Origin of the sequence: Aeromonas sp. s4, assembly GCF_040907855.1 — a bacterium.
In the GTDB taxonomy this organism is placed as follows: Bacteria; Pseudomonadota; Gammaproteobacteria; order Enterobacterales; family Aeromonadaceae; genus Aeromonas; species Aeromonas caviae.
In genome coordinates this window covers 57,672-156,554 of record NZ_JBFOCP010000036.1, presented here as the reverse complement: position 1 = coordinate 156,554, position 98,883 = coordinate 57,672, and the positions used below count along the sequence as shown (strand labels likewise).

The 98,883-nt window shown below is 62.1% G+C and carries 85 protein-coding genes, 1 tRNA gene and 2 other RNA genes (1 of these 88 cut by a window edge); 33 read left to right on the top strand and 55 right to left on the bottom strand.

The window, feature by feature from the left end; genetic code table 11:
- The first annotated feature begins 2 nt into the window (after window positions 1-2).
- The 17 genes from AB5Y89_RS12205 to nuoN all read left to right on the top strand — a co-directional run bounded on the left by AB5Y89_RS12205 (window position 3) and on the right by nuoN (window position 17,981).
- Window positions 3-90 (top strand) — tRNA-Ser (locus AB5Y89_RS12205).
- Window positions 91-145: 55 nt separating this feature from the next.
- Window positions 146-274: non-coding RNA, RtT sRNA (locus AB5Y89_RS12200), on the top strand.
- A gap of 671 nt (window positions 275-945) precedes the next feature.
- Window positions 946-1,704, top strand: coding sequence for a flagellar motor protein (locus tag AB5Y89_RS12195; RefSeq protein ID WP_052816159.1), 759 nt, complete (start codon window positions 946-948; stop codon window positions 1,702-1,704).
- Complete coding sequence (locus tag AB5Y89_RS12190) at window positions 1,682-2,557, top strand: flagellar motor protein MotB (RefSeq protein ID WP_010675026.1); 876 nt, start codon at window positions 1,682-1,684, stop codon at window positions 2,555-2,557. The genes AB5Y89_RS12195 and AB5Y89_RS12190 overlap by 23 nt, the downstream gene beginning before the upstream one ends.
- Window positions 2,558-2,813: 256 nt before the next feature.
- Window positions 2,814-3,218, top strand: a complete 405-nt coding sequence (locus AB5Y89_RS12185; RefSeq protein ID WP_039038710.1) for an NADH-quinone oxidoreductase subunit A — start codon at window positions 2,814-2,816, stop codon at window positions 3,216-3,218.
- Between the two features lie 29 nt (window positions 3,219-3,247).
- On the top strand, window positions 3,248-3,922 hold the full coding sequence (locus tag AB5Y89_RS12180) for an NADH-quinone oxidoreductase subunit B family protein (RefSeq protein ID WP_010675028.1): 675 nt from the start codon (window positions 3,248-3,250) through the stop codon (window positions 3,920-3,922).
- A 38-nt stretch (window positions 3,923-3,960) separates the two neighbouring features.
- A complete protein-coding gene (gene nuoC / locus AB5Y89_RS12175) occupies window positions 3,961-5,730 on the top strand; it encodes an NADH-quinone oxidoreductase subunit C/D (RefSeq protein ID WP_197713285.1) in 1,770 nt (589 codons plus the stop codon).
- 72 nt (window positions 5,731-5,802) lie between these two features.
- On the top strand, window positions 5,803-6,342 hold the full coding sequence (gene nuoE, locus AB5Y89_RS12170) for an NADH-quinone oxidoreductase subunit NuoE (protein ID WP_010675030.1): 540 nt from the start codon (window positions 5,803-5,805) through the stop codon (window positions 6,340-6,342).
- Entirely contained in the window at window positions 6,339-7,724 is a 1,386-nt protein-coding gene (gene nuoF, locus AB5Y89_RS12165) for an NADH-quinone oxidoreductase subunit NuoF (protein ID WP_042016644.1), read from the top strand. Before nuoE ends, nuoF begins: the two co-directional genes overlap by 4 nt.
- Window positions 7,725-7,781: 57 nt before the next feature.
- Window positions 7,782-10,511 carry an NADH-quinone oxidoreductase subunit NuoG gene (nuoG, locus tag AB5Y89_RS12160; protein WP_368223861.1) on the top strand — a complete coding sequence of 910 codons (2,730 nt, stop codon included), beginning with the start codon at window positions 7,782-7,784 and terminating at the stop codon, window positions 10,509-10,511.
- On the top strand, window positions 10,508-11,473 hold the full coding sequence (gene nuoH, locus AB5Y89_RS12155; protein ID WP_010675033.1) for an NADH-quinone oxidoreductase subunit NuoH: 966 nt from the start codon (window positions 10,508-10,510) through the stop codon (window positions 11,471-11,473). Before nuoG ends, nuoH begins: the two co-directional genes overlap by 4 nt.
- A 90-nt stretch (window positions 11,474-11,563) precedes the next feature.
- Window positions 11,564-12,106, top strand: coding sequence for an NADH-quinone oxidoreductase subunit NuoI (nuoI, locus tag AB5Y89_RS12150; protein ID WP_010675034.1), 543 nt, complete (start codon window positions 11,564-11,566; stop codon window positions 12,104-12,106).
- Window positions 12,107-12,115: 9 nt separating this feature from the next.
- The gene (nuoJ, locus tag AB5Y89_RS12145; protein ID WP_069651388.1) at window positions 12,116-12,655 is read left to right on the top strand and encodes an NADH-quinone oxidoreductase subunit J; all 540 of its coding nucleotides are present in this window, start codon (window positions 12,116-12,118) and stop codon (window positions 12,653-12,655) included.
- Between the two features lie 79 nt (window positions 12,656-12,734).
- Window positions 12,735-13,043 (top strand): NADH-quinone oxidoreductase subunit NuoK, encoded by a 309-nt coding sequence (gene nuoK, locus AB5Y89_RS12140; RefSeq protein ID WP_010675036.1) that lies wholly within the window; start codon window positions 12,735-12,737, stop codon window positions 13,041-13,043.
- The gene (nuoL, locus tag AB5Y89_RS12135; protein ID WP_319872656.1) at window positions 13,040-14,887 is read left to right on the top strand and encodes an NADH-quinone oxidoreductase subunit L; all 1,848 of its coding nucleotides are present in this window, start codon (window positions 13,040-13,042) and stop codon (window positions 14,885-14,887) included. The genes nuoK and nuoL overlap by 4 nt, the downstream gene beginning before the upstream one ends.
- A 69-nt stretch (window positions 14,888-14,956) precedes the next feature.
- The gene (gene nuoM, locus AB5Y89_RS12130) at window positions 14,957-16,474 is read left to right on the top strand and encodes an NADH-quinone oxidoreductase subunit M (protein ID WP_010675038.1); all 1,518 of its coding nucleotides are present in this window, start codon (window positions 14,957-14,959) and stop codon (window positions 16,472-16,474) included.
- A 43-nt stretch (window positions 16,475-16,517) separates the two neighbouring features.
- Window positions 16,518-17,981, top strand: coding sequence for an NADH-quinone oxidoreductase subunit NuoN (nuoN, locus tag AB5Y89_RS12125; protein ID WP_160838647.1), 1,464 nt, complete (start codon window positions 16,518-16,520; stop codon window positions 17,979-17,981).
- 269 nt (window positions 17,982-18,250) lie between these two features.
- Here the strand turns inward: nuoN and purL are convergent, their stop codons facing one another.
- Window positions 18,251-22,144 (bottom strand): phosphoribosylformylglycinamidine synthase, encoded by a 3,894-nt coding sequence (gene purL, locus AB5Y89_RS12120; protein WP_336582935.1) that lies wholly within the window; start codon window positions 22,142-22,144, stop codon window positions 18,251-18,253.
- A 149-nt stretch (window positions 22,145-22,293) separates the two neighbouring features.
- On the opposite strand from purL, the gene mltF reads away from it, so the two are divergent.
- Entirely contained in the window at window positions 22,294-23,787 is a 1,494-nt protein-coding gene (gene mltF, locus AB5Y89_RS12115) for a membrane-bound lytic murein transglycosylase MltF (RefSeq protein ID WP_042880710.1), read from the top strand.
- Window positions 23,788-24,109: 322 nt separating this feature from the next.
- Here the strand turns inward: mltF and AB5Y89_RS12110 are convergent, their stop codons facing one another.
- The 21 genes from AB5Y89_RS12110 to AB5Y89_RS12010 form a co-directional block, all read right to left on the bottom strand.
- Complete coding sequence (locus AB5Y89_RS12110; protein ID WP_039038718.1) at window positions 24,110-24,340, bottom strand: zinc ribbon domain-containing protein; 231 nt, start codon at window positions 24,338-24,340, stop codon at window positions 24,110-24,112.
- Window positions 24,341-24,463: 123 nt separating this feature from the next.
- Entirely contained in the window at window positions 24,464-25,960 is a 1,497-nt protein-coding gene (gene der, locus AB5Y89_RS12105) for a ribosome biogenesis GTPase Der (RefSeq protein WP_103242995.1), read from the bottom strand.
- A 74-nt stretch (window positions 25,961-26,034) separates the two neighbouring features.
- Window positions 26,035-27,219, bottom strand: a complete 1,185-nt coding sequence (gene bamB / locus AB5Y89_RS12100) for an outer membrane protein assembly factor BamB (protein WP_029314685.1) — start codon at window positions 27,217-27,219, stop codon at window positions 26,035-26,037.
- Window positions 27,212-27,862, bottom strand: a complete 651-nt coding sequence (locus AB5Y89_RS12095) for a tetratricopeptide repeat protein (protein WP_010675047.1) — start codon at window positions 27,860-27,862, stop codon at window positions 27,212-27,214. The genes bamB and AB5Y89_RS12095 overlap by 8 nt, the downstream gene beginning before the upstream one ends.
- Window positions 27,863-27,865: 3 nt before the next feature.
- On the bottom strand, window positions 27,866-29,143 hold the full coding sequence (hisS, locus tag AB5Y89_RS12090; RefSeq protein ID WP_010675048.1) for a histidine--tRNA ligase: 1,278 nt from the start codon (window positions 29,141-29,143) through the stop codon (window positions 27,866-27,868).
- 138 nt (window positions 29,144-29,281) lie between these two features.
- Window positions 29,282-30,412 (bottom strand): flavodoxin-dependent (E)-4-hydroxy-3-methylbut-2-enyl-diphosphate synthase, encoded by a 1,131-nt coding sequence (gene ispG, locus AB5Y89_RS12085; RefSeq protein WP_010675049.1) that lies wholly within the window; start codon window positions 30,410-30,412, stop codon window positions 29,282-29,284.
- A gap of 10 nt (window positions 30,413-30,422) precedes the next feature.
- Window positions 30,423-31,343 carry a RodZ domain-containing protein gene (locus AB5Y89_RS12080; RefSeq protein WP_368223859.1) on the bottom strand — a complete coding sequence of 307 codons (921 nt, stop codon included), beginning with the start codon at window positions 31,341-31,343 and terminating at the stop codon, window positions 30,423-30,425.
- On the bottom strand, window positions 31,333-32,124 hold the full coding sequence (tapF, locus tag AB5Y89_RS12075; RefSeq protein ID WP_080768047.1) for a PilW family type IVa pilus biogenesis/stability lipoprotein TapF: 792 nt from the start codon (window positions 32,122-32,124) through the stop codon (window positions 31,333-31,335). Before tapF ends, AB5Y89_RS12080 begins: the two co-directional genes overlap by 11 nt.
- 11 nt (window positions 32,125-32,135) lie before the next feature.
- A complete protein-coding gene (locus AB5Y89_RS12070; RefSeq protein WP_010675052.1) occupies window positions 32,136-33,239 on the bottom strand; it encodes a bifunctional tRNA (adenosine(37)-C2)-methyltransferase TrmG/ribosomal RNA large subunit methyltransferase RlmN in 1,104 nt (367 codons plus the stop codon).
- A gap of 167 nt (window positions 33,240-33,406) precedes the next feature.
- Complete coding sequence (ndk, locus tag AB5Y89_RS12065) at window positions 33,407-33,835, bottom strand: nucleoside-diphosphate kinase (RefSeq protein ID WP_045524435.1); 429 nt, start codon at window positions 33,833-33,835, stop codon at window positions 33,407-33,409.
- A gap of 277 nt (window positions 33,836-34,112) precedes the next feature.
- Complete coding sequence (gene pepB / locus AB5Y89_RS12060; RefSeq protein WP_368223857.1) at window positions 34,113-35,396, bottom strand: aminopeptidase PepB; 1,284 nt, start codon at window positions 35,394-35,396, stop codon at window positions 34,113-34,115.
- Window positions 35,393-36,694 (bottom strand): aminopeptidase PepB, encoded by a 1,302-nt coding sequence (pepB, locus tag AB5Y89_RS12055; RefSeq protein WP_368223856.1) that lies wholly within the window; start codon window positions 36,692-36,694, stop codon window positions 35,393-35,395. Before pepB (AB5Y89_RS12055) ends, pepB (AB5Y89_RS12060) begins: the two co-directional genes overlap by 4 nt.
- Window positions 36,695-36,851: 157 nt before the next feature.
- Window positions 36,852-37,190 carry an ISC system 2Fe-2S type ferredoxin gene (gene fdx / locus AB5Y89_RS12050; protein WP_005299781.1) on the bottom strand — a complete coding sequence of 113 codons (339 nt, stop codon included), beginning with the start codon at window positions 37,188-37,190 and terminating at the stop codon, window positions 36,852-36,854.
- 1 nt (window position 37,191) lies between these two features.
- Window positions 37,192-39,039, bottom strand: a complete 1,848-nt coding sequence (gene hscA, locus AB5Y89_RS12045; protein WP_368223854.1) for a Fe-S protein assembly chaperone HscA — start codon at window positions 39,037-39,039, stop codon at window positions 37,192-37,194.
- Window positions 39,040-39,067: 28 nt separating this feature from the next.
- Complete coding sequence (hscB, locus tag AB5Y89_RS12040) at window positions 39,068-39,586, bottom strand: co-chaperone HscB (RefSeq protein ID WP_368223852.1); 519 nt, start codon at window positions 39,584-39,586, stop codon at window positions 39,068-39,070.
- Between the two features lie 190 nt (window positions 39,587-39,776).
- On the bottom strand, window positions 39,777-40,100 hold the full coding sequence (gene iscA / locus AB5Y89_RS12035; protein ID WP_010675058.1) for an iron-sulfur cluster assembly protein IscA: 324 nt from the start codon (window positions 40,098-40,100) through the stop codon (window positions 39,777-39,779).
- 15 nt (window positions 40,101-40,115) lie between these two features.
- On the bottom strand, window positions 40,116-40,499 hold the full coding sequence (iscU, locus tag AB5Y89_RS12030) for a Fe-S cluster assembly scaffold IscU (protein WP_010675059.1): 384 nt from the start codon (window positions 40,497-40,499) through the stop codon (window positions 40,116-40,118).
- Window positions 40,500-40,553: 54 nt separating this feature from the next.
- A complete protein-coding gene (locus tag AB5Y89_RS12025; RefSeq protein ID WP_010675060.1) occupies window positions 40,554-41,768 on the bottom strand; it encodes an IscS subfamily cysteine desulfurase in 1,215 nt (404 codons plus the stop codon).
- A gap of 52 nt (window positions 41,769-41,820) precedes the next feature.
- Window positions 41,821-42,324 carry a Fe-S cluster assembly transcriptional regulator IscR gene (gene iscR / locus AB5Y89_RS12020; RefSeq protein ID WP_025327241.1) on the bottom strand — a complete coding sequence of 168 codons (504 nt, stop codon included), beginning with the start codon at window positions 42,322-42,324 and terminating at the stop codon, window positions 41,821-41,823.
- Between the two features lie 94 nt (window positions 42,325-42,418).
- On the bottom strand, window positions 42,419-43,153 hold the full coding sequence (gene trmJ, locus AB5Y89_RS12015) for a tRNA (cytosine(32)/uridine(32)-2'-O)-methyltransferase TrmJ (RefSeq protein WP_124243925.1): 735 nt from the start codon (window positions 43,151-43,153) through the stop codon (window positions 42,419-42,421).
- Between the two features lie 190 nt (window positions 43,154-43,343).
- Window positions 43,344-43,883: an SCP2 domain-containing protein gene (locus AB5Y89_RS12010; protein ID WP_368223851.1), complete on the bottom strand. Its 540-nt coding sequence runs from the start codon at window positions 43,881-43,883 to the stop codon at window positions 43,344-43,346.
- Window positions 43,884-44,072: 189 nt separating this feature from the next.
- On the opposite strand from AB5Y89_RS12010, the gene AB5Y89_RS12005 reads away from it, so the two are divergent.
- Together AB5Y89_RS12005 and AB5Y89_RS12000 are read left to right on the top strand one after the other, a co-directional pair.
- Window positions 44,073-45,068 (top strand): U32 family peptidase, encoded by a 996-nt coding sequence (locus AB5Y89_RS12005; RefSeq protein ID WP_279989196.1) that lies wholly within the window; start codon window positions 44,073-44,075, stop codon window positions 45,066-45,068.
- A gap of 12 nt (window positions 45,069-45,080) precedes the next feature.
- Complete coding sequence (locus AB5Y89_RS12000) at window positions 45,081-45,953, top strand: U32 family peptidase (protein ID WP_368223849.1); 873 nt, start codon at window positions 45,081-45,083, stop codon at window positions 45,951-45,953.
- 75 nt (window positions 45,954-46,028) lie between these two features.
- Here AB5Y89_RS12000 and nlpI read toward each other — a convergent pair whose 3' ends face one another.
- From nlpI to queA, 7 genes are all read right to left on the bottom strand, one after another.
- Window positions 46,029-46,961: a lipoprotein NlpI gene (gene nlpI / locus AB5Y89_RS11995; protein ID WP_280520777.1), complete on the bottom strand. Its 933-nt coding sequence runs from the start codon at window positions 46,959-46,961 to the stop codon at window positions 46,029-46,031.
- Between the two features lie 90 nt (window positions 46,962-47,051).
- Window positions 47,052-47,420 (bottom strand): rhodanese-like domain-containing protein, encoded by a 369-nt coding sequence (locus AB5Y89_RS11990; RefSeq protein ID WP_368223847.1) that lies wholly within the window; start codon window positions 47,418-47,420, stop codon window positions 47,052-47,054.
- 100 nt (window positions 47,421-47,520) lie between these two features.
- Window positions 47,521-48,468, bottom strand: a complete 948-nt coding sequence (gene secF / locus AB5Y89_RS11985) for a protein translocase subunit SecF (protein ID WP_010675068.1) — start codon at window positions 48,466-48,468, stop codon at window positions 47,521-47,523.
- A 9-nt stretch (window positions 48,469-48,477) separates the two neighbouring features.
- Window positions 48,478-50,331 carry a protein translocase subunit SecD gene (gene secD, locus AB5Y89_RS11980; protein ID WP_039038737.1) on the bottom strand — a complete coding sequence of 618 codons (1,854 nt, stop codon included), beginning with the start codon at window positions 50,329-50,331 and terminating at the stop codon, window positions 48,478-48,480.
- An 18-nt stretch (window positions 50,332-50,349) separates the two neighbouring features.
- The gene (gene yajC / locus AB5Y89_RS11975; RefSeq protein WP_010675070.1) at window positions 50,350-50,685 is read right to left on the bottom strand and encodes a preprotein translocase subunit YajC; all 336 of its coding nucleotides are present in this window, start codon (window positions 50,683-50,685) and stop codon (window positions 50,350-50,352) included.
- 50 nt (window positions 50,686-50,735) lie between these two features.
- A complete protein-coding gene (tgt, locus tag AB5Y89_RS11970; protein WP_010675071.1) occupies window positions 50,736-51,872 on the bottom strand; it encodes a tRNA guanosine(34) transglycosylase Tgt in 1,137 nt (378 codons plus the stop codon).
- 118 nt (window positions 51,873-51,990) lie between these two features.
- On the bottom strand, window positions 51,991-53,058 hold the full coding sequence (gene queA / locus AB5Y89_RS11965) for a tRNA preQ1(34) S-adenosylmethionine ribosyltransferase-isomerase QueA (protein WP_010675072.1): 1,068 nt from the start codon (window positions 53,056-53,058) through the stop codon (window positions 51,991-51,993).
- Between the two features lie 211 nt (window positions 53,059-53,269).
- Between queA and AB5Y89_RS11960 the strand changes: the two genes are divergently transcribed.
- The 3 genes from AB5Y89_RS11960 to ahpF all read left to right on the top strand — a co-directional run bounded on the left by AB5Y89_RS11960 (window position 53,270) and on the right by ahpF (window position 56,641).
- Entirely contained in the window at window positions 53,270-53,716 is a 447-nt protein-coding gene (locus AB5Y89_RS11960; protein ID WP_010675073.1) for a CBS domain-containing protein, read from the top strand.
- A 629-nt stretch (window positions 53,717-54,345) separates the two neighbouring features.
- Window positions 54,346-54,912: an alkyl hydroperoxide reductase subunit C gene (gene ahpC, locus AB5Y89_RS11955; RefSeq protein ID WP_010675074.1), complete on the top strand. Its 567-nt coding sequence runs from the start codon at window positions 54,346-54,348 to the stop codon at window positions 54,910-54,912.
- A gap of 142 nt (window positions 54,913-55,054) precedes the next feature.
- Complete coding sequence (ahpF, locus tag AB5Y89_RS11950; RefSeq protein ID WP_010675075.1) at window positions 55,055-56,641, top strand: alkyl hydroperoxide reductase subunit F; 1,587 nt, start codon at window positions 55,055-55,057, stop codon at window positions 56,639-56,641.
- A gap of 68 nt (window positions 56,642-56,709) precedes the next feature.
- On the opposite strand, the gene AB5Y89_RS11945 is transcribed toward ahpF, so the two are convergent.
- Window positions 56,710-58,029, bottom strand: a complete 1,320-nt coding sequence (locus tag AB5Y89_RS11945) for an MFS transporter (RefSeq protein ID WP_029314700.1) — start codon at window positions 58,027-58,029, stop codon at window positions 56,710-56,712.
- 116 nt (window positions 58,030-58,145) lie between these two features.
- On the opposite strand from AB5Y89_RS11945, the gene AB5Y89_RS11940 reads away from it, so the two are divergent.
- The gene (locus AB5Y89_RS11940) at window positions 58,146-58,391 is read left to right on the top strand and encodes a hypothetical protein (RefSeq protein WP_041201636.1); all 246 of its coding nucleotides are present in this window, start codon (window positions 58,146-58,148) and stop codon (window positions 58,389-58,391) included.
- Window positions 58,392-58,515: 124 nt separating this feature from the next.
- Here AB5Y89_RS11940 and AB5Y89_RS11935 read toward each other — a convergent pair whose 3' ends face one another.
- The gene (locus AB5Y89_RS11935; RefSeq protein WP_010675078.1) at window positions 58,516-59,265 is read right to left on the bottom strand and encodes a class I SAM-dependent methyltransferase; all 750 of its coding nucleotides are present in this window, start codon (window positions 59,263-59,265) and stop codon (window positions 58,516-58,518) included.
- A 228-nt stretch (window positions 59,266-59,493) separates the two neighbouring features.
- On the opposite strand from AB5Y89_RS11935, the gene AB5Y89_RS11930 reads away from it, so the two are divergent.
- Entirely contained in the window at window positions 59,494-59,979 is a 486-nt protein-coding gene (locus tag AB5Y89_RS11930; RefSeq protein WP_010675079.1) for a VOC family protein, read from the top strand.
- 87 nt (window positions 59,980-60,066) lie between these two features.
- Here the strand turns inward: AB5Y89_RS11930 and gcvP are convergent, their stop codons facing one another.
- The 6 genes from gcvP to AB5Y89_RS11900 all read right to left on the bottom strand — a co-directional run bounded on the left by gcvP (window position 60,067) and on the right by AB5Y89_RS11900 (window position 68,422).
- Window positions 60,067-62,943: an aminomethyl-transferring glycine dehydrogenase gene (gene gcvP, locus AB5Y89_RS11925; protein WP_010675080.1), complete on the bottom strand. Its 2,877-nt coding sequence runs from the start codon at window positions 62,941-62,943 to the stop codon at window positions 60,067-60,069.
- Window positions 62,944-63,175: 232 nt separating this feature from the next.
- Window positions 63,176-63,565, bottom strand: a complete 390-nt coding sequence (gene gcvH / locus AB5Y89_RS11920; RefSeq protein WP_010675081.1) for a glycine cleavage system protein GcvH — start codon at window positions 63,563-63,565, stop codon at window positions 63,176-63,178.
- A 76-nt stretch (window positions 63,566-63,641) separates the two neighbouring features.
- Window positions 63,642-64,739 carry a glycine cleavage system aminomethyltransferase GcvT gene (gene gcvT, locus AB5Y89_RS11915; protein WP_368223845.1) on the bottom strand — a complete coding sequence of 366 codons (1,098 nt, stop codon included), beginning with the start codon at window positions 64,737-64,739 and terminating at the stop codon, window positions 63,642-63,644.
- 381 nt (window positions 64,740-65,120) lie between these two features.
- On the bottom strand, window positions 65,121-66,341 hold the full coding sequence (locus AB5Y89_RS11910) for an FAD-dependent 2-octaprenylphenol hydroxylase (protein ID WP_368223843.1): 1,221 nt from the start codon (window positions 66,339-66,341) through the stop codon (window positions 65,121-65,123).
- A 100-nt stretch (window positions 66,342-66,441) separates the two neighbouring features.
- Window positions 66,442-67,665 (bottom strand): 2-octaprenyl-6-methoxyphenyl hydroxylase, encoded by a 1,224-nt coding sequence (ubiH, locus tag AB5Y89_RS11905; RefSeq protein ID WP_368223842.1) that lies wholly within the window; start codon window positions 67,663-67,665, stop codon window positions 66,442-66,444.
- A 187-nt stretch (window positions 67,666-67,852) separates the two neighbouring features.
- The gene (locus tag AB5Y89_RS11900; protein ID WP_042864005.1) at window positions 67,853-68,422 is read right to left on the bottom strand and encodes a UPF0149 family protein; all 570 of its coding nucleotides are present in this window, start codon (window positions 68,420-68,422) and stop codon (window positions 67,853-67,855) included.
- A 173-nt stretch (window positions 68,423-68,595) separates the two neighbouring features.
- Here AB5Y89_RS11900 and zapA point away from each other — a divergent pair, with 173 nt between their 5' ends.
- Window positions 68,596-68,928, top strand: coding sequence for a cell division protein ZapA (gene zapA / locus AB5Y89_RS11895; protein ID WP_010675086.1), 333 nt, complete (start codon window positions 68,596-68,598; stop codon window positions 68,926-68,928).
- A gap of 16 nt (window positions 68,929-68,944) precedes the next feature.
- A non-coding RNA gene (gene ssrS, locus AB5Y89_RS11890) (6S RNA) lies at window positions 68,945-69,127 on the top strand.
- Window positions 69,128-69,260: 133 nt separating this feature from the next.
- On the opposite strand, the gene emrD is transcribed toward ssrS, so the two are convergent.
- The 8 genes from emrD to AB5Y89_RS11850 all read right to left on the bottom strand — a co-directional run bounded on the left by emrD (window position 69,261) and on the right by AB5Y89_RS11850 (window position 77,526).
- Window positions 69,261-70,460: a multidrug efflux MFS transporter EmrD gene (gene emrD, locus AB5Y89_RS11885; RefSeq protein WP_039038746.1), complete on the bottom strand. Its 1,200-nt coding sequence runs from the start codon at window positions 70,458-70,460 to the stop codon at window positions 69,261-69,263.
- Window positions 70,461-70,730: 270 nt separating this feature from the next.
- Window positions 70,731-72,161: an ABC transporter ATP-binding protein gene (locus tag AB5Y89_RS11880; RefSeq protein ID WP_368223840.1), complete on the bottom strand. Its 1,431-nt coding sequence runs from the start codon at window positions 72,159-72,161 to the stop codon at window positions 70,731-70,733.
- Window positions 72,158-72,964 (bottom strand): ABC transporter permease, encoded by an 807-nt coding sequence (locus AB5Y89_RS11875; protein WP_368223838.1) that lies wholly within the window; start codon window positions 72,962-72,964, stop codon window positions 72,158-72,160. The genes AB5Y89_RS11880 and AB5Y89_RS11875 overlap by 4 nt, the downstream gene beginning before the upstream one ends.
- A gap of 2 nt (window positions 72,965-72,966) precedes the next feature.
- On the bottom strand, window positions 72,967-73,929 hold the full coding sequence (locus AB5Y89_RS11870) for an ABC transporter permease (protein ID WP_029314710.1): 963 nt from the start codon (window positions 73,927-73,929) through the stop codon (window positions 72,967-72,969).
- Window positions 73,926-75,452, bottom strand: a complete 1,527-nt coding sequence (locus AB5Y89_RS11865) for an ABC transporter substrate-binding protein (protein ID WP_368223837.1) — start codon at window positions 75,450-75,452, stop codon at window positions 73,926-73,928. Before AB5Y89_RS11865 ends, AB5Y89_RS11870 begins: the two co-directional genes overlap by 4 nt.
- A 195-nt stretch (window positions 75,453-75,647) precedes the next feature.
- Window positions 75,648-76,310, bottom strand: a complete 663-nt coding sequence (locus tag AB5Y89_RS11860; RefSeq protein ID WP_113977567.1) for a glutathione S-transferase family protein — start codon at window positions 76,308-76,310, stop codon at window positions 75,648-75,650.
- Between the two features lie 31 nt (window positions 76,311-76,341).
- Window positions 76,342-76,950 (bottom strand): glutathione S-transferase family protein, encoded by a 609-nt coding sequence (locus AB5Y89_RS11855; protein ID WP_316287030.1) that lies wholly within the window; start codon window positions 76,948-76,950, stop codon window positions 76,342-76,344.
- A gap of 120 nt (window positions 76,951-77,070) precedes the next feature.
- Window positions 77,071-77,526 carry a hypothetical protein gene (locus AB5Y89_RS11850; RefSeq protein ID WP_045524385.1) on the bottom strand — a complete coding sequence of 152 codons (456 nt, stop codon included), beginning with the start codon at window positions 77,524-77,526 and terminating at the stop codon, window positions 77,071-77,073.
- A 200-nt stretch (window positions 77,527-77,726) separates the two neighbouring features.
- Between AB5Y89_RS11850 and suhB the strand changes: the two genes are divergently transcribed.
- Window positions 77,727-78,530 (top strand): inositol-1-monophosphatase, encoded by an 804-nt coding sequence (suhB, locus tag AB5Y89_RS11845; protein ID WP_039038754.1) that lies wholly within the window; start codon window positions 77,727-77,729, stop codon window positions 78,528-78,530.
- 100 nt (window positions 78,531-78,630) lie between these two features.
- On the opposite strand, the gene AB5Y89_RS11840 is transcribed toward suhB, so the two are convergent.
- Window positions 78,631-79,506, bottom strand: a complete 876-nt coding sequence (locus AB5Y89_RS11840; protein ID WP_039038755.1) for an OmpA family protein — start codon at window positions 79,504-79,506, stop codon at window positions 78,631-78,633.
- A gap of 68 nt (window positions 79,507-79,574) precedes the next feature.
- Window positions 79,575-81,548: a methyl-accepting chemotaxis protein gene (locus tag AB5Y89_RS11835; protein WP_368223835.1), complete on the bottom strand. Its 1,974-nt coding sequence runs from the start codon at window positions 81,546-81,548 to the stop codon at window positions 79,575-79,577.
- 145 nt (window positions 81,549-81,693) lie between these two features.
- Between AB5Y89_RS11835 and rnt the strand changes: the two genes are divergently transcribed.
- Both rnt and AB5Y89_RS11825 read left to right on the top strand, forming a co-directional pair.
- A complete protein-coding gene (gene rnt, locus AB5Y89_RS11830; RefSeq protein WP_010675098.1) occupies window positions 81,694-82,356 on the top strand; it encodes a ribonuclease T in 663 nt (220 codons plus the stop codon).
- Window positions 82,357-82,582: 226 nt separating this feature from the next.
- On the top strand, window positions 82,583-83,905 hold the full coding sequence (locus tag AB5Y89_RS11825) for a Na+/H+ antiporter family protein (protein ID WP_128296481.1): 1,323 nt from the start codon (window positions 82,583-82,585) through the stop codon (window positions 83,903-83,905).
- 63 nt (window positions 83,906-83,968) lie between these two features.
- Here AB5Y89_RS11825 and AB5Y89_RS11820 read toward each other — a convergent pair whose 3' ends face one another.
- The 8 genes from AB5Y89_RS11820 to AB5Y89_RS11785 form a co-directional block, all read right to left on the bottom strand.
- Window positions 83,969-85,162 (bottom strand): MFS transporter, encoded by a 1,194-nt coding sequence (locus tag AB5Y89_RS11820; RefSeq protein WP_045524612.1) that lies wholly within the window; start codon window positions 85,160-85,162, stop codon window positions 83,969-83,971.
- Window positions 85,163-85,266: 104 nt separating this feature from the next.
- Window positions 85,267-86,172: a LysR family transcriptional regulator gene (locus tag AB5Y89_RS11815; protein WP_042882841.1), complete on the bottom strand. Its 906-nt coding sequence runs from the start codon at window positions 86,170-86,172 to the stop codon at window positions 85,267-85,269.
- Between the two features lie 208 nt (window positions 86,173-86,380).
- Window positions 86,381-88,297 carry a putative bifunctional diguanylate cyclase/phosphodiesterase gene (locus AB5Y89_RS11810; protein ID WP_368223832.1) on the bottom strand — a complete coding sequence of 639 codons (1,917 nt, stop codon included), beginning with the start codon at window positions 88,295-88,297 and terminating at the stop codon, window positions 86,381-86,383.
- 1 nt (window position 88,298) lies between these two features.
- Window positions 88,299-88,781 (bottom strand): molybdopterin-binding oxidoreductase, encoded by a 483-nt coding sequence (locus AB5Y89_RS11805; protein WP_039038761.1) that lies wholly within the window; start codon window positions 88,779-88,781, stop codon window positions 88,299-88,301.
- A 329-nt stretch (window positions 88,782-89,110) separates the two neighbouring features.
- A complete protein-coding gene (locus AB5Y89_RS11800; protein WP_286701150.1) occupies window positions 89,111-91,009 on the bottom strand; it encodes a DEAD/DEAH box helicase in 1,899 nt (632 codons plus the stop codon).
- A 180-nt stretch (window positions 91,010-91,189) separates the two neighbouring features.
- On the bottom strand, window positions 91,190-91,651 hold the full coding sequence (locus AB5Y89_RS11795; RefSeq protein ID WP_213319196.1) for a hotdog fold thioesterase: 462 nt from the start codon (window positions 91,649-91,651) through the stop codon (window positions 91,190-91,192).
- A 126-nt stretch (window positions 91,652-91,777) separates the two neighbouring features.
- A complete protein-coding gene (locus AB5Y89_RS11790) occupies window positions 91,778-92,266 on the bottom strand; it encodes a hypothetical protein (protein ID WP_069651416.1) in 489 nt (162 codons plus the stop codon).
- Window positions 92,266-95,322, bottom strand: a complete 3,057-nt coding sequence (locus AB5Y89_RS11785; RefSeq protein ID WP_213319195.1) for an FAD-binding and (Fe-S)-binding domain-containing protein — start codon at window positions 95,320-95,322, stop codon at window positions 92,266-92,268. The genes AB5Y89_RS11790 and AB5Y89_RS11785 overlap by 1 nt, the downstream gene beginning before the upstream one ends.
- 169 nt (window positions 95,323-95,491) lie before the next feature.
- Here AB5Y89_RS11785 and AB5Y89_RS11780 point away from each other — a divergent pair, with 169 nt between their 5' ends.
- The 3 genes from AB5Y89_RS11780 to AB5Y89_RS11770 all read left to right on the top strand — a co-directional run.
- Window positions 95,492-96,418 carry a cation diffusion facilitator family transporter gene (locus AB5Y89_RS11780; RefSeq protein WP_010675108.1) on the top strand — a complete coding sequence of 309 codons (927 nt, stop codon included), beginning with the start codon at window positions 95,492-95,494 and terminating at the stop codon, window positions 96,416-96,418.
- Between the two features lie 406 nt (window positions 96,419-96,824).
- Entirely contained in the window at window positions 96,825-97,340 is a 516-nt protein-coding gene (locus AB5Y89_RS11775; protein WP_233462885.1) for a hypothetical protein, read from the top strand.
- Between the two features lie 638 nt (window positions 97,341-97,978).
- Window positions 97,979-98,883, top strand: partial view of a TerC family protein gene (locus tag AB5Y89_RS11770; protein WP_045524375.1) — the 5' portion only. Its footprint extends 637 nt past the window's final position; the window shows 905 of its 1,542 coding nt (coding positions 1-905); it begins with the start codon at window positions 97,979-97,981; its stop codon lies off the right edge, out of view.

Below are 98,883 nucleotides of genomic sequence, written 5' to 3'. Positions count from 1 at the left end.
TTGGTGAGGTGTCCGAGTGGCTGAAGGAGCACGCCTGGAAAGTGTGTATACGGCAACGTATCGAGGGTTCGAATCCCTCCCTCACCGCCAAATTGTAAAAACCGACCTCAGGGTCGGTTTTTTGCATCTGGTGACATGGCAACATCCGATGCCGATGGAGAGAAGGTGAGAAGCCTCGTCGGGTTCGAGCAGAGCAGCTTGCTGCGATGAACGACCGCAGGCCGCCCCGAAGGGGTGAGCCATGCAGTGGTGAATCATCCCTCCCTCACCGCCAAATAAAGTAAAAGGCCCCGTCGCAAGACGGGGCCTTTTACTTCATCCGATGATGGGCGGCTCGGTTCAAACCCTGTCGACAGGCGGGCAGGATAGCCCGACTGGACGGCCAGAGGCCGCCCGCAGGGCGAGCGCCAGGGATGGTGCGAGTCAATCCCGATCCAGCGTACAGCTTGAAGAACCGACCTTAAGGTCGGTTTTTTGCTTCAAGGCGTCTGCCAACCCCCTGGCAGGAGAAACCCGTCATCGGCGGGGGCCAGAAAAAACGGTTTGCCGCGATACCTGGCCGAGTGCCGCCCAGCCAATCCTATCCCTTCCGCCTCTCTGCTCTCTGCTCTCTGCTCTCTGTCGACAGGGTATATGTCCCGAGGGCAGCCAGCCCTTTCTCGTTGACAGCTTATCACGCCAAGCAAAGAGAAAATGACGATATAAATAACCAACATACTCTCACGGATAGCACAGTATATTGTGATATCACCTGGATAACTGCCTCGTCCTGCCATACCAGCGCCGTCAACCTGCTCTGCTGACCAGGCGGCACAGGCCGATGCCACCGGACACTACCGGGTCTGCGCAACCTCTCGGATATTGCTCACCGATTGGATATCGTTTTGAAAAACTGATAGTTAAATGGCTACACTAGCCTCACACATCGCATAGGGATATGGACAAATGAGTCTTATTGGCTTGCTGCTGGCCCTGGCAGCCATTCTGGGTGGCAACATGATAGAAGGGGGGCACCCCAGCGCCCTGCTCGATCTTCCCGCCTTTCTCATCGTGATCGGCGGTACCGTCGGTGCCGCACTGACCCAGTTTCCCTTCTCCGTGGTTGGTAAAACCCTCAAGCGCTTCAAGTGGCTCATCACTCCCCTGCGCCTCGACATGCTGGAGCAGGCCCAACTGCTTGAAACCCTGGCGGGCAATGCACGGCGCAGTGGCATGCTGGCACTGGAGGGCATGATCGACGACATCAAGGATCCCTTCCTGCAAAAAGGGGTACAGATGATGGTCGATGGCTACGAGAAGACCAAGATCCACGAGGTACTGGAAAACGAGATCGAGTTCGAGCAGGAAGATATCGAACAGACCGTCAAATTCTACGAGGCCATGGGGGGCTACTGCCCGACCATGGGGATCGTCGGGGCCGTATTTGGCCTCATTCACGCCATGGGCCTGCTGGATGCCCCCGACAAGCTGGGGGGCGCCATCGCGGTGGCATTTATCGCCACCATCTACGGGGTGTCGGCCGCCAACCTCATCTTCCTGCCCTTCGGCAACCGCTACAAGGCGTTTGCCCACCAGATCCGCCACTACAAGGAGATGACCCTCACCGGCATCCTCTGCATCGTGGACGGCGAGTCACAGCAACGGCTGCAAGTGACCCTTGAGCCTTACCTCGGAGGCCACGGTGGCGAAAAAGAAAAAGGCTGAGGCACCGGAGAACCACGAACGCTGGCTGGTCTCCTACGCCGACTTCATGACACTGCTGTTCGCCCTGTTCGTGGTGCTCTACTCCTTCGCCATGGCCAAGCAGTCGGAGACTCGCGTGCTCATTCAGGGCTTTATCGAATCTCTTGGCAAGATAGGGCTGGTCTCCCTTCCCGCCGGCTCCCCCGTGATGCAGGGGGGCACAGGCATACTGGAACCCGAGTCCAAGACCACCCCCAATACCTCCCAGAAAGAGCAGGTGCTGGATACCCAGACGCCCGCAGCGGCGGCCGACCCTTTCAACGAGACCATCGGCTCCTCGGAGAAACCTACGGCCACGGAGTCCTGGCCCCACAAGACCAAGGAGCAGGATTGGGTCACAGTCACCAAGCAGAAGCTGGATCAGCAGCTCAAGAGCCAAATCGAGTCCAAAGAGATCGAGGTGGAGCAGCTTGGCAGCCAACTGGTCATCCGCATCGGCGAAAAGACCTTGTTCCCGGCCGACTCCGCCTTCTTGCAGCCCCAGTTCATTCCGCTGGTCAACAAGGTCTCGGACGTGCTGGCGGACATCCCCGGCATGGTGGTGGTCACCGGTCACACCGACAACTCCCAGGCGCCGGTGGAGCTCTATCGCAACAACTGGGAGCTGTCGGTGCTGCGGGCGGCCACCATCACCCACACCCTGCTGACCAACCCCAAGCTGGATTCACGACGGCTGATCGCCCAGGGGGTGGCTGATACCCAACCCCGTTATCCAAACGATACCCCGGCTCACCGCCAGGCCAACCGCCGGGTGGAGATCGTGCTCTCCCAGGGCAAGGCGGCAGAGCAGAGCCTCCCCGTTCTCCAACCCTGAAACAGACCCCGCCATGCGGGGTCTTTTGTTTCCTGCCATCCCCCGGATTTTCAAACTATCCGGTTTTTTTCTGCTACATAAAAACGATTGAAAACAATTCTCAAACGAGAAAGTTGACCCCGCTAGCAAAACACAATTTTCATCCCGTTGATTAATAATTAATCCTTTGAAATGACATGTAAATCAGTACGAAAGTGGCATACTACGTAACATCATTGTTAAGTCACATGATTAATTTGGTTAGGGAAAAACCTATATGTTTGCTGATATTGCCGTCCAGCACTGGGCTTTTGCTGTCTATGTCATTGGCGCCATCTGTATCTGCTTGACCATGATAGGCCTGGCGGCCTTGCTGGGGGGACGCGCCTATGGCCGTGCCAAGAACAAACCCTTCGAATCCGGGGTGGATTCCGTCGGCAACGCCCGCCTGCGCTTCTCCGCCAAGTTCTACCTGGTCGCCATGTTCTTCGTCATCTTCGATGTCGAAGCCCTCTATCTCTTTGCCTGGTCCGTCTCCGTTCGCGAGAGCGGCTGGGTCGGCTTCATCGAAGCCACCATCTTCATCACCCTGCTGCTGGTAGGCCTCCTCTACCTGTGGCGCATTGGTGCCCTCGACTGGGCCCCGAAAAAGCGTGTCCTGACTGACAAGAAACCAGACTGAACTACCGATTATCTCTTTGAGGTTGCACCATGAAGTACACCCTGACCCGGATTGACCCGGATGCGCCCGTTGAGCGCTACCCCCAGGAACAGCGCCAGACCGTCGATGATCCACTGGCGCAGCAAGCGACCCGCGGCATCATGATCGGGCGCCTCGAAGAGGTGCTGCAAGACACCGTCAACTGGGGCCGCAAGAACTCCCTCTGGCCCTACAACTTCGGCATCTCCTGCTGCTACGTGGAGATGTGTACCGCCTTCACTTCTCCCCACGACGTGGCTCGCTTCGGCGCTGAGGTCATACGAGCCTCCCCCCGTCAGGCCGACTTCATGGTGATTGCCGGCACCCCCTTCATCAAGATGGCCCCTGTCATCCAGCGGCTCTATGAGCAGTTGCTCGAGCCCAAGTGGGTCATCTCCATGGGGGCCTGCGCCAACTCCGGCGGCATGTATGACATCTACTCCGTGGTACAGGGGGTGGACAAGTTCCTGCCGGTCGATGTCTACATTCCGGGCTGCCCGCCCCGCCCCGAGGCCTTCCTGCAAGCCCTGATGCTGCTGCAGGAGTCCATCGGCAAGGAACGCCGTCCCCTCTCCTGGGTGGTGGGGGATCAGGGGATCTACCGTCCCCAGATGCAATCCGAGAAGGAACGCAAGCGCGGCGAGCGGATCAACGTGACCAACCTGCGCACGCCGGATGAGATCTGATCATGAAACTGACTCGAGAATTCCCAAGCAATTACACCATGGCCCAGTGGCAAACCGCCGATCACGCCGATGCCCAGGTGGTCGGCGAGCTGTTCGCCCACTTCGGTGCCGAGCGCTTCACCGTGCAGAGCACCCGTACCGGCGTGCCGGTCATCTGGCTCTCCCGGGATCTGCTGCTGGACGTGATGGGCTTCTTGCAAAAGCTGCCCTCCCCCTTCGTGATGCTGTTCGATCTCAGTGCCACCGACGAACGGATGCGCAGCCATCGCCACGGCCTGCCGGAGAGCGACTTTACCGTCTTCTATCACCTCATCTCCATCGACCGTAACGCCGACGTGATGCTGAAGGTGGCGCTCAAGGAGAGCGATCTCCATCTGCCCACCGTCAGCCGCCACTTCCCCAACGCCAACTGGTACGAGCGGGAAGTGTGGGATCTGATGGGGATCACCTTCGATGGCCACCCCCATCTGACCCGCATCATGATGCCCAAGAGCTGGCAAGGGCACCCCCTGCGCAAGGACTACCCGGCGCGCGCCACCGAGTTTGATCCCTTCATGCTCGATGCGGTCAAGCAGGATCAGGAGCAGGACAACCTGCTGTTCAAGCCGGAAGAGTGGGGCATGGCCCGCGGCAACGAGAACGAGGACTACATGTTCCTGAACCTCGGGCCGAACCACCCCTCCGCCCACGGCGCCTTCCGCCTGGTGCTGCAACTCGACGGGGAAGAGATCCGCGACTGCGTGCCCGACATCGGCTATCACCACCGCGGCGCCGAGAAGATGGGCGAGCGCCAGTCCTGGCACAGCTACATCCCCTACACCGACCGGGTCGAATACCTGGGCGGCGTGATGAACAACCTGCCCTATGTGCTGGCGGTCGAGAAGCTGGCCGGCATCAAGGTGCCGGCGCGGGTCGACATGATCCGGGTGATGATGGCGGAGCTGTTCCGCATCCAGAGCCATCTGCTGTTCCTTGGCACCTACATTCAGGACGTGGGGGCCATGACCCCGGTCTTCTTCACCTTCACGGACCGCCAGAAGATCTACACCATCATCGAGGCCATCACCGGAGCCCGCATGCACCCGGCCTGGTTCCGCATCGGCGGCGTGGCCCACGATCTGCCTGCCGGCTGGACCCGCCTCATCCAGGACAACCTGTTGAGCTGGCTGCCCAAGCGGTTGATGGAGTATGAAAAGGCGGCCATGCGCAACAGCATACTGCGGGGCCGCACCATCGGCGTCGCCGCCTACAACACGGCCCAGGCCCTGGCCTGGGGCACCACGGGGGGCGGTCTGCGGGCCACGGGGCTCAACTTTGACGTGCGCAAATGGCGCCCCTATTCCGGTTACGATCAGTTCGAGTTCGAGGTGCCGGTGGGCAGCAACGGGGACGCCTACGACCGCGCCACCGTGCGCATCGAGGAGATCCGCCAGAGCCTGTCCATTATCGAGCAGTGCATGAAAAACATGCCTGAGGGCCCCTTCAAGGCGGATCACCCGCTCACCACGCCACCGCCCAAAGAGCGCACCCTGCAGGACATCGAAACCCTGATCACCCACTTCCTGCAAGTCTCCTGGGGGCCTGTCATGCCGGCCGCCGAGTCCTTCCAGATGATAGAGGCGACCAAGGGGGTCAACAGCTATTACCTGACCAGCGACGGCTCCACCATGAGCTACCGGACCCGGATCCGCACCCCGAGCTTTGCTCACCTGCAGCAGATCCCCTCGGTGATCCGCGGCCAGATGGTGTCGGATCTTATCGTCTACCTGGGCAGTATCGATTTCGTTATGTCAGATGTGGATCGTTGAGTCCTCTCGCCCCGGCAGCCGGGGCGAAGGGCAAGACGCGCAGTAAAGGGACAAGCCACAAAAGGTCAAGTCATGAGCCAATGTCAGTGTCACAATAACCAGACCCCACAAGGGCAAGGGGCATGCAGCAGCCAGCAGGGAGATTTCGTCCTGAGCCAGGCTGAGCGCGATGCCATCGAACACGAGAAACACCACTACGAAGATCCCCGTGCAGCCAGCATCGAAGCGCTCAAGATAGTGCAACAGGCCCGTGGCTGGGTGCCTGACGGCGCCATTCACGCCATCGGCGCCGAGCTCGGCATCCCCGCCAGCGACGTGGAAGGGGTCGCCACCTTCTACAGCCAGATCTTCCGCCAGCCGGTGGGTCGTCACATCATCCGCGTCTGCGACAGCATGGTCTGCTACATCAACGGCCACGAGCAGTTGCTTGCCGGTCTGAAAGAGGTCGTCAATCTGGCCCCCGGTCAGACCTCCCCGGATGGCCGCTTCACCCTGTTGCCCGTCTGCTGCCTCGGCAACTGCGACAAGGGGCCGGCCATCATGATCGATGACGATACCTATGGCGGACTCGATGCCGTCAGCCTGCTGAAAACCCTGGAGGCTTACCCATGAGCATTCAGCCAGGCAAGACGCTTGCCTCCCTCGGCACCGCCAACCGCATCCCCCGCACCGCCGAGACCCACCCTCTCACCTGGCGCCTGCGGGACGACGGCCAGCCGGTCTGGCTCGAGGAGTATCAGGCAAAACAGGGCTATGAGGCCGCCCGCAAGGCGCTGGGCCAGATGAGCCCAGATGACATCGTCAGCACCGTCAAAGATGCCGGCCTCAAGGGACGCGGCGGCGCCGGTTTCTCCACCGGCGTGAAGTGGGGCCTGATGCCCAAAGACGAGAGCATGAACATCCGTTACCTGCTCTGCAACGCCGACGAGATGGAACCCAATACCTACAAAGACCGCATGCTGATGGAGCAGCTGCCCCACCTGCTGATCGAGGGGATGATCATCAGTGCCCGGGCTCTCAAAGCCTATCGCGGCTACATCTTCCTGCGCGGCGAGTACGTGGATGCCGCCATCCACCTGCGCCGCGCCGTGGAAGAGGCCAAGGCCGCGGGGCTCCTTGGCAAGAACATCCTGGGCTCGGGCTTTGACTTCGAGCTGTTCGTCCACACCGGCGCAGGTCGCTACATCTGCGGCGAAGAGACGGCCCTCATCAACTCCCTGGAAGGACGGCGCGCCAACCCGCGGGCCAAACCCCCCTTCCCCGCCGTCTCCGGCGTCTGGGGCAAGCCGACCTGCGTCAACAACGTCGAAACCCTGTGCAACGTGCCCGCCATCATTGGCAACGGTGTGGCCTGGTATCAGGGGCTGGCACTGCCGGGTTCGGAAGATCACGGCACCAAGCTGATGGGCTTTTCCGGCAAGGTCAACAATCCCGGCCTGTGGGAGCTGCCCTTTGGCATCACCGCCCGCGAGCTGTTCGAAAACTACGCCGGCGGCATGAAGCCCGGCTATCGCCTGAAAACCTGGCAACCGGGCGGCGCCGGCACCGGCTTCCTGCTGCCCGAGCACCTGGATGCCCAGATGTACGCTGGCGGCATCGGCAAGGTGGGCACCCGCATGGGTACGGGCCTTGCCATGGCGGTGGATGACAGCATCAACATGGTCTCCCTGCTGCGCAACATGGAGGAGTTCTTTGCCCGCGAATCCTGCGGCTGGTGCACCCCCTGCCGCGACGGCCTGCCCTGGAGCGTCAAGATCCTGCGGGCGCTGGAGCGGGGCGAGGGCCAACCCGAGGATCTCGCGACCCTGGAACAGCTCGTCAGTTTCCTGGGCCCGGGCAAGACCTTCTGTGCCCATGCCCCCGGCGCCGTCGAGCCCCTTGGCAGTGCGATGAAGTATTTCCGGTCCGAATTCGAGGCCGGGGTCAAGGCCCCCCATGACAATCACAAGCTGTTCAAGGGTATCCAGCCCAACCTGCTGGGCGAGCGCTGGTAAGCGCCAGGACGCATCGGGCAATAGCCGATTTCATAAAACAGGTTTCAGGGAAGTTGTATGGCAACCATTCATGTAGACGGTAAAGAGTACGAGGTAGACGGGGCAGACAACCTGCTGCAAGCCTGTCTGTCGCTGGGTCTGGACGTCCCCTATTTTTGCTGGCACCCGGCGCTCGGTAGCGTCGGTGCCTGCCGCCAGTGCGCGGTCAAACAGTATCAGAATGCCGACGACAAGCGCGGCCGCCTGGTCATGTCCTGCATGACCCCTTCCACCGATGGCACCTATATCTCCATCGAGGATGAAGAGGCGAAGGAGTTTCGCAAGACGGTGGTGGAATGGCAGATGACCAACCATCCCCACGACTGCCCGGTGTGTGAAGAGGGTGGCGCCTGCCACCTGCAGGACATGACGGTGATGACGGGCCACAACAGCCGCCGCTACCGTTTCACCAAGCGCACCCACCAGAATCAGGATCTGGGCCCCTTCATCAACCACGAGATGAACCGCTGCATCGCCTGCTACCGCTGCGTGCGCTATTACAAGGATTACGCAGGTGGCGAGGATCTCGGGGTCTATGGCGCCCATGACAACGTCTACTTCGGTCGGGTCGAGGATGGCACTCTGGAGAGCGAATTCTCCGGCAACCTGGTGGAGGTCTGTCCCACCGGCGTCTTCACCGACAAGACCCACTCCGAGCGTTACAACCGCAAGTGGGACATGCAGTTCGCCCCCAGCATCTGCCAGGGGTGCTCGGTCGGCTGCAACATCAGCCCGGGTGAGCGCTACGGCGAACTGCGCCGCATCGAGAACCGTTTCCACGGCGCCCTGAACCACTATTTCCTCTGCGATCGCGGCCGCTTCGGCTACGGTCACGTCAATCTGACCGACCGCCCGCGCCAGCCCCTGCTGCAGGATGGCAGTGACAAGCTGGCCATCACGGTGGATGGTGCCCTGAACCGGGCGGCGGATGCGCTGCGCACCGCCAGCGGCATCATCGGCATCGGCTCACCCCGCGCCTCCTTGGAGAGCAACTTCGCCCTGCGCGAACTGGTGGGGGCCGCCAACTTCTACTCCGGGGTCGAGCAGAGCGAATGGGAATGCCTGCAGAAGATGCTGGACATTCTGGAGCACGGCGGCGTGCGTACTCCCAGCCTGCGCGACATGGAAGAAGCCGACGCCGTGCTGGTGCTCGGGGAAGATGTCACCCAAACCGCCGCCCGCATCGCCCTGGCCCTGCGCCAGGCGGTGAAAGGTAAGGGGCGCGAAATTGCCCGCAAGCTGAAGGTGGATCTCTGGCAGGTCGCAGCCGTGCAGACCCTGGCCCAGAACCAGCGCTACCCCTTGCTCATCACCAGTCTGGATGCCACCCGCCTGGATGACGTGGCGAGCAGCACCCTGCACGCCCCCCACGCGGATCAGGCGCGCCTCGGGTTTGCCATCGCCCACCTGCTGGACGCCAGTGCACCGGCGCCAACGGATCTCTCCCCCGAACAGCAGGCCCTCGCCGCCCAATGGGCCGACCTGCTTGGCAACGCCAAAAAGCCCCTCATCATCGCAGGCAATGGAGCCCGCAACGAGGCGCTGATCGAAGCGGCCAGCAACATCGCCCGCGCCCTCAAGGGCCGTGGCCAGGCCGCGGAGCTTGCCCTCGTGGCTCAGGAAGCCAACAGCCTGGGGCTGGCCATGCTGGCCCGGCATGCCGCCCCGCTGGAGGCAGCCCTCGAGCGCATGGAAGGGGAAGAGAGACTTGCCCTGGTCGTTCTTGAGAACGACCTCTACCGCCGAGCCCCCCGCAGCCGGGTGGACACCGCCCTGGATCGCCTGCAACACCTGCTGGTCATCGACCATCAGGAGACGGCCACCGCGAAGAAGGCGGGTCTGGTGCTGCCTGCCGCCAGTTTTGCCGAAGGCGATGGCACCCTGGTCAACATGGAAGGCCGCGCCCAGCGCTTCTTCCAGGTCTATGCTCCCGCCTTCTACAACGCCGATATCCAGGTGCGCGAGAGCTGGCGCTGGCTGGATGCCCTGCAAGGGAGCCAGCAACCGCGTTCGGTTCGCTGGAACACCTTCGACGATGTGAGTCGCGATTGCGCCGCCAGCGCCCCGCTGCTCACCACCATGGGTGAAGCTGCACCCAACGCCGGCCTGCGCATTCGCGGCATGAAGCTCGCCCGGGAGCCGCACCGCTACAGTGGTCGAACCTCCATGCTGGCAAACCAGAACGTGAGCGAGCCCAGAGTCGCCCAGGATCCCGATTCGCCGTTCGCCTTCTCCATGGAAGGCTACGCTGGTTCCCGCCAGCCCCTCTCCCAGGTACCGTTTGCCTGGGCGCCGGGCTGGAACTCCCCCTCCGCCTGGAACAAGTTCCAGGACGAGGTGGGCGGCAACCTGCGTGCCGGGGATCCCGGTCGCCGCCTGCTGGAGCCGGGCGAAGGCAACCTGGGCTGGTTTGGCACCATCCCGGCCCCCTTCCAGCCCGCCGCATCCCTGCAGGTGGTGAGCTATGACCAGCTGTTCGGTGGCGAGGAGCTCTCCGCCAGAAGCCCGGTCATCCAGGCTCGCATGGGGGAACCCACCCTGGTACTGAACCCGGCGGATGCCGCGCGCCTGGCACTGTCCCCTGACGCACTGGTGGCCTTCTCCTGGGGTGGCAACCACTGGCGCCTGCGTCTGCGCCTGAGCGATGCGCTGGCTCCGGGCCTGGCAGGGTTGCCACTCGGGGTGAACGGCCTGCCGACCGCCCTGCACCACGCCCTGATCGATAACCTGCAGGAGGTCATCGCATGAGCGACTCTCTGATGGATCTGCTGATCGAGGTCGGCAAGGCCTTGGTCGTGCTCGTGGGGATCGTGGGGGCCGGCGCCTTCATGAGCTTCATCGAGCGCCGCCTGCTAGCACTGTGGCAGGACCGTTACGGCCCCAACCGGGTTGGCCCCTTCGGTCTGCTGCAACTGGCCGCCGACATGGTCAAGATGTTCTTCAAGGAGGACTGGATCCCGCCCTTTGCGGATCGCCGGATCTTCGTGCTGGCCCCCATCATCGCCTTCACCGCCTTCATCCTGGCGTTTGCGGTGGTGCCCATCACCCCCACCTGGGGCGTGGCGGATCTCAACGTGGGGCTGCTCTATATCCTGGCGATCGCCGGGCTGGCGGTCTATGCCGTGCTGTTCGCCGGCTGGTCGAGCAACAACAAGTACTCCCTGCTCGGCAGCCTGCGCGCCTCGGCCCAGACCCTCTCCTACGAGGTGTTCCTTGGCCTCTCGCTCATGGGCATCGTCATCCAGACCGGCAGCTTCAACCTGCGTGACATCGTCGAGGCCCAGGCCGGCATGTGGAACGTGATCCCCCAGATCCTGGGCTTCGTCACCTTCCTGTTTGCCGGGGTCGCCGTCACCCACCGCCACCCGTTTGACCAGCCGGAGGCCGAGCAGGAGCTCGCCGACGGCTATCACATCGAGTACGCGGGCATGAAGTGGGGTCTCTTCTTCGTGGGGGAGTACATCGGCATCGTGCTGATCTCTTCACTCATCGTGACCCTCTTCTTCGGTGGCTGGCACGGCCCCTGGCTGCCGCCCTTCATCTGGTTCGCCCTGAAGACAGCCTGTTTCATGGTGTTCTTCATCCTGCTGCGGGCCTCCCTGCCCCGCCCGCGCTTCGACCAGGTGATGTCCTTTGGCTGGAAAGTGTGCCTGCCCCTGACCCTGCTCAACATGCTGGTCACCGCTGCCGTGGTGCTGATGAATGCGTGAGCAAAACGAGATGGACATGACGATGATTCGGCCGTCTGCGGCAAGGAAACGCCCAGGCGCCAGTGCTGATAAATGTGCAGTGAGGCACCTATGAAAATTACGAGCATTATCAAGGGTGTTGGCACCCAGTTGCGCAGTCTTGGGATGGTCTTCTCCCATGCCTGGCGCCCCCGTGAAACCCTGAGCTACCCGGAGCAGCCGGTCTACGCCGCCCCCCGCTTTCGCGGTCGCATCGTACTGACCCGGGATCCTGACGGCGACGAACGCTGCGTGGCGTGCAACCTGTGTGCTGTTGCCTGCCCGGTCGGTTGCATCTCCTTGCAGAAGTCGGAGCGGGAAGATGGCCGCTGGTACCCGGAGTTCTTTCGCATCAACTTCTCCCGTTGCATCTTCTGCGGCCTGTGCGAGGAGGCCTGCCCCACCACCGCCATCCAGCTGACGCCGGATTTCGAGATGGGGGAGTATCGTCGCCAGGATCTGGTGTACGAGAAGGAAGATCTGCTGATAAGCGGCCCCGGCAAATACCCGGACTACAACTTCTACCGCATGAGCGGGATGGCCATCGACGGCAAACCCAAAGGGGATGCCGAGAACGAAGCCAAGCCCATCGATGTCAAGAGCCTGCTGCCCTAGGAGTCAATCATGGAACTGGCATTCTATGTCGCGGCCCTGGTCGCCGTTTACAGCACGCTGCGGGTGATCAGCACCAGCAACCCCATGCATGCGCTGCTCAATCTCATCATCTCCCTCATCGCCGTGGCCATGATCTTCTTCTGCCTGGGCGCCGCCTTTGCGGGGGCCCTGCAGGTGATCGTCTACGCCGGCGCCATCATGGTGCTGTTCGTGTTCGTGGTGATGATGCTGAACCTGGGGAGCGCCCAGGATCAGGAGAAGAAGTGGCTCACCCCCATGACCTGGGGTGGCCCGGCCCTGCTCTCCCTCATTTTGCTGGGCTTTCTGGCCCACGGCATTCTCGGCGTGACCGGCGGTGAACTGGGTCTGACCGAGGTCAGCGCCAAGGAAGTCGGTATCGCCCTGTTCGGCCCCTATGTGCTGGCGGTGGAGCTCGCCTCCATCTTGCTGCTGGCAGGTCTGGTCACCGCCTATCACCTGGGCCGCGAGGACAAGAGCGGGGAAGTGCTCTCCGTACCTCGCACCACACAGGAAGGAGGTCAGCAATGAGCGACATCCCCGTGGTGATGCATGGCTCGCTGCCGGCAGCCCGCCCCCTTTCCATCCAGCAAGCACAAGGAGCATGGCGATGAGTGGAATTCCCATGGAGCACGGCCTCCTGCTGGCGGCCATTTTGTTTGCCATCGGCCTGTGCGGCCTGCTGATACGCCGCAACCTGTTGTTTATCCTCATGAGTATCGAAATCATGATGAACGCGTCCGCCCTGGCATTCGTGGTGGCGGGTAGCCGCTGGGCCCAGGCCGACGGCCAGATCATGTACATACTGGTGATTTCTCTGGCGGCAGCGGAGGCCAGTATCGGCCTCGCCCTGTTACTGCTGCTCTATCGTCGTTACCACACCCTGAACGTGGACACTGTGAGCGAGATGCGCGGATGAGCCTCCTATATCTGACTTTCCTGTTCCCGCTGCTGGGATGGCTGCTGCTGGCCTTCTCCCTCGGCCGCCTCGGCGAGCGCACCTCGGCGCTCATCGGTGTCGGCAGCATCGGTCTCTCGGCCCTCACTACCCTGTGGGTCGGCATCGATTTTCTCAATACCATGCCGGAAGGCGGCGTCTATACCCAGACCCTGTGGCAGTGGATGACGGTGGGCGAGTTCCAGCCCGCCTTCCGTCTCTCCCTGGACGGGCTGTCGCTGACCATGCTGGGGGTCGTGACCGGGGTGGGCTTCTTCATCCACCTGTTCGCCTCCTGGTACATGCGCGGGGAAGAGGGGTATTCGCGCTTCTTCACCTACACCAACCTCTTCATCGCCAGCATGCTGTTCCTGGTGCTGGCCGATGACCTGCTGTTCGTCTACCTGGGCTGGGAAGGGGTGGGGCTGTGCAGCTACCTGCTGATCGGCTTCTACTACAAGGATCGCAACAACGGCGCCGCCGCCCTCAAGGCGTTCGTGGTGACCCGGGTCGGCGACGTCTTCCTCGCCATCGGGCTCTTCGTGCTCTACCGCGAGCTCGGCACCCTCAACATTCACGAGCTGCTGGTGCGAGCCCCTGCGATGTTTGCCGACGGCTCCCCTGCCCTGTCGTTCGCCTGCCTCATGCTGCTCGGCGGCGCGGTCGGCAAATCCGCCCAGCTGCCCCTGCAGACCTGGCTGGCGGACGCCATGGCGGGCCCGACCCCGGTCTCGGCACTGATCCACGCCGCCACCATGGTGACCGCCGGTGTCTACCTCATCGCCCGCACCCACGGCCTCTTCCTGCTGGCCCCGGAGATCCTCCATCTGGTGGCGCTGGTCGGTGCCATCACGCTAGTGCTGGCCGGTTTTGCCGCCCTGGTGCAGACCGACATCAAGCGGATCCTGGCCTACTCCACCATGAGCCAGATTGGCTACATGTTCCTGGCCCTCGGCGTTGGTGCCTGGGAAGGGGCCATCTTCCACCTGATGACCCACGCCTTCTTCAAGGCGCTGCTGTTCCTCTCCGCCGGGGCCGTCATAATCGCGACCCACCACGAGCAGAACATCTTCAAGATGGGGGGCCTGCGCAAATCGCTGCCGCTGGTCTACGCCTGCTTCCTGGTGGGGGGCTCGGCGCTCGCCGCGCTGCCACTGGTGACCGCCGGTTTCTACAGTAAGGACGCCATCCTCTGGCAGGTGCAGGCCAGTGGCCAGAGCGCCCTGCTGTGGGCCGGTCTGGGGGGGGCTTTCCTCACCTCCCTCTACACCTTCCGCCTCATCTTCATCGCCTTCCACGGCAAGGCGCAGACCGAGGCGCACAAAGGTCACGGTCTGGCCCACCATCTGCCACTGCTGGTGCTGCTGGTGCTCTCCACCGGAGTCGGCGCCCTCATCGTGCCTCCGCTGGCAGGAGTGCTGCCGGCCGGCCCCGGGGATCACATCGAAGAGGGACGCCACAGCCTCGAGATCCTCTCCGGCGTCATCGCCGTGGCAGGCATTGCGCTGGCCGCCTTCCTCTTCCTCGGCGAACGTCGCCTGGCGAAAGGGATCGCCGAAAGTGCCGCCGGCCGCGCGCTCAGCACCCTCTGGTTCAATGCCTGGGGCTTTGACTGGCTTTATGACCTGATTTGGGTCAAGCCCTACCTGCTGGCGACTCGCCTGCTCGGCAAGGATCCGCTGGACAGGATGATGAACCTGCCCGCCGTGCTGGCCCAAGGGGGGCATCAGCTGCTGGCCTGGACCGTCTCCGGCAAATTGCGCTGGTACGCAGCCTCCATGGGGATGGGCGCCGCCCTGATCCTGGCCCTGCTGCTGCTCGGCTGATCCATGAGCCCAATATTGTGTGGCAGGCTCAGCGCCTGCCCGACTAGAACCTAGATGAGAGCTGATATCGTGACCTTACTCTGGATCTTGCTAATTCCCTTCATCGGCGGCTTGCTCTGCTGGCAGATGGAGCGGCTCGGCGGACAGTTTGTCCGCTGGGTGGCCCTCGCCTCCATGAGCGCCTGTCTGGTGCTCTCCAGCGCCATCTGGCTCGGTGGTGACTTCACCCTCGCCAACCCCGGCCTCCCCGTCTGGGCAGCCGAGTGGCAACAACCCTGGATCCCCCGCTTCGGCATCTCCCTGCACCTCGCCGTGGACGGGCTGTCGCTCCTGATGGTGATCCTCACCAGCTTCATCGGCGTGCTGGCCATCCTCTGTTCCTGGAAGGAGATCGTCCAGCGCATCGGCTTCTTCCACCTCAACCTGCTGTGGATCCTGGGGGGCGTGCTCGGCGTCTTCATGGCGGTGGATCTGTTCCTCTTCTTCTTCTTCTGGGAGATGATGCTGGTGCCGATGTACTTCCTGATCGCGCTCTGGGGCCACTCGGTCACCGATGGCAAGTCGCGCATCAACGCCGCCACCAAGTTCTTCATCTACACCCAGGCGAGCGGCCTCATCATGCTGGTGGCCATCCTGGGCCTGGTACTGACCCACCACGCCGCCACCGGTGTCTTCACCTTCAACTATCAGGAACTGCTCAACACCCCCATGAGCAGCACGGTACAGTGGCTGCTGATGCTGGGCTTCTTCATCGCCTTCGCGGTCAAGATGCCCCTGGTGCCGCTCCATGGCTGGCTCCCTGATGCCCACAGCCAGGCGCCCACCGCAGGCTCCGTGGACTTGGCGGGCATCTTGCTGAAAACCGCGGCCTACGGCCTGCTGCGCTTCACTCTGCCGCTTTTCCCCGAGGCGTCCGCCGAGTTTGCCCCCTACGCCATGGTGCTCGGCCTCATCGGCATCGTCTACGGCGCCCTGCTGGCCTTTGCCCAGACCGATATCAAGCGGCTGGTTGCCTACACCAGCATCTCCCACATGGGCTTCGTGATGATCGCCATTTACTCCGGCAGCGAGCTCGCCCTGCAAGGGGCAGTGGTACAGATGATTGCCCACGGGCTCTCGGCCGCCGGCCTCTTCATCCTGTGCGGCCAGCTCTACGAGCGCCTGCACACCCGGGATCTGCGCCAGATGGGCGGTCTCTGGGGACGGCTGCGCTACCTGCCCGGCGTGATGCTGTTCTTCTCCGTTGCATCCCTCGGGATGCCGGGGACCGGCAACTTCGTCGGCGAGTTCCTGATCCTCATCGGCAGCTTCCAGGTGGCCCCCGTCATCACCGTCATCGCCACCTTCGGGCTGGTGCTGGCCTCGGTCTACTCCCTCATCATGCTGCAGCGGGCCTGCTTCGGGACGCCCCGGGAGGAGAGCATGCTAAAGGGGCTGGATACCCGGGAACTGACCATGATGCTGACCATCGCCGGCCTCTTGGTGCTGCTCGGTCTTTATCCCCAGCCGGTGCTCGACACCGCCAGCAGCAGCCTCCTGAGCGTGCTGCACTGGTACGCGCTGCCGGGCACGGGGGCGCTGCAATGATGCTTTCTCTTTCGCCTTCCTTGTCCATGTCGGGAGCACTGTCATGACGTTTACTGTTTCTCAACTGCTGGCCCTGCTGCCCCTGTTGCTGACCACGGGGGCCATGGTGGCCCTGATGCTGGCCATCGCCTGGAAGCGCTGTGACGACACCGCCTTCGTGGTCACCATCATCGGCCTCAACCTCGCGCTCTTCTCCCTGCCCATCGTGATGGCCCAGGGGGATCAAGGGGTCACTCCCCTGCTGCAAGTAGACGCTTACGCGGTCTTCTACATGGGGCTGGTGCTCATCGGGGCCCTGGCCACCTGCACCTTCGGTCGCACCTGGCTCAAGGGCTATCCGGACAACCGGGAAGAGTTCTACCTGCTGCTGCTCATCGCCACCGCAGGTGGTCTGGTGCTGGCGGCCTCCCGTCACCTCGCCTCGCTCTTCATCGGGATCGAGATGCTGACCCTGCCCATGTTCGGTCTGGTGGGGTATGCCTATCGCGAGCGGCACTCGCTGGAAGCCAGCATCAAGTACATGGTGCTCTCCGCCAGTGCCACCGCCTTCCTGCTGTTCGGCATGGCGCTGCTCTACGCCCAGGCCGGGAGCCTGAGCTTCAACGATCTCGGTGTGACCCTGGCCCAGAGCCCGGCTCACCATCCGCTGCTGATGGGGGGCTTTGGCCTGATGCTGGTCGGCTTTGCGTTCAAGCTGTCCCTCGCCCCCTTCCACCTCTGGACCCCGGACGTCTATGAAGGGGCGCCGGCACCGGTGGCCACCTTCCTCGCCACCGTGAGCAAGATAGCGGTGTTCTGCGTGCTGCTGCGCTTCTACCTGGCAGTACCCGCCACCTCGGATCCCATGATCCACTGGCTGCTGGCGGCCATGGCAGTCATCTCCATCGTGGTCGGCAACCTCCTGGCGCTGATCCAGACCAACATCAAGCGGATGATGGGTTACTCCTCCATCTCCCACTTCGGCTATCTGCTGGCGGTGGTGGTGGCAAGCCGCCTCGGCGAGATGCCGGTGGAAGCGGCGGGTGTCTACCTGCTGATGTACCTGTTCACCAGCCTGGGGGCCTTCGGCGTCATCAGCATGATGTCCAGCCCCTATCGCGGCAAGGATGCGGACTCCCTGCACAGCTATCGCGGTCTGTTCTGGAAGCGCCCCTATCTGACGGCGGTGATGACGGTGATGATGCTCTCCCTCGCGGGTATCCCCATGACGCTGGGCTTCATCGGCAAGTTCTACCTCATCGGCGTCACCGTCGATGCCAAGCTGTGGTGGCTCAGTGGCGCCATCGTGCTCGGCAGTGCCCTGGGGCTCTACTACTACCTGCGGGTCATGGTCACCCTCTACCTGCGTGAACCCGGCATGCAACTGCGCGATGCCAGGGCCGACTGGGCCTTCTCCTCCGGGGGCCTGGTGGTGCTGCTCTCCGCCATTCTGGTGGTATTGCTCGGCATCTACCCCCAGCCCGTCATCAGTCTGGTACAGGGCTTCCAGCACGTGGTGCTGCGCTAGCCTCAGGTTCACAGTTCACACAGCGAAACCGGCCTCCGTGGCCGGTTTTTTATGTCCGCCAAGGCCCGGTCCGGCTTGCCCGTCTGGCAGGCGATACCAGATCGGTCCTCTCAATCCATGCCATATCCTCCAGCAAGCAGCTGGCGGAGCAGCGAGCTGAAGATGGCCTTGCCCCCATCGTGCTCGCCTCCTCCTGCCCTCCCCATTCTCAGACACATGCCCATAAAAAAACCGGCCACTGGGGCCGGTTTTTGGTTTCTTGCTGGCGCTTAACCCAGGCGAACCCGAGCATTGCGGAACATGCGCATCCAGGCGCCATCCTCTCCCCAGTTGTCCGGGTGCCAGGAGTTGGCCACGGTGCGGAACACCCGCTCCGGGTGCGGCATCATGATGGTGGCGCGGCCGTCCGCACTGGTCACCGCGGTGATACCGTCAGGGGAGCCGTTGGGGTTGGCCGGGTATTGCACGGTGACGTTGCCGCGGTTGTCCACGAAACGCAGCCCCACCAGACCGCTCTGTTGCAGCGCAGCCAGGTGAGCGGCATCGCGCACTTCCACGCGCCCTTCCCCGTGGGAGACGGCAATCGGCATCACGGAGCCCGCCATCCCGGCGAAGAAGGCGGACGGGGAGTCCTGCACTTCCACCAGGCTGAAGCGCGCCTCGAAGCGCTCGGAGCGGTTGCGCACGAAGCGCGGCCAGAGATCCGCCCCCGGGATGAGGTCGCGCAGGTTGGACATCATCTGGCAACCGTTGCACACCCCCAGGGAGAGGGTATCGCCGCGCTCGAAGAAGCGCTGGAACTGCTCACGGGCGTTGTCGTTGAACAGGATGGACTTGGCCCAGCCTTCGCCCGCCCCCAGCACGTCGCCGTAGGAGAAGCCGCCACAGGCCACCAGGGTCTGGAACTCCTCAAGCTTGATGCGCCCCTCGAGGATGTCGCTCATGTGCACGTCGACAGCGGTGAAGCCGGCGCGGTCAAAGGCGGCCGCCATCTCCACGTGGGAGTTGACCCCCTGCTCGCGCAGCACCGCCAGACGGGGAGAAACCCCGCGAGCGATATAGGGCGCGGCCACGTCGTCGGACGGGTTGTAGGTGAGCCTGGCCTGCAGACCCGGATCGGTGGCGTCCTGGCGGGCGGCATGCTCCTGATCGGCGCATTCCGGGTTGTCGCGCAGGCGCTGCATCTGCCAGCTGGTCTCGCCCCAGATGGTGCGAAGGGCGGTGCGGCTGGCGCGATACACTTCGCTGCCGGCACGCTGGAACAGAATGAGGTCGTCTTCGCGCACCGTGCCCAGCACATGGGAGCAAGCTGCCAGACCGTGACCGGCCAGCAGGGTCAGCACCGCTTCCTTGTCTTCGCGACGAACCTGGATGACGGCACCCAGCTCCTCGTTGAACAGGGCCGGCAGCAGGTCGCCACCCACGCGATCGAGCTGGATGTCGAGGCCGCAGTGACCGGCAAACGCCATCTCGGTCAGGGTGACGAAGAGGCCGCCGTCGGAGCGGTCGTGGTAGGCAATCAGCTTGCGATCCGCCACCAGCGCCTGGATGGCGTTGAAGAAGCCCTTGAGCTGAACCGGGTTGTCCAGATCCGGGGCGCTTTGCCCAAGCTGGCGATAGACCTGGGCCAGGGCCGAGGCGCCGAGGCGCTGCTTGCCGTTGCCAAGGTCGATGAGGATAAGGTCGGTCTCACCGAGATCGGTGCGCAGTTGCGGGGTCACGGTATTGCGCACGTCCTCGACCCGGGCAAAGGCGGAGATGAGCAGGGAGAGCGGCGAGGTGACGCTGCGCTCTTCCCCGTCCTGCTGCCAGCGGGTCTTCATGGACATGGAGTCCTTGCCCACCGGGATGGTGATGCCAAGGGCCGGGCAGAGCTCCTCGCCCACCGCCTTCACCGCCTCGTAGAGGCCCGCATCTTCCCCCGGATGGCCAGCTGCGGACATCCAGTTGGCGGAGAGCTTGACCCGCTTGAGGGAGCCGATATTGGCCGGAGCCAGGTTGGTCAGGGCCTCGGCCACCGCCATGCGAGCGGAGGCGGCATGAGAGAGCAGCGCCACCGGGGTGCGCTCGCCCATGGACATGGCTTCACCGTGGTAGCTATCGTAGGTCGCGGCGGTGACGGCGCAGTCAGCCACCGGGATCTGCCAGGGGCCGACCATCTGGTCGCGGTTGACGAGGCCCGTTACGGTGCGATCGCCGATGGTGATGAGGAAGGACTTCTCCGCCACGGTCGGCAAGCGCAGCACGCGCTCGGCGGCGTCGCTGAGGGTGATGCCGTCCAGTTGCAGCGCCTTGCCCTGGGCGGCCAGGCTCTGCACGTCGCGGTGCATCTTGGGCGCCTTGCCAAGCAGCACGTCCAGCGGCAGATCGATGGGCTGGTTGTCAAAGTGATCATCAGAGAGAGTGAGATGCTTCTCTTCGGTGGCGGTGCCGATGACGGCATAGGGGGCGCGTTCGCGCTCGCACAGGGCCTTGAACAGAGGCAGCTTGTCCTGGGCCACGGCCAGCACATAACGCTCCTGGGATTCGTTGCACCAGACTTCCAGCGGGCTCATGCCCGGCTCGTCGTTCGGAATGGCACGCAAGTCGAAGCGACCACCGCGCTCCCCGTCGCTCACCAGCTCCGGCATGGCGTTGGAGAGACCACCGGCGCCCACGTCGTGGATGAAGACAATCGGGTTGTCGTCCCCCAGTTGCCAGCAGCGGTCGATCACTTCCTGGCAGCGACGCTCCATCTCGGGGTTGTCACGCTGCACGGAGGCGAAGTCGAGATCTTCGGCAGACTGGCCGGACGCCATGGAGGAGGCTGCGCCGCCACCCAGGCCGATGTTCATGGCCGGACCACCCAGCACGATGAGGGCCGCCCCCACCGGGATCTCCCCTTTCTGGACGTGCTCGCTGCGGATGTTGCCGATGCCACCCGCCAGCATGATGGGCTTGTGGTAGCCGCGCACCTCGACGCCGTTGTGGCTCGGCACCTGCTCTTCGAAGGTACGGAAGTAACCCAGGATGGCTGGGCGACCGAATTCGTTGTTGAAGGCGGCGCCACCAAGGGGCCCTTCCTGCATGATGTCAAAGGCGCTGACGATGCGGCTCGGCTTGCCGAAGTCCTGCTCCCAGGGCTGCTCGAAACCGGGGATGCGCAGGTTGGAGACGGAGAAGCCCACCAGGCCCGCCTTGGGTTTGGCGCCACGGCCTGTCGCACCCTCGTCGCGGATTTCGCCGCCGGAGCCGGTGGCGGCACCCGGGAAGGGAGAGATGGCGGTCGGGTGGTTGTGGGTCTCCACCTTCATCAGGATGTCGACGCGCTCCTGGTGATACTGGTACTCACCGTTGGCGGGGCTCGGGAAGAAGCGGCCACCCTGGCTGCCTTCCATCACCGCGGCGTTGTCTTTGTAGGCAGACAGGACATGATCCGGCGTCTGCTCGAAGGTGTTCTTGATCATCTTGAACAGCGACTTGGGCTGCTGTTCGCCATCGATGGTCCAGTCGGCGTTGAAGATCTTGTGGCGGCAATGCTCGGAGTTCGCCTGGGCAAACATGTAGAGCTCGATGTCGTTGGGATTGCGACCCAGCCGGGTGAAGTTGGTCACCAGGTAATCTATTTCGTCATCTGCCAGGGCCAGACCCAGGGTCACGTTGGCCTCTTCCAGGGCGGCGCGACCACCACCCAGCACATCTACCTGGGTAAAGGGGCGCGGCTCGTGGTGAGCAAACAGGGCGGCAGCCTCGTTCATCTCGGCAAAGACCACTTCCATCATGCGATCGTGCAGCAGGGCCGCGATCTCGCTACGCTGGGCCACGCTCAGCTCACCCTTGGCCTGCACGTAATAGGCAATGCCGCGCTCCAGCCGCTTGACCTGTTTCAGGCCGCAGTTGTGGGCGATGTCGGTTGCTTTGGAAGACCAGGGGGAAATAGTGCCGGGGCGGGGGGTAACGAGGAACAGCTGACCGCTGGGGGTGTGTTCCGGGATGGTCGGGCCGTAGCGCAGAAGCTGGCCCAAGGTCGCTCGCTCGGGGGGCGACAGCGGGCTCGTCAGCTCGGCAAAATGCACGTATTCCGCATAGACGCTTGCTATCTCTACTCCTCTCTGTGCGCAGCTCTGCAGCAGCTTGTGGACACGAAACTCAGACAGTGCTGGGGCACCACGCAAGATTTCCATATACCTTTCTCACCAAGTTTTAGAGTGTGGGGGGATTTGAGACGCGCGTATTATAGGGATCAGGCCCATCCTGAACAAACGTTTTTCTCATCTCGCGCGGTGTGACTCCCTTCATACTCTCTGGTATAAAGGTGCCTCTTTTTTGACAAATGCCGTTTTTTTCAACAAGGGTACTCACCTACTTGCGCTGCATTTTTCGACTGTTCATCGGGATGATGTTGACGCTGGCCCTGGCCGGTTGCGACTTCTACCACCCCTCCAGCCAACTGGAGCAGATCCGCCAGCGAGGCGAGATCCGGGTTGGCACCCTCTATGGCCCCACTTCCTATTACCAGCGTGACGACACCGCACTGGGGTTCGACTACGAGCTGGCGCAGCTTTACGCCGACTGGCTGGGGGTCAAGCTGACCATAGTACCGGCCTACAGCACCGCCGAGCTGGTCGAGCAACTGCAAAAGGGCAAGCTGGATCTCGCCGCCGCCGCCATCGTCGTGACCCCGGAGCGGCGCAAGCTGTTCCGCTTCGGTCCTGGCTTCTACCAGGTCTCCCCCAAGCTGGTCTATCGCAACGGCTCCCCCAGGCCCAAGAACCTCGGTGACATCAAGGGCAGCATAGTGGTGCCGGCGGGCTCCACCGGCGAGGACCTGATGAAGGAGCTGGCCAAGCAGTACCCCAACCTGAAGTGGAGCACCAATCGGGATGCGGACGTGGAGGAGCTGCTCAAGCAGGTGGCCGACGGCAAGGTGGACTACACCGTGGTGCAGGACACCATACTGGCCCGTACCCAGCGCTACTACCCCGAACTCACCGAAGGCTTGACCCTCGCCAGCAAGCAGACCGTGGCCTGGGCCATGACCAAGCTGCCCGACGACAGCCTCTACGCCAGCATCATCGACTTCTTCGGTCAGCGCTTCATGGATGGCGCCATCGCCAAGCTCGACGAGAAGTACTTCGGCCACGTGCAGAACTTCGACTTCGTCGACACCCGTACCTTCCTGCAACGGGCCAAGAGCCTGCTGCCCAAGTACCAGGCGCTGTTCCAGACCCACGCCAAGGATATCGACTGGCGGCTGCTGGCCGCCATCAGCTATCAGGAATCCCACTGGGATCCCCAGGCACGTTCCTACACCGGGGTGCGCGGCATGATGATGCTCACCGGTCCGACCGCCAAGGCGATGGGGGTAAACGATCGCACCCACCCGGAAGAGAGCATCAAGGGGGGCGCCCGCTACCTGCAGGAGATGATGGCGAAGGTGCCCGACTCGGTCCCGGCGGACGAGAAAGTGTGGTTTGCCCTCACCGCCTACAACATCGGCTACGGCCACATGATGGATGCCCGCCGCCTGACCAAAGAGCTGGGCAAGAACCCGGACGCCTGGAGCGACGTGAAAGAGGTGCTGCCCCTATTGCAGCAGTCACGCTGGCATCGCAAGGTACGCTATGGCTATGCCCGTGGCGGCGAGGCGCGCAACTATGTCAACAACGTGCGCCAGTACTACCAGAGCCTGCTCTGGCTCGACAACGAACAGCAGAAGGCCCATCGTCGCGAAGAGCTGGACGAGGACGACAGCAGCGAGCCGGACGTGCCGGCGCAGCGTCCGGCCATCATCGCCGAAGTGGTCAAACAGATCATCACCCCCTAGCCTCGCCGGGGGTGTGTTTTCCTGCCCTGTTCTCTGTTACCATCCTTGGGTATACGAGGGGCGCTGGAGCGAACTTATTGCAATGTATTCATTGCGTTGCAGTTCCTGCCAAGGGCCCTTTCGGCCCCACGCAAGACCAGGGAGGAGAACAGGATGCGAGCACGCAGAAGAGCCATGTTGGCCCGAAAAACCAAATGTGCCTGGAGCCCGAGACGCAAGCTCAAGCTGGCCGACATGAAACGCAAGATCTGGCACAGAAACCGCTCCTTCACGCTGCTGATAGCGGAGCACACAGTATAAACCCGGCATCAGCCGGGTTTTTTTATGCCTTGTCAGGCTGCGCTTCAAACAGAACGGTGCGCTTGGAGACCAGGGTGTTGCAGTGGTTGCAAAAATAATCCACCGCGCCGCAAGCCCGAAGCCGCTCCAGCTCCTGCCCGCAGGCAGGACACAGGGCCCGGATGCGATAACGGGCCTGACACTGGCCACACGTCGTCTCGCGGCTGCGGCTGTCCAGTTCGCCCTGACAGGCAGGGCAGGTCAGCGTGTTCATTCTCTTCTCGACTCCTCTTTACGTCACTGTGCACCGGCGTCACTCGCAGCCCCTCCCCCGGTTTGTCTGCCCTGAGGAGGGCCATCAAGAAAAACGGCTGCCGGTAAGGGCAGCCGCAGGGCTTTATTTCTTCGCTTTGGCCTTGAGCAGGCGCTTGCGCTGGCGTTCCTGGCTCAGGGTCAGGGTGTTCTTCTTGCCCTCGAACGGGTTGACCGACTCCTGGAACTCCACCCGGATCGGCGTCCCCATGATTTTCAACGACTTGCGGAAGTAGTTGATGAGGTAGCGCTTGTAGGAGTCCGGCAGGTCGTTCAGCTGGTTGCCGTGGATCACGATGCGCGGCGGGTTGTAGCCACCAGCGTGGGCATACTTCAGCTTGACCCGGCGACCATTCACCATGGGCGGCTGGTGATCTTCCTGGGCCATCTGCATGATGCGGGTCAGCATGGCGGTGCTGGTGCGGCGGGTCGCGGACTCGTAAGCCTCGTTGATGGATTCGAACAGGTGACCGACGCCGCTGCCGTGCAGGGCGGAGATGAAGTGCACCCGGGCGAAGTCGATGAAACCCAGACGTCTGTCCAGCTCGTTCTTGACGTCCTCTTTCACCTTCTGATCCAGGCCGTCCCACTTGTTGACCACCAGTACCACGGAGCGGCCGCTGTTGAGCACGAAGCCGAGGATGCTCAAGTCCTGATCCGTGATGGTCTCCCGGGCGTCAATGACCAGCAGGCAGACGTTGGCATCTTCAATCGCCTTGAGCGTCTTGATGACGGAGAACTTCTCCACCGTCTCGTGCACCTTGCCACGGCGACGCACGCCGGCGGTGTCGATGACCACGTATTTCTGATCGTCGCGCTCCATGGGGATGTAGACGGAGTCGCGGGTGGTACCCGGCATGTCGTAGACGATGACCCGATCTTCACCCAGCATGCGGTTGGTCAGGGTGGATTTGCCGACGTTGGGACGACCGACGATGGCGAACTTGATGGGCAGGTCGGCGAACGGCGTCTCCTTGGTGTCTTCCCGGGTGTCGAGCTCACCGGCAGCCACCATGCGCAGCAGGGCCTCTTCGTCGAACTCCTCCAGCTCCTCTTCCTCTTGTGCCTGGGTGGCAGAGCCGACCAGAGTCTCGAGGTGAGGGGCCAGGGCCAGCTCCAGCAGGCTCAGTACGCCACGGCCGTGGGCGGCCGCCATCTGGTAGACCTCGCCCAGGGCCAGACCGTAGAACTCGGACACCGCGGAGTCACCGTCGATGCCGTCGGTCTTGTTGGCCACCAGAAACACCTTCTTGTGGGTCTTGCGCAGGTGCTCGGCGATGGCCTGATCCGCCGCGGTGAGACCGGCACGGGCATCCACCATGAAGAGCACCACATCGGCCTCTTCGATGGCCAGCAGGGACTGCTCGGCCATCTTCAGCTCGATCCCCTCCTCGGTGCCATCGATACCGCCGGTATCGACCACGATAAATTCCAGCTCGCCCAGCTTCGCCTGGCCATATTTGCGGTCCCGGGTCAGGCCGGGGAAGTCGGCAACCAGGGCATCCCGGGTACGGGTCAGGCGGTTAAACAGGGTGGATTTCCCCACGTTGGGGCGGCCCACCAGGGCAACTACAGGAGTCATAAAAGCCTCATTCTCAAGACGACAAAGGCTCCGGGTCCGAAGACCAGGAGCCGGATATTCACATTATCGGACGATCAAGGACGCTTGAGGGCGTACAACTTGCCGTCACGGCTCTGCACATACAGGGTGTCACCCTCCACCAGCGGAGCGGCATAGAGACCACTGCTGTCGAGCTGCTGCATGGCCTTGATGGTCCCGTCGGTACGGTCCAGCCAATACAGGTAACCTTCCACATCGCCGACCACCACATAGTCACCCAGGATGACGGGGGCGGTCACGGTGCGGTTTTCCAGCTGGGTGTTGGACCACAGCTCGAGACCGTTGCGACGATCGACCGCAAACAGATGGCTGCGGCTGTCGGTCAGCACGATGGCATTGCCGGTCACCGCCATGTCGCGATAACCGGAATACTTGCGCTTCCACACTTCGTCGCCGCTCATCAGCTTGCGCGCCATCAACTGGCCGTTGTAGGCGATGGCGTAGAGCTCATCACCGGCAATCAGCGGGCTGGCATCGACGTCCACCATCCGATCCAGTTCGGTGGCGCCGCGCGGGTCGGCCACCTTGGATTGACGCACCGGCTGGCCGTTGCTCAGCAGGGCGATGCCCACCTTGCCATCGGCGCGGCCATAGATGACGGCACCGTTGGTGATGATGGGGGCGCCGGCACTGCGCAGGGTCAGGGGCGGCTGCTCTTCGGACAGGGTCCACTGCAGCTTGCCCTCGTCGGTATCGAGCGCCACCAGACGACCGGAGGTGGTCAGCACCACCACGCGGCCATCCTCGACGGCGGGGCTCGCCACCACTTCCCCAGGTACCGTGGTCTGCCACAGCACTTCGCCGTTGGCCTCGTTCAGGGCGTAGACCACCCCGTTTTCGGACCCGAGGAACAGCTTGCCGTAGCGAGAGACCAGACCACCGGAGAGACGGGCACTGCGCTTGTCGGCGTTGATGGGCAGATCTGCCAGATCCACGCTCCACAGCTCCTTGCCGCTCTCGCGCTCGAAGGCGGTCACATCGCCATCGCGGGCCGCTGCATAGATGCGGTCCTCTTCCACCACCGGCTTGAGCTGGGAGTAGAAGTCGCCGATGCCATCCCCGACCGAGGAGGACCATGCGGTATCGGCAGTGAACGCGGACTCAACCTTGGGCAGGGGTGCCATGGGGTTGAGATCTTCTTCCGAACTGAACAGGGAGCAGCCCTGCAAGGCGAAGGAGACAGCCACCCCCAGCGCCATTCGCTTGTACAGATTACGCATCCGGAGCCTCGCCCGCAGTGACGGCTGGCAGCGCCAGATCATCCATCTTCAGCTTGAGTTCGGCGCTGCTCTGCAGGCCGCCGGCATCCGCCGCCGCCTGATAGGCATCGCGCGCTTCTTCGGCCTTGCCCTGCTTTTGCAGGATGTCGCCGCGCACTTCCGCCACCTGGGCCTTGAAGGCGTCGTTGTTGATCTTGCCAAGCTGGGCCAGGGCCTCGTCAGCCTTGCCCTGATCGCTCAGGACCCTTGCCAGACGCAGGGCGGCGATGGGCTTGATGCTGTCATCGCCACTGGCGGCCACCTGGGTCAGCTGCTCGGCAGCCAGATCCAGCTTGCCCGCCTTGACGGCGGCCGCGGCCAGTTGCAGGGCGGCCAGCTCGGCATAGGCGTCACCCTTGTGGGCGGTAATGAAGCTCTTTGCCTGCTCCAGGGCGGCGTCATCCCCCTTGGCGAGCTGGGCGGTCATCTCGTTGTAAGCCTGGGAGGCGGCTTCCTGGTTGTTCTGCTGCATCTCGTTGTAGTAGCGCCAGCCAAAGAGGCCGACCAGACCGATCACGGTCCCGGCGATCACCGAGGTGCCGTTCTCTTTCCACCAGTTCTTGATGACCTCAACCTGTTGTTCTTCAGTGGTATACACTTCCACAGCTTACTCTCCTTTCGCTGCCAGCAGGGCGATGGCGGCATCGACCGAGACGGTCTGTTGCTCGGCCTGGCCACGCAGATATTTAATGGTGATCTCCCCGCTTTGCACCTCGGTCTCCCCAAGGATCAGGGCAATGGCCGCGCCGCTCTTGTCGGCACGCTTGAGTTGTTTCTTGAAGTTGCCGCCGCCGCAGTGGCTCATGAGGCGCAAGTCCGGCAGGGCATCGCGCAGGCGCTCTGCCAGGGCGAAGCCAGCCTGCTCGGTCCCCTCACCCACCATGCAGAGATAGACATCCACCGCCGGGCGGATGTCAGCATTGAGTTCGAGGGTTTCAAGCATCAGCACCAGACGCTCCATGCCCATGGCAAAGCCCACTGCCGGGGTCGGCTGGCCACCGAGCTGCTCCACCAGGCCGTCGTAGCGACCACCGGCACAGACGGTGCCCTGGGCCCCCAGGCTGTTGGTCACCCACTCGAACACGGTCAGGTTGTAGTAGTCGAGGCCGCGCACCAGACGCTCGTTCACCTCGAACTGGATGCCGGCCGCCGTGAGCAGGCGCTTGAGCCCTTCGAAGTGAGCCAGGCTCTCTTCGCCAAGGTGATCGAACAGACGGGGGGCACCCGCCAGGATGGCCTGCACTTTCTCGTCCTTGGAGTCGAGCACCCGCAAAGGGTTGCTGTACATGCGGCGCTGGCTCTCTTCGTCCAGCTCGCTCTTGTACTGTTCCAGATAGGCGACCAGGGCATCGCGATAGGCGGCACGTTCGTTGCTCTGGCCGAGGGTGTTGAGCTGCAGGGTCACGTGATCGCTGATGCCGAACAGGCGCCACAGGCGGTGGGTCAGCATGATGAGCTCGGCATCGATGTCCGGCCCGTTGATGCCGAACAGCTCGACCCCGAACTGATGGAACTGGCGATAGCGACCTTTCTGGGGACGCTCGTGGCGGAACATGGGGCCCATGTACCACATCCGGCGTTCCTGGTTGTAAAGCAGACCGTGCTCGATGCCGGCACGGACGCAACTGGCGGTCCCTTCCGGACGCAGGCTCAGGCTGTCGCCGTTGCGGTCTTCAAAGGTGTACATCTCTTTTTCGACCACGTCGGTCACTTCACCGATGGCACGCTTGAACAGATGGGTCTGCTCGACGATGGGCATGCGCACTTCGCTGTAGCCATAGCTGGCCACGACCTGGCGCAGGATCTGTTCTACTTTCTGCCATACCGGGCTCTGCTCCGGCAGGCAATCATTCATACCGCGAATAGCTTGGATCTGTTTTGCCACGTTGATACTCGAGAAAAAGAGGTAAAATTTGGCCGCATTATAGGGATTTTCGACCCCGAGGTAAAATCGGGTGCCCGGATGCGGGATGTAAAATCAACAACCTAAAGCCGGGGCCACCCCAGGTGGCCCCGTCATCGTTCAACCTTTGTCCACCTGGATCTGGTTGGCCGGATCCAGCATGGCGGCCCTGGCACGGATGCGACGCTCCAGAGTCGGGATCAAATCCTTGTTGTCGAGTCGGTCGACCCGCTGGCCCCCCTCGTAGAAGGCACTCTTGTTGGCGGCGCCCGCAAGGCCGAGATCGGAGACCAGCGCCTCCCCCGGACCGTTCACCACACAGCCGATGATGGAGACATCCATCGGGGTGATGATGTCTTCGAGCCGCTCTTCCAGGGCGTTGACCGTGCCGATGACGTCGAACTCCTGACGGGAGCAGGAGGGACAGGCGATGAAGTTGATGCCGCGGGAGCGGATGCGCAGGGACTTGAGGATGTCGAAGCCCACCTTCACCTCTTCCACCGGATCGGCGGCCAGGGAGATGCGCAGGGTGTCGCCAATCCCTTCGCTCAGCAACATGCCAAGGCCAATGGCGGACTTGACCGCGCCGGCGCGAAAACCGCCCGCTTCCGTGATGCCCAGATGCAGGGGTTGATCGATCTGCTTGGCCAGCAGGCGATAGGCACCGACCGCCAGGAAGACATCGGACGCCTTGACGCTCACCTTGAAGTTCTGGAAGTCGAGGCGATCCAGATAATCCACGTGGCGCATGGCGGACTCCAGCAGCGCCTCCGGGGTCGGCTCGCCGTATTTCTCCTGGAGATCACGCTCAAGGGAACCGCCGTTGACGCCGATGCGGATGGGGATGTTGTAGTGACGGGCACAATCCACCACCGCACGCACCCGCTCTTCGTTGCCGATGTTGCCCGGGTTGATGCGCAGGCAGTCGGCCCCGTACTCGGCCACTTTGAGGGCGATGCGGTAGTCGAAGTGGATGTCGGCCACAATGGGGATGCGGGTCTGCTGTTTGATGAGCTTGAACGCTTCCGCCGCCTCCATGGTGGGGACGGAGACCCGGACGATGTCGGCGCCGACCCGCTCGATCCGCTGGATCTGCTCGACGGTAGCGGCCACGTCCGTGGTCTTGGTGTTGGTCATGGTCTGTACCGTGATGGGGGCATCGCCCCCAACCGGCACGTTGCCGACCATGATCTGTCTGGATTTGCGACGAACGATGGGTGATTCGTGTGCGGGCTTTTCGTGAACAGACATGGCGGACTGATTACTCCTGCGGCAGTGAGAAGCGGGCAGTCCGGCCGTTGTTGTAACGGCTCATGTCGAAGGACTTGCCCTGATATTCGAGATTGACCGCCATGGGCGCGCCAATGATGAATCTGAGTGGCTCGGGTCCTTCCAGTACCAGTTCGTCGTTAGCCTTCTTCAGACCGCTGAACAGGGTCTTGCCGTTGGCATCCTTGACGTCCAGCCAGCAATCGGCGGTGAAGCTCATCTTGAGCTGGGGCGCCTTGGCGGGCTCGTTGGTCGTGCTCTCGGCAGTCGAGACCGCGCCGGAAACGTCCGTCGGGACGGCTGCGCTGGCATCCGTAGCGACCACAGGCAGGGTCGCGGTGGCACCGCTCACCACAACCTGGGTGGACACGGCATCGGACGCGGAGGGCAGCACGGGCTCGGCGACCTCCACGGCGGGGGCAACATTCGCTTCCGGCGTATTGATGGTCGCGCTCATCTCGGTCGCCGCCAGGGCGTCGTCACCGGCAGAGCGGCGCGCCGTGCTCTGCCACCACCAGGCGACGGAGAGCCCGATCAGCACCAGGATCACCAGCCAGGTCACCACCTTGAGCCGGCTGTCATTGGCCTGCTGGCGGGAGCGACGGGAGAAGCTCTGCATGTCGATGTTGTCGGGGGGAGTCAGTCCCAGCTTCTCGTAGGCGGCGAGGATGGTCTCCTCCGGGATGCCCACGAGCTTGGCATAGGCCCGCAGATAGCCACGAATGAAGGTATGGGACGTGTGCTTGTCATAGGTATCCGCTTCGATGGCGGCGATCAGGGTCAGACGAAGGTGAATGCGGGACGCAACCTGTTCCCGGGTCCAGCCGAGCTGTTCACGGGCGTTGCGCAGCAGCTGGCCTGGGCCCGCTGCCTGGGAGTCGTCTTGGAAATCGTGTGGCTGTTCAGTAGTCATTGGCTAAGTAACGCTTGGCTTGTTGCGAAGTGGGATATTGCCTTACCAGCTCAGTCCCGAATTGGTGAAGTAATGCCGGTTTGTCCATGGCCTGGGCCAGCCGCAGCCGGAGCCAGAGGCTCTCCTCGTTCTCCTCTGCCACGTCGGCAAAGCGCGCGAGGTAAGACTGGACATCAGGAAGCTTGCCATCTTTCATGGAAAGCTCGGCCATGTCCAGCAATAACCTAGGATTGCGGGGATTATACCCCAAGGCCAGACGATAATACTCGCCGGCCTTGTCATTTCTGTGATTTTGCATCGAGCAGAGCGCCGCATTCTCGTAGGTATCGGCGATCTTCACGTAATCGGGCTGGCTGACGGCCTGCAAGAACGCCTTTTCCGCTTCGTCGAAGCGGCCACGGTTGCAGAGGAAGGCGCCATAGTTGTTCATCGCGTCAGCATTGGACGGATCCATGGCCAGCGCTTTCTTGTAGCTCGCCTCGGCGGCCTTGAAATCCGACACCTGCTGGTAGAAATAGGCAAAACCGATGTAGACCTGAGGATTGTTGGGATCGTACTGAAGGGCGCGGTCGAGGTTGAATTTGGCCTGCTCGGCATTGCCCTGGCGCAGATACTGGATACCCAGATCGAGACGAGTCTGGGCGGCGGCCTTGAGGTCGGGACCCACTTCACGCTGGGTCGAATTCTGGCCAGCGTAAGTGGTCTCTGTGACACAGCCTGGCAGCGCACAGAGCGCTGCCACTACGATCAATGTACGGATATCCATTTCCTGTCTATACAATGGCTTAGGAGTTAAACCATTTTGACGGAAATCCCATCCTGTTGCATCCGATTTTTCATGGTGCGCTTGGTGCGGTCGATCACCTCCCCCACCAGCTGGCCGCAGGCGGCGTCGATGTCGTCACCACGGGTCTTGCGCACGATGACGGTCAGGCCGTATTCCATCAACACCTTGGAGAAACGGTCGATACGGCTGTTGCTCGGCTTGCCAAACGGGTTGCCCGGGAAGGGGTTGAACGGGATCAGGTTGATCTTGCAAGGGGTTTCCTTGAGGACCTTGGCCAGCTCATGGGCATGCTGCATGTCGTCGTTGATGTGGTCGAGCAGCACATACTCCACGGTCACCCGGCCGCCGTTGGCGTTGGACTTGGCCAGATAGCGGCGTACCCCAGCAAGGAAGGCTTCGATGTTGTACTTGTCGTTGATCGGCATGATCTCGGAGCGAAGTGCATCGTTCGGCGCATGCAGGGAGATGGCCAGGGCAACGTCGATCTGGTCCCCCAGCATGTCCAGCGCCGGCACCACACCGGAGGTGGAGAGAGTGACGCGGCGCTTGGAGATGCTGAAGCCGAAGTCATCCATCATCAGCTTCATGGCAGGTACCACGTTGGCGAGGTTGAGCAGCGGCTCACCCATGCCCATCATCACCACGTTGGTGATGGGGCGCTTGCCACCCACCACTTTGGCGGCACGCCACACCTGGCCGATGATCTCGGAGACTTTCAGGTTGCGGTTGAACCCTTGCTGGGCGGTGGAGCAGAAGGTGCACGCCAGGGCGCAGCCCACCTGGGAGGAGACGCACAGGGTAGCGCGGTCCGCTTCCGGAATGTAGACAGTCTCCACCTCCTGATCGCCCACCTGCAGCGCCCATTTGATGGTGCCATCGGCGGAGCGCTGTTCACGGCTGATCTCGGGGGCTCGGATCTCGGCAATGGCCTTGAGCCGCTCGCGCAGCGCCTTGTTGACGTTGCTCATCTGATCGAAATCATCACAACCGAAGTGATAGATCCACTTCATTATCTGGTCTGCCCGGAACGGCTTCTCGCCCAACTCGACGAAGAAGGCACGCATGGCATCCCGGTCGAGATCCAGCAGGTTGGTTTTTGTTTCGCTCATCAGGGGCCTCAGCTCACACACTTCATAAATTATCGGCTGACCTACGTCAGGGGGCGGCATTGTACAAATAATGGGTCTGGCTTTCCACCTGGAGAATAAGTGGATATTGGCAGGATGACCAAAAAACAAAAGGGAGCCGAAGCTCCCTTGGTCACCAGCAGACAACATCAGCCGCGCGGGCAGATCTCGTCGTCGGAGAAGAAGTAGGCGATTTCACGGGCGGCAGAGGCCGGGGCATCGGAGCCGTGGACGGCGTTGCGATCGATGCTCTCGGCGTAGCAGGCGCGCAGGGTGCCGGCCAGCGCCTCTTTCGGGTTGGTGGCGCCCATGATTTCACGGTGACGGCGGATGGCGTCTTCACCTTCCAGCACCTGTACCATGACGGGGCCAGAGGTCATGAAGCCGACCAGACCATCATAAAACGGCTTGCCCTGGTGCTCGGCGTAGAAACCGGCGGCCTGTTCGCTGGTCAGGTGCAGCATCTTGGCGGCGATGACTTTCAGGCCGGCGCTTTCGAAGCGGCTGTAAATGGCACCAATCAGGTTCTTGCTGACCGCATCCGGCTTGACGATGGAGAAGGTACGTTCGATAGCCATTGAGTTCTTTCCTTAACTACAGAGTTTTATTGTAGGAATCCATGTTCGGCGGCGATTATACGTAAACAAAAAACGAAATAACACACAAAAAATCAACTTTTTGTTAAACAAAAGAATCCTTGAAACAACATGGTGACTCATCTTGTGCCAGGGCAGAGAGAAAAAATGTGCGCTTGCGCACGATCGGCATGCTAATGCCTCAAAACTGTATCAATTGCTCAGCAAAGCAGCACTGGAAAGGGCACCCTGAGGTGCCCTTGTGATGCCGTTCACTGACTCAGCGCGTCTCCGCCAGCAGGGTATGGGCGATGGTGCGCATCCCCAGGGTATTGGCCCCGGGCGCCCACAGACTGTCGCCGTTCTCACTGAAGCAGGCGGCGAGATCGACATGCAGCCAGCCTCTTCCCTCATCAGGGACAAAGCGGGAGAGGAAGCCTGCCGCATTGGAGGCCCCCCCCGGTCCGCCGCCCGGCACGGGGCGGCTGTTGGCGGTGTCGGCATAGTGGGACGGACACTGCTGGCGATGCCAGGGCTCCAGCGGCAGCGGCCATGCTGGCTCCTGCTCCGCATCCGAATAGGCCATGGCGCGGCTCACCAGCCCCTTGTCCAGTCCAAACAGGGCGTTGTAACGCCCCCCCAGCGCCATCACGGCCGCCCCGGTGAGGGTAGCAGCGTCGATGATGAGCGGCGCACCAGACTCGCCGGCCAGTTGCAAGCCGTCGGCCAGAATCAGACGCCCTTCGGCGTCGGTGTTGACCACCTCCACCGTGGTGCCGTTCTTGTAGGTGAGGATGTCGCCCAGCTTGTAGGCATGGCCGGATACCAGGTTCTCGGCGCAGCAGAGGATGAGCTTCACCCGCTTGTCGAGGCCACGCAGAATGGCCAGCGCCAGCGCGCCGGTGACGATGGCGGCACCGCCCATGTCGTGTTTCATGGTCAGCATGCCCTGGGAGGTCTTCATGGAGTAGCCGCCGGAATCGAAGGTGATCCCCTTGCCCACCAGGGCGGCCGCTACCGGCGCCTTGGGATCCTTGCCCGGATTGAAATCCAGCTCCAGCATCACGGGCTCGCGGTCACTGCCACGACCCACTTGATAGAGACCGACCCAGCCCGCCTGTTGCAGCGCCCCTCCCTTGAGGATGCGATGGCTGATCCGGTCTGGTGCCAGCTCGGTGAGGAAGGCGGCGGCTTCGACCGCCAGCTCCAGCGGCCCCAGCTGCTCCGGGGTGGCGTTGGTCATCTCCCGCACCCAGCGCCCGCACAGCCAGCGAGCCTCCAGCTCCTCCCTGTCCTCCTCGGACGAAGTGGCCCACTGCAACCCCACTTCCGCCTTGGGCGTCTGCAGCCCCTGGGCAAAGGCCCACTGCTGCTCCCGCTCCCAGTGGCCAGCCAGGACAACCTGCTGGATCCCCTGGCTACACAGGCGCCGCGCCGCCTGCTGGATATCCAGCAAGGGAGTGGTGCTCACCAGATGGATCACCATGCCGTCGGCACGGTGGGAGAGCAGTGCCCCCTCCCCCCACTCGGCCGGTGCAAACTCTCGGCTCAACCAGACGTTCATGCGCACACCTCCTGCAACCAGCGGGCAATCGTGCGAAGACCATGGCCCTTGGCCCCGGTCGCCCAGAGCTCATTGCCCGACTTCTGATAGGAAGCGGCCAGGTCCAGGTGCACCCAGCCCTTGCCTTCGTCACGGACGAAGCGCGACAGGAAAGCCGCCGCGGTGGTGGCGCCGGCAGTACCTTCTGCGGACGCCACATTGCCCAGCTCGGCAAAGGCCGAGGTGAGCTGGCCTGCGTGCCAGGGTTCGAGCGGCAGCGGCCAGGCCTTCTCGTTTTCGGCGTTGGCGGCAGCCAGCGCGCGCACCTGCTCCGCCTCATCGAGGGCAAACACGGCATTGTAGTCGCGGCCCAGCGCGGTCTTGGCGGCGCCGGTCAGGGTGGCAGAGTCGAGGATGTAGGCAGCCCCGCTTTCGCTCGCGGCCAGCAGGCCGTCTGCCAGCACCAGGCGACCTTCCGCATCGGTATTCTGGATCTCGACCGAGATGCCGTTGCGATAGGTGAGGATGTCGCCGAGCTTGAAGGCGTGGCCGGAGACCAGGTTCTCGGCGCAGCAGAGGATGAGCTTGACCCGCTTGTTCAGGCCACGGCTGATGGCCAGCGCCAGGGCGCCGGTCACCATGGCGGCGCCGCCCATGTCGGACTTCATCGGCAGCATGTTGTCGGAGGATTTCATGGAGTAGCCGCCGGAATCAAAAGTGATCCCCTTGCCCACCAGCGCCGCGACCACGGGGGCGTTGGCATCCCCGGTCGGGTTGTAGTCGAGCTCCAGCAGCACCGGCTCGCGCTCGCTGCCACGGCCCACCGACCAGATCCCGATATGACCCGATTCACGCAAGGCTTCGCCAGCGGTGATGCGGGCGGTCACCTTGTCACCGCCGAGGCTGCGAATGAGCAGCAGAGCGGACTCCGCCAGGCTCATGGGGTAGATGGCTTCCGGGCAGCCGTTGGTCACCTCGCGCACCCAGTGGGTCGCTTTGAGCAGGGCAGCGAGTTCGGCCGCTTCCTGCTCGCTCTGTTCACCAAAATCGAGCTCGCGAACCCCCTTGGCGGCATAGAAGCCCTGGGCAAAGGCGTAGCGACGCTCCCCATTCCAGCCCTCACCCACCAGTTTGACGCGCTTGATGCCGCTCGACTCGAGGCGTCTGGCCCCCCGCTGGATGGCGCGCAGCGCCTCCTTCTCCTGGCCAGCGGCCAGATGGAGATGGGCCTCGTCGCCGTTGAAACTGAGCAGGGCACCCTCGCCCCAGTGGGCGGCGGCAGCCTGGGACGACAACCTTACGTTCATCATGTCAGCCATGTTCTCTTGCTTCCTTTTTATTGGCACTTTCATCAACGAATAGGGAAATCACGGGCACAAAAAAGGCCGCTCCCTCAAGGGTCACGGCCTTCACCATATCATTACTGCACCATGAGATGCTGCACGCGCAATTCACTCATGTGTAATTAAGGGGTCATCAGTGGCGCTCGGACGCCAGATTCAGGGTGTACTTGGGCAGTTCCACCACCAGATCCTCATCCGCCAGTCTGGCCTGGCAGCTGAGACGGGATTCCGGCTCCAGCCCCCACGCCTTGTCCAGCATGTCGTCTTCCAGCTCGTCGCTCGGCTCGAGGGAGTCGAACCCTTCCCGCACCACGCAATGGCAGGTAGTACAAGCACAGGACTTCTCGCAAGCGTGCTCGATCTCGATGCCGTTGCGCAGCGCGATATCCAGAATGGTTTCACCGGTCGCACCTTCGAGGGCCGCGCCGTCCGGACAGAGCTCGGGATGGGGCAGAATAATCAGTTTTGGCATATCACACCTTGTTGACGTTTTGTCCGGTCAGTACCTTGCGGATGGAGGCATCCATCCGGCGGGCTGCAAATTCGCCACTGGCAGCGTCCGCCGCCTCGATGGCCTCTTTGATCTGATTGGTGGTGCCCGTGCTGCGCATAGTCAGCAGATGGGCGATGGCGGCATCCAGCTCGGCCCGCTCGGTGGGGCTCAGCAACGCCTCGCCATCGGCGGCCAGGGCGGCGTTGAGGCTCTCAACCACCCGGTCGGCCTCGACCTGCTGCTCCGCCAGCATGCGGGCGTCCATGTCCTGCTGGGCATTGGCGATGGAGGCGCTCAGCATGTTGAGGATGTCATCCTCACCCAGCCCGTAGGAGGGCTTGACCTGGATCTCGGCCTGCACGCCGGAGGATTTCTCCATGGCGCTGACCGACAGCAGACCGTCCGCATCCACCTGGAAGGTGACGCGAATATGGGCGGCGCCGGCCGCCATGGGCGGAATGCCGGTCAGGGTGAAGCGGGCCAGGGAGCGGCAATCCGCCACCAGCTCGCGCTCCCCCTGCACCAAATGGATGGCCATCGCGGTCTGGCCATCCTTGAAGGTGGTGAACTCCTGGGCGCGGGCCACCGGAATGGTGGTATTGCGCGGGATCACCTTCTCGGCAAGGCCGCCCATGGTCTCTAACCCTAAGGAAAGCGGGATGACGTCCAGCAGCAGCATCTCGGCGTCGGGCTTGTTGCCCACCAGGATGTCTGCCTGGATGGCGGCACCGATGGCCACCACCTTGTCAGGGTCGATGCTGGTCAAGGGCGTACGGCCGAAGAACTCGCCCACCCGCTCGCGCACCAGCGGTACCCGGGTCGAGCCGCCGACCATCACCACTTCCAGTACCTCTTCCTGCTCGAGACCCGCATCGCGCAGGGCGCGCCGACAGGCCTGCAGGGTGCGCTTGACCAGGGGCTGGATCAGCTCGTCAAACTGGCTGCGGGTGACGGTACCCTGCCAGCCGGCAAAGGTGCAGGTAACGGCATCGGCATCGGTGAGGCCGTGCTTGATGCTGGCCGCCGCATCCAGCAACTCGCGCTGGGTACGGGCATCGAGCTGACCGGACAACCCGGCTTGCTCTTTGAGCCAGTCCGCCAGCAGATGGTCGAAATCGTCACCACCGAGTGCCGAGTCGCCGCCGGTGGCCATCACCTCAAACACCCCGCGATGCAGGCGCAGGATGGAGATATCGAAGGTTCCGCCACCCAGGTCATAGACGGCGATCACCCCTTCCTGGCCTGAGTCGAGGCCATAGGCGATGGCGGCCGCCGTGGGTTCGTTGAGCAACCGCAGTACGTGCAGACCGGCCAGTCTGGCCGCGTCCTTGGTACCCTGACGCTGGGCATCGTCAAAATAGGCGGGCACCGTGATGACCACGCCGTCGAGGTCTCCCCCGAGGGACGCGGCACCGCGCTCGGCCAGTTTTTTCAGGATCTCGGCCGAGACCTGCACCGGATTGACCAGCCCCTGGCGGGTCCGCAACTGGGGCATGCCCGTCTCGGTAGCCACGAACTCGTAAGGCTGCTGGCGGGTATCGATGTCGGCCAGCGCCTTGCCCATCATCCGCTTGACCGAGACGATGGTGTTGTGGGGATCGAGGGCCGCCTCACGCTTGGCATCGAAGCCAACCCGGATGGTATCGGCCTGGTAATGGACCACGGAAGGCAGCAGATCACGCCCCAGCTCGTCACAGAGGGTGTCGGCCTGGCCGCTGCGCACGGCGGCGACCAGGGAGTTGGTGGTGCCAAGATCGATGCCGACGGCACGTTTATGCTGGTGAGGTGCGGCGCTCTGGCCTGGCTCGGCAATTTGCAGTAATGCCATGGGTAATCACAATTCCTGCGTTAGAGGGTCAAGACTCGAACAGCGAGTCTTCGAATCGTTCCAGCTCCTCGAGGAGCTTGTCGACAAATTTGAGCTTGCGAACGCAATCCGCCGCCTGCAGATCCTCACCCCTGGTGAGAGAGTCGGTCAGCCGTTGCATCAACGCCTGGTGATCATGCCTGATCTCCTGGCGAAAATCCTTGATGGCCCCCTCAGGGTCGGCGTCGCCCTTGAGATCAGCCAGCCGCTCTCGCCACTCCAGCTGTTGCATCAGAAAGGCAGGATCTTGCAGTGTCTGCTGCTCGCCGCGAATATCGGTGCCCCGCAAGGAGAGCAGGTACTCGGCTCGGCGCAAGGGGGCCTTGAGGGTGGTAAACGCATCGTTGATCTGGGCAGCACGCTGCACGGCAGCAAGCTGCTCCCGCTCGGGGGCACTCGCAAAACGATCGGGATGGAACTGGGTCTGCAGCTGACGATAGGTGTCAGCCAGTTGGCGAGTATCGAGCTCGAAGCCCTCAGCCAGCCCGAACAGCTCGAAATGATTCATCCTTCGTCCTCAGACAATAGCGCTGGGAGTGCAACCACACTCGTCTTGAACTTGAAAGCAGTGGCATGGACTGGCGTCCACACCACTGTGTTGATGAGCAAGGTGTTGATCACAAGAGACTCGCCGCAACAGGGCTCACCCTTGTGGCTGCGAGGCGTTGCAAACATGGGCGATCGGTCAATCGAACCACTTACACGCTGAAGCTTTCGCCACAACCACATTCGCCCTTGGCATTCGGGTTGTTGAACTGGAAGCCCTCGTTGAGGCCTTCCTTCACGAAGTCCAGCTCGGTGCCATCCAGGTGGATCAGGCTCTTGGCATCCACGATGATCTTGACGCCTTTCTGCTCGAACACCTGATCCTCGGCAGCCAGCTCATCCACGAACTCGAGCACATAGGCAAGGCCAGAACAGCCGGTCGTCTTGACGCCGAGGCGCAGGCCGATACCCTTGCCCCGGTTGATCATGAAGGAGGAAACCCGCGCCGCTGCGGCATCTGTCATGGTTATGGCCATACTGCTCTCCGGACCTTAAAGACCTTTCTTCTGCTTGTAATCGGCGATGGCGGCCTTGATGGCATCCTCCGCCAGAATGGAGCAGTGGATCTTCACCGGCGGCAGCGCCAGCTCTTCGGCGATGTCGGTGTTCTTGATACCGGCCGCTTCGTCCAGGGTCTTGCCCTTGACCCACTCGGTCACCAGGGAGCTGGAGGCGATGGCGGAACCACAGCCGTAGGTCTTGAACTTGGCATCTTCGATGATGCCATCGTCGCTGATCTTCAGTTGCAGCTTCATGACGTCACCACAGGCCGGTGCACCGACCATGCCGGTGGCGACGCTGGGATCGTTCTTGTCAAAACCACCGACGTTGCGGGGATTCTCGTAGTGGTCGATTACTTTTTCACTGTAAGCCATATCTAACTCCTGCTAATTCCGTTGTTCACCAGACCCTTGCCATGCTGGCAAGGATCAGTGATGTGCCCATTCGACCGTGTTCAGATCGACGCCATCCTTGAACATCTCCCACAGGGGGGACATCTCGCGCAGACGACCGATGGAGTCGCAGATGAGCTTGATTGCGTAGTCGATCTCTTCTTCGGTGGTGAAGCGACCGATGCTGAAACGGATGGAGCTGTGTGCCAGCTCGTCGTTCAGACCCAGGGCGCGCAGCACGTAGGAAGGTTCCAGGCTGGCCGAGGTACAGGCAGAACCGGAAGAGACCGCCAGATCCTTCAGTGCCATGATGAGGGACTCCCCTTCCACATAGGCGAAGCTGACGTTCAGGTTACCCGGTACACGCTGATCCAGATCCCCGTTGATATAGACTTCTTCGATGTTCTTGATGCCATCCCACAGACGCTGGCGCAGGGCCATGATGTGCTGGCTCTCGCTCGCCATCTCTTCCTTGGCGATGCGGAAGGCTTCCCCCATGCCGACGATCTGGTGGGTTGCCAGGGTACCGGAGCGCATGCCGCGCTCGTGGCCACCGCCGTGCATTTGGGCTTCCAGACGAACGCGGGGCTTGCGGCGCACATACAGGGCGCCAATGCCTTTCGGGCCGTATACCTTGTGGGCGGACATGGAGAGCAGATCAACCTTGAGCGCCTCCACGTCGACCGGGATCTTGCCCACGCTCTGGACGGCGTCCACGTGCAGCAGGATCTTGCGGGAACGGCACAGCTCGCCGATGGCAGCAATGTCTTGCACCACCCCGATCTCGTTGTTGGCGTGCATGATGCTGACCAGGATGGTGTCATCACGCAGGGCGCCTTCGATCTGCTCTAGAGTGAACAGGCCATTGGGCATGGGCTCGAGGTAGGTCACCTCATAGCCTTCCCGCTCAAGTTGGCGGCAGGTATCCAGCACGGCTTTGTGCTCGGTCTTGGAGGTGACGATGTGCTTGCCCTTGCCGGCGTAGAAATGGGCGATGCCCTTGATGGCCAGGTTGTTGGACTCGGTCGCACCGGAGGTAAAGACGATCTCGCGCGGGTCCGCGCCGATCAGCTCTGCCACTTGATTACGGGCCAGATCCACCGCCTCTTCGGCCTGCCAGCCGAAACGGTGGGAACGGGAGGCTGGGTTGCCGAACAGGCCGTCCATGGTGAGGCACTGCATCATTTTTTCTGCGACACGCGGGTCCACCGGACAGGTTGCCGAATAATCAAGGTAAATAGGCAGTTTCATCTTTTTCTCCGTTACGACGGGGTCACACAGCGACTCGTCGTGGAAAGCACGTTTATAGTTGGACTTTCAAGCTCACATCACCGCGTTCGGCCCGATCAACCAGGGACAACACGGTCTTCATTTGTTCATCTTGCTTGCCGGCGATACGGCGCACATCGGCCTGACCAACCAGCTCGGCCAGAGTGATATCCCCCAGGAAACTGGAGATGCGTTCGCTCAGATCCCGCCACAAGGAGTGGGTCAGGCACTGGGTACCACCGTGGCAGCCCCCTTTGCCGAGGCACTTGGTCGCATCGACCGATTCATCGACCGCGGTGATCACCTGACCGACCGAAATCTCGCCAGGGGCCAGACCGAGGCGATAGCCGCCACCGGGGCCACGTACGCTGCTCACCAGACCATGCTTGCGCAGACGGGCAAACAGTTGTTCCAGATAGGACAAGGAGATGCCCTGGCGCTCTGAAATATCAGCCAGGGGCACGGGCCCCTGCTCTGCATGCAACGCCACGTCGAGCATGGCTGTCACCGCGTAACGTCCTTTTGAGGTCAGTCTCATATGCCTTACCGTCTTGCGAACCAATCAATATGTGGCATATGGTCACATACCCGACTAAATCAGTCAAGTATATGCTTGAGTAAATCAGTCAGGATTAATCCTGTACCCTGGACTTCTGGACAGAGGTGAGAATGCCCCGCAGGATGTTCAACTCCACCGCTTCGGGTCTGGCCCGATTGAATAGACGACGCAGTTTGCTCATCACATGGCCTGGATGGTCATCGGCAATGAATCCCGTCTTTTGCAGCGTCTGCTCCAGATGCTGATAAAACCCTTCCAGTTGCTGGGCGCTGGGGTACTCGACACGCTCATCCTCCGGGGCCGAATGCTCCTGGTTCTGTACTTCCAGCCAGCGCATCCGCACCTCGTAACAGAGGGTCTGCACTGCCATGGCCAGATTGAGGGAGCTGTATTCTGGATTGGCGGGAATGGCCACATGGAAGTGGCATTTTTGCAGTTCGTCATTGGTGAGGCCGGTACGTTCACGGCCAAACACCAGCGCGACCGGGTGCTCCATGCCCTCGGCAACCAGCTTCTCGCCCGCTTCACGGGGATCCAGCATGGGCCAGCTCAGGGTGCGGGAACGGGCACTGGTGCCGATGACCAGACCACAGTCGGCAATGGCTTCATCCAGGGTCGGCACGATACGGGCGCGAGCCAGGATATCGCTGGCCCCCGCCGCCAGGGCGACGGCCTCCTCATCCGGCTGGGCCTGGGGATCGACCAGCACCAATTGAGTCAGTCCCATGGTCTTCATGGCCCGCGCCGCGGATCCCATGTTGCCGGTGTGAGAGGTGTTTACCAACACGATACGAATCTGATCCAACATGCCCAGTCAATCTTCAGTCAAAAATGGCGCGCAATTGTAACATAACCAATCGCTATTTTGGCACCGCTTCCGACCAGGCATTTCTGCACAAACAGGCAGATGATACATCCCCACCCTGCGTGGTCACGCTGACAGTGGGGTACTGCGGCTCAAGTTCACCTGTTCCGCAGCACTCGGGCAAGAAAACGGCTCAGCTCATTGTCGCGGCAGTGGGCACGTGCGTCTCGCGGGCCCGCTCGATAAAGGTCGCCAGATCCATCAGGGGGTATTTCATCAATCCCAGCCCGTCCAGATCCAGGCTGTCCATCAGATTTTTCACCTCCAGGCCCAACTCTGTATCCCCCTCTATCTTCAGGCGGCGCTGGAAGAAGAGGGAATCCGGGTCTTCACGGCGCCCGGCGATCAGAACAAGATCCTGGCTATTGCCGCTGAAACAGACATCGGCGTGCTCACACTCCCTCGCCACTACCAATTTGCCCTCCTGCTCGCTGATAAACCAGCATAACCCCAGATCGCTGACTTCCACTTTCAGCCACTTGCCCGCAAGAAACGCAAATTCCCCCTCTTCGATGGCCTCCCGGAATACCCTACCCAGCAGGGCCTCCATCAGGTTTTGTTGCAGCGGGAAGGGCACCAGCTTGAGGGGGTGGCGCAAGAGACGGGGTGCCTGTTCGACCAGGCGACGTTGCAGATGTTGCAGATGTTGCAGATGTTGCAGATGTTGAAACACGATAAACTCCCAGTTTTTTGCGCATTCAAGCACAGCCCCTTCGGCAAGATCCTGTTGAAAATCAAACTTGTGCCCACTTACCTCAAGAAGGGTAAAGCCACCTAAAGCTGCCTCAGGTCAAAAAGCGGGAGGGCAAGCATGAATACAATCGGGCCACTTTTGCATTTTTGCCCTCTCGGAGCGTACCCGATGGAATTACTCTGCCCGGCAGGCAGCCTGCCGGCACTGAAGACAGCCGTGGATAACGGGGCCGATGCGGTCTACATCGGCTTCAAGGATGACACCAATGCCCGCCACTTCGCCGGGCTCAACTTCACCGACAGCAAGCTGGAAAGAGCGGTTGACTATGTCCACCAGCATGGCCGCAAGCTGCACATCGCCATCAATACCTTCGCCCACCCGGGCTCCGACGCCCGCTGGAAGCAGGCCGTGGACAAAGGGGTGGCGCTCGGTGCCGATGCCCTGATCATCGCCGATCTCGCCGTGCTCGATTATGCCAGCCGCCGCCATCCCGACATGGAGCTGCATGTCTCGGTCCAGGCCAGCGCCACCAACGCCGCCGCCATCCGCTTCTACCAGCAGCACTTCAACGTCGGCCGGGTGGTGCTGCCGCGGGTGCTCTCCATGCATCAGGTGAAGCAGCTTGCCCGCGAGACCGACGTCGGCCTCGAGGTGTTCGCCTTCGGCAGCCTCTGCATCATGGCGGAAGGGCGCTGCTACCTCTCCTCCTACATGACCGGCGAGAGCCCCAACACCGTCGGTGCCTGCTCACCGGCCAAGTTCGTGCGCTGGGAGGAGACCCCGAGCGGCCTCGAATCCCGCCTCAACGAGGTGCTGATCGATCGTTACGGCCCGGGGGAAAACGCCGGCTACCCGACCCTGTGCAAGGGGCGCTTCGAGGTGGATGGCCAGACCTATCACGCGCTGGAGGAGCCCACCAGCCTCAACACCCTCGGCCTCCTGCCCGAGCTGTTCCAGACCGGCATCCAGTCAGTCAAGATCGAGGGGCGCCAGCGCAGCCCCGCCTATGTGGAGCAGGTGACCCGGGTCTGGCGCGCCGCCATCGACGTCTATCAGGCCAACCCAGAGGCCTATCAGGTCAAGGCTGAGTGGGATGCCCAGCTCGCCCGTGTCTCCGAGGGGAGCCAGACCACCCTCGGTGCCTATCATCGCCAGTGGCAATAAGGAGCACTGCTCATGAAATTCTCTCTCGGCCCCCTGCTCTTCTACTGGCCCAAGGCCGACACCCAGGCCTTCTATCAGGCGGTGGCCGCCAGCCAGGCCGACATCGTCTATCTGGGGGAAACCGTCTGCAGCAAGCGGCGCGAACTGAAAGTGGATGACTGGATTGCCCTCGCCCGTCAGGTGACCGCCTCGGGCAGGCAGGGGGTGCTCTCCACGCTGGCGCTGATCTCTGCCCCCTCCGAGCTCAAGGAGGTCAAGCGGCTGGTCGACAACGGCGAGCTGATGATCGAGGCCAACGATCTGGGGGCCGTCCAGCTCGCCAGCGAAGCCGGGCTGCCGTTCGTCTGCGGCCCCGCCATCAACGCCTACAACGCCGACGTGCTGCGCATGCTGCTTAAACAGGGGATGCAGCGCTGGGTGATGCCGGTGGAGCTCTCCCGCGACTGGCTGATGCAGCTCAATCAGGATCTGGGCAGGGAGCGCCAGAAGTTCGAGGTGGAGGTGTTCGCCTATGGTCATCTGCCGCTCGCCTACTCGGCACGCTGCTTCACCGCCCGCTCTCTCGACCGGCCCAAGGACAACTGCGAACTGGCCTGCATCCACTACCCCACCGGTCGCCTTGCCAGCAGTCGCGAGGGGCAGAAGGTGTTCAACCTCAACGGCATCCAGACCCAGTCCGGTTACTGCTACAACCTGGGCAACGAGCTCAAGGGGATGGAGGGCCTGGTGGATGTGGTGCGCCTCTCGCCCGAAGGCATGGAGACCCTGGCGATGCTGGAGCGCTTCAAGGCCAACGAACAGGGGATGGCCCCCCTGCCCCTGCTGCAGGAGCGGGACTGCAACGGTTACTGGCGCCAGATCCCCGGCATGAGCCTGGTGGAGTAGCGGCACACCCCGTGTCACCAGACAGCAAAAAGGCCTCGTCAAGAGGCCTTTTTCATGGGGTTCAAACCCGTTTAGTCACGCTTTGCCGCTCTTGCCCTGGGCTCCGGGTGGCTGGGGCTTGCGCGCCATCAGTTCCAGCTCCAGCAAGGCATAGCGATGCTCGATGAAGTCATAGACGTTGTTGGCCAGCGCCAGCTTGAAGTAGCTGATGGCTTCCTTGCGGTTACCCTTGGCCAGCTCGAACTTGCCGAGGTAGAAGTAGGTCTCGCACAGGCGCTCGGCGAGCTCCCTGTTGTCCTTGACCCCTTTCACCACGTTGCTCATCAACTGGGTGGCATTGATGTCGCCCGTATAGAGGCGCACCAGATCCCAGTTCCAGGCGTCGTCGTCATACTTGTTGAGCCGCTCGCGCATCCGGCTCATGGCCGCCGGTCCGTTGAGCTTCTGCTCGGCCAGATAGAGCCAGATCACCCGATAAGGGTCTTCCGGTTGCGCCTCGTAGAAGCGCTTCATATCCGCCGCGGCAAGCTCGGGGCGATTGCCGTAATAGAGCGCGATTCCCCGGTTGAGATAGGCGTAGTCGTAATCCGGGGCGAGCTCCAGGGCGGAGTCGAACGCCTCATAGGCCTCGTCGTAGTTCTGCTGTTGAACCAGATAGACACCGATGAAGTTGTAGGCCTCGGCAAAATCCGGCTTCTCCCGCAGGGCGCGGTTGAAGTCGAGTCGCGCCAGGGAACGCAAGCCCACCCGGTCAAACACCACGGCACGCTCATAGAAGAGTTCTGCCCGCTGTTCGGTCGTCAATTCCATTTCACTGAGCATCTGCCCGAGTCGCGCCAACGCCAACTCGCTCTGGTAGGAGACCTGCAAGGGGGTCGCCAATACCAGTGAAGCGGGTTGCGGCTTGGGAACTTGAGGCGCTTTTACCTGACTGCTACTGCTGCAACCCCACAAGGGGAGCAACAACAGGATACCCGTGAGGTATCCAATCCCTATCCTGACGTTCAATGAACACTCCGACGCTTACGCTTGACCCCGCATATGGTAAAGATCACGGGGCCGTTTGTCATGTGGCGCAGCCCCTCTCCCTCAAATAAATCAGGATTCGACAGGGTATCCGGCATCGCTCCAGCCGCGAAAGCCTCCATCGACGCTGACGACCCGGGAATAACCCATCTTCTGCAGGTTATCCGCCACCAGGATGGAGCGAAATCCCCCACCACAATAGAGGTAGAGTTCGGTGTCGGGATCCGGATACCGGGTCTCGATGTCACGCTCTATCACCCCGCGCCCGAGATAGGTGGCCCCCGGCAGATGACCCCTGGCCCACTCGCTCTCTTCGCGCACGTCGATCAGATGAAATGCTCGGCCCTCATCCTGCCAGCGCTTGATCTGATGCACATCGGTTTCCTGCACGTGCGGGCGGATGGCCTCTACCAGGGCCAGAAAACGGGGATTGTGTTGCATGGGCTTGCTCCTTGCTTTGGGTAATGGATGCTGGGTTGTGGGGAGCATCATGACTCACCCCGGCCACAAGAGAAAGGGCGCCTTGCGGCGCCCTTGTCTGTTACGGCAGGATCTCTTGCTGATCCGCGCCCTCTTTTTCCACCTGGGTCGGCAGCATGTGCTCCCGCTTGATCCCGAGGAACATGGCTGAGGCGCTCGCCACATAGATGGAGGAGTAGGTCCCGAAGGCCACCCCGATCACCATGGCGATGGAGAAACCGTGGATCAGAGGCCCGCCTTTGAGCAGCAGCGCCACCACCACCACGAAGGTCAACCCCGAGGTGATGATGGTCCGGCTCAGGGTCTCGGTCATGGAGAGATCCATGATCTCCGCGGTGTCCCCACGGCGCACCTTGCGGAAATTCTCCCGCACCCGGTCGAACACGACGATGGTGTCGTTCAGGGAGTACCCCACCAGCGTCATCAGCGCCGCCAGCACGGTCAGGTCGAACTCGTACTGGAAGTAGGCAAAGATACCGAGGGTGATGATCACGTCGTGAGCCAGGGAGAGGATGCCCCCCGTGGCCAGACGCCACTCGAAGCGCACCGCCACGTAGATCAGGATACAGATGATGGAGGCCAGCATGGCCAGGGCACCGTCGGTGGCCAGCTCGTCACCCACGGAGGGACCGACGAACTCGACACGCTTGAGCACGGCGCTCTCGTCGACCAGCTTGGCGGCCGCCAGGACCTCGTTGCCCTGCTGCTCGACCTTGACGCCCTCTTGCGGGGCCATGCGCACCAGCACATCACGGCTGGAGCCGAAGAACTGCAGGGTCGCCCCGTCAATCTTCTGCTGATCCAGCGCCTCGTGCATCTTGTCCAGGCTCACCGACTGCTGGAACCCCACCTCGATGGTGGTACCGCCGGTGAAGTCCAGCCCCCAGTTCAGGCCACGATCGTACAGAACGTAGAGGGCGAGCACCGTTACCAGAGCAGAGAGGACCATACCCAGCTTGGCGAAACGCATGAAGGGGATGGGCTTTTCAAAATGTAGAATTTGAAACATGTCTCTTCCTTAGATCGGCAGCTTGTCGATGCGCCGTCCACCCCAGGCCAGGTTGATGATGGCGCGGGATACCGTGATGGCAGTGAACATGGACGCCGTCAGGCCGATCCCGAGGGTCAGGGCGAAGCCCTTGATGGCACCGGTACCGATACCGAACAGGATCACGCAGGTGATGAGCGAGGTGACGTTGGAGTCGGCGATGGTGGAGAAGGCGCGATCAAAGCCCAGGTGAATGGCTTGCTGCACCCCGCGACCATTGCGGATCTCTTCACGAATACGCTCGTAGATCAGCACGTTCGCATCCACCGCCATCCCCAGCGTCAACACGATACCGGCGATGCCCGGCAGGGTCATGGTGGCCCCCGGGATCATCGACATGATACCGACGATGAGCACCAGGTTCATGGTCAGCGCCAGATTGGCCACCCAGCCGAAGGCACGGTAGTAGATCCCCATGAAGAGCACGATCACCAGCATGGCCCAGCCGATGGCTTCCATCCCGCTGTCGATGTTCTGCTGACCCAGGCTCGGGCCTATGGTGCGCTCTTCGACGATCTGGATGGGGGCAATCAGGGCACCGGCACGCAGCAGCAGCGCCAGGTTGTGGGCTTCGTTGGCGTTGTCGATCCCGGTGATGCGGAACTGGCTACCCAGGCGAGACTGGATGGTGGCGACGTTGATCACCTCCTCCTGCTTGCGGAACTTGCGCTTGCCGTCCGGACCAGGCTGACCCACCGGCTTGTACTCGATGAAGACGGTCGCCATGCCTTTGCCAACGTTGTCCTTGGTAAAGTTGGCCATCTTGTTGCCACCCTGACCATCGAGCTTGATGTTGACCTGGGGACGGCTGTATTCATCGAAACCGGACTGGGCACCCACGATGTGGTCACCGGTCAGGATCACGCGCTTTTGCAGTACCACGGGACGACCGTTGCGATCGTTGTAGACCTTGGAGCTCGGCGGCACGCGGCCTGCGGCAGCGGCCTGGATATCGGCAGCCTCATCGACCATGTGGAACTCCAGGGTCGCGGTGGCACCCAGGATCTCCTTGGCACGGGCGGTGTCCTGGATCCCCGGCAGCTCGACGATGATACGCTCGCCGCCCTGCTGCTGGACCAACGGCTCGGCCACACCCAGTTCGTTCACCCGGTTGCGGATGATGGTGATGTTCTGCTCGAGGGCATACTTCTTCACCTCTTTGACCTTGGCTTCGCTCAGACTGGCCAGCAGGATGAAGTCATCCCCTTTCTGGTCGGTGGTGAAGACAAGATCCGCATTCTGGCGACGCAGGAAGGAGAGTGCCTTGGCCTGATCGGCCTCGTCACGGAAGACCACCTGCACCTGATCCCCGACCCGGCGTACACCGGAGTAGCGGATCTTCTGGGTGCGCAGTTCGGCGCGGAAATCCTGCACCATCTGTTCCTGCTGCTTGGCCAGCGCTTCGGCCATGTCCACTTCCATCAGGAAGTGCACACCGCCCCGCAGGTCAAGACCGAGCTTCAGGGGCGCCGCGCCGATGGCCTCAAGCCAGGCGGGGGTGGACGGTGCCAGGTTGAGGGCGGTGATGAAATTGTCGCCCAGCTTGTTGGCCACGATGTCACGCGCCTTGAGCTGGTCTTCGGTGTTGTTGAAACGGATCAGGATGAAGCCGTGCTCGAACGCCGCATGCTTGACCGGGATCTTCGCCTCGTCGAGGGTTTCCTTCACCTGATCGAGGGTTTCTAGTTTGACTTCGGCACCACGGCTGGCAGAGACCTGCAAGGCCGGGTCTTCGCCGTAAAGATTGGGGGCTGCATATAGAAAACCGATGGCGATCACGACGATCACCATCAGGTATTTCCACAGCGGATAGCGATTTAACACGCTGTGCTCCTCGGGAGATTAGAGGGACTGGATAGAACCCTTGGGCAGAACGGCAGAGACGAAGTCACGCTTGATGGTGACCTGGGTCTGATCGTTCAGGGCCAGCACAATGTAGTCGCTGTCGGCGGAAACCTTGGCGATCTTGCCGACCAGGCCACCGGAAGTGAGCACTTCGTCACCCTTGGAGAGGGAGCTCATCAGATTGCGATGCTCCTTGGCACGCTTGGCCTGGGGACGGTAGATCATGAAGTAGAAGATGAGACCGAACACGGCCAGCATGATGATCATTTCCATGCCACCACCCTGTGCTGCCGGAGCCGCGCCTTCTGCATACGCCTTGGAGATAATGCTCATTTAACAACCTCTTATTGATGTAGATTTGAATACTAACTTATATGTCGTTGTTATTTCACGTCATTTTCAGCCAGTGGAGGCACAGGCTTCCCTTGCCGACGGTAAAACTCAGTTACAAAGTCGTCTAATTTACCCTGCTCGATCGCGTCCCGCAAACCCTGCATCACGCGCTGGTAATAACGCAGGTTGTGGATGGTATTCAGACGGGCACCGAGGATCTCGTTGCACTTGTCCAGATGGTACAGATAGCTGCGGGTGTAGTTCTTGCAGGTGTAGCAATCGCAGTCCGCATCCAGGGTGCTGGTGTCTTCCCGGTACTTGGCGTTGCGGATCTTGACCACCCCATCGGTGGTAAAGAGATGACCGTTGCGGGCGTTGCGGGTCGGCATCACGCAGTCGAACATGTCGATACCGCGGCGCACCCCTTCCACCAGATCCTCCGGCTTGCCCACCCCCATCAGGTAGCGCGGCTTGTCGGCCGGAATTTTCGGGCAGACATGGTCAAGGATGCGATGCATGTCCTCTTTGGGCTCACCCACGGCGAGACCGCCGACCGCGTAACCGTCGAAGCCGATCTCAAGGAGACCGTCCAGCGACACATCCCGCAGCGGTTCGTAGACAGAACCCTGGATGATGCCGAACAGGGCGTTCTTGTTGCCGAGCGCATCGAACTTGTCACGGGAGCGCTTGGCCCAGCGCAGGGACATCTCCATGGACTTGCGCGCTTCCTCGTAAGTGGCCGGGTACGGGGTGCACTCGTCGAAGATCATCACGATGTCGGAACCCAGATCGTACTGGATCTCCATGGACTTCTCGGGGTCGAGGAAGATCTTCTCGCCGTTGATGGGATGACGGAAGTGTACCCCCTCCTCGGTGATCTTGCGGATGTGCCCCAGACTGAATACCTGGAAACCACCGGAGTCGGTCAGGATCGGCCCCTGCCAGTTCATGAAGTCGTGCAGATCGCCGTGGGCGCGCATCACTTCCTGACCCGGGCGCAGCCAGAGGTGGAAGGTGTTGCCAAGCAGGATCTGGGCACCGGTCTCACGCACCTCTTCCGGTGTCATCCCCTTGACGGTGCCGTAGGTGCCGACCGGCATGAAGGCCGGGGTCTGGACCACGCCACGCTCGAACACCAGTTGACCGCGACGGGCACGCCCATCGGTGGTTTTCAATTCAAATTTCATTGCTACCTCTATTCAGTCAGAGAAACAGTCTGACAACAAAGGGCCCGAGGGGCCCGGTAATATGAAGCCGGCCGGCATACTGACAAGCAGAGCCTGAACGACTTCTGAAGGGCAAGGCTTAACCCTGCACCCGGCGACGGGTGACGAACATGGCGTCCCCGTAGCTGAAGAAACGATACTGTCCCGCCACGGCGGCCTGATAGGCGGCCATCACGTTGTCATAGCCGGCAAAGGCGCTGACCAGCATGATCAGGGTGGATTCGGGCAGGTGGAAGTTGGTGATCATGGCATCGACCACCTGGAACTCGTAACCGGGGAAGATGAAGATGTCGGTGTCATTGAAGAAGGGCGCCAGCGGCTTGCCCTGGGCCAGGGTCGCCTTGGCTGCGCTCTCGAGGGATCGTACCGACGTGGTGCCCACCGCAACCACCCGACCGCCGCGGGCGCGGGTCGCCGCGATGGCATCCACCACCTCCTGGGGCACTTCGGCGTATTCCGAGTGCATGTGGTGATCTTCAATCTTGTCGACGCGCACCGGCTGGAAGGTGCCCGCCCCCACGTGCAGGGTCACGAAGGCCATCTCCACGCCCTTGGCACGGATCTGCTCGAGCAGCGGCTCGTCGAAGTGCAGACCGGCGGTCGGCGCCGCCACGGCACCCGGCTTCTGGTTGTAGACGGTCTGGTAGCGCTCCTTGTCGGCATCCTCGTCGGGACGGTCGATGTAAGGGGGCAGCGGCATGTGGCCGATGGCATCCAGAATGGTCAGCACAGGGCGCGGGTCCAGGAAGTGGATCTCGAACAGAGCGTCGTGGCGGGCACGCATCTCGGCCTCGACGGGCACACCGTCGGCACCGCCATCCAGAAGGAGACGGGTACCTGGCTTGGGGGACTTGGACGAGCGGACGTGCGCCAGCACGCTGTGCTCGTCCAGAATGCGCTCCACCAGCACCTCCAGCTTGCCGCCGCTGGCCTTCTGGCCAAACATGCGGGCCGGAATGACCCGGGTATTGTTGAACACCAGCAGATCGCCGGGGTTGAGCTGGTCAAGCACATCGACAAAATGACCGTGGCGCAGGGCGCCGGTTTGACCATCGAGCTGCAGCAGGCGGCTGGCGGTACGCTCCGCCATGGGATAGCGGGCAATCAGCTCGTCTGGCAGATCAAAATGAAAATCGGATACTTGCATCTTTCACCTCGGGGGAATCGGCGGCTAGTCTAGTTATCCCCCTCTTCCAAGGCAACCCAAAAGACTAAAAACCCAAGGAAGACAAGGGATAGCGGGCCATTTTGTGAGGCTGGGCCCGTTAAAAAACCTTTAAGGTTTTGTATTGACCCCGATCATGTTCTGGCGACGGGGGCTGGGCTAGGGTGGAAGCAGACACACAAGGAGGCCCACCATGATGACCCTCTCCGAGATCATGACTGAACACCCCTTTACCCTGGGTCCGGAAAACAGCGTCAAGCAGGCGATGGAGCTGATGCAGCAGGAGCGGATCCGTCACGTTCCCATCGTCGATGAACACCAGCATCTGCTTGGTCTGGTCACCCTCTCGGACATCCTGGCCACCCGCGAATCCAAGCTGCTGCTAATCAACCCCGAGCGGGAGGCAGAGTTCACCGACAGCGTCCAGCTCGACGAGATCATGACTCGTCAGGTGGCGAGCGTGGATCCCCACGCCGGCATCAAGGAGGCGGCCCTGTATCTGCAGCGCCACAAATATGGCTGTCTGCCGGTACTCAAGGGGCGCAAGCTGGTTGGCATCGTCACCGAGTCGGACTTCATCGCCGTGGCCATCAATCTGCTGGAGCTGATGGAGGAGCAGGAGCCCCCAACCGACTTTTGATCTTAAAATTCTGTAATAAAATTACAATAAAAGCGTTTTCAGCCTAATTTAACGGCTATTTAAGTGAAACACTTTCAATTTGACTGTAAAATTACACCACATAACTTGCGTTGTGACATTCATCACACTATGATGCCCACCATGCAATGGTTGCCGAAGAGGAGATGAGGATTGTGCACCCGCCATCTTCTCTTCATATGTCTGCAAGTTTGCACACCCCGTAGTTAGTCTTTGCTGTAAAGCATATTTATCGCCATTCCTTGTTTGATGACCCGGCCCTGTCTGTGCGACGGCGCCGGGATTTTTTTATCCCTCTTTTTTCTACTGCGCCGCCTCGTCTGCCCCCTTCTCTGCTCACGCAATGAAAACAAATCCGGCCCAGCCCTTGAAAATGTGACATGCAGGACAGAAATTGAACTTCGACAATGAGTTATCTCCGAAGGCCTGAGATATTCATGTTAGGTACAGTTGTGATGGTCTATCTAATAAATAGATTTATGTGATTCAAAATTGTGGCTTTGACCGATTAGAAAAAGTCACTATGATGACTCCATCGAAAGTTAAGCGCCTCGTCTGGCACGACTCTTCAACACCAGACAGGCATATGTACATCACCAAGGAGCAAATACATGTCTACCTACATCAACACTGAAATCAAGCCGTTCAACGCCACCGCCTACCACAATGGCAAATTCGTTCAGGTGTCTGACGCTGACCTGAAAGGCAAGTGGTCCGTGGTGTTCTTCTACCCGGCTGATTTCACCTTCGTCTGCCCGACCGAGCTGGGCGACCTGGCCGACAACTACGCCGAATTCCAGAAGCTGGGCGTCGAGATCTACGCCGTCTCCACCGACACCCACTTCACCCACAAGGCCTGGCACGACACTTCTGACACCATCCAGAAGATCCAGTACCCGATGATCGGCGACCCCACCGGCACCATCACCCGCAACTTCGGCGTGATGATCGAAGAAGCTGGCCTGGCTGACCGCGGTACCTTCGTCATCGACCCGCAAGGGGTCATCCAGATCGTTGAAATCAACGCTGGCGGCATCGGCCGTGACGCACTGGAACTGCTGCGCAAGGTCAAGGCTGCCCAGTACGTTGCTTCCCACCCGGGTGAAGTGTGCCCGGCCAAGTGGAAAGAAGGCGACGCCACCCTGGCCCCGTCCCTGGATCTGGTAGGCAAAATCTAAGCCTCCCCGCTCTGAAGACCGGCCCGTTCAAGGGCCGGTCTTGTTTACGGCCCTCAGAAAATGCGCCGGTCTGCTGTGTGGACCTCTGTTTTCTGTATCCGGTCATCGTGCCGACCCGCATTCAGCAAGAAGGAATTCGACCATGTTAGATACCAACCTCAAACAACAACTCAACGGTTACTTGCAGTACATCGTCAATCCCATCGAGATCAGCGTGTCCGGCAATGACAGCGACAAATCCGCCGAACTCCTGGCATTGGCCAGCGAGATTGCCGAGATGTCCCCCAAAATTTCCCTGACCGATGGCACCAATACCCGCAAGCCTTCCATGAGCATCGCGCCCCAGGGCCAGGCCCCGCGCGTGCACTTTGCCGGCATTCCCATGGGTCATGAATTCACCTCCCTGGTGCTCGCCCTGCTGCAAAGCGGCGGTCACCCCTCCAAGGCCGATCCGGCCGTGCTGGAGCAGGTGAAGAACCTCAAGGGCGAGTTCCACTTCGAGACCTATATTTCACTCTCCTGCCACAACTGTCCGGACGTGGTACAGGCCCTGAACCTGATGTCCACCCTGAACCCCGGCATCACCCACACCATGATCGACGGTGCCCTGTTCCAGGATGAGGTGAACGAGCGTCAAATCATGGCGGTCCCGAACGTCTACCTGAACGGTCAGCCGTTCAGCCAGGGCCGCATCTCGCTGGAAGAGATCGTTGCCAAACTCGACACCGGCGCTGCCGAGCGCAAGGCGCAAGAGCTGAGCGAAAAAGCGCCTTATGACGTGCTGGTGGTGGGCGGTGGCCCAGCCGGCGCCGCCGCGGCCATCTATGCCGCCCGCAAAGGCATTCGCACCGCCATTGTCGCCGAACGTTTCGGTGGCCAGGTGATGGACACCGTCGGCATCGAGAACTTCATCTCCGTGCCCTACACCGAGGGCCCCAAGCTGGCCGCCAGCCTGGAGCAGCACGTGAAGCAGTACGGCGTGGAAGTGATCACCGAGCAGCGCGCCGCCGCCATCAGCAAGGATGGTTACGTCAACGTGGACCTCGCCTCCGGTGCCACCTTGAAGAGCCGCGCCGTGATCCTGGCGACCGGTGCCCGCTGGCGCGACCTGAACGTGCCGGGTGAACTCGAGTACCGTACCAAGGGTGTGGCCTACTGCCCCCACTGTGACGGCCCCTTCTTCAAGGGCAAGCGCGTGGCGGTGATCGGTGGCGGCAACTCCGGCATCGAGGCGGCCATCGATCTGGCCGGCATCGTCGAGCACGTCACCGTGGTGGAGTTCGCCGATACTCTGCGTGCCGACGATGTGCTGCAGAAGAAGGCCCGTTCCATGGGCAATATCGACATCATCATGAGCGCCCGCACCACCGAAGTGATCGGCGACGGCAGCAAGGTGGTGGGCATGGACTACGAAGATCGCACTACCGGCGAGATCAAGCATCTGGCGGTGGCCGGCATCTTCGTCCAGATCGGTCTGGTGCCGAACACCGAGTTCCTCAAGGGGAGCGAAGTGGCCCTGACCCGCTTTGGCGAAATCGAGATCGACACCAAGGGTGCCACCTCCCTGCCCGGCGTCTATGCCGCAGGGGATGCCACCACGGTACCGTTCAAGCAGATCATCATCTCCATGGGGGCAGGTGCCACCGCCGCCCTGGGTGCGTTTGATTACCTCATTCGCAACCCGGCGCCGGAAGCACAAGCTACCCAGGCCGATGCCGTGACCGCCTGATAACCGCCCAACAAAAAACCGACTCCCTGGAGTCGGTTTCTTTATCCCTGTCGTTGGGTCGCCAGCCTTCAGCGCCCCTGCGGCGCGTCCCTCTCCTGCCCCTCTTCACTCACCGCTCTCTCTTCTGCATCAGGCACGGCATAGCTCGCCGGCACTGCCTCCCCTTCCAGATCCGTTCTTGGCTCCAGCTCCGCCGTCATGGGGGTGTTGGGGGGCACAGGTATGAAAACCTGATGCTCCGTCAGCGGAATGGGGGCTCGCTTACGCCTGCGCCAGCCGAGATAGGCCGACAGCAGCAGACCGCACAGGGCAAAGTAGACGAACAGCCCCTGTGGTCCGAACGTTGCCATGGTAAAGGGGGCCAGCAGCGGACCCGTCATGGCCCCCAGGCTGTAGGCAAGCAGCAACCCCTGGTTTGCCCCCAGCACCTGATCCGGGCGCAGTTCATCGCAGGCATGGCTGAGGCTCAAGGGATAGATGGAGAACGCCATGCCCCCCAGCAGGAAGACAAGAGTCCCCTCGACTGGCTCACGCCAGGGCTCCGGCAGCAGCACCATCAACAACGCGATCAGGGTCAGCAGGGCGCAGAGCAGCAGGATCACCAACCGTCTGTCGTAACGATCAGATGCACGTCCGATAGGATATTGCAGACACATCCCCCCCAGGATCACCAGCGCCATCATGTCCGCCACCTGGGAGAGGGAGGCGCCGCTGTCGGTGAAATAGAGCGGCAACAGCCCATAGATGGACCCGAGGATGAGGCCCGAGGTAAAGCTGCTGCCCATCCCCGCCGGAGTGAGGCGCACCAGCTCCAGCACTCCCACCGGCTGGGGTGCCACCATGGCCGGCGTCGCCACTCGGGAGAGAGCCAGAGGCACCACGGAGAGAGTCGCCGCCATGGCGCACAGGGCGAACGGCGTCAGCACCATGGGGTCCACCTGCTTGAGCAGCTGCTGGCCCAGGGCAAGTGAACCGTACAGCAGGATCATGTAGAGGGACATCAACCGCCCCCGGTTCGCCGGGGTGCTTGAGACCAGCATCCAGGACTCCAGCACCACGAACAGGCCGCCGGTGGCAAACCCCCCGATCAGCCGCAGCGCCGCCCAGGTGACAGGCTCCACCACCATGCCGTGCAGCAGAAACAGAAAACAGAGCAGGGAGGCATAAGCCGCATAGGCCCGGATATGTCCCACCCGGATGATGAGGCGGGCATTGATGAAGGTCCCCAGCACCAGGCCGCCGAAATAGGCAGCCGACACCAGACCGATGGCCTGGGCGGACACCTGCTCGGCGGAGAGACGCACCGTCAGCAGGGTATTGAACAGACCGTGACCCAGAATGAAGATCACCAGACTGGTCAGGGGGGACAGCAACCTTGTCAGTGCCATGGAGCCTCCTCGCAATAAAAGGGTCATGGTAGCCCCTGCCTCCCGCCCCCTTCAACCCGAATGCCCTCCCCCTGCGGGGCTATGCTTGACGGGAACCCCACATGGAGATCCGAAAGATGAGACTCATGCTGTTGTTGGCCGCCCTGCTCTTTTGCGGCAGCGCCCTCGCCTTCCACTGCCCCATGGACATGAAGAAGATAGACGACGCCCTGGCCGCAGGCCCCGCCCTCAGTGCCGAGCAACTGGCCGAGGTGAAGCAGTTGAGGGCGGACGGAGAGACCCTGCACAACGCGGGCAAGCATCAGGAATCGGTCGATACCCTGGCCAAGGCCATGGCCATTCTCAGCATCGATCAGGGCTGATACCGCCCCTTCGCCGCGCGACGGTCTCTTTCGCATCGCCCGGATACAGACCGCCAAAATGAAACAAGGCCCTCGCCATCACTGGCGGGGGCCTTTTCACTGCGGATGTCAGCGCTGAACGGGGCTACACCCGGCCACTGTAGACCAGAGTGCAATAGTTGAAGGCTATCTTGCCGTCAACGGCGTGGCGAGCAAACTCGCGGCGAACGAGCGCTGTCATCTGATCGTGGGCCGGCGTGCCCGCCACAGGCGCATAGGAGGAGGAGTTGAGCCGTCCAAGCACCCCGTCAAGATCGAACAGCTGGCTGTTCTCGAAGCGATCGAGCCGGTACTCCCCGGTGAAGAAGGCGCGAAAATCCGCCTCACCGAGGTTGCGATGATTGACCTCCTCGTAATCCCCCGAGTAGGCGTGCAGCCCCTCTTCATAGGCCTTGAGAAACGGGGTGTTCGTCAGCCTGTCATTCCAGATGAGGGCGACCTGGCCACCGGGCTTGAGCAGCCGCTGGCACTCCTGCCGAAAAGCCGCGCGATCGAACCAGTGAAACGCCTGGGCGACCGTCACCAGATCCATCGCCCCCGTGGGCAGGCCCGTGGCTTCCGCACTGCCGTGCAGCCAGCCGATGTTCCCCACCTGGGCAAGCAGCCGTTTGGCGGCAGCCCGCATATCGTCATTGGGCTCCACCGCCCAGACCCGCGCGACCCGGGGGGCCAGCAGGGCGGTCAGGATGCCGGTGCCCGCGCCGATGTCCGCCACCTGGGCCTCTGGCCCCATGGCCAGCTCCCTTGCCAGAAAATCCAGCATGGCGGCGGGATAACCGGGTCGATATTTCACATAGGCCTCGACCCGGGTCGAGAATCGCTGGGTACTGTCCATGGCAGACTCCTCTCTTGATGCGGCCTTCATGCCGGCTCCCGGCCTGGTGACCAGGATCCCCATGCCACTACACTTGACCCCATCATGCAAGCCCCAAGCGGGTGGCAAACGGCGTACAGGCTGGCTTGCCACCCAGCGAAGCAGCAGGCGCTGCGGGCGGCAGGATACCCATCGGGGCGCCCGCTCACGGGCGTCGAAGGACAAACACCAGGATGGAGCTGCGACACAATGAGACCAGTCAAGAACAGGATTTGCCTCTGGTATGACGGGGATGCCGAGGAGGCGGCACGGTTTTACGCCAGCCTCTTCCCCGACTCCGCCGTCGGTGCCGTACACCGGGCCCCGGCCGACTATCCCGCCGGCAAGAAAGGGGACGTGCTGACGGTCGAGTTCAGGGTGATGGGGATCCCCTGCCTCGGCCTCAACGGCGGGCCCGGGGTCCGCCACAACTGGGCGTTCTCGTTTCAGGTGGCCACCCAGGACCAGGCCGAGACGGATCGCTACTGGCACGCCATCATCGACCATGGCGGTCAGGCGAGCGAGTGCGGCTGGTGTCAGGACAAGTGGGGCATCTCCTGGCAGATCACCCCTCAGGTCCTCATCGAGGCGATAAGCGATCCCGACCCCGAGGCAGCGAGACGCGCCTTCGAGGCCATGATGCAGATGGACAAGATTGACATTGCCACCATCGAGGCGGCGCGCCAGGGCGAGTAGCCCGTTCGCACGGGCGCCGCACACAACAAGGCCACCCCTGGGGGTGGCCTTGTGCATATTGGCTGTCAGCTCTTCACGGCGCCGCGATTACTTGGCGTAATCCTCGGTGGGTACGCAGGAGCAGAACAGATTGCGATCGCCATAGACGTCGTCGATACGGTTGACCGACGGCCAAAGCTTGCTGGCGCGCACCGCGTCGGATGGGAAGACCGCCTCGGCGCGGCTGTAGCCACGGTTCCACTCTGCATCCATCACGTCGTCCTGGGTGTGCGGCGCATGGACCAGGGGGTTGTCGGCAAGGCTCCAGTGACCGTCCTGCACCCGGGCAATCTCGGCGCGGATGGCGGTCATGGCTTCCACGAAGCGATCCAGCTCGCGCTTGGATTCGGATTCGGTCGGCTCGACCATCAGGGTGCCCGCCACCGGGAAGCTCATGGTCGGCGCGTGGAAGCCGTAGTCCATCAACCGCTTGGCCACGTCCATCTCGCTGATGCCACTGGCTTCTTTGAGCGGGCGGATGTCCAGAATGCACTCGTGGGCCACCCGGCCGTTGCGACCTGTATAGAGCACGGGGAAGGACTCGCCGAGCTTCTTGGCCAGGTAGTTGGCGTTGAGGATGGCGACCTGGGTGGATTTCTTGAGCCCCTCGTCCCCCAGCATGGCGATGTACATCCAGCTGATGGGCAAAATGCTGGCCGAACCGAACGGAGCGGCAGACACGGCGCCGTTGTCACGGCTCTCCTTGTCGGTCTTGACCACGGCGTGACCGGCCACAAACGGTGCCAAGTGTTTCTTCACGCCGATGGGGCCCATGCCCGGACCGCCACCGCCATGAGGAATGGCGAAGGTCTTGTGCAGGTTGAGGTGAGAGACGTCCGCGCCGATAAAGCCTGGCGCCGTCAGCCCGACCTGCGCGTTCATGTTGGCGCCGTCGAGGTACACCTGACCACCATACTGGTGAACGATGTCGCACACCTCCTTGATGGTCTCCTCGTACACCCCGTGGGTGGAGGGGTAGGTCACCATCAGGCAGGAGAGCTGGTCTCCGACCTCGGCGGCCTTGGCGCGCAGGTCGTCCAGATCCACGTTGCCAGCCTTGTCACAGGCGGTGACGATGACCTTGAGGCCCGCCATCTGGGCGGAAGCCGGGTTGGTACCGTGGGCAGAGGCCGGGATGAGGCAGACATCGCGATGCCCCTCGCCGCGAGACTCGTGGTACTTCTTGATGGCCAAGAGGCCCGCGTATTCGCCCTGAGCGCCGGAGTTGGGCTGCATGCAGACCGCATCGTAGCCGGTCACCTTCACCAGCCAGTCTTCCAGATCTGCCAGCAGCAGCTGGTAGCCTTGAGTCTGCTTGAGCGGCGCGAAGGGGTGCAGCTTGCCGAATTCAGGCCAGGTCACCGGGATCATCTCGGCGGTGGCGTTGAGCTTCATGGTGCAGGAGCCCAGGGAGATCATGGCGTAGTTCAGGGCCAGATCTTTCGCTTCGAGACGGTGGATGTAGCGCAGCATCTCGGTCTCGGAGTGGTACTTGTTGAATACCTCGTGGGTCAGCACGGCGTCGGTGCGCAGCAGATCCTGCGGGATCGCCTGATGCGTCTGGGCGGCCTGGTCGAGGGCCTCCACATCGAGGCCGTGACCCCCCCCAAGGAACAGGTCGAACAGCTCGGCCACATCGCCTCGGGTGGTGGTTTCAGAGAGGGACACACCGACCGCACCGTCCAGATCCGCGCGCAGGTTGATGCCGAGCCCTTCGGCCTTGGCAATGAGTGCAGCTTTGTCCGACGTCAGTACTGTGAGGGTATCGAACCAGCTTCCGTGCTTGAGAGTCACGCCCTTGGCAGTGAGGCCGAGCGCCAGGATGGTGGTCAGACGGTGCACGCGGGAGGCGATGGTTTTCAGCCCCACCGGGCCGTGGTAGACGGCGTAGAAGCTCGCCATGTTGGCCAGCAGCACCTGGGCGGTACAGATGTTGGAGTTGGCCTTCTCGCGGCGGATGTGCTGCTCGCGGGTCTGCATGGCCATGCGCAGGGCGCTCTTGCCACGGGCATCCTTGGAGACGCCGATGATGCGACCCGGCATGGAGCGCTTGTAGGCGTCGCGGGTGGCGAAGAAGGCGGCGTGGGGGCCACCGTAACCCATGGGCACACCGAAGCGCTGGGCACTGCCGAACACCACGTCGGCACCCAGTTCACCCGGGGATTTGAGCAGCAGCAGGGAGAGCATGTCGGTCCCGACGCAGGCCAGCCCCTTCTGGGCCTGGACGGCGGCAATGAGGGAACGCAGATCGGCCACATTGCCGGTGGTCCCCGGGTACTGGAACATGGCACCGAACACCTCTTCGCTCACGGCCTCGCCCGCAGGGCCGACCACCACATCGAAACCGAAGTGGACCGCGCGCTCCTTGACCACGTCGATCACCTGGGGGTGAACGTCGTCGGCCACGAAGAAGAGGTTGGATTTGGATTTGGCCATGCGCTTGGCCAGCGCCATGGCTTCGGCGGCGGCGGTGGCTTCATCGAGCAGGGAGGCGCTCGCCAGATCCATGCCGGTGAGATCCAGGGTGAGCTGCTGGAAGTTGAGCAGGGCTTCGAGACGGCCCTGGGCCAGCTCGGGCTGATAGGGGGTGTAGGCGGTGTACCAGCCCGGGTTTTCCAGCACGTTGCGCAGGATGACGTGGGGCACGTGGGTGTCGTGGTAGCCCATGCCGATGTAGCTCTTGGCGATCTGGTTCTTGGCCGCATAGCCCTTGAGCTTGGCCAGGGCCTCCACTTCGGTCATGGGGGCGCCGATACCAAGCGGCCCCGGACGACGGATGGCGGCGGGGACCGTCTGCTCAATCAGATCGTCCAGGCTCTCGGCACCCACGGTGGCGAGCAGGGCCCGCAGTTCTTCCTCACCCGGGCCGATGTGACGGCGGATGAAATCGGTTTTTTGCTCGAGTTCAAACAGTGACTGGGTCATTTCCCTATTTCCTGGTAATAGGTCCTGGCATGACATCCTGACAACCAAGACCTGATGTTCCTGTAGCCGGTCGATACCGGCTCCACTCATGTTCTGTGTCCGCCGCGGGCAGACGGGGAATGCGGCAAGGGCATCCCGAAGGCGCAAAGGCTGCGCCTTTCCTGCAACCGCCATGGCCGCAGGATGGCAGTCATACAAGTGGGCCCTGCTGTGTTGGCAGGGCCCGGGGGCATTATTCTTCGTCCACCACGTTCTGGTAGCCTTCGGCATCCAGCAGGTTGGCGAGCTCGCCCGCGTCGTCCAGCTTGATGCGGAACAGCCAGCCGGCGCCGTAGGGGTCGGAGTTGACCAGCTCGGGGCTGCCTTCCAGCTCTTCGTTGACGGCCAGGATCTCGCCGCTCACCGGGCTGTAGATGTCGGAGGCGGCCTTGACGGACTCCGCCACGGCGCAATCTTCACCGGCGCTCACCTGCTTGCCCACTTCCGGCAGATCGACGAACACCATGTCCCCCAGCAGATCCTGGGCGTGCTCGGTGATGCCGACCACGGCTTCGCCGTTGGCTTCAACACGGACCCACTCGTGGGAGGTGGCATATTTCAGTTCGCTCGGGATATGGCTCATTTGTGCTTCCTTTATGCTCTTGGATCGCTTCAACAAAAATGGGGCGGCGAAGGTCAACCCTCGCCGCAATCAATGATTACACCAGCGGCTGGCCGTTGCGCACGAAGGCCGGCTTGGTGACTTTCACGGTGACCTGCTTCTTGCGGATCTCCACCTGGGCCTGCTCGCCGATATCACGGGGCACCCGCGCCAGGGCAATGCTGTAACCCAGAGTGGGCGAGAAGGAGCCGGAGGTGATCACCCCTCCCCGTGTCTCGCCGCTCTCGCTGGTGAAGGTGACCGGCATGCCGGCACGCAGCACGCCCTTTTCTTCCATCACCAGACCCACCAGCTTGGGCTGGTTGCCGGCGGCCTTCTGGGCTTCCAGGGCGGCGCGGCCGATGAATTGGCGGGAGGCAGGCTCCCAGGCCAGGGTCCAGGCCATGTTGGCGGCAAGCGGAGAGATTGACTCGTCCATGTCCTGACCGTAGAGGTTCATGCCCGCTTCCAGGCGCAGGGTATCACGGGCACCCAGGCCACAAGGGGCCACGCCGTTGTCCAGCAGGGCCTGCCACAGATCGCATGCCTTCTCTTGGGGGACCACGATCTCGTAGCCATCTTCGCCGGTGTAGCCGGTGGTGGCGATGAAGAGATCCCCGGCCTGCACACCGAAGAAGGGCTTCATGCCTTCGACCGCCGCATTCTGCTCGGGGGTGAACACCTTGGCCGCCTTGGCCTTGGCGTGGGGGCCCTGCACAGCGATCATGGCAAGCTCGGGGCGCTCGGTCACGCTCACGGCAAAGTCGATGGCGTGATGGCGGATCCAGGCCAGATCCTTCTCGCGGGTGGCGGAGTTCACCACCAGGCGGTAGAAGGTATCGGTCAGGAAATAGGTGATGAGGTCATCGATGACGCCGCCTTCCGGATTGAGCATGCCACTGTAGAGGGCCTTGCCGGGGACGGTGAGTTTGGCCACGTCGTTGGCCAGCAGGTGTTGCAGGAAGGCTTTGACCCGCTCGCCGGTCAAATCGACGATGGTCATGTGGGAGACATCGAACATGCCTGCATCGGTGCGCACCACATGGTGCTCTTCCAACTGGGAACCGTAGTTGATGGGCATCTCCCAACCGTGGAAGTCCACCATCTTGGCACCCGCTTCCAGGTGTTTCGGATGCAATACAGTAGTCTGGATCATCGCTGTGTTTCCTTAAGCGTTCGCGACAACACTCGCAATCCGCCCCGGCTCGTCGGGAACTACGGACCACAAGCTCTGTGCTCGTTCCCGCCCGGGCGGGCAGGAGTGATTCCTTGAACGGAGCGGATTATATGACAAGCGTGCCGGGGCACCGCTCAAAAAAAACTAATCCTCACCCGACTCACTGACACCAGACACTAAGGCAAAAACAGTGATAAAAACAGCCAAAACCGCGCCATTGCGGGATTTAATGTTGATTTTTACCGTCCCGTCACAATTTACAGAAAAACGTTTCGCTTCTCGCCAACATTAAAGGCTGACACCCCGAAGGGTCATCTCGCCCTGTCAGATTAGTTTTTTTGTTAAAATCCCGGGGTAAGATTAGATTTTTTCACCTTTGGCCAGGGTGGGCAGCTCCCCATCCAGCCCCATGGCGGCCCGGATCATGCCCTGCTTGAGGGGGCCAAGACCGTCGACGGCGCGAAGCCCCACCCCGCGCACCAGCTTCTTGAGGGGGTTGCTGCCCGCAAACAGTCGCTTGAGCCCCTCCATGGCCGCCAGCATGCGCGCCGCCTCGCTCTTGCGCCAGCGCTCGTAGCCCCGCAGGTTGGCAAGCAGGCCGATGTCCGCGCCCTTGCCGTGATGAATGAGGATCTGCTCCGCCAGAGCGGCGGCATCCAGCAAGCCCAGATTCACCCCCTGCCCCGCCAGCGGGTGGATGGTGTGGGCCGCATCCCCCACCAGCACCAGGCGCTCGCGGGCAAAGTCGCGGGCGTAGCGGGCGGTCAGCGGAATGGCGCTGCGAGCCCCCTCCACCTTGCACAGCCCGAGGCGCCCATCAAAGGCGGCGGTGAGCTGGCGGTTGAAGCCGTCGTCATCCAGGGCGCAGAGCGCCTCGGCGCGGGCCGCAGGCACAGACCAGACGATGGAGCAGAGGTCGGGCTGCCACAGGGGCAAGAAGGCGAGCGGCCCCTCGGGGGTGAAGATCTGGCGGGCAACCGCCTCATGGGGCTCGGCACAACGCACCGTCGCCACCAGGGCGTGATGACCGTAATCCCAGCTGGTGAGGGGAATGTCTGCCTGACGGCGCACCCAGGAGTGGGCACCGTCGGCGGCCACCACCAGCTTGGCCGAGAGGGCCCGGCCATCTTCCAGCAGCAGCAGGGCGCCCGCTGGCCCGCACTGCAGGCTGGTGGCCCGGGCCGGGGTCAGCATCTGGATATCGCTGGCCCCCGCGATGGCGTCCAGCAGCGCAAGCTGGATCACCCGGTTCTCGACGATGTGGCCAAGAGCCCCCTGACGCAGGCTGGCGGCATCGAAATCGATGTGGCCGAAACTGTCCTGCTCCCACACCTGCATCTTCTCGTAGGGCTGCAGGCGGCGCGCCACTATGCCGTCCCAGGCGCCGACTCCTTGCAGGATGTGCTGACTCGCAAGGCTCAGGGCACTGACCCTGTTGTCCGGCGTCTCACCGAGCGTTGCACCGGGCAGCCGGCCTTCCACGATGGCCACCTTGATCGCCCGGTTCTTGAGGGCGGCAGCGAGCCCCAGGCCCACCATGCCCCCCCCCACGATCACCACATCCACATCTTGCATCTGCATTCTCTTGTGTCCTTTCCGGGCGAGTCGCCAGGATCTGCGAGGCGACGCCCACAGGCGTGCCTCTTGCTCGAAATCGTCTTTGCCGCCGGGGCGACAGCGCTTATTGGCCGCACACCTCGTTCACGAATCCCAGGGTGCGGGAGGCGAGCGGTGCCTTGAGCCAGGGCACTCTGCCCATCAGGGAGAGCGCCAGATTGCGGCCCACCACCAGGGGAGCGTGATGGTTTGAGAAGAGCTGGGCCAGGGAGGACGTGAGCCAGACGGTCTGGGCCTGATCGTCCCGCCGCTGCTGCCAGTAGCCGCTTAGCACCTCAAAGCCGCCGATGTCTTCCCCCGCCGCGAGCGCACGGGCCAGGGTCCGGGCCAGCACGTCCAGATCCCGCATGCCGAGGTTGAACCCCTGACCGGCGATGGGGTGCAGCAGGTGGGCGGCGTTACCCACCAGCACGGTGCGCTGGGCCAGCGGGTAGTCGGCCACCGTCAGCACCAGCGGATAGAGGTGGCGCACGCCGGTACGCTCGATGCGCCCGAGGCGCCAGCCAAAAGCCTGCTGCAGACGGGCGAGAAAGGCGGCGTCATCCAGTGCAAGCAGCCCCTGTGCCTCGTCCCGCGGCACGCTCCACACCAGAGAAGAGAGGCCGTCCTGCATGGGCAGCAGGGCCAGCGGCCCTCCATCGGTGAAGCGCTCGAAGGCCCGTCCGGCGGGATCCTCGGCGGTCTTGACGGTGGCGATGATGGCGCTCTGGCCATAATCGTGGCGACTGACCGGCATCTTGAAATGCTGGCGCACGAAGGAGTGGCCCCCGTCGGCCGCCACCAGCAGCCGGGTGCGGTAGCGCGCGCCGCCCTCCAGGGCGAGCGTCACTCCCGCCTCGTCGGGGTCGATGGCCTCAAGCCTGGCCGGGCACAACATACGGATCTGCGGGCAGGCGGCGATCGCCTCTTGCAGCACGATGCCCGCCGCCGACAGCTCGATCACCTGACCGAGGGCGGGTAGACCATACTCCGCCGCCGACAGCCGGGTCTGGCCACAGTGGCCCCGATCCGACACATGGATATGGGTGATGGGGGAGCAGTGGGGTACCAGGTGCGGCCAGAGGCCGTGACGAGCCAGCGCCTCGCAGGTACCGGCGGAAAGCGCGATGGCACGGGCATCGAAACCGGGATGAGCATTGAGCTCGGGCGCACTCGCCTCCAGCAGCAGGATCTGCAGGGAGGCGCCATCCTGTCCTTTCAGGGCGGCAAGGGAGAGGGCCAGCACGGCACCGCTCATACCACCGCCGACGATAGCCACGTCGACGTGAACCAGATCAGATTGAGACATGAGAAGAGGGCATAGGCGAAAAAACGTGGGCCAATCCTACCACAAAGGTGGCGGACGGGATGCGAAGCCACGGGCAAAAAACCGCTTTGGCACCATGGGTTAGCAGAGTGCCTCCCCTGCTCTCGCCCCTTGTAAAACAGAAAGAGCGCCGTGATGCGCTCTTTCATTGACCCGGTGGACGGGCAGATCAGTGCAGGGTCGGCGGCGTGCTCGGCGCGGCCGGGCGCTTGCCAAACTCCTCGAACGCCATCATGACTCCAAGGCGCACGTGTTCGTAGAGCACCAGGAAGGAGGCTTCGTTCTCTTCATCTTCCTGATCGAACTCGGCAGAGACCTGGGTGATGCTGGCGATGTCCTGAATCATCTCCTGCAGCTCTTCGGATGCCTTGGAGAGCTCCTGTTGGACCACGCCAAAGCCGGCCAGGAAGGCCTGGGACCAGTCCACCAGCGAGTCGATGCGCTCATCGAGCGGCGCCTCGTCGCTTGGCAGCAGCAGCTCGACGCCCTTTTGTGCCATCAGGCTCTCGATCACCTCGTGATAGAGGTCGGTCATCACCTGGCGCACCGGTGCCGGCAGACCGAAACCGTCGTTGATCAGATCATTGAAATGGGGCTGCCAGCTTTTGTCGTCCAGGGCCACGCCACCGCACACCAGGCCGCAGATCACGCCATGGGCCTCGACGGCCGTCGCCATGAGGTCGTGCTGTGCCATCAGGTCCGCCACGGCGGCGTATTTCAGGGGGTTTGTTTTGCTCATCTAGGATCCGCTCAAAGTTCAGGCAAATATGCAGAATTTATGGCCGAGATCCTAGCATTCTCCCCCTGCCAGAGCCAGCAAGGCCTTGAAACTTCTGCATCTGCGCTATATAGTCCCGCCCAGTTGTCCACGTGGATAAAGGCGGAAATCAGCCCCGCCGTATTGAGGAAGGCATGAGCATAGAGGCCGTAGAAATCGTCATTCTGGGACGTCCCTACAAGGTGTCCTGTCCCCTGGGACAACAAGATGCCCTGCGCCAGGCCGCCGACCAGCTGACCGACAAGCTCATCGAGCTTCGTCAACGTTCCAAGGTCTCCAGCAACGAACAGCTGGCCGTCATGGCAGCGCTCAATTTCTGTCATGAGCTCTGCCTTGAAAAAGAGAAAAACCACCAATACTCTGAGACCATGGACAAGCGGATCAAGATGCTGCAACGCACCATCGAAGCCGCCTTGATCGAGCACGGACAATACGGTGAATCCAGCGAAGAGGCGCAACAGCCCTAATCGCACCGAGTTTTGAAATTCCCTGGAGTGTTTGTCAGCCGGTTCAAGTCCCCGAGCCGATATTCATACCAAACAGGGGGTCTGCCTTCTGGCTATTGAGCATGCTCGGCCCGACCGAGAAGCCTGCGGCCAGATTAGATCTCCGCCTTGAACCGACGGTTCAAGGGCCCAAACCGGCAACGGCATCTCCGGGGTACCTACCCAAAAAAGCCCGTCATCACGACGGGCTTTTTCTTTGCCTGCGCGGCAACCCCCTTCCACTCGACTGTGGCGTCTCGCCACCCAGCAGGAGACAGTAAAAAGCCCGCCAACGGGGCGGGCTCTTGGCCGTGTCAGACGGCCATCTGCTCGTGGGGCGCGCCGTGGTGGCGCAGCCACACAAAGCTCAAGGCCACGATCAGCACCATCACCGTCATGATGGCCCCCAGGGTCACCTGCCCCGTCATCGGGAAGCTGGCGGCCAGCAGGGTTACCACGCCAGCCCCCAGATTCTGCATGCCCCCGAGCACGGCTCCCGCGGTGCCCGCCTGGCCCGGGAAGGGCTCGATGGCACAGGAGGTGGCGGTCGGATAGAGAATGCCGCTGCCAATGAAGTAGACCGCAGCCCCGCCCACCAGGGAGGCAGCGCTCACCATGCCGAGCAGCCCGGGTACCAGGATGATGAGCGACCCCAGGGCCAGGAAGGCGATGCCAAGGCGCATCAGCTTGCCCTGGCTCAGGCGAAAACTCAGTCTGGCGGAGAGCCAGGCGCCGAACAGATAACCGGGCAGCGGCAGCACGAACAGCACGCTGACGGTGCGGGCACTCAGCTTGAGCACGTCCCCCAGCAACACCCCGGCCGCCGCTTCGAACACCGCGAGGCCGGCAAAGGTGGCCATCAGACAGAGCAGGTTGCCCTGAAAGCGCGGGTTGCCGAGCACATGACGATAGGCGGCGCCCACCCGCAGCGAATGCTGGCGGGCGGATGCTGGCAGCGTCTCCCCAAACCAGGCCAGCAGCGCCAGGGTGGTCAGGGCACCAAAGCCGAACAGGAACCAGTAGCCGGCACGCCAGTTGAACAGCTCGGTGAGCCAGCCGCCCAGCACAGGTGCCAGCAGAGGGGAGAAGATGACCCCCATGCTTACCAGGCTGTTGGCACGGTTGAGCTCGGCGCCACTGTAACGGTCGCGCATCACGGTCCGGCTCATGGCACCCCCTGCCCCGGTGCCCAGCCCCTGGATCAGGCTGCCCGCCAGCAGGGCAGTGAAGCTCGGGATCAGCTGGATGGTGAGGGTGCCGACCAGGAAGATCATCATGCCGATGATGAGCACAGGGCGACGACCGATGCGATCCGACAAGGGGCCATAAACGAACTGGGAGAGGCCGTAGGGAATGAGGTAGCAGGCCATCACCGCCTGCAGCTGGCCGGAGGCCACATGGAAGTCCCCCGCCATCATGGGAATGGAGGGCACATAGAGGGTCTGGGTCATCTGACCCACGGCGACCATCAGAATGGTCAGGAAAAACAGGGGATAGAAGCTGTGCCGATACATATGTCGTCCGAAAAAGATCAAAAAGCCGCCACCCTCCGGGCAGGGATCTGCAGGAGGTGTCTGACAAAGGTCGTTGAAGAGGAACAAGGCGGAGGACCCGCACCCGCCAGCAGCAGGACGCTCTCTGGCTTGCGATAATCTTAGTGATTCATATCACAAAAAACGAACGAAACTTTATAATCTGCTTTCCCAAGTTTTTCTAATGCGACGGGGCCCAAGGCCCCGTCACTGTCATCTCATCATGGGGGAAGGATTCATCCTGTCCCCTCTTTACCCCACTCTTCTCACCTCGGCCGACGCGCCTTCGAACATGGGGGTACCCGCCTCCCCCAGTCTCAGACAACGAGGAGCAACCTTGTCGGCCAGCCCCTCGTCATGGGTCACCAACAGCAAGGCGCAGCCTATCTCTTCCAGTTCCTCCAGCAGACAGGCGATGGTCTGTTGCTGGCTCAGGGGATCGAGCCGGGACGTGGGCTCATCGGCGAACAGCAGCACGGGGCGCAGCAACAGGGCCCGGATAAGCGACAGCCGCTGCAGCTCCCCTCCCGAGACCTGGTTTGGCAGGCGCGTCAGCAGCCGTTCATCCAGCCCCAACCGGGCCAGATAGTCGACAAGCCGATGGCGGGGCAGCCTGTGCAGACGCAGCACATCATCGAACTGGGTGGCGAGGCGCACCCGGCTTGCAAAGGCCTGCACCGGATCCTGATAGAGCTTCTGCCAGCGGCAGGGGGCTATCCCTTCACGGCGCAGCACCTCACCTTGCAGGGGGCGTTGCAGACCCAGCAGCACGTTGCCGAGGGTGCTCTTGCCCGCGCCGCTCGGCGCCATGATGGCCATTCGCTCCCCTTGCGCCAGGGCAAGGTCGAGCCCCGTGAACAGGGGTTGATCCCCATATCCCATGGCAAGCTCCTTTCCGCGGATGAGCCAGTCACCGGTAGGAGGGACGACCGCCTCGGGCCAGGCGGAGGGCTCCGCCGCCAGCAGAGCCCGGGTATAGGCATGGGATGGCGTGTGCAGCACACGCTCGGCGGGCCCCTGCTCCACGATCTCTCCTCCCTTGACCACCAGCACCCAACCCCCCAATGCGCGAGCCAGGGAGAGATCATGGGTGATGGTCAGCAGATGGCGTCCACGGGCCAGGTAGCCCAGCAACAAGGCACCCAGCCTGGCTGCGGCCCGGCTGTCGAGCCCCTTGGTGGGCTCGTCGGCCACCAGCAGACGGGCCTCCCCCAGGGTGGCGGCGGCAAAGGCCGCGCGCTGGGCCATGCCTCCCGAGAGCTGGTGTACAAAAGCGCCCTCCCGCCCGGCCAGTCCAAGCCGCTCGAGGGCGGCGCGGGCCCGCGATCGGGCCTCCTTGCCCCCTGGCAGCCACCCCTCCTCCACCTGGGCAAGCAACCCCATGGTGGGATCCAGCGCCAGCACCGGCTCCTGGGGCAACATCGCCAGCTCCCGCCCCCAGAGAGTGCGCAGGCGAGGCGTGTCGGCCAGGTTGTGATGGCGGCCACCCGACACCATCTCACCCCGGCCTGTCAGAGGGGCTGGCAACGTCCCCATCAGGGCATGAGCCAACAGGGATTTGCCCGAACCGCTCTCCCCGATCAGGGTCAGGGCGGTGCCGGGATGAATGGTGAAATCCAGCGCCTGCAACAGGGTTTTCTGGCCATCATCGACCTGCAACCCCTTGATTTTAATGGCCGTCATGAGGTGGCTCCTTGTGAAGATGACATGTCAAGGCCGCGCGTCTGATGAAGCAGCACCAGGGCCAGCAACATCAGCCCCATGACAAGAATGGGGGCCAGTAGCAGACGGGGAGCCTCCTGATAGTGGGGCAGTGCCTCCGTCATCATCAGCCCCAGCTCCGGCGTGGGCGGCTGAATGCCCACTCCGACAAAGCCCAGGGTAGAGAGGGTTAGAATGGCACCCGCTAGGCCAAAGGCCATCATGGTGAGCAACTGGGGGGCGAGCTCGGGCCAGAGATGGCGCCGCACCACATGGGCATGGCCGAATCCCAGCAGACGGGACGCCTCCACCTGGGGCGAGGCGAGCAGCCCCCGGCTGCGGGCACGCACCACCCGGTAATACTCCACCCACTGGGCCATGGCCAACCCGAGATAGAGGATGGCAAAGCCACCCTGGGCCATGGCGGAGAAGAGCAGCACCAGCAACAGGCCTGGCAGGGCCAGCACGCCGTCGGCCAGGCTGCGCAGCAGACCGTCGACCCAGCCGCCGCGCCAGGCCGAGAGCCAGCCCAGCAATGAGCCCAGCAGCGCCGCCGTGATGACGCACAGCAGTCCCAGCAGCAGGGAGAGCCGGGTCGCCGCCGCGAGGCGCGCCATCAGGCTGCGCCCCATCTGATCCCGCCCGAGGGGCTCCTGCCAGGAGGGATCAGCCAGAAACTGTGCCAGATCCTGAGCCGCCGGATCGGGCCAGAGCACGGGGCCCAGCAGGGCAAACAGCACCACCAGCAGGAGCAGGCCCAGCCCCGTTTTGACAGACAACGACATGATCAGGACTCCTTGGGACCACGGGGGTCAATGGCAAGACAAAGCAGGTCGGTGAGGGTATTGAGCAGCACGAAGAGCACCGCCAGCACCAGCACTGTCCCCTGAACCATGGGGATGTCGCGCCAGAAGATGGCGTGCACCAGCGCATGGCCGATCCCGGGCCAGGCAAACAGGCTCTCGACCACCACGACCCCCTCGATGAGCAGCACCAGTTGCACGCTGGTGTAGGCGATGATGCTGACCCCGGTGTTGCGCAGACCGTGACGCCAGAAAACCCGGGCCGGCGAAAGCCCCTTGGTGAGGGCAAATCGGTAATAACCGGACTGCACCACGGTGAGCACGCTTTCACGCACCACCCGGGAGAGCACGCCGGAGAGCCCCAATCCCAGGGTCAGGGCGGGCAGCAGCAGGTTGCTCCCCTCCCCGTGCCCTGCCGCACTGACCCAGCCCAGCTCCACCGAGAGCATCACCATGAGCACCAGGCCGAGCAAGAAGGGGGGCAACGCACGCATCAGCACGCTCCAGCCCAGGGTCAGGCGATCACACCATCCCCCCGGGCGCAGCGCACTCAGGCTGCCAAGCGGCAGCGCCACCACCAGCGCCAGCACCACGGAGGCGCTCGCGAGCGTCAGGGTGGCGCCCAGGTGATGACCCACGTCGGCGGCGACCGGTGCGCCCGTCACCAGGGAGCTGCCGAGATCCCCTTGCAGCAAGGCCCACAGCCAGTCGCCAAAACGGGCAAGGGCCGAGCCGGCCAGCCCCAGCTCGCTGCGCACCGCGTTGGCCGCCTCGGCGGTGACATAGTCATAGCCATAACGACCCGCCGCGATGCGAAAGGCGATGTCTCCGGGCAGGGACTGCACCATCAGAAAACAGAGTCCGGCCACCAGCAGGGCAACCACCAGCGCCTGCACCAGACGCTGACCCAGTATCCCCATGACGCGAGACAAGGGTGTCGCTGTCATCGTGCGCTCCATGTCAACTTGTCCAGGCCATAGCTGCGCTCCTGGGGATCGAGTTCAAACCCCTCCAGCCCCCGACTGACCGCCGCGCTCTGGCGGTACCAGGCGATGGGCAGGAGCGGCAACTCCTGTTGCAGTGTCGTGGCTATCTCCCGGCGAGCCGCGGCGGCGTCTGTGGGCGACAAGGCTTGCGTGGCAAGGCGGGTCAGTGTTTGCGTCATGGCCGGGGAGTGCCAGTTCATCACCCCCCAGTCCGCACCGGCAGGGGCCAAGTCCCCCAGCAACGTGACCAGGGGATCCGGTACCAGGGCATAATTGCGGGCGTAGAGACCAAGCTGGAGGGAGCCGTCCTGATGGCCCGCCGGTATCTCGCTCGAGTTGCCCACCGCCACCTTGAGATCCACCCCCACCGCCTTCCACTGCGCCTGCAGTGCCGTGGCGAGAAGCGGCAGCTCCGGACGGTCAGGGAAGGTACGCAGGGTCAGGGCGAAGCGCTCTTCCCCCTTGCGCAGCACACCGTCCTCCCCCGGCTGCCAGCCTGCCGCCGCGAAGGCCGCCCGGGCCGCCTTGACGTCATAGGCAAGCGGCGTCAACCCGAGCTGGTGCCACTCCCCCAGAGTGGGAGGAAAGAGCTGGGTTGCCGCCATCTCGGGATCCCGCAGCAGGGCGGCTGCCATACCACGACGATCGATGGCGAGACTCAGGGCACGGCGCACCACCGGATCACTCAGACGAGGATCGGCGCCATTGAGCTTGAGCTGGATGGTCCGTGGCAGGGTAACCGAGGCGATGGAGACCCGTGACGCCTGCTGCAAGCGGCGGATGCTGACCGGATCCAGCCCCCAGGCAATATCGGCCTGACCGCTCTCGGCCATCAGGGTGCGGCTCTCTGCACGCCCCACCGTCAGGTAGCTGACCTCCTCGATTGCGGGCCTGGCCCCCTGCCAGCCGTCGAAACGCACAGTCTCTATCCGCTGGGGTTGTTGCAGGCGGGTGATGCGGTAGGGGCCAGAGCCTATCACCTGGGTTACCTCCCCCTTGGCATCGTAGGCGGCCTTCGCCAGGATCTGGGTGCTGGGGTGGGCCAGCACGGCCGGCAGGGAGGCGAAGGGTTCGCTCAGGGTGACCTTCAAGACGCCATCTCCAGCCTCGATGGACGCAATGGGAGCGCTGGTCATCACGCCGGGCTTGCGCCAGGCCTGTTGCAGGGCAAAAGCGGCATGCTCGGCGCTCACCTCGCTGCCATCGTGAAAACGGGCCCCGGGGCGCAATGTGAATCGCCACTGCAGACCGTCATCGCTACGCGACCACTCACTGGCAAGCCCGGGTTGCAGATTGCCTTTCCTATCGACATCTACCAGGGTCTCCACCACCTGCATGCGAGTAAAGAAGACCCCGTTGCTGGCGGGGTCGACACTGTGGATCTCCCAAGGCCCCACCATGGCAAGCGGTTTGCCGTCGGCTGCAGTCGTTCCTGCCATCAGAGCCAGGGCGAACCACCCGGCTGCGGTGCATTTTTTTGTCATCCTTTCCATCCAAGCTTCATGTTCATCAACCAAAGACATGGCGTTATAACATAACAACTAATCGGGAAGAATGACTTTTGATTTTTGATAAATGGCTTATTTGAAAGACAAAAAGCGACTGCGATGCAGATCGTCAAACAACGGGGAGTCAAAGGGGAATAAAAAAGATGGCCCGTCAGGGCCATCATGATGGCGTCAGCGAGTCACCATCTGCTGCGCCCGCTTGACCTGATCCTCGGGGCTCTCATTGCGCGGTGGAATGGTGATGCCCTTCTGGCAGGCGGGCCTGGCCTCCATGCGTGCCATCCAGGCCTGCAAATGCACCAACCCATCAATGGAGATACCACTCCAGTCGTGGATGCGCACCCAGGGCCAGGTAGCGATGTCGGCGATGCTGTACTCGTCCGCCAGATACTCATGGTGTGCCAGATGACCGTCGAGCACCTCGAACAGGCGTCGCCCCTCCTTCTGGTAACGCTCGATGGCGGCCGGGATCTTCTCGGGGAAATAGCGATAGAAGACGTTGGCCTGCCCCATCATGGGACCGACGCCCCCCATCTGGAACATCAGCCACTGGATGGCCTGGGAGCGACGCTTGGGATCCTGCGGCAGCAACTTGCCGGTTTTTTCCGCCAGATAGATAAGGATGGCGCCGGACTCGAACACCGCGAAGTCACCATTGTCCCGATCGACGATGGCCGGGATGCGGCCATTGGGGTTGATGGCCAGGAACTCGGGCTTCTTCTGCTCCATGGTCGCGAAATCAAGGGGAATGACCTTGTAGGGCAGCCCCAGCTCTTCGAGGGCGATCGACACCTTGAACCCGTTGGGCGTGGCGGCAGTGTACAACTCTATCATCTTGGACTCCTTGAACGTTCAGGGGAAAGGATCAGGCCTGGGCGCTGGACCGGGCACTTACCCGGTCATGCCAGTCCTGCAAATGGGGCTGTTCGGGGGTGATACGCAGGCCAACCACCTTGCCAAAATCAATGGTACAGAAGGCAAGAATGTCGGCGATGGTGAAGCGTTCCCCCGCAATATAGGGCACCTCGGCAAGACGGGCATCGAGCTTGTCAAACCAGATCTGAGCCTGTTGCTTGCACTCCTCCCCCCATTCGGGGAAGACCCGCTCCCGGTCTTTGTAAAAACCGGTGATATGACGAAACGCCATACCGGTCGGCAACCAGAGGTTGAACTCGATGAAGCGACTCCACATCTCTATGGTGGCGCGCTCCAGCGCGGTGCAGCCAAACAGGTTCGGTTCGGGGTGAAGCTCTTCAAAATAGCGGCAGATGGCCAGGGTTTCACTCAGACAGGTTCCGTCATCGAGTTCCAGCACAGGAATGCGCCCGGCCGGGTTCTTGGTCAAAAAGGCGGGCGCCAGGTTTTCCCCCGCCCCCAGATCGACCTGTTGATATTCCATCTCGATCCCCTTCTCCGCCAGAAACATTCTGACCCGACGGGCATTGGGGGCTCGCCTCAGCTCATAAACCTTCATGTCACCTCCGTCGACGAACACACAGTGAGCCGCTGCGCAGGCCATAGCAAAGCGGCACAATGTCGGTCAGTTATGACAAATATTGTGCCGCTTGAACAGCCCGCATCGAGGGGGAGATGATTAGCTGCTCAGTACCCCTGGTTGGCGCTGGCGCAGCAAGATAAGACGGGAAAGCAGCGGGAAATAGGATTCAAACTTGCTTTGAAGCACCAGGCTGCAGGCAGGATCCGCCAGTTCGGCCTCATCCAGCAGAATGCCGTTGGAGACAAAATAAAAATGCGGATCCCGGACATCCGGCCCCTGTGGAGCATGTTCATACTGTCGATGCACCAACAGGGGAAGCACCGGCAATCCCAGTGCACTGCCTCCTGCTGGCCAGAGCGGAACAGGCCAGGCAGCGCCCTCTTCTTCCAGCAGCAGGATCGCCGCTTCGTCCTTCGACGGTTGCCACTGCTGGGGCTGTGCCACCCGGACCTCGGTGACATAATCGCTCTCTTCGCTGGCGGCACGCAGTGCGGCCAACACACCCAGAGTCGTCGGCGACGACGGTTTCTGACTGACTAATGACAGATTCATGGCTCATATCCCTATGCTCACCACAGCCTGTTATCCGGCTGTCGCGATAAGACTAGTTGATTACAGGTCTTTATTGGAGCCGTCAGATCTGTCAGTCCCCCCCCTGACCGAATGAGGGCATAGCAGTTGCAATTTCCGAATATCTTGGTAAGATGTTGCGTCCTTTTATCCCCCGTTCTTTAACATCCAGTGGTGAACCTATGCATCCGATGCTGAATATCGCCGTGCGCGCTGCGCGCAACGCCGGTCAAGTAGTAGTAAAAGCCTTTTCTCAACCCGAGAACATCGAGGTTATCCAAAAAGGCAGCAATGACTTCGTGACCAACGTTGACCGTGACGCCGAAGCGGCCATCATTCACACCATCAAAAAATCTTACCCGGAACACAGCATCGTTGCTGAAGAGTCTGGCGAGATTGCCGGTACCAATCCGGACTACCAATGGATCATCGACCCACTGGATGGCACGACCAACCTGGTCAAAGGCATTCCGCATTTTGCCGTTTCCATCGCTCTGCGCGTCAAGGGCAAGACCGAACAAGCCGTTGTCTACGATCCCATCCGTGACGAGCTGTTCACTGCCACCCGCGGCAGCGGCGCCCAGCTGAACGGCTACCGCATCCGTGTCGGCAAGGCCAAAGAGCTCTCCGGCACCATCCTGGCCACCGGGTTCCCGTTCAAGCAGAAGCACCACATCGAACCCTACCTGAAGATGTTCCAGAGCATGTTCATCGAGTGTGCCGATATTCGTCGTGCTGGCTCCGCCGCGCTGGATCTCGCCTATGTGGCCGCTGGCCGCGTCGACGGTTTCTGGGAAATCGGCCTGAAACCCTGGGACACAGCCGCCGGTGAGCTGCTGGCCAAAGAAGCCGGCGCCATCGTCACCGACTTCGTCGGTGGTCACAACTACGAAAACTCCGGCAATATCGTGGTGGCCAACCCCCGCGTGCTGAAAGAGATGCTCGGCAAGATCCGCGAAAACCTGCCGGAATCCCTGGCCAAGTAATCCCGGATACCCGCGAAAAAAATGCCAGTCGGTTCGCCGACTGGCATTTTTTATTCCTGACTACAGCGAAAATGCCGCCCCTCTCGATGACTCAACGGGATCAGATAGTGCCGTTGCGTCCCATGTTGATCACCACCCGGCGGTTCTTGGCTCGGCCAGCTTCCGTTTCGTTGGAGGCCACGTGCTGTTTCTCACCGTGCCCTTCCACCGAGATCTTGCCCTCCTCGATGCCGAGATCCACAAACACCTGCTTGATGGCATCCGCCCGCTTCTCGGAGAGCTTCTGGTTTGGCCAGCGGCCGCCATAGCTGTCGCTGTAGGCGTCGATCACCACCACATCGATGCTCTTGTCTGCCTTCACATAATCACCGATCATCGCCAGCCGCCGCTTGGAGGCCGGTGACAACTGATCGCTGTTCTTGTCATAGGAGAGCACGCTGAAGGCGATGTCGTTGAAGCTGTAGGGCAGCAAGCCACTCAGGCAGTCCATGAACGCCTGGTACTTGACCCTGAAATTGACCGACGAGAGCGATACCCGCACCGGCCTGTCCTGACGATACCAGTCGCGATACTGGAAAGTCGGCATACGCCCTCCTTCCAGCTCGTCCAACATGGTCCAGGCGGTCTGCCCCGCCACCAGGCCGTCAAACTGCTGATAGAACTGCAACTGGCTGATCTGTCGCCCGGCCACCCCGGGACGCCAGCTGGGGGGCATGATCCCGAGGCTCACTGTCTGGGTACGCGCCTGGGGTCGCTGCCCCTTGAGCTCGAAATCCAGATTGATCTTGCGCCCGGCCCGGCTGACAAAGGCCCCGGTTCCCCAGCGGGGAATAGGATGCTCCAGCCTGCACTCCACCTGGGTATCAGAGGTCAGGCGCCAGACGGATTGATCCAGACCGGCGCCAAATTCGGTCACGCCCGCCTGCAACTGCATACTCACTGATATGCTGATCAACCCCAACACCCAAGCATTCAACGGCTTGTCCTCCACACTATCTCGAATTATCTATCGGCAGCGGCAGGACAAGCTTTAGGTCAAAACGCTCAGTGGGGGGAAGAAGGGGCCATCAGCTTGAAGCTGGCGATGCGTCCCGCCAGATCCCGGGCTAGGGCATCCAGTTCGGCACTGTGTTGTTGCAGGGTATGGGAGTGCTGGCGATGGGCCTCATACACGTCACGGATGGTCATCACGTTTTGCTGGATGTCGTCGGTCACGTAACGCTGCTCCTCGGTGGCGGTGGCCACCTGGGCCGTCATGTCGCTCACCTTGCGCACCTCGTTGACGATGTCGGTCAGCTCGCTCCCCGCCCGTTTGGCCTCCGTCACGCTAAGGCCCGCCTGTTCGGTTCCCGTGTGCATGGCAGCCACCGCCTCGTTGGCCCCCTGGCGCAAGCGGCCCAGCATCCGCTCTATGTCGTCCGCCGCCTGCTGGGTACGGGAGGCAAGCGCTCTCACCTCGTCGGCCACCACCGCAAAGCCGCGCCCGGATTCACCGGCACGGGCCGCCTCGATGGCGGCATTGAGGGCCAGCAGGTTGGTTCTGTCCGAGATCTGCTTGATGAGGTTGAGCGCTTCGCCCACCGATTCGGTATCCTGATGCAGGCTGTCCACCAGTTGCTGGGTATCACTCAGGGTACCCGCGACCTGCTGGATAGTGTGGATGGTCTGATCCACCTCCTTGTCACCCTGCTTCGCCCGGCCGATGGCCTGCTGAGTCGCCTGGGAGGTCTGGGTTGCGTTGCGGGCAATCTCCGCGACAGTCGATGCCATCTCGGTGGCGGCAGTCGCCACCAGATCCACCTGCCCGCATCCCCTGACTACGCCGGCATTCACCTCGGCAATGACCTCGGCAGAGCTGGCGGCGCTGCGTATCAGCACGTCACAGGAGTGGCGCACAGCCAGCAGCAAACTCTCCAGGTGCCCGAGGAAATGGTTCAGATCCCGCGCCAGGGCCCCCAGCTCATCCCCGGATCGCCAGTCGACCCGCACGGTCAGGTCGTTCTCCTGCACCAGGCGCTTGAAGGTCTGGTGCAGGGCCATGAAGCCCAGATGCAGATCCCGCACTACCCGCCAGCAGACGAAGGTGGTCAGGACGATGCACAGCAACACGCCAGCCGCCCCCCACCAGAAGTCACTGGCACTCCCGACCCGCATCTGTTCCACCCGCTCGAAGAGCTGCTGATAGAGGCTGTCTTCTATCTCCTTGAGCAGGTCTATCTTGTCGGTACTCAAGGCAAACCAGGCCTCCGCATCGACACCAAAACCGCCGCTGGCCGCCTTGTCCAGGGCCAGTTTCTCCATGGCGGCCACCTTGGCCACCACGGGTGAGGCGAGGCTGTCGTTCAGCAACTGACGCTGTGCTGGACTCGCCACCGCCTGGAAACGTTCGAGATAGGTGTTCTGGGCCGCCAGCAGGGAGATGAACTGCTGCAACAGCGCAGGCGTGAAGCTGTCACGGCCAAAGACGTTGCTGAGCGTCGCCCGCTCCAGCCCCGCACGCTCCTTGCTCTGCAGGAAGGCGGCGTAGGCATTGGTCTGCAGGGCGATGGTGGCATCCATGCTGTCGACGCTTATCTTGTCCACTACCGCCAGCAAGGCGGTCACGAGGCGGGTATAGAAGCCGACCTGTTCCGCCACCTCGACCCCCAGGGCGCTGACCCGCTCACGCATGGCGGTGAGTCCCGCCACTCCCTGCTGCACCTCGGTCAGCGCCAGCAAGGCAGGATCCTGATGAAAACGCTGCAACAGGCTGTCCACCACCTTGCGCTGGGCAGGCAGCGCATCGCGAAACTTGTTGCCGCCAGAGCTGAGGAAGCCGGCCGACATGCCGCGCTCCCGTTGCAGCTCATGGGCCAGCTGCGCCGCCTCCTTTACCACCGCCAGCGCGACCAGGGCGCCGCTCATCTCCTGTTCGACCCGATAACGTTCATAGACGTACCGGCCGGAGAAAAACAGCAGGGCCAACAGCGGCAGACAGACCACCAACATCATCTTGTGTGCCAATCCCAGCTTCTTCATCGTCCTCTCCCTCCATGGTTGACGTCGCCCATTATAAGCACAGGTGTTTCAAAATGGCCCTCTTGCCGTCCCATGGCGGCAGATAAGGGACAAGGGCCCGCTTTTTTGCCATAATGCCGCCTCCTTTCACGCCGACCGAGATACCATGACCGACGCCGTTCACACCCTCAAGGGCCGTTTTCGCGGCTTTTACCCCGTCGTCATCGATGTTGAAACCGCCGGATTCAATGCCAAGACCGATGCCCTGCTGGAAATAGCCGCCCACACCCTCAAGATGGATGAGCAGGGCTGGCTCGTCCCTGACCAGATCTTCCATTTTCATGTCCAGCCCTTTGAGGGTGCCAATCTGGAGAAAGCGGCGCTGGAGTTCACCGGCATCGACCCCTTCAACCCGCTGCGGGGCGCGGTGGACGAGAAGGAAGCACTCACCGAGATCTTCAAGGGGGTGCGCAAGGGCATGAAGGAGCAGGATTGTGGTCGCGCCATCATAGTGGCCCACAACGCCACCTTCGACCACGGCTTCGTGATGGCCGCCGCCGAGCGGGCCGGCCTCAAGCGCAATCCGTTCCACCCCTTCGCCACCTTCGACACCGCCGCCCTCTCGGGTCTTGCCCTGGGACAGACGGTGCTGGCCAAGGCCTGTCAGAGCGCCAATATCCCCTTTGACAACAAAGAGGCCCACTCGGCCCTCTACGACACCGAGCGCACCACAGAGCTCTTCTGCCACATCGTCAATCGCTGGAAGAGCCTGGGAGGCTGGCCTCTGGCCAACCCGGATGAAACGACGGACACCGAAGACGAGGGCTGAACACTCCCAGCCCCTGCCCAGACAGGCTGCCCATGGCAGCCTGTCTGCATGAGGGGACCTGTCTGGGCAAGGAATAAGGGCCATTTTCCCGGTTCCCGTTCACCGCCAGCAGAAGATGCGTCCCTTGGCCGGGATCTGCCGATTTTTTTCTCGACATTTAGCCTGTTTTTCGCAAACTAGCTGGCTTTCACACGACTGACAGCAACACAATCCATAAGGAAATCAAATGAATCCTGTTGTTATCGCGGTGGCGCTGATGCTGGTGCTCAGCCTGCTGCGGATCAATGTGGTGGTCTCCCTCGCCATCGGTGCCATCGTGGGTGGCCTGCTCGGCGGACTCTCCCTCGAGCAGACCCTCAGCACCTTCACCGGCGGCCTGGGCGGCGGTGCAGAAATCGCCCTCTCCTACGCCATGCTGGGGGCTTTCGCGGTAGCCATCTCCCGCTCCGGCATCACCGATCTGCTGGCCCGCAAGGTCATCAACCAGCTCGGCAAGGATGCCAGCAGCACCCGCATTCTCTGGGTCAAGAGCCTGCTGCTCACCTCGGTGCTCGCGGTCTCCATCTCCTCCCAGAACCTGATCCCGGTGCACATCGCCTTCATTCCCATCCTGATCCCGCCGCTGCTGCATGTCATGGCCCAGATGCAGATCGACCGCCGTCAGGTGGCCTGCGTCATCACCTTCGGCCTGACCGCTACCTACATGCTGCTGCCGGTGGGCTTTGGCGGCATCTTCCTGAACAACATCCTGGCCAACAATCTCGTCGACAACGGCGTACCGGTGGAATTCAGCCAGTTGCCCCTGGCGATGGCCATCCCGGTATTCGGCATGTTCCTCGGCCTGCTCATCGCCGTCTTCTTCAGCTACCGCAAGCCGCGTCAGTATGATCTGGAGAAGATCCTGGCCGCCGAACCCGAGACGGTCGAGCTCAATCTCAACCACATCTGGGTCGCCCTGCTGGCCATCGCCGTGGCACTCGGTCTGCAACTGATGACCAACAGCATCGTGCTGGGGGCGCTCGCAGGCTTCATCATCTTCACCTGCGGCGGCGTCATCAAATTCCGCGAGAGCCAGGATGCCTTCACCCAGGGTGTGCGCATGATGTCCCTCATCGGCTTTATCATGATCTCGGCCGCAGGCTTCGCCGCCGTCATGAAGGAGACCCACGGGGTGGAGAGTCTGGTGCAGTCCGTCTCCAGCATGATGGCAGGTCACAAGGGACTGGCGGCCTTCCTGATGCTGCTGGTGGGCCTGCTCATCACCATGGGGATCGGCTCCTCCTTCTCCACCGTGCCCATCATCGCCACCATCTATGTGCCCCTGTGCATCCACCTCGGCTTCTCGCCCATGGCGACCATCGCCCTGGTGGGCACCGCGGGCGCGCTGGGGGACGCGGGTTCCCCCGCCTCCGACTCGACGCTCGGCCCCACATCGGGCCTCAATGCCGACGGTCAGCACGACCACATCTGGGACAGCGTGGTGCCAACCTTCATCCACTACAACATCCCCCTGGTGATCTTCGGCTGGATTGCCGCCATGGTGCTCTGAGACCATCCCGAGCAGACAGACAAAAGGCGACCCTGGGGTCGCCTTTCTTGTCTTGCACATGCCTCAGATGGCCGGTTGCAGTCCCCGCCTGCCGGCCAGGGCACAGAGACAGGCCACCAGGGCCAACCCCATGCCGGCTGCTCCCACCCCGAGCCAGTGACCCTGTTGCCAGACCAGCATCCCCAGGCTGGAGCCGAGGGTTCCCCCCAGGAACATGCCGGTCATGAAGAGGGTATTGATGCGCCCCCTGGCTTCAGGTCTCAGACCATAGATGCGCTGCTGATGGGCGATGAGTGCGCTCTGCACTCCGAGATCCAGCAAGATGACCCCGCATGCCAGCCCGGCCAGAGAGAGCCACAGCTCGAAGCAGATCCAGGCAAGCACCACCAGCACGGCACCGGTCAATACCACTGGTCTGGCCCCCAACCGATCCGCCATCCGGCCTGCCAGAGGAGCCGCCACCACCCCAGCCACCCCGATGACGCCGAAGAGACCCGCCATGTCGGCCCCCAACCCATAGGCAGGTTCGGCCAGGTAGAACGCCAGCACGGTCCAGAAGGCGCTGAAGGAGGCAAACAGCAAGGCCTGGGTCAGGGTCGCGCGGCGCAAGGCGGGCTCCTCGCGCCACAGACCGACCAGAGAGTGAAGCAGACGGCCATAACCGAGGGGAGAGCGCGGCAATCCGGACGGTATCATCCTGGCCATCAGCAGGGCCCCCGACAGGGCCAGGGGAATGGCCAGCCAGAACATGGCGCGCCAACTGCCATAGGCGGTGACCAGGCCGGCGACGGTGCGGCTGAGCAGTATCCCGGCCAGCAGGCCGCTCATCACGCTGCCGACCACGGCACCACGGCGGGCAGGATCTGCCAGGGTCGCCGCCACCGGGACTATCTGCTGGGCCGCAGTGGCCCCGATGCCGAGCAGGACGGAGGCCAGCATCAAGGTGGTGGCACTCGTGGCCGTGGCCGCCAGCAGGGAGGCCAGCGCGATCAGTGCAAACTGCCCCGGAATGAGCCAGCGGCGCTCGACCACATCGCCAAGCGGCACCAGCAAAAGCAGACCCATGGCATAGCCGAGCTGGGTCAGCATGGCGATCAATGGCATGCCCGAGTGCCCGGGAAAGTCCTGCGCCATCACCGCCAGCATGGGCTGGTTGTAGTAGATGTTGGCAACTGCCAGGCCGCATGACAGGGCCATGGCGAAGAGCAGGGAGGGGCCGGGGGTTGCGGCCCCTCCGGCAGAAGGCGATGTACTCATGATCTTCTCCTCGTGGTAGAAGGGCTCCCGCCAGGATACGGGCCCCATGCGCACAGCCTACCCGGGGAGCGTCGCCACCAGTAGAGCGGTGGGGACCATAACAGTTATTCCGCTGGCGTATGCCCCACGCCGGGCAGGCCGGTCACGAATGCCAGAAAGGCGCTCGCCTTGGCACCAGGCTGGCGACCTGCCGGGAGCAGGGTCCAGAGCTCCTGCATGGGCAGTTGCCACTCGGGCAGCACCGCCACCACCTCGCCGCGGGCAAGCTCGGGGGCAAACATCCACTCCGAGGCGATACCGAGCCCCAGTCCTGCCAGCACGGCGGCGCGCATGCCTTCGGCCGCCGAGACCGTCAGCCTGCCTTCTCCGGAAACCACCTTCTCTTCGACGCCGCGGCGAAATCGCCACTGCTGCCCCACTCCGGGCCGTGGACTGTAAAGCACCAGATCATGCTGTTGCAGGGCCTGAGGGGTCTCAGGCTCTCCTTTGGCGGCCAGATAGGCCGGCGTCGCCAGCACCCGCATGTCGCTTCGGGCGAGGCAGCGGGCGACCAGCGACGAGTCGGCCTGTTTGCCGATCCGCAGAGCCACCTCTATGCCCGCCGAAATGAGATCCACATTGCCATCATCCAGCAGGATCTCCAGATCCAGTCCCGGGTGAGCCGCCAGAAAACCGGCAAGATGGGGAATGATATGCAGGCGGGCGAAGGTGACGGGAGCGCTCACCCGCAGACGCCCGCTCAGCCCGGCCCGGCATTGCTGCACCATGGCATCGGCCTCGTTGACCTGGGCCAGGATCTCTCTCGCCCGCAGATAGTAGGCCTCTCCGGCCTCGGTGGGCGCCAGCCCCCGGGTCGAACGCAGCAACAGGCGGCTGCCAAGGTGCGCCTCAAGCTGGGCAATCAATCTGGAAACCGTGGGTTGCCCCATCCCCAGTCGGCGGGCCACCGCCGAAAACGAGCCGGTCTCCACCGCCAGCACGAACACCTCCATCACCCCCAAGCGATCCATTTATGGCTCCTCTGCCCTGTGGCACTGTTCGTGGCACAAGGTAGCACCGGGCCTGTCCTCTCGCACCCTCGTTCTGGCAGGAGGCACAATAAAGCCACGTCATGGGCGGTCCTGCCATGGGAGAAAGGTGTCGGGATGAAATATCAACCAGGAACAATCGAACAGAGGGACTCGAAGACAAGGCTACAGGGGCTCGATTGCCCCAAGGCTACCCCAGTGCCACTTCCTGAATGGCGGCGCTGTGGGCGAAATAGCGGTGACAGAACTGCATGAACTCCGGCAGCGGCAAGGGACGCGAGTAGAAATAACCCTGGATCTCATCCACCCCTATGGTGAGCACCGCCTTGAGCTCATCGCTGTTTTCCACCCCTTCTGCCACGACACGCACCCCCAACTGATGAGAGAGGGTGGTGATGGTTTCGACGAAGAGCGCCTGCCGGGTGTCACTGTCGATCGCGGTGATAAAGGATCTGTCTATCTTGAGCTTGTCGAAATAGAGTTCACGCAGGTAAGAGAACGAGGACCAGCCGGTCCCGAAGTCATCGAGGGCCACCCGCACCCCTATCTGGCGCAGGGAGTGAATGATCTGCTTGCTGAGGGCGATGTCATCGAGGGCGATGGTTTCGGTCAGCTCCACTATCAACTGGTGCAATCCCAACGGACCATCACCCATCTTCTCTTCAATCTCCCTGGCCAACCCCATGTTGAACATGGAGTTGGAGAGGTTGATGGAGATCTCGAGCGGTTCTAGTACCTCCTTCGGGAAGCCGGACAGGTCGATCTGCATGCGCCGGATGATCCAGCCCCCGAGCGCCTCGCCCAACCCGTTCTCTTCTGCCAGCGAGATGATATCGAGGGGGGCAATAAAGCCATATTCCGGATGATGCCAGCGTATCAGCGCCTCCGCCCCCAGCCTCACCACACTCTGGCCGCGCACGATGGGCTGATAGTAAAGGGCCAGTTGCGGGCATTGCGGGCAGTGGATAAGCTCCCGCAGCTCGGTCGACAGCCGGCGTTTGCGCTGATAGTGCTGATACATGCTGCTGGAGAAGAGCACATTGCGATTCAGCCGTTTGCGCTTGGCGCTGTCGAGGGCGATATCGGCAAACAGCAGCATCTCTTCCGGTGAATGATCCGGTTTCACGTACTGGCTGGTGCCCATGAAGACCCGGACCCGGTGCGCCGGATCGGCGGCAAACACCAGATCCGCCAGCTCGCTGCGCAGTTGCTCCAGAAACGGAAAGCGCAGATAGGTGGGCATGGTGCCGGTGATGATGAGGGTGAACTCGTCACTGCCGGTACGGGCAACGAAGATCCCCTTGCCAGAGGCGGCCTTGATCCGCGCCGCAAGCCGTTTGAGCAAGGCGTCCCCCACTTCGTAACCCAGACTGTCATTGACCTCCCTGAAATGCCCCAGATCCATGAGACAGACGGTGATGCTGCTGCGCCGACCGGTATGGCTGGTCCACTGCTGGAGGTGCTTGATGAGCGCCGCTCGGTTGGGGAGACGGGTGAGAGGGTCGTTCCACGCCAGAAAATGCTGGCGACGCACTTCGCGAAACAGCACCATCAACATCACCATGGTCGCCAGCATCAGAAATCCCAGGATGAAGAAGTTCTGGGTTTTCGACTCGTTGAGCAGCTCACGCTGGGCGATGGCAGAGGGCCCGGTGAAGTTTTTCACCATCACGTCCCGCACCCCGCGCATCTCGTCATCGAGTGCGGCCGTGAACATCTTGAGTGCGGGGGAATCCGGCTCCCCTTGCACCACATCCTGCTCATAGCGTTCGAAGAGGGCGAGGATCTTGCCGACCGCCTTGTCCGCGCCGAATCGGGCCCTGACCGACTTTGCCTCCTCCCCGTGCAGGAAGACATCGAGCCGGTTCCAGGCAATGTCAAAGCGCTTGTTCATCTCCTCCCGGCTGGCGGCACCAGCACGATAGAGCTTCAAACCTTCTTCGAAGGCGTGGATCTCCAGCTCGAGCTGGGCCAATGCCCAGGCGGAGAGCTGGGTGTAACGCGTCACCGCATTGAACGCGCGGTCATAGTTCCAGACCGACCAGAGGGTCACCCCCAAAAAGGTGGTCACCATCAGGATCAGGCTCAAGAACTTGCCGCGCAGCATCTTATTTGCTCTCCAGCGCCGTCAGCTGCCACACCATCCGGCTGTGATAGAGCTCCTTGTTGAGTTCGGGATGGTCGGTGAGGGGATAGATGACCCATAGCGGCCCCTTGTTGCGCAGGGTCAGCGCCTTGCCATCCTGCTTCTCGGCCACCAGTACCGGGTACTTCTCCCCGTCTTCCAGCGGCAATGCGGCCCAGTATTCATTGACCGCGAGGGCCTTGACCTCCTGGCTCTTGAGACCGTAGATCCTGACCAGGTCCCGCAGCAACACCCCGCGATAGAGGTGCTCCCCTTCGGTCCAGGGCGTCCCTGTCTTAACCTCCGTCTGCGGCAAGGCCTCAAACTCGGCACGGGTCAGCACCACCTCCCCCTTGCCATTGCAGCACCCCGCCCCCGCAATTCTGAAGAAGGGCTCCTCCGCCAACACCATACCCGACACGAGCCATCCAGATATCAGCAACACCTTGCCAAGCCACTTGCCCATCACGCACCTCCCTGTCATACGGTTTATTTATTCATCTCACTCTGCTGACTCATATGCAAACAACAGAATGCACCTTCAGACCAAAGTCGCAGTCGTTTGCAACCAGCAACGATTCTGCGTCTTCCCAAAGTATCCAATCGCTTCCCAAAGAATGACACCAGGCGCCACCCCCAGGCAAATGGATTGCACCATTTTCTTTTCACTGGCTCCTCATCAAACCGGATGCCCACCACGGCCGGGAAAAGGTGACAATCTTCGCTACGCATCTGAAAAACAGACACAAAAAAGGCCGCTCCATGGAGCGGCCTTCTCATCAGTGCAGTCAGGGTTTAGCTGTCGCGGCGCTTGTTGCCACCGAATTTGCGACCCTTGTCGAAACCGCCTTCACGGCGATCCTTGTTGAAGGGACGGTCACCCTGGGGACGGCGATCCTTGTTGAAAGGACGGTCGCCACGGAACGGACGATCACCACGGGGCGGACGGGGAGCAGTGTTGCCACCGGCCGGCACTTCGGTGTAACGGGTGATCTGCAGCGGACGCTGGCAGACACGGGCCTTCTTGATCACTTCCAGCACCTCGGCGCTCATGCCCTTGGGCAGATCGACGGTGGAGAAGTCATCGGCGATGTCGATGTTGCCGATGAAGCGGCTCTCGATGTTCGCTTCGTTGGCGATGGCACCCACGATCTGGCCCGGCTTGACGCCGTGATGGGCACCCACGTCGACGCGGTAGCGCTCCATCTCCACGTCCGGGTTGTCTTTCAGCGGACGCGGCTCCAGGGATGGCATGCGACGGGCCTGACGATCGCCACGGTCACCGAAGTCACGACCGCCACGGTCGTTGAACTCACGACGCTCGAAGCCACCGCGATCGTTGCCGGCGTTGAACACCGGATCTGGGATGGAGTCATCCAGCAGCAGCGGTTGATCGCCCTGTACCAGCTTGGCCAGTGCGGCAGCCAGCTCCAGCGGATCGGCAGAATCTTCTTCGATCAGCTCGTTCACCAGGTTGTGGTAGATCTCGAGCTCTTCACCCATCATGGTTTCGCGGATGCGCTCCTTGAACTTGGCCAGACGGTGCTGGTTGATGTCCTCGGTGCTCGGCATCTTCATCGGCTCGATGGCTTGACGAGTGGCGTGCTCGATGGCACGCAGCATGCGACGCTCGCGCGGAGCCACGAACAGGATGGCTTCACCCTTGCGACCGGCACGGCCGGTACGGCCGATACGGTGAACGTAGGATTCGGTGTCGTAGGGAATGTCGTAGTTCACTACGTGGGTGATGCGCTCAACGTCCAGACCGCGGGCGACCACGTCGGTGGCGATCAGAATATCCAGCTGGCCCTGACGCAGCTTGTCAACGGTACGCTCACGCAGCTTCTGCGGGATGTCGCCGTGCAGCGCTTCACAGGCGTGGCCACGAGCGGCCAGCTTGCCAGCAAGCTCTTCGGCGGCGTTCTTGGTACGCACGAACACCAGCAGGGCTTCGTAGGATTCCACTTCCAGCAGACGGGTCATGGCGTCCAGCTTGTGCAGACCAGTCACCTGCCAGTAACGCTGACGAATGGTGGTTGCGGTCGCGGTCTTGGAGGCGATCTTGATCTCTTTGGGCTGCTTCAGGTGCTTCTGGGCAACACGACGGATCTGCTCCGGCATGGTGGCAGAGAACAGGGCAACCTGACGACCGGCCGGGCACTGATCCATGATCCAGTCCACGTCGTCGATGAAGCCCATGCGCAGCATTTCGTCCGCTTCGTCCAGCACCAGGGCTTTCAGACCGGAGAGGTCCAGGTTCTTGCGACGGATCAGGTCCATCACGCGGCCCGGGGTACCCACGACAACCTGAGCACCGCGGCGCAGGGCGCGGGTCTGGGTTTCGTAGGAAGCGCCGCCGTAGATGGGCAGCACGTGGAAATCGGGCATGTGGTGGGCATAGCGTTGGCACGCCTCTGCCACCTGCAGGGCCAGCTCGCGGGTCGGGGCCAGCACCAGGATCTGGGTGTTGCGGTTACCAGCTTCCAGACGAGACAACAGAGGCAAGGCAAAAGCAGCGGTCTTCCCTGTACCGGTTTGTGCCTGCCCCAGCAGATCGTGTCCCGCCATCAGGTGGGGAATTGCTGCGGCCTGGATGGGAGACGGGCGCTCATAGCCCACGTCCTGCAGCGCTTTCAATACAGGCGCGGCCAGTCCAAGCTCACTAAAAAGGGGCAGTTGTTCGGTATCAGACATAGATTCTTCCAGATTAAGGCAGGCGGCTAACACCGCGGAATAGCAAAAAGGCGGCGATTATAGCGCCACTTTGTTCTGCTGTCTTGAAAAATGTGATAGGTGTCTCAAGACGTTGGCAATTATAGAGGGATCTCGCGACTATGGCTTGCTTATTTTTCACTCATGATGCGTTATTGCGGATCACGCTTCGCCAGAGTCCTTGTCCCGCTTGTGCTTGAGCACCGCCATGGTCAATCGGCTGGTGCACAATAAACGACCACGTTCATCCCGAATTTCGATCTGCCACACCTGAGTCGTGGTCCCCAGATGCAGCGGGCTGCAGCGCCCCGTCACCACCCCTTCCCGCTTGGCCCGTAGGTGGTTAGCATTGACCTCCAGCCCCACGCAATAATTCTCCTCCCCCACCGCCATGTTGGCCGCAAGCGATCCCAGCGTTTCCGCCAGCACCACGGAGGCGCCGCCGTGCAGCATGCCGAGTGGTTGATGGGTGCGGTGATCCACCGGCATGGTGGCCTCCAGCCAGTCGGGGCCAAAGGCGGTGTAGACGATGTCGAGGTGGGCCATCAGGGTGTTGCGGGAGCTGGCGTTGAGCCCCTCCAGGCTCATGGGTTTGCGCCAGATGGGGCTGCTTTCTTGACTCATGGTGAGCGGACTCCTTGCGTGATCAACGGGTTATCGCTGCGCTGTAGCGGCAAACCAGCAGTGTCGGCGAAAAAGGAGCAAAAAAAAAGATGCCCACGCCGGGGCATCTTGCATCGAGATTGACCCTCACCAGGGATAGGTCACCCCTGGCCACTCGGCCCAGGGACCGTCCCGCCCCGGCAGACGCGGCTCGGACCAGCGCCATACCTTGCCGAGCCAGGCGCGCAGTTCGGCTTCGAGTTCGCTGTCCATGAGCGGCGCCTCGGCCACCTTCCAGAAGAAGAGCTCCACCTGCACCTCCGGCAGCACCGACGGATAGAGGTAAACCCCGCCCCAGAAGCGGGGCTCCCTGTCCGGGCTCCAGAGGCCATAGGCAAAGGAGCGCTTGGCCAGAAACTCGGCGTGCTGCCACTCCAAGTCGGCCTCGTGCTGACTCAGGCTGAAATTGGCGGAGGGCCACACATCGTCCGGGCGAAACAGCTGATGGAGCTGATCTCGCTCGCGCAGGATGGCGACAAACTCCACCACGGCCTGGGACGGCGTGGTAGGGAGCAACAGAAAATGCGGGTGCCGATAGGCCTTTGGCACCCGGAATCCCTTGGGAAAGTGGAGCATCAGAGCAGTTCCAGCAGGGCCTGCAGCGGATGCTTGAGCTTCTCCCCCTCCATCCGCTTGACCTGGCTGCGGCACGAATAACCGGTGGCCAGACAACGGGCTTGCGGCAGGTGAGCCAGGGGCTCGGCCCAGCTCAGACCGTAGATCCCCTTGGAGTTCTCCACCTGTTTGGCGTCGTGACCATAGGTGCCCGCCATGCCGCAGCAACCCACCGACACCGGCTGCAAACGCGCACCGAAGCGGCCAAACAGGGTGCTCCAGTCACCGTGGGTGGTGGGCTTGGCGGTCTTCTCGGTGCAGTGGGCAAACAGATACCAGGGGTCGGTGCCAGCCTCTTCCCGCAGCGGCAGCGCCTCGGCAGGCAGGGAGAGCAGCCACTCCTGGGGCAGCAGCACCTGGAAATCGCCGCGGGCGGGGCCGAGCGCCTTCACGTACTCGTCCCGGTAGCAGAGCACCAGAGAGGGGTCGACCCCCACCATGGGGATGCCGAGGGCCGCCACCTTGTTGAGGAACTGGGCGCTGCTGGCAGCAGTGCGGGCGAAGGCGCGCAGGAATCCCTTCACGTGCTGGGGCTTGCCGTTGGGTTTGAACGGCAGCAGGTAGGGCTGATAGCCCAGCTTGCTGGCCAGCTTCACCAGGTCACGCACCACGGGGGCGTCGTAGTAGCTGGTGAAGGGATCCTGCACGATGAGCACCACTTTTTGGCGCTGCTCGGGGCTCATGGCCTCGAGGCCCGGCAGATCGAAATAGCGGGCGCGGTGATCCCGCAGCTCCTCGGCCAGGGTCGGCACGGAGAGCAGCGGCACATCCACCATGCCGATGCTCTTCTCGGTCGCCTTCTGGGCCCACTCTTTTTCGAGGAAGAAGTTAACCAGCTTGGGGGCCTTGGCCAGCAGGGGCGCATAGCTTTCTACCGTGCCCACGAAGTAATCCTTGGGGCCGCGCAGATATCGGCTGTGATAGAGCTGCATGAAGCGAGCGCGGAAGGTGGGCACATCCACCTTGATGGGGCACTGGCTGGTGCATGCCTTGCACGCAAGGCACCCCTCCATCGCCTCCATCACCTCGTGGGAGAAGTCATACTCGCCCCGGGCGCGGGCCACCGTATTGCGGAACTTGTCGACGATCTGCTTGAAGCGCAGACCCCCGCTTTGCAGCGCCACCTCTTCGGCAAGGGGATCGAAGCCCTGCTCCGACAACTGGCGCAGCCATTCACGCATCAGGCCAGCCCGCCCCTTGGGGGAGTGACGGCGGTCGCGGCTGATCTTGACCGAGGGGCACATGGGGGAGTCGGTCTCGAAGGTGAAACACAGACCGTTGCCGTTGCAATCGAGGGCCCGTGTATAGCTCTCGCGCACGGCAATCGGGATCTGGCGGTCGAACTTGCCGCGCTTGGGCCCGTCCACCGAGACAAGCGAAGCGCCGCTGCCATAAGGCATGCAGATCTTGCCCGGGTTGATGCGGTTGGCCGGATCGAACGCCCCCTTGACCCGTTGCAGCTCTTCCCACAGCTCGCCGAAGAAGGCGGGGCTGTATTCGGAGCGAAAGCCCTTGCCGTGCTCCCCCCACATCAGGCCGCCGTATTTGGCGGTGAGCGCCACCACCTGATCGGAGATGCGCCGCAGCAGCACCTCCTGCTCGGGATCGCACAAGTCCAGCGCCGGGCGCACGTGCAGCACCCCGGCATCGACGTGGCCGAACATGCCGTAGTCAAGGCCGTGAGCGTCCAGCAGGGCGCGAAACTCCATGATGAAGTCCGCCAGGGATTCCGGCGGCACGGCGGTGTCTTCGGTGAAGGCCACCGGCTTCTTGCGCCCCTCGGCGTTGCCGAGCAGCCCCACCGACTTCTTGCGCATGCCATAGATGGTCTCGATGCTCGGCAGGTGGTCGCACACCTGATAGCCAATGACCCCCGCCTCCCCCCTGGCCAGCAGGGCGTCGATGCGCCGGCACAGCTCCGCCACCTTGGCCTTGTGTGCATCCTCGTCGGTGTCGGCAAACTCGACGATGTTGAGCCCCTGCAGATCCTTGCCGGGCACATCCTGGATGAGATCCTTCACCGAGTGCCAGATGATGTCGGCGCGGGCCAGTCCCAGCACCCGGGAGTCCACCGTCTCCACCGACAGGGCGTGGGCCTGTACCATAAAGGGGGCGTTTCTGAGCGCGGAGGGGAAGCTGTCGTACTTGACGTTGACGAGTGTGCGGTAGCGCGGGATGGGGGTGATGTTGAGCCGGGCTTCGGTGATGAAGCCCAAGGAGCCTTCCGAGCCGCACAGCACCCGGCTCACATCCAGAGTGTCGGTATCGGGCTGATAGAGGTGCTTGAGATCGTAACCGGTCAGAAAGCGGTTGAGCTTGGGGAAGGTGGCTTCGATGTCGGCGCGCCGCTCGCGGCCGATGCGATAGAGGGTGCGATAGATCTCCCCTTCACGGGTCTCGAGGGCCAGCTTGTCCGCCAGACGCTGGCCGGTCACCGGCTCGGTCGCCATGAGATCGCCGTTCTCCAGCACGGCCTTGAGGCCGAGCACATGATCCGAGGTCTTGCCGTACACCAGCGACCCCTGCCCCGAGGCGTCGGTGTTGACCATGCCTCCCAGGGTGGCCCGGTTGGAGGTGGAGAGATCCGGCGAGAAGAAGTAGCCGTGGGGCTTCAAATAGGCGTTGAGCTGGTCTTTGACCACCCCGGCCTGGGCCCGCACCCAGCCCTCTTCCAGATTAATTTCCATGATCTGGTTCATATGGCGCGAGAGATCGACGATAATGCCGCTGCCCAAGGATTGGCCATTGGTGCCGGTACCGCCGCCGCGAGGGAAGAAACTCAAGGTTGCGTACTCGGGCCCCTGAGCCAGCTTGAGCATCACCGCTATGTCATCCGCGCTGCGCGGATAGAGAACCGCCTGAGGTACGACCTGATAGACGCTGTTATCCGTCGCCATCGCCAACCGGCTTGCATAAGACTTTTCGATATCACCACGAAATGCTGATCGCGCCAGCAACTCAAGAAACTGCAGGGTTGTAGGTGACAAACTGTCCTGGTAATCGAGTCTCGGGATCATGAATCCTTGTTCCCATCCTTTGCTTGATGCCGGCATTCCGGCGATAACGACCGTTCGGACCTGCCTCTTTGCGGGTGTCCGAACCAGTCCGCTCACATGTGAGCGGGCAGTATATCAGCTAGAAAACCGCTTGCGCGCGCAATCTTCACCATTTGAAAGGAGGACTTTTATGGCTCACTACAGCCATGTTATCAGTACGCTTATTCGCACCGAAAAACAGGCCCTGACCCTGTCATTGTTTGGTTGCATCACCTTTGCCATTTTCGGGATCGGCTATGGTCTGTTCGTCGGTTCCAACGCCATCATGCTGGACGGCATCTTCACCCTGTTCAGCATGGGCATGACGGGCCTTGGGCTCATCACCGCCTACCTGGTTACCCGCCCCTCCGACGCCCGTTTCCAATACGGCTACGCCCATTTCGAACCCATCGCCAACGTCATCAACGGCGCCATCATTCTGCTGCTCTGCCTCGGTGCCCTCTATGGCGGCATCACCTCCCTGCTGGCGGGCGGACGGGAGATCGATCTCGGCCACGCCCTCATCTATGCCGTCGTCTCCACCTTCTTCTGCAGCATCCTCTATCTCATCGAGGCCGACGTGGCCGAGCGGGTCAACTCCGAGCTGGTGCGGGTGGACTCCAAGGAGTGGCTGGTGGATACCCTGCTCAGCGCCACCCTGCTCATCGGCTTTCTGGTCGCCATCGGGCTCGATACCCTGGGTTACGGCCACTACAACCGCTACATAGACCCCATGCTGGTCTCCCTGCTGGCCCTGTGCGCCACCCTCATTCCCATCAAGGTGCTCGGTCGCAACCTGCGGGAGGTGCTGAAGATCGCCCCCAAGGGAGAGGTCAAGCAGCGAGTCGAACACGAGATCGAGGCCCTGCGCCAGCGCCATGGCATCGAGTGCTACAGCCACCTGGCAAAAAGCGGCCGCCGCTTCGATCTGGAATTGAACATCCTGGTGGCCCCGGGCCAGGAGTGGCCCGTCGAGCGTCAGGATGCCCTGCGCCAGGAGCTCTGGTCCCGCCTCGGCGATACCCTGGGAGACGCCTGGCTGTCGGTCTGCTTCACCCGCGAGAAACGCTGGCTCTGACCCGGACTGCACGCTGAATGACGCGCGGGGCTGCACAGCCCCGCTCGATGACTCATCCGGGATCCCCACTCCGGCGTTGGTTGTTCTGCACTTTTCTCCTGTGTCTCCCGCGTCTCCCGAATCTCCCCGTGTTCTGCCCTCTGCGGGTGTGCTCAACGGACCTCTGGTCCCAGGACATCCACCAGTGTTCCTCCCCCGCCAAAGACACAAACGTTTGCTACCCCTGTTGGATCAAGATTTATTTTCATCCCATACCAAACAAATAAAAATTCGTTGCTAAAAGAAAGTGTCACCGCTATTTATTTGTGTGCAGGGAGGCGGTGATTGAATGCCAAAGAGGGAGTTGTTATTAACCGGAAAAATAAAATAACAAACATCGTATCATTATACAGTTGAGGCAATATCCATGAAAAACACAGTCATTGCTGTCATGACGCTGATCATGACCGGTGCGGCACAAGCTGCCATTCCCCAGTTGAATTATGAGTGCCCGGGCCAGATCCAGTTTCACAGCGATGAAGGGGGCCCCGTCTATATCAACGGCCAAGAGGCCAAGGTCAAGGAGTACGGTGAGGACTTCTTCGAGGTGAAGGGGTCAGGAGTCATTCTCTCCATCAGCAACATCAACGGGAAATACGACGTCTCTTACAACAGCAAGAATGGCTCCGGCGTCTGTCATCCCGTCTCCACCGCAGCCCCTGCTGCTGCGACTTCCCACAAGGCCAGTCCCGCAGAGAAAGCCTGTCTCAAGGCGGTCTCCGACAAGACAGACGTGGCACAACAGCAGCTCCAGGTGATCGACGTGATGGACTCGGAAGCCGGGGTAGGCGTGACCATCAAGGTGCCGGGTGCAGAGGCTCCCTGGTCATGCCTGAGCGACAAGAAAGGGCATGTTCAGGGCGCGGCCTATACCGGCAATTGACCTGACGACCAGGGTTAACATCCCCTGAAACAACCCGTGTGAGCGCAAACGAGGAGGCCTGGGCCTCCTTGCTTTTTATACGCTGAATATATGATTCATGTGAATTAGTTGGTGGCGAACAAGTTAAATTTAGAATAATAACTCCATATCAAACACCATAACCCCCTCTATTCCTTCTTTCTCCCATGACACAGCCGCAATATTTCCCCCTGAAACAAATTATTACAAAAATAATGGATATATATGAGCCTGATGAATCCGGTTGTTGGTATCAGATCGTTTATTTTCCTTGTTCAGCACCTATATTTGTGATCGTGCCAATGTGTCGCTCTTTTATCTCCAGTCAAACTTGGCTGCGCATCAATGCCCCTTTCCCTTGCCTCCCCCGTCGGCAATCCCCTCGTCGCGTCCCCCTGACAGCCCCCTTGCCAAATGGCGGCGAGTCGTTATCATCAGGGCTCACTTTTGACCCGAGGTTTTATTGCCCATCATGGACAATCCCCGAAGTAGCCCTTCGTCTTTTCCCATCAAAGCCTATCTGTACCTGCTCAACCAACGCCTCTGAAGCGATCGTCTCCGTCACCACGGCCACGCCGTGACCACGATTCACTGCATCTGTCTTCATTGAGGTCAATCACATGGAATTCTTGCTGGACCCGTCAATCTGGGTCGGTCTGCTTACCCTGATCATCCTGGAAATCGTTCTCGGGATAGACAACCTGGTCTTCATCGCCATCCTGGTGAAAAAACTGCCCCCCGCCCAGCGGGACAAGGCGCGCATCATCGGTCTCTCCCTGGCCCTGCTGATGCGCCTGGGACTGCTCACCATCATGTCATGGCTGGTCACCCTCACGGCTCCTCTGCTGCACATCTGGGATCACCCCTTCTCCGGTCGGGATCTCATCCTGATGGGAGGCGGACTCTTCCTGCTGTTCAAGGCCACCTCCGAGCTGCATGAGCGACTCGAGGCCAAGCCCGAGGAGCAAGGCGGCACCGGCGTCTATGCCGGGTTCGGGGTGGTGATCGCCCAGATCCTGGTGCTGGATGCGGTCTTCTCCCTGGACTCCATCATCACCGCCGTCGGCATGGTGGATCACCTCGGCGTCATGATGGCGGCCGTGACCATCGCCATGGTGGTGATGGTGCTCGCCTCCAAGCCCCTGACCCGCTTCGTCAACGCCCACCCCACTGTGGTGGTGCTCTGCCTGAGCTTCCTCTTGATGATCGGCTTCAGCCTGGTGGCGGAGGGCTTCGGCTTCCACATTCCGAAGGGCTACCTCTACGCGGCCATCGGCTTCTCCGTGCTCATCGAGTTCTTCAACCAGCTCGCCCAGCGCAGTGCCCTGCGCCATGAGGCGCGCCAGCCCCTGCGCGAGCGCACCACCGCCGCCATCTTCAAGCTGATGGGGGGGAACAAGCGCTCAGCCCACCCGCAGGAGGACGAAGAAGAGGTGCAGGCTCAGCCCCTGCCCCCCGGTTTCGGTGAAGAGGAGCGTTACATGGTGAGCGGCGTGCTGTCGCTGGCCGAGCGTTCCATTCGCAC

Coding starts and splice junctions, on each gene's coding strand:
- AB5Y89_RS12195 (WP_052816159.1), top strand. CDS start 946: ATGAGTCTTATTGGCTTGCTGCTGGCCCTGGCAGCCATTCTGGGTGGC.
- AB5Y89_RS12185 (WP_039038710.1), top strand. CDS start 2,814: ATGTTTGCTGATATTGCCGTCCAGCACTGGGCTTTTGCTGTCTATGTC.
- AB5Y89_RS12180 (WP_010675028.1), top strand. CDS start 3,248: ATGAAGTACACCCTGACCCGGATTGACCCGGATGCGCCCGTTGAGCGC.
- nuoC (WP_197713285.1), top strand. CDS start 3,961: ATGGCCCAGTGGCAAACCGCCGATCACGCCGATGCCCAGGTGGTCGGC.
- nuoE (WP_010675030.1), top strand. CDS start 5,803: ATGAGCCAATGTCAGTGTCACAATAACCAGACCCCACAAGGGCAAGGG.
- nuoF (WP_042016644.1), top strand. CDS start 6,339: ATGAGCATTCAGCCAGGCAAGACGCTTGCCTCCCTCGGCACCGCCAAC.
- nuoG (WP_368223861.1), top strand. CDS start 7,782: ATGGCAACCATTCATGTAGACGGTAAAGAGTACGAGGTAGACGGGGCA.
- nuoH (WP_010675033.1), top strand. CDS start 10,508: ATGAGCGACTCTCTGATGGATCTGCTGATCGAGGTCGGCAAGGCCTTG.
- nuoI (WP_010675034.1), top strand. CDS start 11,564: ATGAAAATTACGAGCATTATCAAGGGTGTTGGCACCCAGTTGCGCAGT.
- nuoJ (WP_069651388.1), top strand. CDS start 12,116: ATGGAACTGGCATTCTATGTCGCGGCCCTGGTCGCCGTTTACAGCACG.
- nuoK (WP_010675036.1), top strand. CDS start 12,735: ATGAGTGGAATTCCCATGGAGCACGGCCTCCTGCTGGCGGCCATTTTG.
- nuoL (WP_319872656.1), top strand. CDS start 13,040: ATGAGCCTCCTATATCTGACTTTCCTGTTCCCGCTGCTGGGATGGCTG.
- nuoN (WP_160838647.1), top strand. CDS start 16,518: ATGACGTTTACTGTTTCTCAACTGCTGGCCCTGCTGCCCCTGTTGCTG.
- purL (WP_336582935.1), bottom strand. CDS start 22,144: ATGGAAATCTTGCGTGGTGCCCCAGCACTGTCTGAGTTTCGTGTCCAC.
- mltF (WP_042880710.1), top strand. CDS start 22,294: ATGCCGTTTTTTTCAACAAGGGTACTCACCTACTTGCGCTGCATTTTT.
- AB5Y89_RS12110 (WP_039038718.1), bottom strand. CDS start 24,340: ATGAACACGCTGACCTGCCCTGCCTGTCAGGGCGAACTGGACAGCCGC.
- der (WP_103242995.1), bottom strand. CDS start 25,960: ATGACTCCTGTAGTTGCCCTGGTGGGCCGCCCCAACGTGGGGAAATCC.
- bamB (WP_029314685.1), bottom strand. CDS start 27,219: ATGCGTAATCTGTACAAGCGAATGGCGCTGGGGGTGGCTGTCTCCTTC.
- ispG (WP_010675049.1), bottom strand. CDS start 30,412: ATGTCTGTTCACGAAAAGCCCGCACACGAATCACCCATCGTTCGTCGC.
- AB5Y89_RS12080 (WP_368223859.1), bottom strand. CDS start 31,343: ATGACTACTGAACAGCCACACGATTTCCAAGACGACTCCCAGGCAGCG.
- AB5Y89_RS12070 (WP_010675052.1), bottom strand. CDS start 33,239: ATGAGCGAAACAAAAACCAACCTGCTGGATCTCGACCGGGATGCCATG.
- ndk (WP_045524435.1), bottom strand. CDS start 33,835: ATGGCTATCGAACGTACCTTCTCCATCGTCAAGCCGGATGCGGTCAGC.
- pepB (WP_368223857.1), bottom strand. CDS start 35,396: ATGAACGTCTGGTTGAGCCGAGAGTTTGCACCGGCCGAGTGGGGGGAG.
- pepB (WP_368223856.1), bottom strand. CDS start 36,694: ATGGCTGACATGATGAACGTAAGGTTGTCGTCCCAGGCTGCCGCCGCC.
- fdx (WP_005299781.1), bottom strand. CDS start 37,190: ATGCCAAAACTGATTATTCTGCCCCATCCCGAGCTCTGTCCGGACGGC.
- hscA (WP_368223854.1), bottom strand. CDS start 39,039: ATGGCATTACTGCAAATTGCCGAGCCAGGCCAGAGCGCCGCACCTCAC.
- hscB (WP_368223852.1), bottom strand. CDS start 39,586: ATGAATCATTTCGAGCTGTTCGGGCTGGCTGAGGGCTTCGAGCTCGAT.
- iscA (WP_010675058.1), bottom strand. CDS start 40,100: ATGGCCATAACCATGACAGATGCCGCAGCGGCGCGGGTTTCCTCCTTC.
- iscU (WP_010675059.1), bottom strand. CDS start 40,499: ATGGCTTACAGTGAAAAAGTAATCGACCACTACGAGAATCCCCGCAAC.
- AB5Y89_RS12025 (WP_010675060.1), bottom strand. CDS start 41,768: ATGAAACTGCCTATTTACCTTGATTATTCGGCAACCTGTCCGGTGGAC.
- iscR (WP_025327241.1), bottom strand. CDS start 42,324: ATGAGACTGACCTCAAAAGGACGTTACGCGGTGACAGCCATGCTCGAC.
- trmJ (WP_124243925.1), bottom strand. CDS start 43,153: ATGTTGGATCAGATTCGTATCGTGTTGGTAAACACCTCTCACACCGGC.
- AB5Y89_RS12005 (WP_279989196.1), top strand. CDS start 44,073: ATGGAATTACTCTGCCCGGCAGGCAGCCTGCCGGCACTGAAGACAGCC.
- AB5Y89_RS12000 (WP_368223849.1), top strand. CDS start 45,081: ATGAAATTCTCTCTCGGCCCCCTGCTCTTCTACTGGCCCAAGGCCGAC.
- AB5Y89_RS11990 (WP_368223847.1), bottom strand. CDS start 47,420: ATGCAACACAATCCCCGTTTTCTGGCCCTGGTAGAGGCCATCCGCCCG.
- secF (WP_010675068.1), bottom strand. CDS start 48,468: ATGTTTCAAATTCTACATTTTGAAAAGCCCATCCCCTTCATGCGTTTC.
- yajC (WP_010675070.1), bottom strand. CDS start 50,685: ATGAGCATTATCTCCAAGGCGTATGCAGAAGGCGCGGCTCCGGCAGCA.
- tgt (WP_010675071.1), bottom strand. CDS start 51,872: ATGAAATTTGAATTGAAAACCACCGATGGGCGTGCCCGTCGCGGTCAA.
- queA (WP_010675072.1), bottom strand. CDS start 53,058: ATGCAAGTATCCGATTTTCATTTTGATCTGCCAGACGAGCTGATTGCC.
- AB5Y89_RS11960 (WP_010675073.1), top strand. CDS start 53,270: ATGATGACCCTCTCCGAGATCATGACTGAACACCCCTTTACCCTGGGT.
- ahpC (WP_010675074.1), top strand. CDS start 54,346: ATGTCTACCTACATCAACACTGAAATCAAGCCGTTCAACGCCACCGCC.
- ahpF (WP_010675075.1), top strand. CDS start 55,055: ATGTTAGATACCAACCTCAAACAACAACTCAACGGTTACTTGCAGTAC.
- AB5Y89_RS11945 (WP_029314700.1), bottom strand. CDS start 58,029: ATGGCACTGACAAGGTTGCTGTCCCCCCTGACCAGTCTGGTGATCTTC.
- AB5Y89_RS11940 (WP_041201636.1), top strand. CDS start 58,146: ATGAGACTCATGCTGTTGTTGGCCGCCCTGCTCTTTTGCGGCAGCGCC.
- AB5Y89_RS11935 (WP_010675078.1), bottom strand. CDS start 59,265: ATGGACAGTACCCAGCGATTCTCGACCCGGGTCGAGGCCTATGTGAAA.
- AB5Y89_RS11930 (WP_010675079.1), top strand. CDS start 59,494: ATGAGACCAGTCAAGAACAGGATTTGCCTCTGGTATGACGGGGATGCC.
- gcvP (WP_010675080.1), bottom strand. CDS start 62,943: ATGACCCAGTCACTGTTTGAACTCGAGCAAAAAACCGATTTCATCCGC.
- gcvH (WP_010675081.1), bottom strand. CDS start 63,565: ATGAGCCATATCCCGAGCGAACTGAAATATGCCACCTCCCACGAGTGG.
- gcvT (WP_368223845.1), bottom strand. CDS start 64,739: ATGATCCAGACTACTGTATTGCATCCGAAACACCTGGAAGCGGGTGCC.
- AB5Y89_RS11910 (WP_368223843.1), bottom strand. CDS start 66,341: ATGCAGATGCAAGATGTGGATGTGGTGATCGTGGGGGGGGGCATGGTG.
- ubiH (WP_368223842.1), bottom strand. CDS start 67,665: ATGTCTCAATCTGATCTGGTTCACGTCGACGTGGCTATCGTCGGCGGT.
- AB5Y89_RS11900 (WP_042864005.1), bottom strand. CDS start 68,422: ATGAGCAAAACAAACCCCCTGAAATACGCCGCCGTGGCGGACCTGATG.
- zapA (WP_010675086.1), top strand. CDS start 68,596: ATGAGCATAGAGGCCGTAGAAATCGTCATTCTGGGACGTCCCTACAAG.
- emrD (WP_039038746.1), bottom strand. CDS start 70,460: ATGTATCGGCACAGCTTCTATCCCCTGTTTTTCCTGACCATTCTGATG.
- AB5Y89_RS11880 (WP_368223840.1), bottom strand. CDS start 72,161: ATGACGGCCATTAAAATCAAGGGGTTGCAGGTCGATGATGGCCAGAAA.
- AB5Y89_RS11875 (WP_368223838.1), bottom strand. CDS start 72,964: ATGTCGTTGTCTGTCAAAACGGGGCTGGGCCTGCTCCTGCTGGTGGTG.
- AB5Y89_RS11870 (WP_029314710.1), bottom strand. CDS start 73,929: ATGACAGCGACACCCTTGTCTCGCGTCATGGGGATACTGGGTCAGCGT.
- AB5Y89_RS11865 (WP_368223837.1), bottom strand. CDS start 75,452: ATGACAAAAAAATGCACCGCAGCCGGGTGGTTCGCCCTGGCTCTGATG.
- AB5Y89_RS11860 (WP_113977567.1), bottom strand. CDS start 76,310: ATGATAGAGTTGTACACTGCCGCCACGCCCAACGGGTTCAAGGTGTCG.
- AB5Y89_RS11855 (WP_316287030.1), bottom strand. CDS start 76,950: ATGAAGGTTTATGAGCTGAGGCGAGCCCCCAATGCCCGTCGGGTCAGA.
- AB5Y89_RS11850 (WP_045524385.1), bottom strand. CDS start 77,526: ATGAATCTGTCATTAGTCAGTCAGAAACCGTCGTCGCCGACGACTCTG.
- suhB (WP_039038754.1), top strand. CDS start 77,727: ATGCATCCGATGCTGAATATCGCCGTGCGCGCTGCGCGCAACGCCGGT.
- AB5Y89_RS11835 (WP_368223835.1), bottom strand. CDS start 81,548: ATGAAGAAGCTGGGATTGGCACACAAGATGATGTTGGTGGTCTGTCTG.
- rnt (WP_010675098.1), top strand. CDS start 81,694: ATGACCGACGCCGTTCACACCCTCAAGGGCCGTTTTCGCGGCTTTTAC.
- AB5Y89_RS11825 (WP_128296481.1), top strand. CDS start 82,583: ATGAATCCTGTTGTTATCGCGGTGGCGCTGATGCTGGTGCTCAGCCTG.
- AB5Y89_RS11820 (WP_045524612.1), bottom strand. CDS start 85,162: ATGAGTACATCGCCTTCTGCCGGAGGGGCCGCAACCCCCGGCCCCTCC.
- AB5Y89_RS11815 (WP_042882841.1), bottom strand. CDS start 86,172: ATGGATCGCTTGGGGGTGATGGAGGTGTTCGTGCTGGCGGTGGAGACC.
- AB5Y89_RS11810 (WP_368223832.1), bottom strand. CDS start 88,297: ATGCTGCGCGGCAAGTTCTTGAGCCTGATCCTGATGGTGACCACCTTT.
- AB5Y89_RS11805 (WP_039038761.1), bottom strand. CDS start 88,781: ATGGGCAAGTGGCTTGGCAAGGTGTTGCTGATATCTGGATGGCTCGTG.
- AB5Y89_RS11800 (WP_286701150.1), bottom strand. CDS start 91,009: ATGTCTGATACCGAACAACTGCCCCTTTTTAGTGAGCTTGGACTGGCC.
- AB5Y89_RS11795 (WP_213319196.1), bottom strand. CDS start 91,651: ATGAGTCAAGAAAGCAGCCCCATCTGGCGCAAACCCATGAGCCTGGAG.
- AB5Y89_RS11790 (WP_069651416.1), bottom strand. CDS start 92,266: ATGCTCCACTTTCCCAAGGGATTCCGGGTGCCAAAGGCCTATCGGCAC.
- AB5Y89_RS11785 (WP_213319195.1), bottom strand. CDS start 95,322: ATGATCCCGAGACTCGATTACCAGGACAGTTTGTCACCTACAACCCTG.
- AB5Y89_RS11780 (WP_010675108.1), top strand. CDS start 95,492: ATGGCTCACTACAGCCATGTTATCAGTACGCTTATTCGCACCGAAAAA.
- AB5Y89_RS11775 (WP_233462885.1), top strand. CDS start 96,825: ATGAAAAACACAGTCATTGCTGTCATGACGCTGATCATGACCGGTGCG.